Source organism: Litoreibacter albidus, from assembly GCF_900107015.1.
Lineage (GTDB): Bacteria > Pseudomonadota > Alphaproteobacteria > Rhodobacterales > Rhodobacteraceae > Litoreibacter > Litoreibacter albidus.
In genome coordinates, this window is record NZ_FNOI01000004.1 from 1 (window position 1) to 113,827 (window position 113,827).

Annotated in this window: 108 protein-coding genes, 1 tRNA gene and 1 pseudogene (1 of these 110 cut by a window edge); 47 read left to right on the top strand and 63 right to left on the bottom strand. The window is 60.6% G+C overall.

What is annotated here, in order from left to right; genetic code table 11:
* The coding region (locus tag BLW66_RS10415) for an integrase core domain-containing protein (RefSeq protein ID WP_139254562.1) at nt 1-274 on the top strand (274 nt) is incomplete at its 5' end.
* A gap of 420 nt (nt 275-694) precedes the next feature.
* Here BLW66_RS10415 and BLW66_RS10425 read toward each other — a convergent pair.
* The 6 genes from BLW66_RS10425 to BLW66_RS10455 all read right to left on the bottom strand — a co-directional run bounded on the left by BLW66_RS10425 (nt 695) and on the right by BLW66_RS10455 (nt 6,628).
* Nucleotides 695-1,369 (bottom strand): helix-turn-helix domain-containing protein, encoded by a 675-nt coding sequence (locus tag BLW66_RS10425; protein WP_089947101.1) that lies wholly within the window; start codon nt 1,367-1,369, stop codon nt 695-697.
* 288 nt (nt 1,370-1,657) lie between these two features.
* Nucleotides 1,658-2,353: a hypothetical protein gene (locus BLW66_RS10435; protein ID WP_089947103.1), complete on the bottom strand. Its 696-nt coding sequence runs from the start codon at nt 2,351-2,353 to the stop codon at nt 1,658-1,660.
* Between the two features lie 51 nt (nt 2,354-2,404).
* Nucleotides 2,405-3,487: a tyrosine-type recombinase/integrase gene (locus tag BLW66_RS10440; RefSeq protein WP_089947104.1), complete on the bottom strand. Its 1,083-nt coding sequence runs from the start codon at nt 3,485-3,487 to the stop codon at nt 2,405-2,407.
* A 337-nt stretch (nt 3,488-3,824) separates the two neighbouring features.
* Nucleotides 3,825-4,784: a phosphotransferase gene (locus BLW66_RS10445; protein ID WP_089947105.1), complete on the bottom strand. Its 960-nt coding sequence runs from the start codon at nt 4,782-4,784 to the stop codon at nt 3,825-3,827.
* Between the two features lie 47 nt (nt 4,785-4,831).
* The gene (locus BLW66_RS10450) at nt 4,832-5,566 is read right to left on the bottom strand and encodes a glycosyltransferase (protein ID WP_139254563.1); all 735 of its coding nucleotides are present in this window, start codon (nt 5,564-5,566) and stop codon (nt 4,832-4,834) included.
* Between the two features lie 456 nt (nt 5,567-6,022).
* Nucleotides 6,023-6,628 (bottom strand): glutathione S-transferase family protein, encoded by a 606-nt coding sequence (locus tag BLW66_RS10455; protein WP_089947107.1) that lies wholly within the window; start codon nt 6,626-6,628, stop codon nt 6,023-6,025.
* Between the two features lie 69 nt (nt 6,629-6,697).
* On the opposite strand from BLW66_RS10455, the gene BLW66_RS10460 reads away from it, so the two are divergent.
* From BLW66_RS10460 to BLW66_RS10475, 4 genes are all read left to right on the top strand, one after another.
* Entirely contained in the window at nt 6,698-7,408 is a 711-nt protein-coding gene (locus BLW66_RS10460; RefSeq protein ID WP_089947423.1) for a helix-turn-helix transcriptional regulator, read from the top strand.
* 118 nt (nt 7,409-7,526) lie between these two features.
* Complete coding sequence (locus BLW66_RS10465; protein WP_089947108.1) at nt 7,527-8,744, top strand: GTP-binding protein; 1,218 nt, start codon at nt 7,527-7,529, stop codon at nt 8,742-8,744.
* Nucleotides 8,741-9,376 carry a DUF1826 domain-containing protein gene (locus BLW66_RS10470; protein WP_089947109.1) on the top strand — a complete coding sequence of 212 codons (636 nt, stop codon included), beginning with the start codon at nt 8,741-8,743 and terminating at the stop codon, nt 9,374-9,376. Before BLW66_RS10465 ends, BLW66_RS10470 begins: the two co-directional genes overlap by 4 nt.
* Entirely contained in the window at nt 9,373-9,624 is a 252-nt protein-coding gene (locus BLW66_RS10475; RefSeq protein WP_089947110.1) for a DUF6525 family protein, read from the top strand. Before BLW66_RS10470 ends, BLW66_RS10475 begins: the two co-directional genes overlap by 4 nt.
* Here BLW66_RS10475 and uxaC read toward each other — a convergent pair.
* Nucleotides 9,612-11,012: a glucuronate isomerase gene (uxaC, locus tag BLW66_RS10480; protein WP_089947111.1), complete on the bottom strand. Its 1,401-nt coding sequence runs from the start codon at nt 11,010-11,012 to the stop codon at nt 9,612-9,614. The genes BLW66_RS10475 and uxaC overlap by 13 nt on opposite strands.
* A gap of 202 nt (nt 11,013-11,214) precedes the next feature.
* On the opposite strand from uxaC, the gene uxuA reads away from it, so the two are divergent.
* On the top strand, nt 11,215-12,432 hold the full coding sequence (uxuA, locus tag BLW66_RS10485; protein WP_089947112.1) for a mannonate dehydratase: 1,218 nt from the start codon (nt 11,215-11,217) through the stop codon (nt 12,430-12,432).
* Nucleotides 12,433-12,437: 5 nt separating this feature from the next.
* Nucleotides 12,438-13,898 (top strand): mannitol dehydrogenase family protein, encoded by a 1,461-nt coding sequence (locus BLW66_RS10490; RefSeq protein WP_089947424.1) that lies wholly within the window; start codon nt 12,438-12,440, stop codon nt 13,896-13,898.
* Nucleotides 13,899-13,901: 3 nt separating this feature from the next.
* Here BLW66_RS10490 and BLW66_RS10495 read toward each other — a convergent pair whose 3' ends face one another.
* From BLW66_RS10495 to BLW66_RS10555, 13 genes are all read right to left on the bottom strand, one after another.
* On the bottom strand, nt 13,902-15,146 hold the full coding sequence (locus BLW66_RS10495; protein ID WP_089947113.1) for an NAD(P)/FAD-dependent oxidoreductase: 1,245 nt from the start codon (nt 15,144-15,146) through the stop codon (nt 13,902-13,904).
* Nucleotides 15,147-15,166: 20 nt separating this feature from the next.
* On the bottom strand, nt 15,167-16,192 hold the full coding sequence (locus BLW66_RS10500; RefSeq protein WP_089947114.1) for a Gfo/Idh/MocA family protein: 1,026 nt from the start codon (nt 16,190-16,192) through the stop codon (nt 15,167-15,169).
* Complete coding sequence (locus BLW66_RS10505) at nt 16,185-17,174, bottom strand: Gfo/Idh/MocA family protein (protein ID WP_089947115.1); 990 nt, start codon at nt 17,172-17,174, stop codon at nt 16,185-16,187. The genes BLW66_RS10500 and BLW66_RS10505 overlap by 8 nt, the downstream gene beginning before the upstream one ends.
* On the bottom strand, nt 17,167-18,183 hold the full coding sequence (locus BLW66_RS10510; protein ID WP_089947116.1) for a Gfo/Idh/MocA family protein: 1,017 nt from the start codon (nt 18,181-18,183) through the stop codon (nt 17,167-17,169). The genes BLW66_RS10505 and BLW66_RS10510 overlap by 8 nt, the downstream gene beginning before the upstream one ends.
* Nucleotides 18,184-18,513: 330 nt before the next feature.
* Nucleotides 18,514-19,422 carry a DMT family transporter gene (locus tag BLW66_RS10515; RefSeq protein WP_089947117.1) on the bottom strand — a complete coding sequence of 303 codons (909 nt, stop codon included), beginning with the start codon at nt 19,420-19,422 and terminating at the stop codon, nt 18,514-18,516.
* Nucleotides 19,423-19,425: 3 nt separating this feature from the next.
* Complete coding sequence (locus BLW66_RS10520; protein WP_089947118.1) at nt 19,426-20,307, bottom strand: NAD(P)-dependent oxidoreductase; 882 nt, start codon at nt 20,305-20,307, stop codon at nt 19,426-19,428.
* On the bottom strand, nt 20,304-21,413 hold the full coding sequence (locus BLW66_RS10525) for an NAD(P)/FAD-dependent oxidoreductase (protein WP_089947119.1): 1,110 nt from the start codon (nt 21,411-21,413) through the stop codon (nt 20,304-20,306). Before BLW66_RS10525 ends, BLW66_RS10520 begins: the two co-directional genes overlap by 4 nt.
* The gene (locus BLW66_RS10530; RefSeq protein ID WP_244508624.1) at nt 21,410-22,396 is read right to left on the bottom strand and encodes a Gfo/Idh/MocA family protein; all 987 of its coding nucleotides are present in this window, start codon (nt 22,394-22,396) and stop codon (nt 21,410-21,412) included. The genes BLW66_RS10525 and BLW66_RS10530 overlap by 4 nt, the downstream gene beginning before the upstream one ends.
* The gene (locus BLW66_RS10535) at nt 22,396-23,898 is read right to left on the bottom strand and encodes a UxaA family hydrolase (protein ID WP_089947121.1); all 1,503 of its coding nucleotides are present in this window, start codon (nt 23,896-23,898) and stop codon (nt 22,396-22,398) included. The genes BLW66_RS10530 and BLW66_RS10535 overlap by 1 nt, the downstream gene beginning before the upstream one ends.
* 88 nt (nt 23,899-23,986) lie before the next feature.
* The gene (locus BLW66_RS10540; protein WP_089947122.1) at nt 23,987-25,615 is read right to left on the bottom strand and encodes a TRAP transporter large permease; all 1,629 of its coding nucleotides are present in this window, start codon (nt 25,613-25,615) and stop codon (nt 23,987-23,989) included.
* Nucleotides 25,615-26,520: a TRAP transporter small permease subunit gene (locus tag BLW66_RS10545; RefSeq protein ID WP_089947123.1), complete on the bottom strand. Its 906-nt coding sequence runs from the start codon at nt 26,518-26,520 to the stop codon at nt 25,615-25,617. The genes BLW66_RS10540 and BLW66_RS10545 overlap by 1 nt, the downstream gene beginning before the upstream one ends.
* Before the next feature lie 33 nt (nt 26,521-26,553).
* Nucleotides 26,554-27,726, bottom strand: a complete 1,173-nt coding sequence (locus BLW66_RS10550) for a mandelate racemase/muconate lactonizing enzyme family protein (RefSeq protein ID WP_089947124.1) — start codon at nt 27,724-27,726, stop codon at nt 26,554-26,556.
* Nucleotides 27,727-27,839: 113 nt separating this feature from the next.
* Entirely contained in the window at nt 27,840-28,865 is a 1,026-nt protein-coding gene (locus BLW66_RS10555) for a TRAP transporter substrate-binding protein (RefSeq protein WP_089947125.1), read from the bottom strand.
* Nucleotides 28,866-29,121: 256 nt separating this feature from the next.
* On the opposite strand from BLW66_RS10555, the gene BLW66_RS10560 reads away from it, so the two are divergent.
* Nucleotides 29,122-29,784, top strand: a complete 663-nt coding sequence (locus tag BLW66_RS10560; RefSeq protein ID WP_244508625.1) for a GntR family transcriptional regulator — start codon at nt 29,122-29,124, stop codon at nt 29,782-29,784.
* On the opposite strand, the gene denD is transcribed toward BLW66_RS10560, so the two are convergent.
* From denD to BLW66_RS18225, 3 genes and pseudogenes are all read right to left on the bottom strand, one after another.
* Entirely contained in the window at nt 29,777-30,751 is a 975-nt protein-coding gene (gene denD, locus BLW66_RS10565) for a D-erythronate dehydrogenase (RefSeq protein WP_089947126.1), read from the bottom strand. The genes BLW66_RS10560 and denD overlap by 8 nt on opposite strands.
* Nucleotides 30,748-31,170 (bottom strand): NAD(P)-dependent oxidoreductase, encoded by a 423-nt coding sequence (locus BLW66_RS18220; RefSeq protein WP_280140683.1) that lies wholly within the window; start codon nt 31,168-31,170, stop codon nt 30,748-30,750. Before BLW66_RS18220 ends, denD begins: the two co-directional genes overlap by 4 nt.
* Nucleotides 31,165-31,647 (bottom strand): annotated as a pseudogene (locus BLW66_RS18225) (NAD(P)-binding domain-containing protein); the annotation flags it as partial. The gene BLW66_RS18220 and the pseudogene BLW66_RS18225, both read right to left, overlap by 6 nt.
* A gap of 154 nt (nt 31,648-31,801) precedes the next feature.
* Between BLW66_RS18225 and BLW66_RS10575 the strand changes: the two are divergent.
* From BLW66_RS10575 to BLW66_RS10600, 6 genes are all read left to right on the top strand, one after another.
* Complete coding sequence (locus BLW66_RS10575) at nt 31,802-32,551, top strand: SDR family oxidoreductase (protein WP_089947128.1); 750 nt, start codon at nt 31,802-31,804, stop codon at nt 32,549-32,551.
* A 77-nt stretch (nt 32,552-32,628) separates the two neighbouring features.
* A complete protein-coding gene (locus BLW66_RS10580) occupies nt 32,629-34,422 on the top strand; it encodes an IlvD/Edd family dehydratase (protein ID WP_089947129.1) in 1,794 nt (597 codons plus the stop codon).
* Nucleotides 34,423-34,434: 12 nt separating this feature from the next.
* Entirely contained in the window at nt 34,435-35,283 is an 849-nt protein-coding gene (locus tag BLW66_RS10585) for a fumarylacetoacetate hydrolase family protein (RefSeq protein WP_089947130.1), read from the top strand.
* Nucleotides 35,280-36,236, top strand: coding sequence for a 2-hydroxyacid dehydrogenase (locus BLW66_RS10590; RefSeq protein WP_089947131.1), 957 nt, complete (start codon nt 35,280-35,282; stop codon nt 36,234-36,236). Before BLW66_RS10585 ends, BLW66_RS10590 begins: the two co-directional genes overlap by 4 nt.
* Nucleotides 36,233-37,321 (top strand): mandelate racemase/muconate lactonizing enzyme family protein, encoded by a 1,089-nt coding sequence (locus tag BLW66_RS10595; protein WP_089947132.1) that lies wholly within the window; start codon nt 36,233-36,235, stop codon nt 37,319-37,321. Before BLW66_RS10590 ends, BLW66_RS10595 begins: the two co-directional genes overlap by 4 nt.
* A gap of 165 nt (nt 37,322-37,486) precedes the next feature.
* Nucleotides 37,487-37,918, top strand: coding sequence for a cupredoxin domain-containing protein (locus tag BLW66_RS10600; RefSeq protein ID WP_089947133.1), 432 nt, complete (start codon nt 37,487-37,489; stop codon nt 37,916-37,918).
* A gap of 111 nt (nt 37,919-38,029) precedes the next feature.
* On the opposite strand, the gene BLW66_RS10605 is transcribed toward BLW66_RS10600, so the two are convergent.
* Nucleotides 38,030-39,604, bottom strand: coding sequence for a bifunctional metallophosphatase/5'-nucleotidase (locus BLW66_RS10605; RefSeq protein ID WP_089947134.1), 1,575 nt, complete (start codon nt 39,602-39,604; stop codon nt 38,030-38,032).
* Nucleotides 39,605-39,748: 144 nt separating this feature from the next.
* Here BLW66_RS10605 and BLW66_RS10610 point away from each other — a divergent pair, with 144 nt between their 5' ends.
* Both BLW66_RS10610 and BLW66_RS10615 read left to right on the top strand, forming a co-directional pair.
* On the top strand, nt 39,749-40,084 hold the full coding sequence (locus BLW66_RS10610) for a DUF952 domain-containing protein (protein WP_089947135.1): 336 nt from the start codon (nt 39,749-39,751) through the stop codon (nt 40,082-40,084).
* The gene (locus tag BLW66_RS10615) at nt 40,081-41,139 is read left to right on the top strand and encodes a quinone-dependent dihydroorotate dehydrogenase (RefSeq protein WP_089947136.1); all 1,059 of its coding nucleotides are present in this window, start codon (nt 40,081-40,083) and stop codon (nt 41,137-41,139) included. Before BLW66_RS10610 ends, BLW66_RS10615 begins: the two co-directional genes overlap by 4 nt.
* Here the strand turns inward: BLW66_RS10615 and BLW66_RS10620 are convergent.
* The 3 genes from BLW66_RS10620 to BLW66_RS10630 are packed head-to-tail and all read right to left on the bottom strand — an operon-like array spanning nt 41,136 to nt 43,368.
* On the bottom strand, nt 41,136-42,443 hold the full coding sequence (locus tag BLW66_RS10620) for an MATE family efflux transporter (RefSeq protein WP_089947137.1): 1,308 nt from the start codon (nt 42,441-42,443) through the stop codon (nt 41,136-41,138). The genes BLW66_RS10615 and BLW66_RS10620 overlap by 4 nt on opposite strands.
* Nucleotides 42,436-42,927, bottom strand: a complete 492-nt coding sequence (locus tag BLW66_RS10625; RefSeq protein ID WP_089947138.1) for a PaaI family thioesterase — start codon at nt 42,925-42,927, stop codon at nt 42,436-42,438. The genes BLW66_RS10620 and BLW66_RS10625 overlap by 8 nt, the downstream gene beginning before the upstream one ends.
* A gap of 3 nt (nt 42,928-42,930) precedes the next feature.
* A complete protein-coding gene (locus BLW66_RS10630; RefSeq protein ID WP_089947426.1) occupies nt 42,931-43,368 on the bottom strand; it encodes a PaaI family thioesterase in 438 nt (145 codons plus the stop codon).
* A 151-nt stretch (nt 43,369-43,519) separates the two neighbouring features.
* Here BLW66_RS10630 and BLW66_RS10635 point away from each other — a divergent pair, with 151 nt between their 5' ends.
* The 9 genes from BLW66_RS10635 to BLW66_RS10675 all read left to right on the top strand — a co-directional run bounded on the left by BLW66_RS10635 (nt 43,520) and on the right by BLW66_RS10675 (nt 52,317).
* The gene (locus BLW66_RS10635) at nt 43,520-43,891 is read left to right on the top strand and encodes a MerR family transcriptional regulator (protein ID WP_089947139.1); all 372 of its coding nucleotides are present in this window, start codon (nt 43,520-43,522) and stop codon (nt 43,889-43,891) included.
* Nucleotides 43,892-44,197: 306 nt separating this feature from the next.
* Nucleotides 44,198-44,599 (top strand): MerR family transcriptional regulator, encoded by a 402-nt coding sequence (locus BLW66_RS10640; protein ID WP_089947140.1) that lies wholly within the window; start codon nt 44,198-44,200, stop codon nt 44,597-44,599.
* Between the two features lie 31 nt (nt 44,600-44,630).
* Complete coding sequence (locus BLW66_RS10645) at nt 44,631-46,409, top strand: acyl-CoA dehydrogenase C-terminal domain-containing protein (protein ID WP_089947141.1); 1,779 nt, start codon at nt 44,631-44,633, stop codon at nt 46,407-46,409.
* A 48-nt stretch (nt 46,410-46,457) separates the two neighbouring features.
* On the top strand, nt 46,458-46,670 hold the full coding sequence (locus BLW66_RS10650) for a hypothetical protein (RefSeq protein WP_089947142.1): 213 nt from the start codon (nt 46,458-46,460) through the stop codon (nt 46,668-46,670).
* Entirely contained in the window at nt 46,667-47,293 is a 627-nt protein-coding gene (locus tag BLW66_RS10655; protein WP_089947143.1) for a glutathione S-transferase family protein, read from the top strand. The genes BLW66_RS10650 and BLW66_RS10655 overlap by 4 nt, the downstream gene beginning before the upstream one ends.
* Nucleotides 47,290-47,631: a hypothetical protein gene (locus BLW66_RS10660; RefSeq protein WP_089947144.1), complete on the top strand. Its 342-nt coding sequence runs from the start codon at nt 47,290-47,292 to the stop codon at nt 47,629-47,631. Before BLW66_RS10655 ends, BLW66_RS10660 begins: the two co-directional genes overlap by 4 nt.
* Nucleotides 47,624-48,835 (top strand): acetyl-CoA C-acetyltransferase, encoded by a 1,212-nt coding sequence (locus tag BLW66_RS10665; protein ID WP_089947145.1) that lies wholly within the window; start codon nt 47,624-47,626, stop codon nt 48,833-48,835. The genes BLW66_RS10660 and BLW66_RS10665 overlap by 8 nt, the downstream gene beginning before the upstream one ends.
* Before the next feature lie 11 nt (nt 48,836-48,846).
* Complete coding sequence (locus tag BLW66_RS10670) at nt 48,847-51,039, top strand: 3-hydroxyacyl-CoA dehydrogenase NAD-binding domain-containing protein (RefSeq protein WP_089947146.1); 2,193 nt, start codon at nt 48,847-48,849, stop codon at nt 51,037-51,039.
* Between the two features lie 150 nt (nt 51,040-51,189).
* Complete coding sequence (locus BLW66_RS10675; protein ID WP_089947147.1) at nt 51,190-52,317, top strand: Hint domain-containing protein; 1,128 nt, start codon at nt 51,190-51,192, stop codon at nt 52,315-52,317.
* A gap of 16 nt (nt 52,318-52,333) precedes the next feature.
* Here BLW66_RS10675 and BLW66_RS10680 read toward each other — a convergent pair whose 3' ends face one another.
* Nucleotides 52,334-52,948, bottom strand: coding sequence for a Hint domain-containing protein (locus tag BLW66_RS10680; protein ID WP_170833460.1), 615 nt, complete (start codon nt 52,946-52,948; stop codon nt 52,334-52,336).
* Between the two features lie 112 nt (nt 52,949-53,060).
* Nucleotides 53,061-53,705 (bottom strand): sulfotransferase family 2 domain-containing protein, encoded by a 645-nt coding sequence (locus BLW66_RS10685; RefSeq protein WP_089947149.1) that lies wholly within the window; start codon nt 53,703-53,705, stop codon nt 53,061-53,063.
* A gap of 140 nt (nt 53,706-53,845) precedes the next feature.
* Between BLW66_RS10685 and BLW66_RS10690 the strand changes: the two genes are divergently transcribed.
* Nucleotides 53,846-55,471 carry an AMP-binding protein gene (locus BLW66_RS10690; RefSeq protein ID WP_089947150.1) on the top strand — a complete coding sequence of 542 codons (1,626 nt, stop codon included), beginning with the start codon at nt 53,846-53,848 and terminating at the stop codon, nt 55,469-55,471.
* A 107-nt stretch (nt 55,472-55,578) separates the two neighbouring features.
* Nucleotides 55,579-56,595: a hypothetical protein gene (locus BLW66_RS10695; protein WP_089947151.1), complete on the top strand. Its 1,017-nt coding sequence runs from the start codon at nt 55,579-55,581 to the stop codon at nt 56,593-56,595.
* A 7-nt stretch (nt 56,596-56,602) separates the two neighbouring features.
* On the opposite strand, the gene BLW66_RS10700 is transcribed toward BLW66_RS10695, so the two are convergent.
* The 9 genes from BLW66_RS10700 to BLW66_RS10740 all read right to left on the bottom strand — a co-directional run bounded on the left by BLW66_RS10700 (nt 56,603) and on the right by BLW66_RS10740 (nt 66,243).
* The gene (locus BLW66_RS10700; RefSeq protein ID WP_089947152.1) at nt 56,603-57,556 is read right to left on the bottom strand and encodes a hypothetical protein; all 954 of its coding nucleotides are present in this window, start codon (nt 57,554-57,556) and stop codon (nt 56,603-56,605) included.
* Between the two features lie 68 nt (nt 57,557-57,624).
* Entirely contained in the window at nt 57,625-58,263 is a 639-nt protein-coding gene (upp, locus tag BLW66_RS10705) for a uracil phosphoribosyltransferase (protein WP_089947153.1), read from the bottom strand.
* Nucleotides 58,260-59,234 carry an adenosine deaminase gene (locus BLW66_RS10710; protein WP_089947154.1) on the bottom strand — a complete coding sequence of 325 codons (975 nt, stop codon included), beginning with the start codon at nt 59,232-59,234 and terminating at the stop codon, nt 58,260-58,262. Before BLW66_RS10710 ends, upp begins: the two co-directional genes overlap by 4 nt.
* Entirely contained in the window at nt 59,231-60,370 is a 1,140-nt protein-coding gene (locus BLW66_RS10715) for a phosphopentomutase (protein ID WP_089947155.1), read from the bottom strand. Before BLW66_RS10715 ends, BLW66_RS10710 begins: the two co-directional genes overlap by 4 nt.
* Nucleotides 60,367-61,680 (bottom strand): thymidine phosphorylase, encoded by a 1,314-nt coding sequence (locus BLW66_RS10720; RefSeq protein ID WP_089947156.1) that lies wholly within the window; start codon nt 61,678-61,680, stop codon nt 60,367-60,369. The genes BLW66_RS10715 and BLW66_RS10720 overlap by 4 nt, the downstream gene beginning before the upstream one ends.
* A 3-nt stretch (nt 61,681-61,683) precedes the next feature.
* Nucleotides 61,684-62,073, bottom strand: coding sequence for a cytidine deaminase (locus BLW66_RS10725; protein ID WP_089947157.1), 390 nt, complete (start codon nt 62,071-62,073; stop codon nt 61,684-61,686).
* Nucleotides 62,074-62,240: 167 nt separating this feature from the next.
* Nucleotides 62,241-64,133, bottom strand: coding sequence for a propionate-CoA ligase PrpE (gene prpE, locus BLW66_RS10730; RefSeq protein WP_089947158.1), 1,893 nt, complete (start codon nt 64,131-64,133; stop codon nt 62,241-62,243).
* 81 nt (nt 64,134-64,214) lie between these two features.
* Nucleotides 64,215-64,889 carry a DUF533 domain-containing protein gene (locus BLW66_RS10735; protein ID WP_089947159.1) on the bottom strand — a complete coding sequence of 225 codons (675 nt, stop codon included), beginning with the start codon at nt 64,887-64,889 and terminating at the stop codon, nt 64,215-64,217.
* Between the two features lie 91 nt (nt 64,890-64,980).
* A complete protein-coding gene (locus BLW66_RS10740) occupies nt 64,981-66,243 on the bottom strand; it encodes a cation:proton antiporter (RefSeq protein ID WP_089947160.1) in 1,263 nt (420 codons plus the stop codon).
* Between the two features lie 194 nt (nt 66,244-66,437).
* On the opposite strand from BLW66_RS10740, the gene BLW66_RS10745 reads away from it, so the two are divergent.
* Nucleotides 66,438-67,343 carry a DMT family transporter gene (locus BLW66_RS10745; RefSeq protein WP_089947161.1) on the top strand — a complete coding sequence of 302 codons (906 nt, stop codon included), beginning with the start codon at nt 66,438-66,440 and terminating at the stop codon, nt 67,341-67,343.
* On the opposite strand, the gene BLW66_RS10750 is transcribed toward BLW66_RS10745, so the two are convergent.
* The 3 genes from BLW66_RS10750 to BLW66_RS10760 are packed head-to-tail and all read right to left on the bottom strand — an operon-like array spanning nt 67,322 to nt 70,979.
* Nucleotides 67,322-68,737: a protein adenylyltransferase SelO gene (locus BLW66_RS10750; protein ID WP_089947162.1), complete on the bottom strand. Its 1,416-nt coding sequence runs from the start codon at nt 68,735-68,737 to the stop codon at nt 67,322-67,324. The two genes, BLW66_RS10745 and BLW66_RS10750, sit on opposite strands and share 22 nt — an antisense overlap.
* Nucleotides 68,734-69,675 (bottom strand): nucleoside hydrolase, encoded by a 942-nt coding sequence (locus BLW66_RS10755; RefSeq protein WP_089947163.1) that lies wholly within the window; start codon nt 69,673-69,675, stop codon nt 68,734-68,736. Before BLW66_RS10755 ends, BLW66_RS10750 begins: the two co-directional genes overlap by 4 nt.
* Nucleotides 69,672-70,979, bottom strand: coding sequence for an HlyC/CorC family transporter (locus tag BLW66_RS10760; RefSeq protein ID WP_089947164.1), 1,308 nt, complete (start codon nt 70,977-70,979; stop codon nt 69,672-69,674). Before BLW66_RS10760 ends, BLW66_RS10755 begins: the two co-directional genes overlap by 4 nt.
* Before the next feature lie 79 nt (nt 70,980-71,058).
* Here BLW66_RS10760 and BLW66_RS10765 point away from each other — a divergent pair, with 79 nt between their 5' ends.
* Nucleotides 71,059-71,862 carry a metallophosphoesterase family protein gene (locus BLW66_RS10765; RefSeq protein ID WP_089947165.1) on the top strand — a complete coding sequence of 268 codons (804 nt, stop codon included), beginning with the start codon at nt 71,059-71,061 and terminating at the stop codon, nt 71,860-71,862.
* A gap of 1 nt (nt 71,863) precedes the next feature.
* Here the strand turns inward: BLW66_RS10765 and BLW66_RS10770 are convergent, their stop codons facing one another.
* Both BLW66_RS10770 and BLW66_RS10775 read right to left on the bottom strand, forming a co-directional pair.
* Nucleotides 71,864-72,784: a site-specific tyrosine recombinase XerD gene (locus tag BLW66_RS10770; protein WP_089947427.1), complete on the bottom strand. Its 921-nt coding sequence runs from the start codon at nt 72,782-72,784 to the stop codon at nt 71,864-71,866.
* 14 nt (nt 72,785-72,798) lie between these two features.
* Complete coding sequence (locus BLW66_RS10775) at nt 72,799-74,376, bottom strand: hypothetical protein (protein ID WP_089947166.1); 1,578 nt, start codon at nt 74,374-74,376, stop codon at nt 72,799-72,801.
* 249 nt (nt 74,377-74,625) lie between these two features.
* Between BLW66_RS10775 and BLW66_RS10785 the strand changes: the two genes are divergently transcribed.
* Nucleotides 74,626-75,183, top strand: coding sequence for a shikimate kinase (locus BLW66_RS10785; RefSeq protein WP_089947168.1), 558 nt, complete (start codon nt 74,626-74,628; stop codon nt 75,181-75,183).
* Nucleotides 75,180-76,301, top strand: a complete 1,122-nt coding sequence (gene aroB / locus BLW66_RS10790; RefSeq protein WP_089947169.1) for a 3-dehydroquinate synthase — start codon at nt 75,180-75,182, stop codon at nt 76,299-76,301. The genes BLW66_RS10785 and aroB overlap by 4 nt, the downstream gene beginning before the upstream one ends.
* Here aroB and BLW66_RS10795 read toward each other — a convergent pair.
* Nucleotides 76,298-76,912, bottom strand: coding sequence for a lytic transglycosylase domain-containing protein (locus tag BLW66_RS10795; RefSeq protein ID WP_089947170.1), 615 nt, complete (start codon nt 76,910-76,912; stop codon nt 76,298-76,300). The two genes, aroB and BLW66_RS10795, sit on opposite strands and share 4 nt — an antisense overlap.
* A gap of 171 nt (nt 76,913-77,083) precedes the next feature.
* Here BLW66_RS10795 and ssb point away from each other — a divergent pair, with 171 nt between their 5' ends.
* Nucleotides 77,084-77,593 (top strand): single-stranded DNA-binding protein, encoded by a 510-nt coding sequence (gene ssb, locus BLW66_RS10800; protein WP_089947171.1) that lies wholly within the window; start codon nt 77,084-77,086, stop codon nt 77,591-77,593.
* A gap of 100 nt (nt 77,594-77,693) precedes the next feature.
* On the opposite strand, the gene BLW66_RS10805 is transcribed toward ssb, so the two are convergent.
* The gene (locus tag BLW66_RS10805; RefSeq protein WP_089947172.1) at nt 77,694-79,019 is read right to left on the bottom strand and encodes a DEAD/DEAH box helicase; all 1,326 of its coding nucleotides are present in this window, start codon (nt 79,017-79,019) and stop codon (nt 77,694-77,696) included.
* Between the two features lie 298 nt (nt 79,020-79,317).
* On the opposite strand from BLW66_RS10805, the gene BLW66_RS10810 reads away from it, so the two are divergent.
* Both BLW66_RS10810 and eno read left to right on the top strand, forming a co-directional pair.
* Entirely contained in the window at nt 79,318-79,725 is a 408-nt protein-coding gene (locus BLW66_RS10810; RefSeq protein WP_089947428.1) for a Fur family transcriptional regulator, read from the top strand.
* Nucleotides 79,726-79,825: 100 nt separating this feature from the next.
* Nucleotides 79,826-81,103 (top strand): phosphopyruvate hydratase, encoded by a 1,278-nt coding sequence (gene eno / locus BLW66_RS10815; RefSeq protein WP_089947173.1) that lies wholly within the window; start codon nt 79,826-79,828, stop codon nt 81,101-81,103.
* Nucleotides 81,104-81,162: 59 nt separating this feature from the next.
* Here the strand turns inward: eno and BLW66_RS10820 are convergent, their stop codons facing one another.
* Entirely contained in the window at nt 81,163-82,239 is a 1,077-nt protein-coding gene (locus BLW66_RS10820; RefSeq protein ID WP_244508626.1) for an anhydro-N-acetylmuramic acid kinase, read from the bottom strand.
* A gap of 103 nt (nt 82,240-82,342) precedes the next feature.
* On the opposite strand from BLW66_RS10820, the gene tyrS reads away from it, so the two are divergent.
* Nucleotides 82,343-83,593, top strand: coding sequence for a tyrosine--tRNA ligase (gene tyrS / locus BLW66_RS10825; RefSeq protein WP_089947175.1), 1,251 nt, complete (start codon nt 82,343-82,345; stop codon nt 83,591-83,593).
* Between the two features lie 74 nt (nt 83,594-83,667).
* Here the strand turns inward: tyrS and BLW66_RS10830 are convergent, their stop codons facing one another.
* A complete protein-coding gene (locus BLW66_RS10830) occupies nt 83,668-85,962 on the bottom strand; it encodes an NADP-dependent malic enzyme (protein ID WP_089947176.1) in 2,295 nt (764 codons plus the stop codon).
* A 136-nt stretch (nt 85,963-86,098) separates the two neighbouring features.
* Here BLW66_RS10830 and BLW66_RS10835 point away from each other — a divergent pair, with 136 nt between their 5' ends.
* Nucleotides 86,099-87,175, top strand: a complete 1,077-nt coding sequence (locus tag BLW66_RS10835) for a cupin domain-containing protein (protein WP_089947177.1) — start codon at nt 86,099-86,101, stop codon at nt 87,173-87,175.
* On the opposite strand, the gene BLW66_RS10840 is transcribed toward BLW66_RS10835, so the two are convergent.
* A complete protein-coding gene (locus tag BLW66_RS10840; protein WP_089947178.1) occupies nt 87,172-87,939 on the bottom strand; it encodes an NAD kinase in 768 nt (255 codons plus the stop codon). The two genes, BLW66_RS10835 and BLW66_RS10840, sit on opposite strands and share 4 nt — an antisense overlap.
* 182 nt (nt 87,940-88,121) lie before the next feature.
* Between BLW66_RS10840 and glyA the strand changes: the two genes are divergently transcribed.
* On the top strand, nt 88,122-89,417 hold the full coding sequence (gene glyA / locus BLW66_RS10845; protein WP_089947179.1) for a serine hydroxymethyltransferase: 1,296 nt from the start codon (nt 88,122-88,124) through the stop codon (nt 89,415-89,417).
* A gap of 44 nt (nt 89,418-89,461) precedes the next feature.
* On the opposite strand, the gene BLW66_RS10850 is transcribed toward glyA, so the two are convergent.
* Together BLW66_RS10850 and BLW66_RS10855 are read right to left on the bottom strand one after the other, a co-directional pair.
* Complete coding sequence (locus tag BLW66_RS10850; protein ID WP_089947180.1) at nt 89,462-90,361, bottom strand: exonuclease domain-containing protein; 900 nt, start codon at nt 90,359-90,361, stop codon at nt 89,462-89,464.
* Nucleotides 90,362-90,367: 6 nt separating this feature from the next.
* Nucleotides 90,368-91,006: a TetR/AcrR family transcriptional regulator gene (locus BLW66_RS10855; protein ID WP_089947181.1), complete on the bottom strand. Its 639-nt coding sequence runs from the start codon at nt 91,004-91,006 to the stop codon at nt 90,368-90,370.
* Between the two features lie 109 nt (nt 91,007-91,115).
* Here BLW66_RS10855 and BLW66_RS10860 point away from each other — a divergent pair, with 109 nt between their 5' ends.
* From BLW66_RS10860 to BLW66_RS10880, 5 genes are all read left to right on the top strand, one after another.
* Nucleotides 91,116-91,415 (top strand): hypothetical protein, encoded by a 300-nt coding sequence (locus BLW66_RS10860; RefSeq protein WP_089947182.1) that lies wholly within the window; start codon nt 91,116-91,118, stop codon nt 91,413-91,415.
* 73 nt (nt 91,416-91,488) lie between these two features.
* On the top strand, nt 91,489-92,772 hold the full coding sequence (locus BLW66_RS10865) for a homoserine dehydrogenase (protein WP_089947183.1): 1,284 nt from the start codon (nt 91,489-91,491) through the stop codon (nt 92,770-92,772).
* Between the two features lie 83 nt (nt 92,773-92,855).
* Nucleotides 92,856-93,824 (top strand): class II fructose-bisphosphatase, encoded by a 969-nt coding sequence (glpX, locus tag BLW66_RS10870; protein WP_089947184.1) that lies wholly within the window; start codon nt 92,856-92,858, stop codon nt 93,822-93,824.
* Nucleotides 93,824-95,578 carry a single-stranded-DNA-specific exonuclease RecJ gene (gene recJ, locus BLW66_RS10875; protein ID WP_089947185.1) on the top strand — a complete coding sequence of 585 codons (1,755 nt, stop codon included), beginning with the start codon at nt 93,824-93,826 and terminating at the stop codon, nt 95,576-95,578. Before glpX ends, recJ begins: the two co-directional genes overlap by 1 nt.
* A gap of 102 nt (nt 95,579-95,680) precedes the next feature.
* Nucleotides 95,681-95,755: transfer RNA gene (locus BLW66_RS10880), tRNA-Glu, on the top strand.
* A 79-nt stretch (nt 95,756-95,834) separates the two neighbouring features.
* Here the strand turns inward: BLW66_RS10880 and BLW66_RS10885 are convergent.
* The 3 genes from BLW66_RS10885 to BLW66_RS10895 all read right to left on the bottom strand — a co-directional run bounded on the left by BLW66_RS10885 (nt 95,835) and on the right by BLW66_RS10895 (nt 98,443).
* Nucleotides 95,835-96,959, bottom strand: a complete 1,125-nt coding sequence (locus BLW66_RS10885) for a diguanylate cyclase domain-containing protein (protein WP_089947186.1) — start codon at nt 96,957-96,959, stop codon at nt 95,835-95,837.
* Nucleotides 96,956-97,558, bottom strand: coding sequence for a heme NO-binding domain-containing protein (locus BLW66_RS10890; RefSeq protein ID WP_089947187.1), 603 nt, complete (start codon nt 97,556-97,558; stop codon nt 96,956-96,958). Before BLW66_RS10890 ends, BLW66_RS10885 begins: the two co-directional genes overlap by 4 nt.
* A 180-nt stretch (nt 97,559-97,738) precedes the next feature.
* Nucleotides 97,739-98,443, bottom strand: a complete 705-nt coding sequence (locus tag BLW66_RS10895; protein WP_089947188.1) for an HAD family hydrolase — start codon at nt 98,441-98,443, stop codon at nt 97,739-97,741.
* Between the two features lie 113 nt (nt 98,444-98,556).
* Between BLW66_RS10895 and BLW66_RS10900 the strand changes: the two genes are divergently transcribed.
* Nucleotides 98,557-101,739 (top strand): reductive dehalogenase, encoded by a 3,183-nt coding sequence (locus BLW66_RS10900; protein WP_089947189.1) that lies wholly within the window; start codon nt 98,557-98,559, stop codon nt 101,737-101,739.
* 120 nt (nt 101,740-101,859) lie between these two features.
* Here BLW66_RS10900 and BLW66_RS10905 read toward each other — a convergent pair whose 3' ends face one another.
* Genes BLW66_RS10905 through BLW66_RS10915 form a run of 3 tightly spaced genes read right to left on the bottom strand, consistent with a single transcriptional unit; the run spans nt 101,860 to nt 103,876 of the window.
* Nucleotides 101,860-102,648: a metal ABC transporter permease gene (locus tag BLW66_RS10905; protein WP_089947190.1), complete on the bottom strand. Its 789-nt coding sequence runs from the start codon at nt 102,646-102,648 to the stop codon at nt 101,860-101,862.
* The gene (locus BLW66_RS10910) at nt 102,648-103,400 is read right to left on the bottom strand and encodes an ATP-binding cassette domain-containing protein (protein WP_089947191.1); all 753 of its coding nucleotides are present in this window, start codon (nt 103,398-103,400) and stop codon (nt 102,648-102,650) included. Before BLW66_RS10910 ends, BLW66_RS10905 begins: the two co-directional genes overlap by 1 nt.
* Nucleotides 103,397-103,876 carry a Fur family transcriptional regulator gene (locus tag BLW66_RS10915; protein ID WP_089947192.1) on the bottom strand — a complete coding sequence of 160 codons (480 nt, stop codon included), beginning with the start codon at nt 103,874-103,876 and terminating at the stop codon, nt 103,397-103,399. The genes BLW66_RS10910 and BLW66_RS10915 overlap by 4 nt, the downstream gene beginning before the upstream one ends.
* 84 nt (nt 103,877-103,960) lie before the next feature.
* Here BLW66_RS10915 and BLW66_RS10920 point away from each other — a divergent pair, with 84 nt between their 5' ends.
* A complete protein-coding gene (locus BLW66_RS10920) occupies nt 103,961-104,992 on the top strand; it encodes a zinc ABC transporter substrate-binding protein (RefSeq protein WP_244508627.1) in 1,032 nt (343 codons plus the stop codon).
* 146 nt (nt 104,993-105,138) lie between these two features.
* Nucleotides 105,139-105,975 (top strand): 3-oxoadipate:acetyl-CoA acetyltransferase, encoded by an 837-nt coding sequence (locus tag BLW66_RS10925; protein ID WP_089947193.1) that lies wholly within the window; start codon nt 105,139-105,141, stop codon nt 105,973-105,975.
* 4 nt (nt 105,976-105,979) lie between these two features.
* Here BLW66_RS10925 and BLW66_RS10930 read toward each other — a convergent pair whose 3' ends face one another.
* From BLW66_RS10930 to dctP, 7 genes are all read right to left on the bottom strand, one after another.
* Complete coding sequence (locus BLW66_RS10930; RefSeq protein WP_089947194.1) at nt 105,980-106,747, bottom strand: SDR family NAD(P)-dependent oxidoreductase; 768 nt, start codon at nt 106,745-106,747, stop codon at nt 105,980-105,982.
* Between the two features lie 123 nt (nt 106,748-106,870).
* Nucleotides 106,871-107,467, bottom strand: a complete 597-nt coding sequence (locus BLW66_RS10935; RefSeq protein ID WP_089947195.1) for a carboxymuconolactone decarboxylase family protein — start codon at nt 107,465-107,467, stop codon at nt 106,871-106,873.
* A complete protein-coding gene (locus tag BLW66_RS10940; protein ID WP_089947196.1) occupies nt 107,464-107,985 on the bottom strand; it encodes an OsmC family protein in 522 nt (173 codons plus the stop codon). Before BLW66_RS10940 ends, BLW66_RS10935 begins: the two co-directional genes overlap by 4 nt.
* 13 nt (nt 107,986-107,998) lie before the next feature.
* Nucleotides 107,999-108,889, bottom strand: a complete 891-nt coding sequence (locus BLW66_RS10945; RefSeq protein ID WP_089947197.1) for an SMP-30/gluconolactonase/LRE family protein — start codon at nt 108,887-108,889, stop codon at nt 107,999-108,001.
* 15 nt (nt 108,890-108,904) lie between these two features.
* Complete coding sequence (locus BLW66_RS10950; protein WP_089947198.1) at nt 108,905-110,215, bottom strand: TRAP transporter large permease; 1,311 nt, start codon at nt 110,213-110,215, stop codon at nt 108,905-108,907.
* Between the two features lie 9 nt (nt 110,216-110,224).
* Complete coding sequence (locus BLW66_RS10955) at nt 110,225-110,773, bottom strand: TRAP transporter small permease (protein ID WP_089947199.1); 549 nt, start codon at nt 110,771-110,773, stop codon at nt 110,225-110,227.
* An 81-nt stretch (nt 110,774-110,854) separates the two neighbouring features.
* The gene (dctP, locus tag BLW66_RS10960; RefSeq protein ID WP_089947200.1) at nt 110,855-111,859 is read right to left on the bottom strand and encodes a TRAP transporter substrate-binding protein DctP; all 1,005 of its coding nucleotides are present in this window, start codon (nt 111,857-111,859) and stop codon (nt 110,855-110,857) included.
* Between the two features lie 210 nt (nt 111,860-112,069).
* Here dctP and BLW66_RS10965 point away from each other — a divergent pair, with 210 nt between their 5' ends.
* Together BLW66_RS10965 and BLW66_RS10970 are read left to right on the top strand one after the other, a co-directional pair.
* Complete coding sequence (locus BLW66_RS10965; RefSeq protein WP_089947201.1) at nt 112,070-113,068, top strand: LacI family DNA-binding transcriptional regulator; 999 nt, start codon at nt 112,070-112,072, stop codon at nt 113,066-113,068.
* Nucleotides 113,069-113,155: 87 nt separating this feature from the next.
* Nucleotides 113,156-113,827, top strand: partial view of a hypothetical protein gene (locus BLW66_RS10970; RefSeq protein WP_089947202.1) — the 5' end (the start) only. Its footprint extends 690 nt past the window's final position; the window shows 672 of its 1,362 coding nt (coding positions 1-672); it begins with the start codon at nt 113,156-113,158; its stop codon lies beyond the right edge, outside the window.

Consider the following 113,827-nt stretch of genomic DNA (forward strand, 5'->3'; position numbering starts at 1 on the left):
CAGCCAATATTGCTCACACGATTACCAAAAAATCCTGCGCCAGCATGGCTTCAAAGTATCCATGTCTGGCAAAGGCAATTGCTATGATAATGCCGCCGTCGAAACCTTCTTCAAAACCATCAAGGCAGAATTGATCTGGCGCGATAACTGGGGAACCCGCAGGAAGGCTGAGATGGTGATCTTCGAATACATCAACGGCTTCTACAATCCACGACGACGCCATTCAACATTAGGTTGGAAAAGCCCTGTCGCATTCGAACGAAAGGTGGCCTAAACGAGCACCAGGGGCGGCACGAAAGCGCGACAGGTCCAATCGTTGAACTACGACTCCGTTGGACGTTAGCGAACCGTCGTCTTCCAGTGTCATCCCGGCCGCATGGGCCATCGCGCACGCAAAAGTGTAAATTACGCTTGGCATCGGCGACAACAATATACCAAGAAGTCGAACGGAACTAGGGGCACCTCAGTTCTAGTAGCACAATGACACCCTTTCAAATGGGCTTTTTTCTCCAATTTCAGCCGCGCAAAAAGTGAGGTACCACCGCCGGTCTGTGCCGCACCCAAATAATTTTCGAGCCCCCCCTCCTCACTTCCAACACCTGCTGCGTCCATTTGGATGATTGGCCTTCTAGACAACTCCTGCAGTCAACCATTCTTCTTTGAGCGCGGGACTTCTCAGTCAGCACTGCCGCGCCTAACAAACACATCTTCCATTTGAAGCCAGTACTCGAGCAAAGAAGAGCTTGTAGCCAATTTGATCTTGCTCGCTGGATTTTGGATACCGACAGGGAAGACGATACGCATCCCCTATTTTCACTAGCAAGAGGACGGCATCAACGTCTTCATAGCCAGCGCTGGTCAGATACGCTTTCCACTGGGCAATGATTGATGGCTCGCTTTCTCCCACCGGATGCCAGCTCAAAGCTGCGTTCGAATTCGCCAATTCTACTTGGTTCTTACTTGGTTCTATATAGGGCGCGACAGTGCTGTCACCTTCAGACGACATGCGCGACCTATGGCTGTCGCCCTCAGTGTCACCTTCACTGTCATGCTTAGCTTGTTTCGGCGACGCAATCTGCAAGGTGCGACGGCGGCGTGGAATATTAACTTCCTGGAGCCAGCCTTGCTCAATCAGCTCCTTGATGTAGCGCTGAATGGAGCGGACTCCGACCCTCATCGCCTTTGCTAAGGTTTTGTTGGATGGCCAACACTGACCAGTTTCACGACCGACGAACTGATCGCACAGCACATTGCCACATTGTTTTGCGGACCGGCTCAATTCAAAGGATCGATTGAGATCTTTCTTCCAATCGAAGCGGCGCTTGTTCCAAGAGTTCGGATACTGACCCTTTTTGGTTAAACTATCCATTTTACTTCACCCCGCATGTGCGGCGTGCACCGACAGATCGGGCACTCATCCAGGCATCAATATCGGTGCGCCTGTAACGAACACCCCTCAAGCCGATGAGGACATAGTTCGGACCCGCGATGCTGCTAGTTCCCATCCGAAGCTTCGCAAGATAGCTCTCGCTCAGCCCCGTGTACTTTGCTGCTTCTCGTGCGGTTAGGTATTTTTCACTCATTTTACTGCTCCTCAATGCTACTTGAGGTTTCTGAATGAACGATCCTCAGATCTAGTTCATGGTTAGGGCAGAACTCATTTCTGCCTCAGCAAACCATATGACTCCTTCCAGCCTTTAAACGCAGAAACTGGGTCATCACTTTTGCCATGATGGTCAAACATATCGACAAGCAATCGGTAAAATGGGCCCGATTCATTCATGGCCTTCGGAACTGTTACTGTCTCCGAGAATTGATCACAAATCACTGAGCAAGCATGTACGATCGCCCAAGCTTCCAGCTTTTTGTTACCCTCAGTCATTGCACGCGGAACGAAGTCAGCCACTTTTTCTACTGTTTGAGAAATTTTCTTCTGTACGTCGAGAAAATCCGAGGTTTCGGGTCCATTAGACAGGATATTAGTAGTGGTCGGAGACATGCCACCATCAGGCGTTTGTTCCTTTTGCGCCATGTCAAGGATCCGTTGATTTTCTTCTGCGCGCCCGAATAGCTGAATTGTATCTTCATCAAATTGGCTCTGCAGCGAGACTGGAAGATCCCCATAAATTCGTTGGATCTCGGAGAAATGATACTTCATCTTCTCAATTTTTTTCATAGTTTTTATGTGCGGCCAAGCGTCAGAGTATGCATGCGCTCGCACTGTCAGGAACCGAACAGCCATATATCCGATAGGGTAGTCTGCAGGACCGCCAAAGTGTTTTTCAAAAATTCGCTTGAGGCCATCTAGGTGCTCAACTGGATCCACGTCGGCGGGCAATTTGTTCTTTACCAAATCAGTATCCTAATTTTTAAATCGTGCGCTTGCCGCTCGTATATCAATTATTTAACGCTTCAGGCCTGTACGTCGACTAAGTTCATCACAGGTAATCTCCATTGAAGGCCTTAACGCTTCAAGGGAAGGCTTCACATATCGCTGCCCAGTGATCGAGAGCGGCGTGTGATTGAGCAGCCTGCCAACGACTTCTTCCAAGACACCTGCCTCAACCGCCACCGTAGCAAAGGTGCGCCGATGCGTATGCAGGCTCCACGGAAAGTTCCGAGGATTGGTCACGTGTCCATTTCTAGACTTGGGCGAAGGGAACACCCAAGTTTTGCTTAAGCCACGAAGCGGAGCTATTATCTCATGATGAAGCTGCAGAATAGGCAGATCAAAACTGCGGCCATTCTTGGTCATCGGAAGATGTATGTGATCCTCGCGCACGCTGTCCCATCGCAATGTAAGCGCTTCACTCTTTCGGAATCCCGTGAACAGGAGGAACTCATACAATACCTGATGGATCGGATTGGTCAGGCTATCCAGCTCAGTCCGCCAATGACGCAGGTCTCCAATTGTCTGACCGTCAAGCCGCTCCTCAAACCACTCGATTGCGAGCGTTGGCGTTTCGGGAAGATCATGAACACGCCTTGCATGATTCCAAACGGCCCTGAAGTTTTTCAGCAGATGGTTGGCGGCAGACGGGCGGTCCGACAAGGATCGATGCTTCTCAACCACCATCTTCTTTGAAATCTCGTCGAGTGGCAGACGAAGCCATTCCTTGAGGTGAAGATCAAATTGCTGCCTAAGCCCTATCTTATGTGTCTCTGATCTCAACTTCGGTCTCGCTAGATATCCCTCAATGGACGCATCAAGTGTAGGAGCTCCGATTTGAGCCACCTTCCCTGCCCCGCGGCTCATCTCCAACGTGAGCCCTAAAGCCGTTTGTCGAGCCGCCTGAGCACTAATGACGGGGAACCTGCCGATCATGATCCGCTTGGTCTGCCCTCCAACATCTTTCTGAAAATACCAAGTCTTCGAGCGCTTCCCCACGAAGAGAACCAGCCCCCTAATCTCACTGTCCCAATGCTTGTCAGTACCCGTTTTTGTCTGTGGAACCCGTCGTGCAAAGGTCTCGGAGAGCTTTGGCATATTGTCGGCCTTTTGTAGGTATTGAACTGAAACACAGGGAACCATGAGGAACCTCTGTATCGCAATTTGTTCCACAAAGTGAATGACTTGGCAACTCCAGGAATGTCTGGGAATGCTATAACGTTTGCTTGGAAAACTGAGGTCTTAACCATTACACAACGCCCGCTCAGGGCCGTTCAGGCTTGGCGAAATCATTATTCCACGGTGAAAAAATGGTCAAGCAGGTATGAGCACAACGCTAGGTCAGAATTAGTGCTGCCCCCACCATTGATGACTTATGGGGTGCCGTTCTGCGTCCCCGTAATTCCAAATGCTTCTCGCTCAAGCATAGTTGAACTCACATGCCATGACGACCTTCGGCAAGAAAACGAGTGGCCATTTGATGGAGGCGCGACAATGCCAGCGGATCCCTTTGGTAGGTCACAATACGTTCAAGCATCTGGAGCCCGATGAAAAATGGGAGCAATGATGGTATTTCGCCTTCCGGCAATACTCCACTTGCAAGGAACGCTGTAAAATCCGGCTCAGCGACACCCGCCCTATAGACCATTTCGACAGTCGCGACAGAAGGCTCTAGTGGCGTCTGTGTTTGTGTCCAAACCAAGAACTTCGCAACATCGTCAACAATTGGACGCCAAGCCTCACCTTGGACATCAACGCCATAAAGAGTGCCCTCGTGATAATGCGCATTGATGCTAACATAATCGCCATGCACTGCCGCCTTTATCACACTGGAGCCGCGCAGCGACGGTGCACGTTCTCTGAGAGATTTTAGAACCAAATTGAACAGCTCTTGATCCGTGGCAGACAGCGTCGAAATATCTGTTTCTGAGCGCTTTCTTATCCACCAGCCTGGGCTAAAACTCGGAGATACCTCAGTTCGAAACTCTGTATATGCTCGAAGCCATCCACCACTAAGCTCAATCAATGCGCTCCTCTGCTTTAGGTCGGCTCGCCGGATGGCATCATCTAACCGAAGTCCGGGGACAAAGCTCAGAGCGATGATCCCCAGCTCAGGGAAAGCGGCCACGCATTCGTTGATCCTGTAGGGCGCGGCGCACATTCTTTTCGACAAGGCATCAAGTTCTTTTTGAGCCCTCAGAACCTGATTGCGTGCCTCCGAGTGCAAGTAGTGCTTGATCACTACTTTAGCGCCACTCAGCTGAGCAATTGCAGTTGTACGTTTAGGACCCGTCTTGATGATGGTTTCAATGTTGAAATCCTCGAACCCGGGATGTCCTCGGACCACCTCATAGATGCTGTGTTCAGCGTGAAGCTTTTCCAAAGGTGGTTTCATATACTTATCCCGAAGCTGCGAAAACCGTTCGTTGTGGGGCGCTATCTTCAAACGTTTCTCAGAGCCCAAGTCAGGCCAGAATCGTTATCAAGGCCGAGTTTATGCTCATACACGCGCCAGTTTTGCTCTGTATGTTTGTAATCTGCATCAAACTGCCGGAAGAGTTCGGACTTGAGGCAGCTTTGGGGCAACAAACCAACATCATACTTTCCAATGTTCTGATATAAAAACGTCGTAAAGGCACCCGGCCCTGATAGCCAAAAAATACCTCGGGAGTCGATATCGTGAATATTTCGCAGAACCTGATCTAACATGGCTTCTATGAACGGGTGGCATGGCGGAGCAGCAACAAACCAATTATTCACAACGCAATTTGGAACATTGGTCATAGATGACGCCCAGACCCGCTCACCTCCGCATCTCAAAAATTCAGGAATTCGGTATTCTGGTTTACTATCTGCATCGCAGTATAAACCGCCGCACTTAGCAAGCCGATACAATCGAAAGACATCTGATTTAAGAGCAGGGTGCCAAAGCTCAGAATAGGCTTTAGCCGCGGCGTCTCCAAACCCCTCCCGAATGAAATCCCGGGCGGATTGGTCGTCATACCAGACGTGCTCTTCGGCGCAACTTACCCAAAGCTGCTTCGCGTCCAAAATCTCCTTCGGCGGCATAGAATGATCCCAAAACTGAAACACATCCATTACAGAATTTTCTGTAGCAGGAAATTCAGCCCGATGACCCGAATATGCAGCCCATCCCATAGCTTCAAAGCGCGTCATGCTATGAGCATCAGCGTCAGAGACAATGCGCTTCAATCTGTCATACGAGCCGTCGCTGAGATCACCCAAGAGAGCGGTCAGGAGCCGCGGCTGCCCCCAACCGTGTGGCGCGCAATCGGAAGGAGAGGTTGGAAATCTACAGTTTCCACCTCTGCACTCAATAAGTCGTCCACAAGTCGAAATGGCACACCTGCAACATCAAACCCCTTTTCGGACAGACGTTGCAGGTATCGATCAAGTGCAGAAAACTTCTGTTTTCCTCGTAGGTGGTCAATCCGCAAGCGATGTTAATACTTCAGCTTCACACCCAATACGCGTCCTTTCCGTGGCCCACATGCTTGTCTAGCACTTAGGGAAAAATCCGAAAGGGTTTCGGCGCTGTAAGGCACCGAAACAAGGACTAAGTAGAGGTCTTCTCTCTAAGAACTGATCTTATCACATTTTCTAACTTTCGACCTACCCCAGCTGCGCCGCCTCCCGCTCCGCGATCACCTTCAGCGCGGGACGCGCGGCGCAGCGTTTTATCCAGTCTTGCACGGCCGGCTGCTTTGGCGCGGCGTCGGGCAGCCAGTGAAACGGGCTCGACAGCAACAGATCCACCGCAGAATACGCCTGCCCCAAAAGGTACGGCTGCCCGTCCAACGCATCGGCCAAGCGCGCGACGACCGCGTCCAGATCACGGAATGTCGCGTGAACGGCGGGGTGCTCCAGTTTTGCCCAGTCAAGCACCAGAACAGGCTCCATCACGCCTTGATAATAGAACAGCCAACTCAGGAAAGCGCCGCGTTGCGGGTGCCCAACGGGGCGGCCCATCCCCGCGTCGGGAAACATGTCAGTCAGATAGGTGATGATCGCACCGCGCTCATGCACATAGTCCGCGCCATTCGTCAGGTAAGGCACCTTGCCTTCGGGGTGCGGGTTTTGCGGGTCCGGCGCGCCGCTGCCGTCTTCACGGGCCACGGTGACGTTCACCACCTCAACGCGGTCAGCCGCGCCCAACTCCTCAAGAAGTGCGAGGATAGAGGTCGAGCGGGTATTGGGCGCGTGATAAAGCTTCAACATGATTTGGGGTCTCCTTGGGTTTCCTTGATGCCTTGCTTTATCACCGTCCCACTGACAGATTATGTCAGCATGGCACGGACCGATCGCCTCATGCGCCTGATGGATGCGCTGCGCCGCTTGCCGGTGCCTGTCACAGCCGCGCGGCTGGCGGCAGAAACGGGCGTGTCGCCGCGTCAACTCTACCGTGACATCGCCACCCTGCGCGCAGGCGGCGCGCTGATTGATGGCGAGGCTGGCGTCGGATACCGCTTGACAGAAGACACCGCCCTGCCCCCGCAAAGTTTCTCGCAGCTAGAGATCGAGGCCCTTGTCCTTGCCGTTGGAGAACTGCAGCAAACCGGCGACGCGGCGCTGGAGGCGGCGGGCCGCTCGGCCCTCGCCCGTATCATCGCCACCCTTCCCGGGGAGCAGTCGCGCCAAGCGCTCCACACCGTCTTGCGCAGCTTCCGCCAACCGCCGCGCCCCGTTGATTTTACGGCCGATATGGCGCTTTTGCGCCGCGCCTGCTGGGAGGAGCTGGCGCTTGATGTCCGCTACCGTGACCTCAAGGGGCAAGTGACGGAGCGGGAAGTCTGGCCCTTGGGCATCAGCTACGCCGCGTCAACGCTGATGCTGTTGGTGTGGTGCTGTTTGCGGCAAGATTGGCGGCTCTTTCACGTTGGCGGTATTGAGCAGCTGAGCCTGAACGGGCGCAGCTTCAGACCGCGCCGCGTGCCACTGCTGCGCGACTACGCGGCGCGGCAACGCGCCCTGCGCGACGGACAGCCCCCACAGGCCTGATAAAAACCCGCATATCTACCAGCATATTCCTGCCATCAACTGACCAGCCTGCTTGTATTTGTATAAACTGTTATATTATAACGTTACGCATTATTCATCTGAGGTAGAAGACGACATTATGCACGCCCCTGATCCCCGCCTTCCCGTCACTGTCCTGTCCGGCTTTCTTGGGGCCGGAAAAACCACCCTCCTGAACCGCGTCCTGAACAACCGCGACGGGCGGCGCGTCGCCGTCATCGTCAACGACATGTCAGAGGTGAACATCGACGCCGACCTTGTGCGCGCCGACACCGAGCTAAGCCGCACCGATGAAACGCTGGTCGAGATGTCGAACGGCTGCATCTGCTGCACCCTGCGCGATGACCTCTTGGACGAAGTCCGCAGGTTGGCGGCGGAGGGGCGTTTCGACTACCTGCTGATCGAATCCACCGGCATCTCGGAGCCGCTGCCCGTCGCCGCCACCTTCGATTTCCGCGATGAGCACGGCGAAAGCCTCTCCGACGTGGCGCGACTCGACACGATGGTCACCGTGGTCGACGCGGTGAACCTGCTGCGCGATTACTCCAGCCATGATTTCCTACGTGACCGCGGCGAAACCCTCGGCGCGGAGGACGAGCGCACCTTGGTCGACTTGCTGGTCGAGCAGATCGAATTCGCCGATGTCGTCGTGATAAACAAGGTGGCCGACGCCCAGCCGCAGCAGGTGATTGCGGCGCGCCAGATCATTCGCAGCCTGAACGCCGATGCGCGGGTCATTGAGACCAGCCACTCCGACGTGCCAGCGGACGCAATCTTGGATACTGGCCTCTTTGACTTTGACAAAGCGCACACGCACCCGATGTGGGCGAAGGAGCTATACGGCTTCGCCGACCACGTGCCCGAGACAGAGGAATACGGCGTTGGTTCCTTCGTGTACCGCGCCCGCAGGCCGTTTGTGCCGGAAAAAATCATGGGCGTGCTGAATGGCGACCTGCCAAACGTGATCCGCGCCAAGGGGCATTTCTGGATCGCCACCCGACCGGAGTGGGTCGCGGAATTCTCGCTGGCGGGCGCCTTATCAACCGTGAAACCGCTGGGCACTTGGTGGGCCTCCGTGCCCAAAGACCGCTGGCCCGACAATGAGACAAGCCGCGCTTACGTGGCGCAGCATTGGCAAGAGCCTTGGGGCGACCGCCGCCAAGAACTGGTGTTTATCGGGGCGGGCATTGACTGGGCCGACATCAAGGCGCGGTTGGACGGCGCCCTGATCCCAGAGGGGCTGGCCACCTCCCCCGATGCCCTGCCCGACTTCCCCGACCCGTTTCCAAATTGGCGACGGGCGGAGCAAGCGGCATGATCGGCGTTCAGGAAAAAGCCCGCGACTTGTCCACCGGCGTCCACATCGGCCAATCCGCAGAAACGCTGCACCGGATATCCGATGCCGCATGCGCGGCGGCGATCTGGGACAGGCCGCCCCTGCCCACGTTCCAAAGCTGGATTGACGCGCTACCGCCCGCGCAACTGCCCTCTGCGCGGGTGATCCTTCCCGCGCAGGCAGTGAAGGACGCCGTCACCACCATCTGCGACGCCGCCGAAACGCCCGACTGTATGGAGCGCACCCGCCTGATTGACGACATCGCCGCCCTCGCAGATATTTTCGCGGGCGTCATGGCCACCCCCTACCTGCGTTTGCGGCTGGCCTGCATCACCACGAATTCCTGCCGCAAGTTCCATCTGGATGCCGTCACCGCGCGCCTGATCTGCACCTATCGCGGGACGGGCACGCAGTACGGCGTGGCGCGTGACGGCGCGGACCCAACGCGGATCGTCAACACCCCCACGTGCGCGCCCATCGTGCTGCGCGGTTCGCGCTGGCCCACGCATCCCGCATCCGGCCTCGTGCACCGCTCTCCCCCGATTGAGGGCACTGGCGAGGCACGTCTGGTGCTGGTCCTTGATCCCATCGACGATCCGGAGGACGCGCCATGAATGGCAATCTTGGGGCCACGACACTCCGACGGCGGCGGCGGGCGGCGGACCCCATGCGGACCTACGACACACTGCCCCGCCCCTTGCGCTTATGGCTGGCGGAGGCCGCTCTGCCGTGGTCGCCCCACTCGTGCAAACGCATCTGGGACAAGGCCCGCCGCAAGGGGCTGTGCCCAGATGACGCGCTGTCGCTGCTTGCCGCCGCCGAGGCCAAAACCCTCGCGCAGGAGAGCCGTCACAACCGGTAAGCCGCCTTCGCCAGACCATGCGCCAAAAGCGGCGCGATTTCATAGGCCTCGGCCTCGTCCAAGCGGTGCGTCAACACCATCTCCGCCAGCCAGCCACTGTCCACGCGGCGGGCCACATCGTGGCGCGCGGGGATGGAGCACAACGCCCGCGTGTCGTCGTTAAAGCCCACGGTGTTGTAGATCCCCGCCGTCTCCATCGCCATTTCGCGAAACCGGCGCATGCCCTCAAAACTGTCGTGAAACCACCACGGCGGCCCAAGTCGCAGGCACGGCCAGACGCCCGCCAAAGGCGCAAGCTCGCGCGCGTATGTGGTCTCGTCCAAGGTGAACAGGATCAGCGTCAATCGCGGGTCCATCCCCACCGCATTCAGCAGCGGGCGCAGCGCCACGGGAAAGCTCACAGGCACCGGAATATCAAACCCGCGATCCGGCCCGTATGCAGCCTGAACCTCGGCGGAGTGCCCGCGCAACGACCCGCTGTGCAATTGCATAACCAGCCCGTCTTCCAGCGACATCCGCGCCATTTCCGTCAACATCTGGGCGCGGAACAGCTCCGCGTCCTGCGCCGCCATCTTGCCGCTGCGCACCCGCGCATAAAGGGCGCGGGCCTCGCCCAGTGGCAGGTCAGCCGTCAGGGGGGTCGGGTGTCCGTGGTCCGTCGCGGTCGCGCCCATCTCGATGAACGCCCGCCGACGTGCGCGGTGCGCGTCCAGATAGCCGTCATAGGTGCTGGTGTCGCAGCCAGACACCTGCGCCAGCCGCTCCAGATTACGCGTAAAATCCGGTGCATCGGGGTCGATCACCGCGTCGGGGCGGTAGGTCGGCACCACGCGTCCCGTCCAGCCGCTGTCCCGCGCCGCTTGGTGCCACGCCAGATCATCCAGCGCACTGTCGGTGGTGGCGATCACCTCGATCCCGAACCGGTCAAACAGCGCGCGCGGGCGCGTGTCGTCCTGCGGCAGTCGCTCTGCGATCCTGTCGTATATATCCATTGCCGTGTCCGGCCCCAGCCGCTCGGTCACCCCGAACAGACGCGCCAAGGCGTCATCCACCCAGATACGCGACGGGGTTCCTGCATAAAGGTAATAGTGATCCGCAAAAGTCTGCCAGATTTTGCGCGGGTCTTTTTCGCGACCGGCCCCGATCCCCAGCGCCTCAAAGCTGACGCCTTGGCTGACCATCATCCGCGTAACGTAGTGATCCGGCGTCACAAACAGCGCCGCAGGATCGGTGAAGGCGGGGTTCTCCCCCCACCAGCGCGGGTCGGTATGCCCATGCGGCGAGATGATCGGCAATGCCTCCACCGACTGGTAAAGCTCCCGCGCCAAGCGCCGCGCCGCAGGATCGGCAGGCAGCAATCGGTCGGGGTGCAAAGGGCGCTCTTCCATCACGGATCCTCTTCAGTAAAAAACGCAGGTGACGGCGTATCAACCGCATCTACCGCGGTGGCGTCCGCTGGTGGGCTATGGCGCATCATGTCCCCTTCGGGGGCAACCGTGCCGCCACGCTACCATACTAGTCAACACTCAATCGCTATGCTACCCGTCGAGCACGGCCCAGCGCAGGCACAGACACATCCGGAGACCCCCTATGAAACAGACATGGCGTTGGTTCGGCCCACAAGATCACGTGTCGGTTGACACAATGCTGCAAGCTGGTGTCGACGGCGTCGTCTCCGCGCTGCACCACGTTCCCACGGGCGCTGTCTGGTCGCCGGAAGAGATAGCACAGCGCCAACAGCAAATCGCAACCCGCCCCTGCGGCGCGCCCTCCGGCCTTGCGTGGGACGTCGTGGAAAGCCTGCCGGTGTCCGAAGACATCAAACGCCAAACAGGCGACTGGCGCGACCATATCGCGGCGTGGAAGCACTCCATGCGCAACCTGCATGCGGCGGGGATAGAGGTCATTTGCTACAACTTCATGCCCGTCCTCGACTGGACCCGCACCGATCTGGCACACGCGCTGCCGAACGGGGCCACCTGCATGCGGTTCGACCTGCCGGTTTTTGCCGCCTTCGACATTCACATCCTTGCCCGCGACGGCGCGGCGCATGATTACCCTGAAGACGTTGTCGCCAGCGCGGCGGAGGCATTCGCCAAGATGGCGCAGACAGACATAGAGGCCTTGGTGCGCACGGTTGTTTTCGGCCTGCCCGGCGCTGCGGAGAATTTCTCCCTCGCCGATTTACGCTACCATCTGGACGCCTACGCAGGGTTGAGCGCGGACAAATTACGCGGTCATCTGGTTGATTTTCTGGAAGAGGTCGCCCCGCTCGCGCAAGAGTTGGGCATACGCCTGTGCTGCCACCCCGACGACCCGCCCACGCCCCTTCTGGGCCTGCCGCGCATCATGTCGACGGAGGCGGATTACGCCGCCGTTCTAGACGCGGTCGACCTTATGTCCAACGGCGTCACGCTCTGCTCCGGCTCCTTGGGGGCGCGGCCCGACAACGACCTTACCGGCATGATGGAGCGTCTGGGCGACCGCGTGCATTTCTTGCACCTGCGCAACGTTCAACGCGAAAGCCCGCATGTGCAAACCAGCTTTCACGAGGCGGCACATCTGGAAGGCGGCACCGACATGGTCGCCCTGATCGCGGCGGCGCTGCGACAGGAAGCCAAACGTCGCGCCTCTGGCCGCGCCGATGCCTCCATCCCCTACCGCCCCGACCACGGGCAAGACATCCTCGATGACCTAGGCCGCAACGCCCAGCCGGGCTATCCGGCCATCGGGCGCTTGAAAGGCCTGGCAGAGCTGCGCGGTATCGTCACCGCGCTGTCGCATGACCATGTGGCGAGCGCGCTGTGACCCGCATGCGATTGTCTCATCTGCAAGATATCACCGGCACGGCCACGCGGCCCCGCTATGAGCCCGCCGCGCATGGTGCGGGCATCGTGCATCTGGGCCTAGGCGCATTTCACCGCGCGCATCAGGCGGTCATGACGGATGCCGCCCTGTCCCACGCTGGCGGCGATTGGCGCATCATCGGGGTGAGCCTGCGCTCGCGCGCCGTGGTGGACGCGCTGGCCCCGCAGAACGGCCTCTATACCGTGTTGGAACACGATGCGGCGGGCGTCACGGGCCATGTCGTCGGCGCCATCGCGCAAGTGATCGCCGCCGACCCTGCCGCCACGCTCAAGGCACTTAGCGCCCCTACAACGCGGATCGTCACCCTCACCGTGACCGAAAAAGGCTACGGCATCGACCGAGCCACGGGCCTGCCCGACCCGCAAAATGCAACCGTTGCCGCCGATCTGGAACAGCCCGACGCCCCCAGCGGCGTTCTTGGCCTGCTCACCGCCGCGCTGGCGATCCGGCGCGCGAAGGGCGATGCGCCCTTCACGGTACTTTGCTGCGATAACCTGCCGGACAACGGACGCTTCCTGCAACAAGGCGTGGTCGGCTTTGCCCGTCTCTATGACGCCGATCTGGCCGATTGGATCGCGGCGCATGTCGCCTTTCCGTCCAGCATGGTGGACCGCATCACCCCCGCCCCAAGCGACGCCACGCGCAAAGACGCGCTGGCACTCACGGGCTGCACCGACCTTGCCGCGATAGAAACCGAACCTTTCACCCAATGGGTGATCGAGGACAGCTTCCCCCAAGGGCGCCCCGCGTGGGAGCACGGCGGTGCGATCTTTGTGGAGGACGTCGCCAAGTTTGAACACATGAAGCTGCGAATGCTGAACGGCGCGCACTCCATGCTGGCCTATACGGGGTTTCTGGCAGGGCACCCCTACGTGCGTGACGTCATGGCGGATCCGGCCCTCACGCGGTTGGTGGGGCGGCATCTGGACGCCGCCGCCCAAACCTTGGAACCACTTCCCGCGATTGATTTCGCCACCTACGCAGCAGAGTTGAAAGACCGCTTCAAGAACCCCGCAATCGCGCATGAGACGTATCAAATCGCGATGGACGGCACGCAAAAGCTGCCCCAGCGCATTTTTGCGCCCGCCCTGCATGCCTTGGCCCACGGGCAAGATCTGCGCCCCTTCGCCTTCGCTACGGCCATGTGGATGCGCTACGCTTTGGGCCAAACGGAGGCGGGCGCGGCCTATGATCTACGCGATCCGCGCGCCGCAGAGATAGCGACCGCCCTGAACGGGCTGCCCCGTGACGGGGGCCGCATATCCGCCGCGCTGCATGAGCGGCTGACCCTGATCCCCGACGCCTTGGCGCAAAACGACAATTGGCGCGCAACGGTCGCAAAAATCCTAAGCCATATCCTGACAGATGGCGTCGCTGCAACGATCAAGGCCGAGGCCAAGCTGTAGCGCCTACGCGTCGGACCTGTATTTCGCAGGTGCAAACGGGGCGAGGTCGATGTTGGGCGTCGTCCCGCCAATCAAATCCGCGATGATCCGGCCCGTTTTCGGCCCACCCGTCAGCCCCACGTGCTGATGGCCAAACGCGCTGTAGCTGCGCCCCGCCGCATCGTTCGGCCCGATGACCGGCAAGCTGTCCGCCGGTGCGGGGCGATGCCCCATCCATTCCACCACGTCGTCGTATTCGATATCCGGCAAAAGCCGTTTCAACTGACGGCGCAGCAACGCGAAGGGGGCGCGGCTGGGGCCAGCCTCCAGCCCGCCAAATTCCACCACGCCCGCCGCCCGCAATCGGCCGTCCATCGGCGTCACCACGAATTTTCCGCTGGCCACCATCATCGGCGCCTTGGGCATGAACGACGGGTTAATCAACTCTATGTGGTAGCCCCGCTCGCTTTCCAACGGGACTTTAACGCCAAGCTTATGCGCGATGGGTTTCGACCACGGACCAAGCGCGAAGACGATGTGATCGGCCCGCATCTCCCCCTGCGAGGTGCGCAGCGCTGCAATCGCGGGGCCGTCCATCTCGACGTCGTCAATTTGGGCAATCGTCAGGGTGCCGCCTTGGGCCACGAAGTGATCCGCCAGCGCCTGCACGTATTTGCCGGGGTCGGAGATCCGCCCATGGTTCTTGCACCGCACCACGACCTCAAACGCATCGCCAAATGCGGGGTCATAGTCGCGGAAGGTCGCGCCCTCCACCACGTCAAACGCATAGCCGTTGTCTTTGCGCTTTTGCCAGCCGTAGGCGTCCGCCTCAAAGGCGGCGCGGGTGGCGTAGCCAAAGCAGAAATCCTCGGGCGAAATAAACCGCTCCGCGCCGGTTCCCGCCGCCAAGGCGCGGTGCTGCTCCACGCTGTCGTGCAACAGTTGCGACATGGCCGCGCCGTAGTGATCGACATGGGCGTCGGTGGCATAGCCAAGGTAGCGCGCCAAGAACGGCAGCAGCTTGGGCAGATAGGACCAGCGCAAAAACAGTGGCGCATCGGGGCGCAGCACCATGCCCGGTGCTTTGCGCCATAAGCCAGGCACTGTAACTGGCACAATTGCCCCCGCCGCCAGAACACCCGCGTTGCCGTGGCTGGTGCCACGCGCGGGGCCTGCGCGGTCAACTATCGTCACATCATGGCCCGCGCGTTGCAGCCAGATGGCGCAGGACACACCGACGATACCCGCCCCCGCTACGATAATCTGCATGTGCTGTGTCCTATCCGTCGCTACGGCTGCCAGCCATCATATAAAGCGTGGGTGCGCGGCAGGGGAAGGCGTTGCGGCGCACCCGCGCGCGCCGCCGCATAAAGCGCCGTGACCAACTCCACAGAGGTCCGCCCCTGCGCGAGGGTGACCGCGTCGAGGTCCAGCGCAATTGCCTGCAAGAAACCCTCAAACCCCAAGGGCGATGCGACCACATCCTTTAGCGCCGCGTTAATCTCTTCGGCAGAGCACCCGCGCGGCGTGATCGTCCATTGCGCGGCGGCAGGCGCATAAGGTGACAAGCCGCTTTCGGCGGTGAAGCCGTCAAACATCAACCGGATGCGCGAGGTGTCATCCCCCGCCCCCAGCGTCGCGGAGGAGGTCACCAACGCACCGCTTTCCATGGTAAAACCAAGCGCCGCGCAATCCTCCGTCTCGATGTCGTTCACCCGCGTCGCAAGCTGCGCGCTGACCTGTGCCACAGGCCCCAAAAGCAAGCACATCAAATCATGCGCGTGGATTGCGTGGCCCAAGATCACGCCGCCCTGCTCCCCCGCCCAAGTGCCGCGCCACGGCGCGTCGTAATAGTCCGCGTCGCGCCGCCAGTGCGTCTCGATGGAGCCCGCGAAAGCCGTCCCCGCCAAGCCCGCGCGGATCAGGTGCAAGACCTGCGCAACCCCGACGCCAAAGCGGTATTGAAACACCGGATAAACCCTGCGCCCCGTCTTGCTGGCCACGGCCTCCAGCCGGTCCATGTCCGACAGCGACGTGGCGATGGGCTTTTCGCAGATCACGTCCTTTCCGGCCTCCAGCGCGGCGATGGCGGTAGACACATGCAGATGCGGCGGCAGGCACACGTCGATGATATCAACGTCGGAGGCCAAAACAGTGGCCAAATCGGTCTCCACCGGAATACCGCCCGCAATTTCCGTGGCGCGTGCGCGGTCCAGATCGCAGATCACCGCCACCTCGAAGTGCTCCGGCAACGCACGGTAGGCGGTCAGATGCTCGCGCCCGATCCCCGCGCCGATGATGGCGACCCTACGCATCGGCCATCGCCTGTGCGCGCAAAGCCAGCTCCATCACCTTGAAGGCATGCGCTTGCGGCATGGCGGTCTGTGTCCGGTCGCGTATGTCAGCCGCAAGTCGCGCAAAATACGGCAGGCCCGCGTCGCTGGCGTCGATCCTTTCGCAGCGCGACCCGTTGGTCAGCAGCATATGGTCCGTGCCAGCCGCCCCGCCAACATCCACATATTTACGCAGCTCTATCGTGCCCTCGGTGCCAAGGATCGTCAGCCGCCCGTCGCCCCATGTGGGCAGCGCGTCGGGGGTAAACCAGTCAACACGGATGTAGCCGTGGCCCTCCGACGCGCGCAGGGCGATTTCACCGAAGTCCTGAAAATCCCCGCCGATGGAGGTCGCGGTGGCCAGTGTCACCTCCGCGTCTGTGGCGCCGGTGAAATACAAAAACTGGTCGATCTGATGCGACGCAATATCGGTCAGGATGCCGCCGTTGCGGGCGGGGTCAAAGAACCAGTCAGGGCGCGTGGCGCGGTTCAAACGGTGCGGGCCAAGCCCCACGGTCTGGATCACGCGGCCAATCGCGCCCGCCTGCACCAGCTCCGCCGCGCGGGTCACGCATGGCACCTCGAAGCGCTCGGAAAAATCCACCGACCAGATGCGCCCCGTGCGCGCGACGCAGGCCTTGATAGCGTCGAGTTGCGCCATGGTGGTGCAGCCCGGTTTGTCGGACATCACGTCGATCCCCGCCTCCATCGCGCGGATCGCCAAAGCGGCACGGTCGCAAGGGATGGCAGAGATAATGATCAGGTCGGGTGCGGCCTCCAGCACAGCGTCCACGCTGGGCAGGCGCGGCGCGTCGGGAAAGCGTTTGACGAACCCCGCCAAAGGCTCCGGCGAGCCGTCCGTCCACCAGCCGACGCAATCCGCGCCCTGCTGCAACATATTGCCAAGCATCCCGAAGGCATGGCGGTGGTCGATACCAAGGACAGCGACTTTAAGCTTAGACATTGGGGACTCTCATGCGTTTGCCCTCCAGCGAGGATTCCATCAGCGCCTCCACCAGCGCTTGGGTTTTCAGGGCGGCGCGCCCCGTGATCATGGGCGGGCGGTCGTCGGTTATAGCCTGCACGAAGTCATCCAAGATGCCTTGGTGCCACGCGTGGGTGAAGGCCATCGGGTCCGACCCGCCGCCCGTCCCCGCCGCCGCGCCAAAGCTTTCGGTGCGCCCGTCCTGCCAGTGGATGTGCAGCTCCCCCGATTGCAGCCGTGCGGAGGCATCGGTGCAATGCAAGGTGATGCTTTCGGCCCGCCCTGGAAAACTGGCGGTGCTGGCGGTCAGGGTGCCCACGGCGCCGTTGGCAAAATCCAGCCCTGCGGCGACGACGTCCTCGGCCTCCATCTTGTGCAGCTTGCTGGTGCGCGCCATCGCTTGCACCTGCGACGCGGGGCCGGTCAGTGACAGCGCCAGATCAAGGGTGTGAATGGCTTGGGTGATCAGCACGCCGCCGCCGTCTTGCGCGATGGTGCCGCGACCGGGGGCGTCGTAATAGCCTTGGTCGCGCCACCACGGGACGCTGATCTCCGCAAGGGCAAGCTGCCCCAACGCGCCTTGCGCCATAAGCTCCGACAGCTTTTGCGACGCCTCGCGCATCCGGTGCTGGAACACCACGCCAAGGGGCACGCCCGCCGCTTCGCAGCGCTCCACAATGACGGTGGCCGCGCTCAGGCTGCGCTCCACGGGTTTTTCCATCAAGATGGGTTTGCCTGCCTTGGCCATCGCGGCGACGATCTCGCTGCGCGCGTTGGGGGGCGTGGCGATAATGGCGAAATCAATGTCTGGGTCGGCCGCAGCCTCCGCCAGCGTCACCGCCTTCACCCCGTGCGCTGTGGCGTAGGCCTGCGCGCTATCCTCGCGGCGTGCACACACGGCGGTTAGCTGCGCCAGCCCAGATGCCTCCAAGGCCAGACGGTGCGTGTCGGCCACCATGCCGACACCGAATAAAACGGCGTTCTTCATACGATCCTCCCAGTCGGGACGACCGTGCGCCAAACCGTCAGAAGGGTCAACGCCACAAGCCCCCGAGCTGGTATGAAACCATCGAGGGTGGGCAAAATTGCTCTATATAAAGAGTAAGGTGGCGGCGCCGCCGAAGCGTGACTTACAGCCGGACAGGGCGTTTTTGCCCCGCATCCCTTCCCGCAAAGGCGGCTTGCCTTTGCCGGTATTATATCGCGCGATGTTAACGGGTGCCCCTTGGCCCAGCTTGGAAAGGCTGGGCTGCGGGATCCTGATAAATCACTCTTATGACGTCGAGCCGGGTTGTAGCTGTCAGCGGTTGCGCGCGCGTTAACCCTGCGCACGTTGCGGGCCTTGCTTGCGCGTCCTGATCCAGATGAGCAGCCCCGACCCGATGATGATCCCCGCCCCGATCAACGTCGCCGTATCGGGGATATACCCCCAGATCACATAGCTGGAAATAGACAGGAATAGCAGGAAGAAATAGGCGTAAGGCATCAGGGTATTGGCCGTGGCAAAGCGGTGCGCGCGGGTCAGCAGCTCGTGCCCCGCCCAGCCGAAGACGCCCAGCAGCACCATCAACACCCAGTCCAACGCCGTCGCGGGCGGCGTCCAGTAATAGATCGCCACCGGCAGCAAGACTGCCGTGCCAAACAGCCCCATGTAGAACTGCATGATCTCTGCCGACACCACGCCCGACAGCTTGCGCGTCAGGATAGAGTAAAGCGCCATCGCCACCGCGTTATGCAGCGACAAGAGCATGGCCCAGTGGAACTCCGCCCCGAACGGGCGCATCACCACCAACACGCCAACAAACCCGAGCAGGATGCCAAATATACGCCACGGCCCTGCCCGCTCACCCAGTAAGGGCCAGCCCAGAAGGCACACCAGAATGGGCGAGGTGAACATGATGGAGGCGGTGACCGTCAGCGGCAGATAGAGCAGCGCCAAGAAGTTGAGCGCGGTCGACGACGTCAACAGATAGGCGCGGATCAGCACCAGCCCCAAGCGGTCGGTCTTAAACCGCTCCACATCCATGCCGCCGCGCCCGACCAGCCACGTAGAGATCACGAAGTGCCCCACATACCGCATGAAGGCCAGTTGCATCGCGGGCAGCCCCGCCAGCACCAGCCATTTCACCGAGGTGTCGATCATCGAGAACAACAGCCACGCCACCAGCATCATGGCGATGCCCAAACTGGCCCGATCCTCCAGCGCGGGTATGGCGACGCGGCTCATCGGTTACGGCTTCATCTTGTCGGCGTAGAAGTCGACCATCTGCGACACCATATCATCCCCGCGCCCCTCGTCCCGCGCGGTGTTCAGGGCCTTCAGTGTGGATTGCGACATCAAGGACGTTACCCCCGCATCATCGGCCATGGTGGCGTAGTAGCCCACGTCTTTGGCGGCGTTCTTGATCGCGAAAGCCAGTTGCGCGGGATTGCCGTCAACGCCGTAGCTTTTGACGAAATCCATCATGCCCGAATGCAGCGGCCCCGCGCTCATCACGTCATAGAGCCCCTCGCGGTCGACGCCCTGCACGTCGGCCATCGCGAAGGCCTCTGCCATGGCGTTGGCGACGGTCATGCCGAAGAAGTTGTTGATCAGCTTGATCGTGTGGCCGGAGCCAAGCGCGCCCAGATGGAACACGTTCTCCCCCAAGTCATCCAGCACGGGCTTCACCTTATCAAAGGCGGCTTTGTCGCCGGAGCACATGATATTGAGCAACCCGTCCACCGCATGTGCGGGCGTGCGCCCCAGCGGCGCGTCGAGATACGCCCCGCCCGCTGCCGCAACCTCCGCGCCCAGCGCCTTGGTGGAGGCCGGAAGGGAGGTGCCGAAATCAATGACAACAGCGCCCGCGTTCAATCCGGCGATCACGCCCTGATCGCCGCGCATCCGCCCCTCAACCTGATCCGACGTCCCCATGCAGAGCATCACAATGTCACTGGCTTGCGCGACCTCGAAGGCGTTCGCCGCCTCTTTCGCGCCACGTGCAATCGCAGGGTCGATATAGGTGCGGTCGCGGTTGCCCAGAACGACCAACTCGTGGCCCTTGTCCAGCAAGCGGCCAACCATTGCGCCGCCCATCAGGCCCAGTCCGATAAATCCAATTTTGCTCATCTGTCGTCTCCTGTTTTGTCGTGTATCAGCGCCGCACCAAGGCGGCCTATTTCGTCGCTACATTTCGCGCCCGCGCCATTGCCGCCGGTGCACACCGCTATGCGGTCCGACAGGCGCGCCAATTCGGGGCGTCGGTCTTTCGTCCATGAGGTCACGCAAGACCCCATGCTTAGGGATTTGATGTCCAACGCAGGCATCAGCCTGCGCAGCATTGCGTCCAGCCGGTCGCGCACCTGCGGGTTGCCGCCCGCTTGAAACCACGCGCGCACATCGGCGTCGGTGGTCAGCGGCTCATCCGTGGGATCGCCGCCCAGCTTCAGGTAGAGCTTGCCGTCCGGGTAGCGGATCGGCGGCAGAAGGTATGGGTCTTCGGGCGTATCATACACCAGCGTTGGCATCGCGGAGAGCGCCGCCCCCTGCGCCTCATCCACCTCGAAGAAGGCCACCGTCCGCGCGTAAACCTCTAGGCTCGGCGCGCGGCCCAGAACCCTGTCGGTATTGTACCCCGCAGCGACCAGCACGCGGTCAAAGCTACGCCGCCCCTGATCCGTGACCACAACAACATCCTGCGCGCGCTCCTCCAGACCGTCGACCGTTGCCTCCAGCAGGGTCGCGCCGAAACCTTGCGCGGCTTTGGCTTGGGCCGCCACAAGGTTGCGCGGGCTGACGTGGCCTGCGCGGGTCGTCTCGTGATAGCCAGTGAAATCTGCGGGGAACGTGAAGAACGGGAACCGCGCGGACAGCGCGGCGTGGTCCAGCATGTCACAAGGCACGTCATGCAGGGCGCGCCCCACCTCGACGCGGGCCATAAATGCCGCGCCGCCGACCATCGCCGCGCCCGTGGGCGTGTAGAACCGCACGCCGCTTTGACGCTCTATCTCATGGTAGCGGTCAATAGCGGCGGTGGAGACGCCGACCCAATACGGGTCCAGCGCGTTCTTGCGGGTGATCCGCCCCTCGTCGTAGTGCGAGCCGAAGACCCCGTTGTGTGTGGCTTTGTCCGCGGGTTCCGTCGGGCCGATAAGCGTGACGTCGGCGCCTGCCATCGCCAGATGCCGCGCCGCTGCGGCCCCCCAAAGCCCGCGCCCTATGACTGCTAATCTCATGCGGCCTCCTTCGGGGCGACGGCGGCCTCTATGGCTAGGGTGACGTCGAGTGTTTTGCGGGCATCCTGCGCCGAGACCAGTGCCGTGGCCTGCCCCGAGCAGACCTGCGCGAAATGTTCAAGCTGTGCGACCAGCGGCACATTGGTCGCGCTCTTTTGCACCGCGCGTTGCGGCGTCTCCGACCAATCGCGCGCACCGGACCACAGGGTGAGTGACGGAAAGGAAACCGCCCCATTGGTGCCGCAGATGTGCAGGTAGTCTTGCCCCGTGGCTGCGATATTGGGGTTCTCGCCGGTGCCAGCCTCAAACCCGAACGGGCTGGCGGAGGCATCTGAGAACGCGATGCTGGCGCTCGCCCCGCTGGCGAATTGCAACACCGCCGCACCGCTTTCAACCCGCGCCGCGCCGCGCACCGCGTTGGACCCCACGCCGCGCACCGCCGTGACATCGCCAAATAGATACCGCAGCAAGTCCACCTCATGCACCAAGTTCAACATCACCGGAGACCCGTCCGGCCCCGCGCGCCAAGGCACGTCAAAATAGGCGTCCGGCTTTTTCATCGCCCAGATCATTGAGGCCAGCAGCGGCTGGCCGATTGCCCCACTCTCAAGCAGGGATTTAAGCTGTGCCACCGCTGCGTGGTGGCGGCGATGATGACCCACCAGCGTGCGCACCCCTGCGCGCGTTGCCGCTGCAATGATCCTGTCGGCAGCGTCCAACGAATGGGCGACGGGCTTCTCGATCAGCATATGCCAGCCCCGTTTCGCCGCCGCCTCCGCGTGATCAGCGTGCAGGTGCGAGGGCGTGGCGATAACAATCGCATCGGCGTCCAGATCAACCGCCTCTATGCTGGCAAAATGCGGCACGCTGTCTTGGTGCTGCGCGGGGTCAATCACGCCCACCACGTCAATCTGCGGCACCGCCAAAGCGTGCTGTAGATGGCGCGTGCCGATCAGGCCCAATCCTGCAACCAACAGTTTCATTACATGACCGCGCCGATTTGCCATGGCACGAATTCATAGTCGCCCAAGCCTTGTGCCTCTGACTTTGAGGCCGCGCCGGAGGCCACGCGCAAGATCATCTCGTAAATCTCGCGGCCCTTGTCTTCCAAGGTCACGCCCGCCGTCAGCATATCGCCCGCGTTCACGTCCATGTCGTCGATCATACGGGTATACATCTCGGTATTGGTGGAGACTTTGATTGTCGGGCTGGGCTTCGAGCCGAAGGCGGAGCCGCGCCCCGTGGTGAACACCACCACCTGACAGCCACCCGCGATCTGGCCCGTGACCGACGCCGGATCGTATCCGGGGCTGTCCATGAAGGTGAAGCCCTTGGCGGTCACGGGTTCGGCGTATTTATACACCCCCGTCAACGGCGAGGTGCCGCCCTTCGCCGCCGCGCCCAGCGATTTTTCCAAAATCGTGGTCAGCCCGCCCTTTTTGTTGCCGGGGCTTGGGTTGTTGTCCATCGAGCCACGGTTACGTTCGGTGTAATCCTTCCACCAGTCGATCAGGCCGACCAGCTTTTGGCCCACCTCGGGGGAGGCCGCGCGGCGGGTCAAAAGATGCTCCGCCCCGTAGATTTCAGGGGTCTCCGCCAGCACGCCCGTGCCGCCTTGGGCCGCCAGCAGATCACAGGCATAGCCAAGCGCAGGGTTGGCGGTGACGCCCGACCACGCGTCAGAGCCGCCGCATTGCAACGCGACCTTCAGGTCCGACACGGGGCATTCGCTGCGGGTCGCCTGATTGGCGATAGGCAGCATAGCCTCGATTTTGCGGATTCCCATGTCGATGGTTTTTTGCAGCCCTGCCACGCCTTGAATGTTCATCACTTGAAATGTGTCGTCTTGCTTTAGGCCGTAGGCCTCAAGCAGCCAGTCGATCTGGTTGATCTCGCAGCCCAAGCCCACCATCAGCACGCCCGCGTGGTTGGGGTGTCTGGCATAGCCCCACATGACGCGCTGCAAGGCCTCGAACCCGTCGCCGTCCCCTGCCATGCCGCACCCCGTTCCGTGCACAAAGGCGCAGACGCCGTCGACGTTGGGATAGTCTGCCAAACGGTCCGGCGTGAAGTAATCGGCGATACGGCGCGCGGCGGTGGCGGAACAGTTCACCGAGGTGACGATGGCGATGTAATTGCGCGTGCCGACGCTGCCGTTTACGCGGCGGTAGCCCATGAAACTGTCGCCTGTGGCAGGCTGGACGGGGCGCATGTCGGTGCCGAACTCGTAGTCCTGCGCCGTTGGCACGAAGGCGCAGTTATGGGTGTGCACATGATCGCCCGCCGCAATATCGCAGGAGGCCACGCCGATCATCTGCGCGTATTTGCGCAGCTGCGCCCCCTTGGCGATGGCCTGTGTTGCGATTTTGTGGCCCGACGGGATGAGGCCGCGTGTGGTTACGGTCTCGACGGCGGTGCCTGCCTCCAGCGCGCGGGTGGCGGTGACGACGTTATCGTCGGCATCTAGGCGGATCGTGTCTTTCATGGTGTCTTCTTTCAAGCACAAGGCCACATGGGATGGGGCGGCACGTCAAACGCCCCGCCCCGAGTTCAAGTACCGACTGCCGCCCCGCTTATTTGAGCAGGATGGACACAATCGGCGGATAGATCAGCAGCACCGACAGCGCGGCCAACTGGATGCAGATGAACGGCAAGAAGCCTTTGAAGATGTCCGTCAGCGAGATATGCGCGGGGGCTACAGACTTCAGATAGAAGGCGGCAGGCCCGAAGGGCGGCGACAGAAAGCTGACTTGCATGTTCATACAGAACACCACGCCGAACCAGATCGATACGTGGCGCGGGTTGAGTTCGCCAAACAGCCCGATCTCGTCGAGGGGAAGGCGCAGGATGATGGGCAGAAACACCGGAATGATCAGCAGCACGATGCCGACCCAATCCATGAACGCGCCCATAAATAGCAAGATCAGCATCATTGTCAGGATGATGCCCATCGTTGGCAAGTCGGAGCCGACGATGAAATCCGCCACATATGTCGGCCCGCCCGCGATGGTGTAAGCACCCGCCAAGGCCGCCGCACCGATGGTCACCCAGATGATCGTGCCCGTGGATTTCAGGGTCCGCATCAGCGAGTCCCAGACCAGATCAAACGAGGCTTCACCACGGAAAACCGCGATGACCAGCACCGCGACGGCGCCCATGCCTGCGGCCTCGGTGATGCCCGTGATGCCGCCATAGATGGAGCCAAGGACCACGCCGATTACCACGATGGGTGCGACCAACCCCTTGCCCATGTCCCAGCCGATTTTGGCGCGTTCGCGGCCAAAGGCAAAGAAGATCAACGCCAGCGCGATGGCCACCAGCGCCGCGAACCACGTCACGTGACCGGGGGAGCCCCAGAAGATTTCGTCGACACCTTCGATCGCTGCGTTCTGACCTGTGACGGTGAAGAACAGCGCGCGCAGGAACAGCACGGAGCAAAAGCCCGCCGTGAGGATCGACAGGAACGCGCCGAACAAGGCCAGCTTGGCCAGACCGGCGGGCGCGCCGGGTTCAGGTTCGGGCAGCGGCGCGTCTTCGGGGTGCAGCTGCGTGCGCACGATGATGTAGATAATAATGAAAGACGCCAGCATGAAGCCCGGCAGGAAGGACGCAGTGAACAGCGCCTTGATCGACGTCTCGGTGATCAGCCCGTAGATGATCAGCACGATGGACGGCGGGATCATGGTGCCCAGACTGCCCGACGCACAGATCGTGCCGATGGCGAGGTTCTGGTTGTAGCCCAAGCGCAGCATTTGCGGCAGCGCGATAAGGCCCAAGAGCACCACCTCCCCGCCGATGATGCCGGACATAGCCGCCATGATCACAGCCATGATCGAGGTGACGATTGCAATGCCGCCGCGCGTGCGGTTCAGCCAGACGTTCAGCGAGGAATACATGTCCTTGGCGATGCCGGAGCGCTCCAGCAGCGACGCCATAAAGATGAACAGCGGAATTGATATGAGCACGTAGTCCGTTAAGAGCCCGTATATCTTCTGCGCCAGAATATTAAGCGGCCCCGACCCCGGCCTGCCGGTCAGTATACCGTCACCGAAAGTCATGGGGTTTGCCAGCAAGCCCGGCTCGAACTTCATCACCAGCACCAGCGCCGCGAGGATGGCCGACGCCATGCCCAGCGGCATGCCAATCGCCAGCAGCACCAGAAGGCCCAGCATCAGGACCATTGAGATTGTACCGATATCCATTATTCGTGCCCTGCCTTGCTAGTGTGAACAGCGCTGCGGGTAACATCCATGTCCCCCACCCCGTCTGCACCGACGGCCTTTTTCAGCCGCTCTATTTCATCTTGGTCAATGTCGTCTGCGGCGGAGTGGATCACCGGCTCCGCGTTCCAGTCGGAAATCAGATTGATCACCGCCTGCACCGCCACCATGGCCACCACGAACAATACCATAGGCTTGATCGTTGCGGGGATGGGCGGGTCAAACGCGGTGCCGAAGGTTTCCCAGCGATTGAACTTGGCAAAGGCCTCCCCGTAGCCGCCATAGATCAGGAAGAAAGCAAACAGCGCGATCAGCGCGGTGGAGATCACGTCGCACACGCGTTGCGCCGCACGGGGCAGCATGTCGTAGATCAAAAAGATGCGGATGTGGCTGCGCTGCTGCATCGCGTAAAGGCCCGAGCACAAGAAGACGAACCCCGCGAGCCACAACGACAGCTCGTTCGCCCAAAGGGTTGGGGCCTCGAAGACGTAGCGCAAAATAACCTCGTAGATCATCACCGAGGTGAGCAACACGATCAGCATCATGGTGACGCGCCCGATAAAGACCGACAAGCGGTCGAGCGGGCCCCATGCCTCGAACTCCATCGCGGCGCGGCGCACCGTGCGCACCCCGATCACGGCAAAGAGCGGCAATCCGAGGAGCGCCAGCAGATCGACCACGTCGATATGCTCCCCCAGAACCACGGGCATATTGGGTGTGACGTCCAAGCGGTCAAACTGCGTGTCGAGCTGTTGGGTGTAGACACCCCAATCCAGAATAAAGGCTGGCATATGCCATGTGACCCACGCCGCGCAGACGATGAACGCCAGCGGCACCAGCCACTCGATCAGCGACCCCGACTTTAGATATTCGGCTTTCTGTGGCATCTGGCCCTCCCCGTTAGATTTCAAATGGTGGCGTTAGGCCGCCACTGCGTAATGTTCGATAAATGCGCGGTCCGGCTCCACGCCCAAGCCCGCGCCCTGCGGGATCGCAACGCGGCCGCCGTTGGCCTTGACCTGACCTTGGATGTCCAACGGCTCTGTCAGCAGGTTATCGCGGAACTTGTTGTCGGTTGTGTCGAATTCCAGCATCGGCTCCCAAGGGTGCAGGCCACCCGGCATGGGCGGCATCGCCGCCAGCAGTTGCAGGTTGGTGGCCACCGCGATGGCAGAGCCCCAGACGTGGTTGATGACTGGCGTGAAATGCGCGTGGCACAAGGCCAGCACCCGCAAGTATTCGGAGATACCGCCCAAGGCGCAAACCTCGGGCTGGGCTATATCAAGGCCACGATTTTCAAGGATGGCGCGCCAGCCCCAGCGACCGAATTCGGCCTCCCCGCCAGAGATGTTGGTGCGCAACCCCGCGCGCAATTCGCGGTAGCCGTCGTGGTCTTCGGGTGCCACGGGTTCCTCGAACCAATAGGCCTCCAGCTCATCCAGCGCGCGGCCCACATAGAAGGCGTCCGAGGTGGTGTAGCAGTGGTTCGCATCGACCATGAACTTGAAGTCAGCGCCCACGCCGTCGCGTACCGCTTGGCACAGGGCCACATCGGGCTTCGGGCCGAGGCCGGTTTTCATCTTGGTCGCAAGGAAGCCCATGTCGCGGATGGCGGCGGCCTCGTCTTTGAACAGCGCGGCCATGCTTGTGGCGTCCATATCGGGGCGCAGCATCATGCCGTAGCCATAGGCCGGCACCGAGGTACGATGTGCGCCGCCGATCAATTTGTGGATGGGCAGGTTCGCCACCTTGCCCGCGATATCCCACAGCGCGATGTCGACACCGGATAGGGACTGCATCGGCATGCCCTTTTGCCCGTGGTCGCGCATAAGGTTGTAAACTTTGTGCCAGATCACATCGCGGTCCATCGGGTCCATCCCGAGGATCATGGGCGCGATAACGCCCTCAACGATGCCTTTGTTGGCCAGTGCAATCGCCCCCGGCCCGAAGCATTCGCCCCAACCGGTGACGCCCTCGTCCGTGGTCACTTCGACCAGATGGGCGGTGCGCTTGTTATAGTACTGCTGAGAATACCCCAAGGTTTCGGGCATGTCGTATTGCAGCACGTGGCTTGTGATCTTGGTAATTTTCATGATTGGCCTGTCGGGTAGCCCCCGCGCCAAGACCGCGCAAAGCGGCATGGGCGGGGAAACCATGCGCGGGGCCCAAACAGATGAGAGGGCCCCGCACGTAAAGTCAGGTCAGATTACTTCTTCACCAGACCAAGCTGGGTCAGGTAAGCGATGTGGCTTGCAACCAGCTCTTCGGCTTCTGGTGTCGTTGCGAACTCTGGCCATGTGGCCTGCGCCGCGTCGCGGAAGGTTTGCAAGTCTTCTGGCGACCACTCGGAGATGGTCACGCCCTGCTCTGTCAGCATTGCCACGGCTTCAGCGTTCTTCTTCTCGAAGATCAGCGCAGATTTCAAAGCGATGTCGGACACAGCTGTTTCCATGATGGCGCGGTGATGCTCTGGCATCGCGTCCCAAACGGCCTTGTTACAGGCAAGGTGGTCGGATGGCATGGAGTGGAAGCCCGGGTAGTTGGCGAACTTCGCGATGTCGTAGAGGCCAAGGCCCACGTTGTTGGAAATGTTCGAGGCGTCTGCACCGTCGATGATACCTGTCTCAAGCGCGGTGAAGATTTCGGTGAAATCCATCACGATCGGAGACGCGCCCATCTTTTCGAAGATTTTGGTTTCCATGCCTGGAGGCGAGCGGAATTTCCAGTCTTTCAGATCTTCCACGCCTGCGATTGGCTTGGTCGAGGCAAAGCTTTCCTGACCGTAGACGATCCAGCCCACGAGCTGCATGTCGTATTTGTTATACAGCTTTTGCGCCGCCTCACGGCCGCCGCCGTAATAAAGCCAAGACAGCTGCTGCGCCGGAGTAGCGTAGCCGCCCATGATGTCACCCACGAACTGGAACGCAGGGTTTTTACCTGTCTGGTAGCCGCCGCCTGTCGCGTCGCAGTCCAGAATGCCTGTAGCTGCCGCGTCAAAAGTCTCAACGGATTTCACAACGGAGGCGGAGTAGAACATCTCAATTTCGATTTCGCCGTTGGACATCAATTTGATGTTGTCCACCAACTCGGTCAGCAAAGAGCCGGATGTGGTCTCTGGAGCGTAGTGGGTTTGAATGCGCAGTTTGGTGGTGGCGTGGCCGTCGGCGATTGCGCCAGAGGCCAGCAGGGCCAGAGCAGCGACAGATGTCGCGGCGGTTTTCAAAAACTTCATGATGTCCTCCCAGACGATTTGTATCGTTTTCGCGTTTCGGATCTCTGAGCGGTTGGTCCGCCATGATGACCCTGCGTTAGATGACCCTAGCAACCGAATCTGAACCTGCCAACAAATATTCTATTTTTTTAATAATTTTGAGATTTACTTGTAATTTCAAAATTTATGGCATTAGGTATGCGGGCACCATAGACCGTGGTGTGACTGGCCGGACCGCTGCCCCTGCAACGCCGCACGCCAATAGCTGGAGGCCAAGATGGCAGACACCGCGACCCCGCCGCAGAAGATGGAAACCCCTGCCATCTATGACGATCTTCACAGAAAACTGGTTACCGCGCAATTCGACCACGGTGAAAAACTGAAATCGGAAGACCTGCGCAAACTCTACGGCTGCTCGGCCAACACCATCCGCGAGGTGCTGTTTCGCCTGTCCACGGCGGGGCTTGTCGCCTTTGAGGAGCAGCGCGGGTTTCGCGCCCGCCGCACATCGCGCGAGCGCCAGCATGACCTGACCCAATTCCGAATCCTTCTGGAACAGGAAGGCGCCTGCCTGTCGATGAAACACGGCGACATCGAGTGGGAGGCCCGCCTGTCCGCCGCGCATCACAAGCTCAGCCATATCGAGAGCGAGGTGCGCCGCTCCGGCAGTGTGGAGCATGTGTTGCCGCTGTGGTCCAACGCCGAATGGGAGTTCCACGACACGCTGATTTCGGCCTGCCGCTCACCGCTGCTGCGCGAAACCTACAAGACGATCTACGACCAGTTTCGCCAGCAACTGGTGTCGCGGGCCAGCAACTACGGCTACTACGCCGAGAACATCGAAGAGCACCGCGCCATCCTTGAGGCGGCGCTGGCGCGCGACACGGTCCTGTGCCGACAGCACATCCACGACCACCTCGCGCGCAACATGATCAGCTAGGCGGTCGCTGCAGGTCATCGTCCAGATAAATCTGGATGATATCCTTGAAGCTGGCGTCGGCCTTGAAGCCCAAGGCCAGCGCGCGTTCGGGCGCGAAATCGCGCGGCCAGCCCTCGACAATTTTCTCGATCACCGGATCGGGCTGCGGCTTGATCAGGCGCACCACGTCGTTCCCCGCTACATCGCGCAGGGCTTCGATCTGCTCGGCCACGGTGCAGCTGATGCCCGGCAGGTTGAGCGCACGGCGACCGTGCAGCAACGCCGTGTCCAGCGTGGCGGCATGGGCCAAGAACCCTGCGGCGGAGCGGGGGCTGGCGAACCAGTGGCGGGTGCTGTCGGCGGCGGGCAAGATGGCCTCCTGCCCGTTCAGCGGCTCGCGGATGATGCCCGAAAAGAACGAGGACGCGGCGGCGTTCGGCTTGCCGGGGCGCACACAGATCGTGGGCAGGCGGATCGACACGCCGTCGATGAACCCCTTGCGGGAAAAGTCGGTGATCATGGTCTCGCAGATCAGTTTCTGCGCGCCGTAGCTGGTTTGCGGGGCGCACAGAAACTCATCGCTGATTTTGTCTGGATACGGCCCGCCAAAGACCGCAATTGACGAGGTGAACACCACGCGCGGGCGGTAGCTCGGGTCGGCCTCATGCTCTGCCCGCAGCGCCTCCAACAGCGCCCACGTGGGGTGCATGTTCACCGCCCAGCCCTTGGAGAAATCTGCCTCGGCCTCGCCGGAGACGACGGAGGCGAGGTGAAAGATCACGTCCGGCTTGGTCTTGGCCAGCGTTTCGGCCACGCCCGCGTCGGAGATGGAGCCTGTCACCTGCGGCACATTGGGCAAGGACACCGGCGGGAACGCGATGTCGTGCAGGGTGATTTCAACGGGCTGGCCGTCCAGACCGTTGGCGACCAGATGATGCGCCAGCTTTTGGCCGACCATGCCGCCGCCACCTAGGATAAGGGCCCTCATGCGCTTAACCCGTTGCGCTTCAAAAGCTCCAGATAGAGGCCGGAATGGTCCTGATCGGCGCCCCCCATGTTTTCGCAGAAATCCGCGAAGCGGTCGCGGGTCATTTCGGCCACGGGCAGTGTCAGCCCCAGTTGGGACGACTCGTTAAGCAGGTTGTCGAGATCCTTGAGTTGGAACTTCGACAGGCCCCCAGGTTCAAAATTGCCCTCGGTCATGCGCTCCCCGTGTTGCTGCAAAATGGTGCTGTCGGCAAAGCCGCCTTTCAGGGCCGCGCGCACGGCGGCGGGGTCGGCCCCACCCTTTTGGACCAGCAGCATGGCCTCCGCCACAGCGGCGATGGTCACAGCGACGATGGCCTGATTGGCCAGCTTCGACAATTGGCCCGATCCGGTCGGGCCGACGTGCACGGGGCGGCCCATGGATTGCAGCACAGGTGTGACGCGGGCGAAGGTGTCCGCCGCGCCGCCCGCCATGATCGCCAGCGTCGCGGCCTCCGCGCCGCGGGTGCCCCCCGAGACCGGCGCGTCGAGGTGAGCGATGCCAAGCTTTGCCAGATGCGCGGCCTGCGCGCGGGCCTCCTCTGGCTTGGCTGACGACATGTCGATCCATGTCGCGCCCTTGGCCAGCCCGTCGGTCAACGCCGCGTCCATCACCAGCGCGCCGACGGCCACGCCGTCCGACAACATGGAGATCACAACGTCCGCGCCAGCGACGGCTTGCGCCGCCGTGTCGCACACGCTCGCCCCCACATCCGCAAGCGGCGCGGCCTTGCTTTGAGAGCGGTTCCAAACCGCCAAAGTGAAGCCCGCTTTCGCGATATTTCGCGCCATGGGAGCCCCCATTAATCCGGTGCCGAGAAGCGCGATTTTTTGGTCTTGCATGGAGGTCCCTCTTGAGGCTGGTTTTTGATGTTTGCGGTAACACTAGGGCAAGCATCACGGTGTGAAAAGGATTGAAGCTTGAGAATTTTGGTTCTAGGCATTGGCGTGAACTGCACCATGACACGTCCTGACTGCAGGTCGGAAACCGAATTATTCATGGAGATTTATCATGGGCAATCAAAGACTTGCCGGTAAGCGGGCTATTGTCACAGCGGCAGCGCAAGGGATCGGTCGCGCCTCGGCGCTGGCCATGGCGGACGCGGGCGCACAGGTGTTCGCCACGGATGTGAACGCCGCCGCCTTGGCGGAATTGACCCATGAGAACATCGAAGTTTTCGCCTTGGATGTGCGCGATGACGCCTCGGTTCACGAGGGCATTTCGCGGGCCAAACCGGACGTCCTTTTCAACTGCGCGGGCTTCGTGCATCACGGCACCGCAATCGACGCCACGGACGACGAATGGGACTTCGCATTTGACCTGAATGTCCGCTCCATGTGGCGGATGATGAAGGCCGCCTTGCCGGGGATGCTGGAGCGCGGCGGCGGGTCGATCGTGAACATGTCGAGCGCCTGTTCCAGCGTCATCGGCGCGCCGAACCGCTTCATCTATGGCACCACCAAAGCGGCGGTGATCGGCATGACAAAATCGGTCGCGGTGGATTACATCACCAAGGGCATCCGGTGCAATTGCATCTGCCCCGGCACGGTGGAAAGCCCCTCGCTGGAGGAGCGTTTGCACGCGCTTGGCGAGCAGGTTGGCGGCTATGAAGAGGCCAAGAAGCAGTTTGTCGCGCGCCAACCCATGGGCCGCATCGCCACCGCCGACGAGATCGCGGCCTTGGTTGTTTATCTGTCGAGCGACGAGAGCGGGTTCACCACCGGTCAGCCGCACATCATTGACGGCGGGTGGTCCGGCTAGCGGCGGAATTTGAGTATTTTTAACCAAATGGAAACAGGGGCCTTCGTTCAGATGGGCCGCGTTAACCTTAATGGGATATGAAGATGGTCGAGAAATCAAAGTTGAGATCACAGCAGTGGTTCAACAACCCTGACAATCAGGAAATGACAGCGCTCTATCTGGAGCGGTATTTGAACTACGGGCTGACCCGTGAGGAGCTGCAATCCGGCAAGCCGATCATCGGGATTGCGCAGACCGGATCGGACTTGAGCCCCTGCAACCGCCATCACATCGAGCTGACCAAGCGCGTGCGCGACGGGGTGATTGCAGCGGGCGGGACGGTGATTGAAATTCCGGTCCACCCCATTCAGGAAACCGGCAAGCGGCCCACCGCGATGCTGGACCGCAACCTTGCGTATCTGTCCTTGGTCGAGACGCTGTTCGGCTACCCGATTGACGGGGTTGTGTTGAATATCGGCTGCGACAAGACCACCCCCGCCTTGTTGATGGCGGCGGCGACGGTCAACATTCCGGCGATTGCGCTGAGTGTCGGGCCGATGCTGAACGGCTGGTTCAACGGCGAGCGCACGGGCTCGGGCACCATCGTGTGGAAGGCCCGCGAGATGCAGGCGGCGGGCGAGATTGACGACGACGGCTTTATGGATTTGGTGGCATCCTCCACCCCGTCCGTGGGTTACTGCAACACCATGGGCACGGCCACGACGATGAACTCCCTTGCCGAAGCCTTGGGCATGCAATTGCCCGGTGCCGCGGCGATCCCTGCGCCCTACCGCGAGCGCGGGCAGATCAGCTATCACACGGGGCAGCGCATCGTGGAGATGGTGCATGAAGACTTGCGCCCGTCCAACATCATGACGCGCGAAGCCTTTGAAAACGCTGTGGTTATCAACTCCGCAATCGGGGGATCGACCAATGCGCCGATCCATTTGAACGGGGTGGCAAAACACTTAGGCATTGAGCTAACCAATGATGACTGGCAGTCCATAGGTCACAAGGTGCCTTTGCTGGTGAACCTGCAGCCTGCGGGCAAATATCTGGGCGAGGATTACCACCGCGCGGGCGGCGTGCCTGCGGTGATTGGCGAGCTTTTGAAAGCCGGCCTTCTGCCGCATCCCGACGCGATCACCGCCAACGGCAAAACCATGGCCGAGAACTGCGGCGGCGTGCTGACGGGCAACGACGACGTGATCTATTCAATCGACGCGCCGATGCTGAAAGACGCGGGCTTTATCAACCTGTCGGGCAACTTGTTTGACAGCGCAATTATGAAAACCAGCGTGATCTCCGAGGAGTTCCGCACAAGGTATTTGTCGAACCCCGACGACCCCGAGGCCTTTGAGGGGCGTGCGATTGTGTTCGACGGGCCGGAAGACTTTCACCACAAGATCGACGACGAGAGCCTTGGCATCGACGAGCGTTGCATTTTGATCATGCGCGGCGCGGGGCCGAAGGGCTATCCGGGCGGCGCGGAGGTCGTGAACATGCGGCCACCGTCCTATCTGCTGAAGAAGGGCATTCACGCCCTGCCCTGCGTGGGCGACGGACGGCAATCGGGAACGTCGGGATCGCCGTCCATTTTGAACGCATCCCCGGAAGCTGCGGATGGCGGCGGGTTGGCGCTGGTACAAACCGGCGACCGCCTGCGCATTGATTTGCGCAAATGCACCGCCGACATGCTGGTGGATGACGCGACGCTGAAAGAGCGCGCCGAAAAGCTGGTGAATGGCTCCATCGAGGTGCCGGACAGCCAAACACCGTGGCAGGAAATTTTCCGCGCCATGGTTCGCCCGTTCTCCGAAGGGATGACCTTGGACGGGGCCACGAAATACCAAGACATCGCGCGCAAATACATGCCGCGTGACAACCACTAAGGGGGAATTGAGATGAAACTTGTACGTTATGGCGCCGTGGGCGCAGAAAAACCCGGCCTGATCGACGCGGACGGCGCATTGCGCGACCTTAGCGGCCACGTCAAGGATATCGACGGCGCGCATTTGAGCGACGCGGTGCTGTCGACCCTGAAGGGGATCGCCCCTGCCAAGCTGCCTGTTGTCGAGGGCAACCCGCGCCTTGGGGCCTGCGTTGGCAACATCGGCAAGTTCTTGTGCATCGGGCTGAACTACTCCGACCACGCGGCGGAAACCGGAGCCGCAATTCCGGAGCACCCGATTTTGTTCTTCAAGGCGAACTCCGCCATTGTGGGGCCATATGACGACGTGGTGATGCCGCGCGGCTCTACCCACACGGATTGGGAGGTCGAGCTGGGTGTGGTGATCGGCAAGGAGTGCAAATACGTCTCCGAAGCGGAAGCGCTGGACTATGTGGCGGGCTACTGCGTTGTGAACGACGTGTCGGAGCGGCACTTCCAGACACAGCTGACCGGCCAGTGGACCAAGGGCAAATCCTGCGACACATTCGGGCCGACGGGGCCTTGGCTGGTCACAAAAGACGAGGTGGGCGATGTGCAGAACCTTGCGATGTCTTTGGACGTGAACGGCAAGCGCATGCAGACGGGCAACACCAACACGATGATCTTCACCGTGGCGCAGATTATTGAGCACCTATCGGGGCTGATGACCCTGCATCCGGGCGATGTGATCACCACGGGCACGCCTCCGGGTGTGGGCATGGGGATTAAGCCGGATCCGGTTTACCTGAAGAAGGGCGACGTGATGGAGCTGACGATTGAAGGTCTGGGCGTGCAACGCCAGACCGTTGGTGAGGACGCATGAGCACCCCGAATCTGCTGATGATTGGTGGCGCGACGGAGGAGATGATGTCGCGCCTGACGCCGGAATTCACCGTTCACAAACTGTCGGAGATTGCCGATTTTGACAGCTGGGCCGCCGAGCATGGCGCCAGCGTCGAAGCGGTGATGACCAACGGCCACGACGGGGTGTCGCCTGCCATCATGGCGGCGTTGCCGAACCTGAAGGCAGTGTCCGGCTACGGCGTGGGCTATGACGCGGTGGACACGGACGCCTGCGTGGCGCGGGGCATCAAAGTTTCGCACACGCCGGACGTGTTGAACGGCGAGGTTGCAAACACCACGCTGCTCTTGATGCTCGCGGGCTTGCGCAACTTCCGCCACGACGAAGCATGGGCGCGCTCCGGCGATTGGGAGGCCAAGGGCGGCGCGCCGCTCTCGACCTCACCGGATGGCAAGACCATCGGCATTTTGGGGCTGGGCCGCATCGGGCAGGAAATCGCGGACCGATTGGCCGTGTTCAACCCGACAATCGTGTACCACACGCGCACCAAGAAAGACGTGCCCTATACTTACTACGACGATCTGGTGGAGATGGCGAAAGCCTGCGACGTGCTGGTGTGCATCACACCGGGCGGCGCGTCGACCAATAAGATCGTGAACAAGGACGTGTTGGAGGCCTTGGGGCCGAAGGGCATGTTGATCAACGTCTCGCGCGGGTCCGTCGTGGATGAGGACGCGCTGATTGCGACCTTGGAGAGCGGCAAGCTGGGGCTTGCGGGGCTTGATGTGTTTGAGGGGGAGCCACATATCCCCGACGCGCTGAAAGCGTCGGAGCGCACGGTGCTTTTGCCGCATGTGGGCTCCGCCACGCATGAGACGCGCGCGGCGATGGGGGCGTTGACGGTCGACAACCTGTTGCAGTGGAAAGCGGACGGCACCTTGAAAACGCCCGTGCCGGAATGTGCCCACCTATGAGAATAACCTCGGTCCAGACGCAGCTTTTTAACGTGCCTCTGGACGAGGTGCTGGTGGACGCCAAACATGGCGACCACCACTTTTTCCAACTCATCACCGCCACCGTAACATTGGAAGATGGCACGACCGGCACCGGCTATACCTACACCGGCGGCAAGGGCGGCAGCGCGATTGCGGCGATGATCCGTGACGACCTGACGCCGTTTATCGTGGGACAAGACGCCAGCGACGTTGAGGCGCTTTATGATGCGATGCAGTGGCATGTGCATTATGTGGCGCGCGGCGGCATTGCCGCCTTTGCCATCTCGGCGGTGGACATCGCCCTTTGGGACTTGCGCGGCAAAACGCTGGGGCAGCCGTTGCGGCAAATGGCGGGCGGCGCGTCGGACCGTTGCAAGGCGTATGGCGGCGGGATTGATCTGGGGTTCCCCCTGCCCAAGCTGCTGGACAGCTTGCAGGCGTTTCTGGACCGTGGATTGAACGGGGTGAAGATCAAGATCGGGCAACCGAGCTTGGCCGAGGACATCGCCCGTGTGGCAGCCGTGCGCGACATGATCGGGCCGGATGTGGCCTTCGCGGTGGATGCCAACTATTCGATGAGCGTCGATCAGGCGATTGAAGCGGCCCGCGCCTTTGCGCCATACGACCTCATGTGGTTTGAAGAACCGACCATCCCCGACGATTACAAAGGCTTTGGCCGCATCGCCGACGCCACGGGCATGCCTTTGGCGATGGGGGAGAACCTGCACACCATCCACGAGTTTGAATATGCCGTGGCGGATGCCAAGCTTAGCTATCTACAACCGGATGCCTCCAACTGCGGCGGGATCACCGGCTGGCTAGAGGTTGCGGCGTTGTGCCGTGCGAACAATATCCTGCCCTGCTCTCACGGGATGCAGGAGTTGCACGTGAGCCTTGTGTCGGCGCAGGAGAACGCGGGCTGGATCGAGATGCATTCCTTCCCGACTGAGCGCTACACCACGCGCCCCGTGGTGATTGAAAATCACATGGCCGTTGCCCCGAACGCGCCCGGCACAGGGGTGGAGTTTCGCTGGGATATGTTGGCGCCTTTCGCGCAAAGCTAAACATTTTTGCCAAAGACGCCCCGCCCGCTTGTTCGCGTTTTGGCAACGGGCTGTTTCCGCGCTGGCCCCCAAATGCCCCAATCTTGCCCCAATCTAAGTGCATTAACCTTGCCTAGATATTTAGCGACGAGATCGCCGCAAAAGTAACCCGTGAGGACTTAAAAGATGCGTAAATTCATGATGAGCTGCGCCGCATGTGCCCTAGCCCTGTCGACAGGTATTGCTGGTGCGACCGGTGACAGCAGCGAAGAAGAGAACATTGGCCTAGGCGACCCGCTGACAGAGCGCCGCGTGGACATCAAAGGTGGCGTTTTCTTCCCTCCGATGGTTTTGGCATCTTCCGGCGAGGCTATCTTCTTCCGTAACGAGGAAGAAGTCGTTCACGACGTGACGGCCATTGATGGCAGCTGGACAACCGGCCCGATCCAACCCGGTGCGACAAAGCAAGTGGTCGTGCCAGCAGGCATGAGCATGTGCTTCCAGTCCTCACAGCATGTCGAATACAAAGGTGCCTTCGGCTCCGTAGAGACTGGCGAAGCACCAGAGTGCTTCGAGCTGTCCGGTGCTGGTGACGGCAACAACACATCGCAGAACTAAACGTCAGCGACTTTTCGGACGAAAAAGCCCCGCCAGAAATGGCGGGGCTTTTTGCTGTTCGGGGTATAAGCGGTGCGCGCGGATTGCCCCGCGCGCGCCGCCATTGCCTGATTACTTCTTGACGATACGACCGTCGGTGAAGGCTTTTACAGGGCCGTTGTCGGCCATGTATTCCGCCAGCACGTCCGCCACATCGGGGCCGAAGTCGTAGGCGTTTGCTGCGTCTACGAACATTTTGAACCCGTCACCACCGCCACGCACGAAGTTGTTGGACACCAGTTTGTAGGTCGCGGCTGGGTCGATCTCTACCCATGCGTCGCCGTCTTGTACCGACACCGATTGGATGCGGCCTTCATTCGGGGCGACGGATGCGTCCCAGCTGAATTTCAGCCCTGCGACCTGTGGGAAGCGGCCTTTGACCTCCTCCACTTGGCTGACGCCATTTTCCAGCGCATCAATCACTGTCTGGCCGGACACCTCGAATGTGGAGAGCGTGTTTTGGAACGGCAGTACGGTCAGCACCTCGCCCATGGTCACTTCGCCCGCGTCGATGGAGGCACGGATGCCGCCTGAGTTGGCAATCGCGATGCTCACGCCTTGGTCTTTAACCCGTGCCAACATTGCCTCTGCGATCAGGTTGCCCATGGAGCATTCCTCAACGCGGCAGGCGTCGCGGTCGCCGTTCAGCGCGTCATCAGCTTGCGCCACGACCTTGTTGCGGATTTCATCCAACGGCCCCGCGAGTTCGGACACGCGCGACAGGATCGCGGCATCTTCGGCCACTTCGCCGTTGATCAGGATAGGCTCACCCTTGGCTTCGGTGATTTTCCCGTCATCGTCAAAGGTCACGTTCAATTCGCCGAGGAACTTACCGTAGGCGTAAGCCTGAACGATTGCCGTGTCGTTGACCATAACCGGATAGACGTCGACCGCGCGTTCTTGGGTGTTCGACAGCAGCGTATTGGAGTGGCCGCCAACGATCACATCAACGCCCGTGGTATTTGCGGCAACGATCTTATCCACCACAAAGCCGGAGTGGCTGAGCACGACGATCTTGTTCACGCCTTCGGCTGTCAGCTTGTCGACCTCGCCCTGAACCGCGTCAGACGGGTCGGTGAAGGTGATGTTCTTACCAGGCGACGCCAGATCAGGCGTGTCTTGCGGGGTCAGGCCGATCAGGCCGATTTTCTCGCCGCCGCGCTCGATCACTGCGGATTTCATCAGCTTGCCCGCCAGCGCAGGCTCGCCGGACACATCCGCGTTGGACATCAGCACCGGAAAACCAACCGAGTCCATGAAGCCGGCCAGAACTTCTGGGCCGTCATCGAATTCGTGGTTGCCGACGGTCATGCCGTCATACTCGAGGCCGTTCATCATCTCGGCCGCGACCTTGCCTTTATAATAGGTGTAGAACAGCGTGCCTTGGAACTGGTCACCCCCGTCCACAAGGATGGAGTTGTTGGTGCGGGCGCGGGCATCTTTGACCGCATTGACCAAGCGGGCCCAGCCGCCAAAGCACTTGCCTTCGGTGTTGTCCTCGGCGGAGCAGCCGCTGTCGTACTTGCTGATCGGCTCGAAGCGCGCGTGGAAGTCGTTGGTGTGCAGGATGGTCAGCGAATAATCAGCCGCCGCGATTCCTGTGGTCAGCGTCAGTGCCGCTGCACTTGTAAGAAGGGTCTTTAGCATTTGGATGGTCCCCCAATTGGATTTCTAACAACAGAGTGGCGCTATTGCTGCGCGGAGTCAAAGCCCTGTGTTCATCTGGCGTAGCGTCATCCTGTGACAGGTCTATGACTTGACCAAATATCGGGCAACGGGCATGTGGAGCGCATGCATATTTACAAGATCATGACCGCCGACGCGTGGTCCGAGTTTCAGGCCAGCGGCCGCTTTACCGGCGCCCCGATCGACCTGACGGACGGCTACATCCATTTCTCCACCGCCGCGCAAGCCCGCGAAACCGCCGCGAAGCATTTCGCGGGGCAGGAAGATTTGTGGCTGGTCTGGGGGGCTGCGCCGCAGGACGCCGCGCTGAAGTGGGAAGTGTCACGCGGCGGGGCGGAGTTTCCGCACCTCTACCGCGACTGGCTGCTGGCCGAGGTAACAGGCAACGCGGCCCTGCCGTGGGACGGCGCGGCCCACGTATTTCCGGATGATATGGCATGAAGATGCTGGAACGGATCGCCCTTGCGGGCATGCACCGCGTTGATCCGGAACGGGCACACGGGCTGGCAATCTCCGCGTTGAAGATGGGGCTTGGGTTCGGTCACGGGCCTGTGCGCTCCGACCGTTTGCGCACGACTGTTGCCGGACTGGAACTGGCCAACCCCGTTGGCCTTGCCGCTGGGTTTGACAAGAACGCCGAGGTGGTCGGCCCGTTGGCGCAAGCGGGCTTTGGCTTCGTTGAGGTTGGCGCGGCCACCCCGCGCCCGCAACCGGGCAACCCGAAACCGCGGCTGTTCCGGCTGAGCGAGGATCAGGCCGCGATCAACCGCTTTGGCTTCAACAACGACGGCATGGACGCCATCGCGGAGCGGCTGGCCGCGCGTGTGGTGGGCATCCCCGTTGGCTTGAACCTAGGGGCCAACAAGGACAGCACCGACCGCGCGCAGGACTTCGCCACCGTGCTGCGCCGCTGCGGGCCGCATGTGGATTTCGCAACAGTTAACGTATCCTCGCCCAACACCGAAAAGCTGCGTGACTTGCAGGGCAAGGCCGCGCTGTCGGCTTTGCTGGCTGGGGTCATGGACGCCCGCGCGGAGTTGCGCGTGCCCATTCCGGTGTTCTTGAAAATCGCCCCCGATCTGGACGACGCGGCGCTGGCGGAAATCGCCGAGGTCGCGGTGGCCAGCGGCCTATCGGGCATTATTGCGACCAACACCACCTTGTCACGCGACGGGCTGACCTCCGTTCACAAGGGCGAGGCTGGCGGGTTGTCCGGCCAGCCGGTGTTCGAGAAAAGCACCCGCGTTCTGGCGCGGCTCTCTCAATTGCTGGACGGTACGATGCCGTTGATCGGGGTTGGCGGCGTTGGCTCTGCGGAGCAGGCCTATGCCAAAATCCGCGCCGGTGCATCTGCGGTGCAGGTTTATACGGCGCTCGTCTATGGCGGGCTGTCCTTGGCGGGGGAAATCGCCCACGGCTTGGACGCACTGCTGGAACGCAACGGCTTTGACACCGTGGCGGACGCCGTTGGCACTGGACGCGGCGACTGGCTTTAGGCGGCTTCCGCCTCCAGCGCGGGGTAGCGCAACCCTAGGGTAATGCCCCGCGCGATATACAAGACTAGCAGGCTGAGCCACAGCCCGTGGTTGCCGAAAGCCGGCAGCAAGATGACCAGCGATACGCAGTAAACGGCGAAGGACACCGCCATCATGTTGCGCATGTCGCGGGTGCGCGTGGCCCCGATGAATATACCGTCGAGCATATAGGCCCCTACCCCCAGCACCGGCCCGAAAACCATATAGATGAGATAGCTGCGCGCGGCGGACTGCACCTCCGGTGCGGTGGTCATGATGTCGATGATGGTCCCACCAAACAGGGCGAAGGACGCAGCCAGCCCCACCGTGACAATGACACCCCAAAGCGACGTGATATAGGCGCTGCGGCGCAGACGCGGGCGGTTTTTGGCCCCTAAGGCTTGCCCCACAAGGGCTTCCGCTGCGAAGGCAAAGCCGTCGAGCGTGTAGGACGTGATGTGCAGGAATTGCAGCAATATCTGGTTGGCGGCCAGCGTCACATCGCCGAAGTCCGCGCCAAAGAACAAGAAGGAGATAATCGCTGCCTCCAGAAGGACAGAGCGCAGCATGATGTCGGTGTTGACCGAGGCCATGCGCCCAAGGCGCGCGCGGTCGAACACGCGGGGCCAGTCTTTCCACGCGGGCGTGCGAAACGCGTCGCGGCAAAGCCATAAGCCAAGCCCGAGGCCGCTCCACTCCGCAATGAAGGTCGCGAAGGCCACGCCCTCGACACCCCACCCAAGTTGCAGCACGAAAAGCACATCAAGGGCGATGTTCAGACCGTTCATCCAAAGCTGCATAACCAGCACGGCTTTCGTGCGCTCTTGCGCGATTAGCCAGCCGGTGATGCCGAACAGCGCGATGGCGGCGGGGGCGGACAGCACGCGGATGCCCATGTAGTCGCGCGCCATCCCTTCGACCTCGGCGCTAGCGGGGGACAGTTGGAACGCGCCCCAGAACAGCGGGATTTGCAGCGCCATGATGACCACGCCAGCGGCCAGCCCGATCATCAGGGACCGCGACAGCATTGCCGACACTTCGCCGGTTTGGCCCGCCCCGTGGGCCTGCGCGGTCAGACCGGCGGTGCCCATGCGCAGGAAGCCGAACAGCCAGTAGATGCCTGATAGAATGATCGCCCCGATCCCTACCGCCCCAATCGGCGCGGCGAGGCCCAACTGGCCCACGACGCCCGTGTCGACGGCGCCCAGTATGGGGACCGTGGCGTTCGAGATGACAATAGGTAGCGCTATCTTAAGAACGCGCCCGTGGGTGAGGCTGTCAGCCATCGTCGCGGGATGGCATCAGGAAATGCCCTGTCGCTTGCGCAAACAGACGGTCGCGGTTGTCCTGCCATGCCTCCACATGCACGGAGGCGTAGCGCCGCCCTGACCGGTTCACCCGCGCGCGCGCATAGGCGTCGCGCGGCAGGCCAGTGCGTAGATAGTCAACGGTAAAGTCGATGGTCTTTGGCATGGCTGGCAGGGTCTCGCCCTCCAGCTTGCCGTCTTCCATATCCGCCCAAAGGGTGGACCATGTCAGACCGATGATGGATGTGATCTCCAAAAATGCCGCCGTCACGCCGCCGTGGATCGCAGGCAGGAGCGGGTTGCCGATCAGATCCTCGCGGTAGGGCAACACAGCCGTCAGCTCGTCCCCGCGGCGGTCGAACTGAACACCGAGGTATTGGATGTAGGGCACGCTTTCGACCAAGCCGCGCAGGGCGGCGTCGCGGCGGGTTTTGATGACTTGGACCGGCTCTGGCTTACGCATGGCTTAGGCCCCCTTGGCGCGCTGGAAGGTGAAGGCCCCTGTGGCCGAGGCCACGGGATTGTCGTCGTCATCATCAAGCGCGGTTGCGCGCACGAACGCCACAGAGCGCGTGACGTGATAACACACGGCCTTGGCGCGGATACGCTGTCCGGGCGTTGCGGCACGCATGTAGTCGATGCGCAGGTCGATCGTTGCAGTTCCCGTGGGCGCATCCGCGTGCGACATCACCGCCGTGCCTCCGCAAGTGTCCATCAACGCGAACACGGCGCCGCCGTGGATCACGCCAGTCGACGGGTTCCCGATGAAACGCTCGTCATACGGCATGGACAGGGCGGCCGTGCCCTCCCCGATGTCATCCAGCGTCATCCCCAACGCGCGGGAGTGCGGAATAGCTTCGATAAATTGCCGAGCAATCTTTGTGCGGTCATTTTTAGTATCCATGGCGCTATCTGTGGCAGCTTTCTTTGACATGTCCAAGCCGTGGAAAGCGGCATGCGCCAAAAATTCAATCGCATCACCTGCTGGATTGGCACGAACGGCTATGCCAAGATGAAACGAACGCAAACCGTTTCATGGTACATGGGAGTAGTTTATGCCGTCCGACACCCGCCTCACCTTTAAGGAAATGTGCGCCGAGTTTGACGTGACGCCCCGGACGCTGCGGTATTACGAGTATATCGAACTCTTACAGCCGGAACGCGACGGGCGCGCCCGCTTCTATCACCCGCGCGAAGTGGCACGGATGAAGCTGATTATGCGCGGGCGGAAGTTCGGCTTTTCGCTGGAAGAGATTCGCCAATGGCTGGACATGTACAACTCCGACCACCAGAACCGCGCCCAGATGGAAGCCGTCGTCGAATTTGCGGACAAACAGATGGGGGAGTTGATTAGCCGCCGCGAACAGATTGAGGAATCAATTGCGGAACTGAAGGCGCTTCGCGATCAGGTCGCCAAAGGTTTGTAGCCCTTTCCCTCCCCGATCAGAGCATGACGTGGCGGCACCCTTCGCGCGGATATTGATAGGGGAAACAAAACGCTTCGTTCCCCCTTATTCTTATGACGATACAGGGAATTCATCCCACCATTTGTCACATTTTCAAAGCGCTTTGAATTATTTTTAATTGCGCAGAACTCCCCCAATTCTTGCGTTACATTGCGCCACCACCGTTCTGACGCCACGTTACATTTACGTTAACGTCAACTTTCCTTGTAAGGTGAGATCACGTTCAACATGTCCAAGACATCGAAACCGCGCTGTGGAGGACATACAATGTCTGAGGATACTATGACTATTCGTGAAATGTGTGATGCATACGGGGTAACCCCACGCACCTTGCGCTTTTACGAATCAAAAGAACTGCTGTTCCCAATCCGGGAAGGCCAACGCCGCCACTTCACCAAGAGTGACCGCGCCCGCCTGAAACTGATCCTGAGAGGCAAACGCTTCGGCTTTTCGCTGGAAGAAATTCGCCAGCTTCTGGATCTGTATAACGTAGGTGACCAGCAAGAGACCCAATACGCCCTGACTTATGAAATCGGCAAGAAACGTCTGGCCGACATGATCAAGCAGCGCGACGAGTTGAACGAAGCCATTGACGACCTGACCGCCCAGCTGGCCTGGGGCGAAAAAATGATCGCCTCCTTCAGCATGAAAAAAGCGGCCAACTGCTAACCCCGCAACGAAACTTCGCAAAGAGATACATATGCCCAGTTACACAGCTCCCGTTAAAGACATGCAATTCGTCCTGCACGACGTCCTTAAAGTGACCGAACAGGATGTCCCGGGGTATAACGAATTGGAGGCGGACTTCACCTCTGCCATTCTGGAAGAAGCTGGCAAAATCTCGAGCGAAGTGCTGCAACCTTTAAACGTTGTTGGCGACAAAGAAGGCTGCGTGCTTGAAAACGGGGTGGTTCGGACCCCGACGGGCTTCAAAGCAGCGTTCGACCAAGTGAAAGAAGGCGGCTGGACCGCGCTTGATTGCGACCCTGAATACGGCGGCCAAGGCATGCCCTACGTGCTGGGCGTTGCTGTGGGTGAGCAGTTCACCTCCGCCAACATGGCATTCAACATGTACCAAGGCCTGACGCATGGCGCCTACTCCGCCATTCATGCGCATGGCACCGACGAACAGAAATCGACGTATCTGCCCAAAATGGTGTCCTGCGACTGGACCGGCACCATGAACCTGACGGAGCCCCACTGCGGCACCGATCTGGGCCTGATGCGCACCAAAGCCGCGCCGCAAGGCGACGGCACCTACAAAATTACCGGCCAGAAGATTTTCATCTCGGCGGGTGAACACGACATGTCCGACAACATCATCCATCTGGTGCTGGCCAAGATCGAAGGCGGCCCAGAAGGCATCAAAGGCGTGTCCCTGTTCATCGTGCCCAAATTTCTGGTCAACGAAGACGGCTCCTTGGGGGAGCGTAACGGCGTGGCCGTCGGCTCCATCGAAGAGAAGATGGGCATCCACGGCAACTCCACCTGCGTGATGAACTACGACGGCGCCACCGGCTACCTGCTGGGCACCGAGCACAAAGGCATGCGCGCCATGTTCACCATGATGAACGAAGCCCGCATTGGCGTTGGCCTGCAAGGCTATGCCCAAGCGGAAGTTGCCTACCAAAACGCCGTGATCTACGCCAACGACCGCCTGCAAGGGCGTGACGTGACAGGCGCGAAAAACCCTGACGGCCCTGCTGACCCGCTGATCGTGCACCCCGACATCCGCCGCAACCTGATGGATCAGAAGTCCTTTGTTGAAGGCGCGCGGGCGTTCACGCTTTGGGGGGCCAACATGATCGACCAACACGTTCGCTCTGACGACGAGGCCGCCCACGGCATCGTGTCGTTGATCACCCCTGTGATCAAAGGCTTCCTGACCGACAAGGGCTTCGAATACGCCACCGCCGCGCAGCAGGTTTACGGCGGCCACGGTTACATCGAAGAATGGGGCATGTCCCAGTTTGCCCGCGACGCGCGTATCACCCAGATTTACGAGGGTGCCAACGGCGTGCAAGCGCTTGATCTTGTGGGCCGTAAGCTGGCGCAAGACGGCGGCAAGCACGTGATGGCCTTCTTCGACTTGGTGAAGTCCTTCATCAAAGAGAACTCCGGCGATGAGGATTACGACAAGGCATTCCTAGAGCCGTTGAAAGCCGCGTCGAAAGACCTGCAAGCTGCGGGCATGTACTTCATGCAAAACGGCATGAAGAACCCGAACAACGCGCTGGCTGGGTCGTATGACTTCATGCACATGTTCGGCCACGTCTGCCTCGGCCTGATGTGGGCCAAGATGGGCAAAGCCGCGATGGTTGCACTGGAGGGCGGCGCGTCCGACACCGCATTCTACGAGACCAAGATCGCGACCGGCAAATACTACATGGCGCGCCAACTGCCGGCCACGGCGATGCATCTGTCGCGCATCGAGAGTGGTGCCGATACTGTGATGGCACTTGACGCTGCGAATTTCTAAGGTGGTGGCGGGGCCTTGCCCCGCCCTACCCCATTTTCGGAGACGCCAATGCCTAAACGCCTAAAACTGACCCGCCGCGTAAACCTTGCCATGACAGAAGACGCATGGCGCAAGCTGAAGAAATTCAGCGCCGAGGCCGGATTGGATGAAGGGGAAGCGCTATCGTTTCTGTTCGAGAACTTCAGCAGCGTGATGGATGAGGACAACCTGACCCACCGCCTGCGCATATTCAACTCAGAGCTGGAGGCCCGCAAAAAATGACCGCAAAACTTTACTGCTTCGGCGAAAGTGGCAACGCCTACAAAGCCGCGCTCACCCTTGAATTGGCGGGCGTAGATTGGGAACCGGTGTTCGTGGACTTCTTCAACGGCGAAGCCCGCGCGGAGCCGTTTAAACAGATTAACGCCATGGGCGAAGTGCCTGTTCTCGTGGACGGCGACCTGACACTCACGCAATCGGGCGTCATTCAGCAATATGTGGTCGACACCACCGGAAAATTTGGCGGCGCCCCCGAAGACAAATACGACGTGATGCGGTGGGTCTTGTGGGACAACCACAAGATGTCGTCACAAGCGGGGCCGCTGCGGTTCTTGATGAACTTCCTGCCAGAGGACAAGCGCCCGCAAGAGGTCATCAAATTCATGCAAGGCCGCCTGAACGCCGCCTACGCCGTATTGGACGGCCATCTGCGGGGCCGCGACTGGATAGTGGGTGATGGCATGACGGCGGCGGACCTGTCGTGTTGCAGTTACCTGTTCTACGACGAGCCGTTCGGCTTCGACCGCGCCGACTGGCCCAACATCGACGCATGGCTGACACGCATCTCTGAGGTGCCCGGCTGGAAACACCCCTATGACCTGATGCAACGCGGGCTGCCTGCATGATCCTTGCCGCCTTTCTCATCGGTATGACCTTGTGCGGCGTCACACTGGCGCTGATCCGCGCTGAAGACACCTATGACAAATTCGGCTCCGCCGGTGCGATGTTTTCCGCATGGTGCGCCTTTGGCATGTTGCTGATGGCGGGCGTTTACGGGTTGGGGCTGGTTTTGCCCGCAATCGCAGGCGGGCTGGTGCTGGCGCTGCGATCCACTGACACATTCGGCCAACGACTACACGCCTTGGCCTCGTATAAACTCCCGCTTGGGGTTGGGGCGCTGCTGTGCAGCGTTCTGGCCTGGATCGGGGTTCTAAATCTAATGGAGGAAATCCCCTATGGCTGAAGCCTATATTTATGACGCCGTGCGCTCGCCCCGCGGCAAGGGCCGCAAAGATGGCAGCTTGCATGAGGTTACGGCAGCGCGTCTGTCCGCGAACATCCTGAACGCCTTGAAAGACCGCAACGGCCTTGAGGGCCATGCGGTTGAAGACGTGATCTGGGGCAACGCGACGCAGGTGATGGAGCAAGGCGGCTGCCTTGCGCGCACGGCAGTTCTGGCATCCGAGCTGGACCAGCGCATCCCCGGCCTGTCGATCAACCGCTTCTGCGCCTCCGGCATGGAAGCTGTGAACATTGCGGCCAACCAGATCAAAGGCGGCGCAGGCGATGCCTATATCGCTGGCGGTGTGGAGATGATGGGTCGCGTCCCCATGGGCTCTGACGGGGCGGCGATTGCTGTGGACCCGTCGATTGCGATGGAGACCTATTTCGTGCCGCAGGGTATTTCAGCGGATATCATCGCGACCGAATACGGCTTCACCCGTGAGCAGGCCGATGAATTGGGCGTCGAAAGCCAACGCCGCGCCAAAGCCGCATGGGACGAGAACCGGTTTGCCAAGTCGATCATCACGATCCGCGACCAAAACGGCTTGGAAATCCTCGGCCATGACGAGTACATGCGCCCGCAAACCGACATGCAAAGCCTTGGCGCGTTGAACCCCGCGTTCCAAGCCATGGGCGAAGTGATGCCCGGCTTCGACAAGGTTGCGCTGATGAAGTACCCGCATCTGGAGAAGATCAACCACATCCACCACGCCGGCAACTCGTCGGGGATCGTGGACGGCTCTGCCGGTGTGCTGATCGGTTCCAAGGAGTTCGGCGAGGCCCACGGGCTGAAACCACGCGCGCGCATTCGTGCGACCGCCAAGATCGGCACCGACCCGACCATCATGCTGACCGGCCCCGTCCCCGTGACGGAGCACATCATGAAGCAATCGGGCATGAGCATCTCTGACATTGACCTCTTCGAGGTCAACGAGGCCTTCGCATCCGTCGTGCTGCGCTTCATGCAGGCGTTTGACGTGGACAGCTCCAAGGTGAACGTCAACGGCGGCTCCATCGCGATGGGTCACCCGCTGGGCGCCACCGGCGCGATCATCATCGGCACACTGCTGGACGAGTTGGAGCGCAGCGACAAAGAAGTGGGCCTTGCCACGCTTTGCGTCGCCTCCGGCATGGGTGCCGCCACCATCATCGAGCGCGTTTGAGGATTAGGGATATGACTGATTTCACAATGAAGACAGACGCCGACGGCGTCGCAACGATCACTTGGGACACCGTTGGCAAGTCCATGAACGTGATGAACCAGCAAGGGTTCTTGGACCTCGACGCGCTGATTGACCAAGCCTTGGCCGACGACGCGATCAAGGGCGTTATCCTGACCTCCGGCAAGCCTGACAGCTTTGCGGGCGGGATGGATCTGAACATCATCGCCAAGATGAAGGAAAGCGCGGGCGACGACCCCGCGAAGGGTCTGATGGACGGGCTGATGGCCACGCACACCATGCTGCGCAAGATCGAGCGCGCGGGCATGGACCCGAAAACCAACAAGGGCGGCAAGCCGATTGCCTGCGCCATGCAAGGCACCGGTCTTGGCATCGGGTTTGAAATCCCGCTGGCCTGCCACCGCATCTTTGTGGCTGACAATCCGAAGGCTAAAATCGGCCTGCCGGAAATCATGGTCGGCATTTTCCCCGGCATGGGCGGCACCACCCGCGTGACCCGTCTGCTGGGTGCCATGGGCGCATCCCCGTTCTTGCTGGAAGGCAAACTGTCTAACCCGCAGAAAGCCAAATCCGCTGGTCTGGTGCATGAGGTTGTGCCCGCCGACGAACTGCTGGCGGCTGCGAAAGCTTGGGTTCTGTCCGAGCCGAAGATCGTCAAGCCATGGGACGAAAAGGGCTACAAAATGCCCGGCGGTGCGCCGTATCACCCTGCTGGCTTCATGACCTTCGTTGGTGCGTCTGCGATGGTTAACGGCAACACCAAAGGCGTCTACCCTGCCGCCAAGGCGCTGTTGTCTGCGGTTTATGAAGGCGCGATGGTGCCGTTTGATACGGCCCTGAAGATCGAAGCGCGCTGGTTCACCAATGTGCTGATGAACCCTAGCTCCGCCAACATGATCCGGTCGCTGTTCATCAACAAAGAGGCGTTGGAAAAAGGCGCGGTGCGTCCTGATGTGCCAGATGAGAAGGTCAAGAAGGTTGGCATCATCGGGGCTGGCATGATGGGGGCTGGCATCGCGCTGGTGTCCGCTATGGCTGGCATCGAAGTGGTGCTGATCGACGCGAGCCAAGAGTCTGCGGATAAGGGCAAAGCCTACGCCGAAAGCTACATGGACAAAGGCATCGCTCGCAAAAAGGCCACGCCCGAGAAGAAAGAGGCCGCCTTAGCGCTGATCAACGCCACCACCGATTACGACGCCCTGAAGGGGTGCGATCTGATCGTTGAAGCGGTGTTTGAAGATGTCGGCGTGAAAGCCGAGGTCACCAAGAAGGTGCAAGCCGTTGTTGGCCCTGATTGCATCTTTGCGACGAACACCTCCACCCTGCCGATCACAGAGCTGGCGAAAGCGTCTGAGAGTGCGGAGAACTTTATCGGCATCCACTTCTTCTCTCCGGTGGAGAAAATGATGCTGGTCGAGATCATCAAGGGCAAAGGCACAGGCGACCGCGCGGTGGCCAAGGCGTTGGACTTCGCCCGCCAGATCCGCAAAACCCCGATCGTCGTCAACGACGCACGGTTCTTCTACGCCAACCGCTGCATCATCCCCTACATTAACGAGGGCATTCGCATGGTCAAAGAGGGCGTGAACCCTGCCTTGATCGAAAACGCGGCCAAGCTCGTGGGGATGCCATTGGGGCCGCTGCAATTGGTGGACGAGACCTCCATTGATCTGGGCGTCAAAATTGCCAAGGCAACCAAAGCCGCCATGGGCGACGCCTATGACGATGCGGTGGACGAGGTGCTGTTCTGGATGGCGGACGAAGGTCGCTTGGGCCGAAAGTCCAACGCGGGCTTCTACGCCTATGACGCCAAGGGCAAACGCCAACTGCTGTGGGACGGCCTAGAGGCCAAATACCCTGTAGCGGACGACCAGCCCGACCTGACCGAGGTGCAAAACCGACTGTTGTTTGCACAGGTTCTGGAAGCCGTGCGTGCCATCGAGGAAGACGTTCTGATGGACATCCGCGAGGGTGACGTGGGCGCGATCTTGGGCTGGGGCTTCGCGCCCTGGTCCGGCGGTCCGCTGTCGTGGCTGGACATGGTCGGAACACCTTGGGCGGCTGAAACCACCAACGCGCTGGCTGACAAATACGGCGAGCGGTTCAAAGCGCCTGATCTTCTGGAAGATATGGCCGCCAAGAACCAAAGCTTCTACGGCCGGTTCGATCCCGCCAAAGCCGCTTAAATCCCATCAAAGCCCAGCCGAAAGGTTGGGCTTTTTTACGCGCGGGTGCCCTGTGTGACCGGGTGTCGTTCCAATTGAAACTAACCCGCGATTTTTCTTTAGCTTGTCTAAACCAGTTGTCCCTACCTCTCCGCGCCGAGAGGACCTTGCATGACTGTGACCATCTACGCCGCCGACACTTCCTTCGCCGCCTCATCTGGCAGCAACATTGATGTGACGCCCAGCTACAGCTATTTTGATCACCCTCCGAATTCGACGACCGACCTGACGATCACCTCCAACGTGGGCGATACGGACCCAAGCTTGTTTGAAGTCGGCGAGACCTATGATTTGACGTGGAGCGGTCATGGCGGCGGGATCATGGAAGACGCAACCATCATCCGCAGCGACTATTTAGGCCCCGGTCAGGGCGCGATCGTCTTTGAGGGCATAAACTCGGTAAATGGGGAGGCCTTCCAGCTGATCTGGACACCGGGTTTCGACGTGGAGCAGTGGTATTGGGACAACGGCGGTGGCCCCTCCAGCCCGAACGCATTCTACACCAGTGACCAGAACGCAACTGAGACGTATCAGGCGGTTTGCTTTGCGTCCGGCACCTATATCGACACCGCAGACGGCCCAGCACCTGTGGAGAACTTGCAGGCGGGCGACATGGTTTCGACGCTGGATCACGGCTTTGCGCCGATACGCTGGATTCGCCATGATGAGCAGCCACTTGAGGAGGCCGCGCCCGATGCAAAACCTGTTTTGGTAACCAAGGGCGCGCTCGGCTCTGGGCGTCCGCATCAAGACTTGATTGTGTCGCCGCAGCACCGCCTTCTGGTGGGGGAGCAAGGGCAACTCAGCACGGTGTTCCGCGCAGGTGCACTGGTGCCCGCGAAGTCGTTAACTGCGTTGCAGGGCATCCGGCATATGAAAGGCAAGAAACGCGTCACATGGGTCCACTTCGCCTGTGACCGTCATGAGATTGTGGTGGCGAACGGCTGTTTGTGCGAGTCCCTGCTGCTGGGGCCAATGGTCGTGAAGCTGCTGACGGCCAAGCAAAAGCGCGCAGTCACGGCGATATTCGGGCAGGCCCGCACCGATCACGCGGCGCTGAACGGCCCGCCTGCGCGCGAGTGCTTGAAGGTGGGCAAAGTGCACCGCCTGCTCCACACCATGCCGGACGGCACGTCGAAGGCGATCCAGGACTGGGACGATGACTTATATGGGGACAGTGTGCCCTCGGAGCGGCCTATGCGGCCCGTTGCTACAAGCGCCTGTAACGCGATTTTTTGAGGGTTCTCTAAGTCGCCTAAATCCAGCCAGCAGCAACAGGCCGCGCGCGTTCTTTGCGGTCCGTTTCGCCCATGTTGCGCACCAAAAGGCGCGACTGGCGGTCGTTCAGCGGGGTGAAGCGGTGCAATCCGTTGGGGGCTGGCACGTCAAGGAAGACGCCGCCTTCCACCACCAGCGTCTGTGCATCCTCAAACCGGATCGTGACGTGAGTTAACTCCCCGTTAACGCGGGCGCGGGCAATACCGCGGTAGCCGATCAGGTTCTCGGCGCGAACGGTCACGCAGGCCTCACCGAACAAGATGCCAGCGGCGTCGTCCTCAATTACCAAACGGGCGTCAGGGGACACCAGCATAGCGTGGTCATTGCCGATAGCGCCCTCAGGGATAAGCAGCGGCCATTGGCCTGCGGCGGCTTTGGCGGAGGCAAGGCTAAGGGTGCGGACTTCCAGATCGACGATTTCCTGCTCGCCCTGCTCAGCGGTCAGAACCTTGTCACCCACGCTGAGATCTTCAACGCAAGCCCAACGGTGGCGGGTTGCGATCTTGGTACCGGCAAAAATACCAGCGCTTGGCGCAATTGTCAGAACTAAAGGTTCAACCTTGGAGGCCTTGCGGCTAGATTTGAAAAACATGTCCCACACCTGTCTGCTTACTATTATTTGAGTAAGCATGCCGGATCACGGAGTCAGGGATTCGACGGCAAAAAGGTCATTTTGAGGCAAATTGTGTCCGAAATGATAACAATCAAAATTGGTAGTGAAAGCGCGCGATATCCGGTGCTGCGATCTCTGTCACCAAGGCCCGATCCGCAGAACTGTAGAAGTCACGGTAGTCCCCGCGCGAGGATTTGTTGTCATGCGGGAACGGCCCTAGCTTGCAGCCGATAAGTGCCTCCAGCTTTGGCAAATCCTCGTCCAGATGCTCCAACCGCACGAATAAAGCGCAGTGCTCATCCCCTGCCGCCGTGATGACGTAAGAGCCGTAGGGCGCGGCGCGCAGGGATGCAGAAATGTGCGGGTGGCGCAGAAAATCGCTGAACTCCAACTCCTGCGCGCGGTGCACGGCGGGGTGATCAAACGACTGCGCACGCAGCCAGTGGTAATAGCTGACCATACGGTCCCACGGGTTGCGCACCATGGTAAACACGTTGGCCGCATCAATGCGGCTCTGCGGGACCAAGCCGACGATATCGCGCAGCGTGGAATGCTTCCAAAGGCGACCAGCCGCCGCCACATCTGCGACCCGCCTGCGCCGTTTACGCGCCTTTGGGGTATCGCCCAGCATGATGTCATCAGCCTTGGCCTTCGCCTCCAGCGCCAAAGCCATGGAGGTGCCGCCTGTCTTGGGGATGTGGACGAAGATGTAGTTGCGCCCCTCGGATATGATCATGAGGGTCCCCCGCATGCCGCGAGGCGGGGCGCGGTATTAATTGTCATACAATTCATCCCCCACAGCAGAATTACCCTTCCCAAGTGCAGTTTGCTTCGGCAAGCTCCTGTCTAACGTGCCTAGAACGGGAGGGAATGACAATGGGCTGGATGGCAGATGAGGCGGGGCTGGAAAAACACGCGGCGAACTTCGTCCCCCTGACGCCGCTATCCCACCTGAACCGCGCGCGGGAGGTTTTCCCCGACCGCACGGCTGTGGTTTACGGCGGCATGCGACGCTCCTACGCGCAGTACCATGCGCGGGTGTCGCGCCTTGCCAGCGCCCTGACCAAGCGCGGCGTGAAACCCGGTGATGTGGTCGCCACTGCGCTGCCCAACCTTCCGCCTCAAGCGGAGGCGCATTTTGGCATACCCGCCTGCGGCGCGGTGCTGAACACCATAAACACCCGCCTTGATAGCGGCACGGTCAGCTACATTTTTGACCACGGCGAGGCCGCGATTATCCTGTGCGACACGCAGTTTTTGCCGATGGTAGAAGCCGCCAAGGCGGGTTGCGACAGCGGCGGCCCCCTGATTATCGAGGTGCCCGACGAGGCCGCAGGCTATACCGCTACGGGCCGCCACCCGACCTATGAGGACTTGCTGGCCGAGGGGGATCCAGATGCCCCTTGGCAGATGCCCGACGATGAATGGGAGAGCCTCGCGCTGAACTACACCTCCGGCACCACGGGACGGCCCAAGGGCGTCGTTTACAGCCACCGTGGCGCGTATCTGATGACCATGGGCACGGTGATTTCGTGGCGCATGCAACTGTTCCCGACCTATCTGGCGATCGTGCCCATGTTCCACTGCAACGGCTGGAACCACGCATGGATGCTGCCCGCCTTGGGCGGCACGCTACACTGCTGCCGCGATGTCACCGCGGAGGCGATTTACACCGCGATTGCGGAGGAAGGCGTCACCCATTTTGGCGGGGCGCCTATCGTGCTGAATATGCTGGTCAACGCGCCGGACACTGCGCGCAAGCCCTTTGCCCACCAAGTCGAGGTCTTCACCGCCGGTGCGCCCCCTGCCCCCGCAACCTTGCAAAAGATTGAAGCCTTGGGCTTCAACGTGACCCAAGTTTACGGGCTGACGGAAACCTACGGCCATGTCACCGAATGCCTGTGGAACCCCGACTGGGACGCGCACCCAGACACACACAAGCCCGCGTTGAAGGCCCGCCAAGGCGTGGCCTTCCCGATGATGGAATATGTAACCGTCGTGGACGAGCACAACGCGCAGCTGCCCATGGACGAAGCCAGCCAAGGCGAGATTGTGATGCGCGGGAACTCGGTGATGAAGGGGTATTACAAGAACCCAAGCGCCACGGCGGAGGCCTTTGACGGCGGGCATTTTCATTCCGGCGATATCGCCGTCCAGCACCCTGACGGGCACATCCAAATATCCGACCGCGCCAAGGATATCATCATCTCCGGCGGCGAAAATGTCTCCTCGGTCGAGGTCGAGGGCGTGTTGATGTCCCATCCTGCCGTGTCGCTTTGCGCGGTTGTGGCCATGCCGGATGACACATGGGGCGAGGTGCCTTGCGCCTTCGTGGAGTGGAAGGAGGACGCACAGACCACAGAGGCCGAGCTGATCGCCCACACCCGCGCCGAATTGGCGGGGTTCAAAACCCCGAAGCGCGTGGTTTTCCAAGAGTTGCCGAAAACCTCGACCGGCAAAATACAGAAGTTTGAATTACGCGAATTGGCCAAAACGCTGTGAATAGGGCGACTGATTTAATCCGGCGCTGTCCTCAAACGCATTGAGCCACCACGGCTTTCAAGCTATCGTGCCTGTGGACAACAAGAATGAGCAGGCAGCCGCGACAAATGACGGCGTTGAAAGAATATGATCGCTTGGAATCGACGGGTATTTGGCGCGAAAGCCCCGATGCCCAACGTCGCGACGTTCTGCTGTCTTTTGGTGATGCCACACTGATCATCCGCGACAAGACCGATACCGCCTTGGCCCATTGGTCGCTTCCGGCGATTGAACGGCTGAACCCCGGCGCGCGCCCTGCCCTGTTCCGCCCCGGCCCTGATGCCGGTGAAGAGCTGGAGCTGGACGACGCCACGCTGATCGACGCCATTGAGAAAATTCGCAAAACCGTGGCCCGCCGTCGTCCGCATCGTGGGCGGCTTCGGCTCTACATCTTTACGGGTCTGATCGCGGCCATAGGGGCGCTTGGTTACTTCTGGCTGCCCGGCGCGCTGGTGCGCCATACGCTGACCGTGGTGCCCGACAGCAAGCGTTTGGCCATCGGCAGCGACCTGCTCACCCATATGACACGCCTGACGGGCGATACATGCCAAAGCAGCCTCGGCTCCGCAGCGCTGGCGCGTCTGAAGGCGCGGGTCTTGGGGGACGCGGTTCGCAAGGCCTACATCGTGCCGTCGGGGCCAAATGGGGCGCTGTATCTACCCGGTGGCTTGCTGCTGCTTAACAGCTCGGTGGTTGAAGATCACGACGATGCGGACGTCGTCGCGGGCTACATGCTGGCCGCGGCGGAGCAAGCCAGCCTCAATGATCCGATGGAGCAGTTTTTGCGCGATGTGGGCGCAAGCGCCACGCTGCACCTGCTCACCAGTGGGCAGGTCGAGGACGACGTGCTGAAAGACTACGCGGAGACCTTAATGGCCGCCCCAACGCCACGCCCGAATGCGTCCTTGCTGTTGGACCGCTTCGCAACCGCCAAGGTCGCCTCCAGCCCCTACGCCTATGCCGTTGATGTAACCGGAGAAAGCACGCTGGAGCTGATTGAGGCCGATCCCTACCGCGGCATTGAAGCCCCACGCCTGATATCTGACGGCGACTGGATCAGCCTGCAAGATATCTGCGCCGAGTAATCCGCGCTTAGAACAGGCCGAAAATCCGCTTTTGGCGCGCAGTTGCGCGTTTACCTGTTGCGGGGTCAATCAGATAGCGCGGCACTGTGTTCGACCAAACAAGCTCCATCTGGGCCTTGCCCGACGTGGTGCCAACACCGCGCAACGGGTTCAGGCGATCATCGTCCCACGCTTTCTTATAGCCCTTGGGCAGCTTCATGCGCGATTCAGCGATCTTGCGGTTGGCACCTTTCGGGCCAACCAACTGGCCTTGGGTCGTGTTGCGGCTTTGCGGTGAAATTTCTTCGCGCACGACGCTGCGCGGGGTGCTGCCTTGCGGGCCGCACCGCGCACCTTGGTTGATGTATTGCGCACTAAGCTCGCTTGCGCCGCAGCGGTACACAATCTTGGGTTGTGCAGTGGCACGGCGCTTGTCCACCCGCTTGCGGACCACTTGGGGCTGCGCTGTCGGGGTTTGAACTGCGGGGGCCGGTACGGCCTTGCGCACGATGCGCGTTTGCGGCTTCGGCGCGGCGACGGATTTGCGCACCACACGCGGCTGCACTTGTGGCACCTCGACCGTTTTGCGCACGACGCGTTTCGTGGTTGGCTTGGGCGCGGCTGGGATCACCTTGGTGGTCCGCTTCACGATCTTTGCACCGGCAGGGATGGACGGGGCGGTCGCTTGGCGCACGGGCTTGCGCGGGGCAGTTTGGACGGCTTGCGTGCTGCCGCGCAGGCTTGGCTGCTGACCGCAAACCAGCTTGCGAGAACGCGTCACCCGAGGAACCCAAGTGACGTTGCCGCTGTAGCCTGCACGGATGTAGACGCACCCGCGACTATCGACGTATTGGTTGCCTTTGAAGGAGGCTGGCGGGCGCTCCGCAGGCCCCTTGTCGCTACGCAAATTCTGGGCGTCAGCGCCAATGAGCCCCATGCTCAGCGCCAAGATAGACACAGATAGCAGTCGCAAAAATCGCATATTAGTCCCCACCAAATATAGTGGGGACAATGCAACACCTACACAATCAAGTAAAGTCTGAAACTACCTTATTTTGTGCCGAACATGCGGTCACCCGCATCCCCTAGCCCCGGCACAATATATCCATTCGCGTCCAGTTTGCTGTCCAAAGACGCGGTCACAATCGGCACATCTGGGTGGGCTTCCTTCATCCGCGCCACGCCTTCCGGTGCCGCCAGCAGGCACAGGAAGCTTATGTTTTTAGCGCCGGATTTCTTCAGAAGATCAATCGCCGCAACTGAGGAATTGCCCGTCGCAAGCATAGGATCGACCGCGATAACCATGCGGTCTTCCATGTGCTCTGGCACCTTGAAATAGTACTGAACCGGCTGCAGCGTTTCCTCGTCGCGGTACAGCCCCACGAAGCCTACGCGAGCCGAGGGGATCAGCTCCAGCATGCCGTCAAGCAGCCCGTTGCCCGCGCGCAGGATCGAAATTAGTGCCAGTTTGCGACCGGCGAGCGTGGGTGCGTCCATTTCCTGAACGGGCGTCTCGATCCGTTTTGTTTCCATCTCCAGATTGCGCGTAACCTCATAGGCAAGGAATTGGCTGATCTCCCTCAGAAGCTGCCGGAAGACCGCCGTGGAGGTCTCCTTCTCGCGCATGAGGGTCAGTTTGTGCTGCACCAGCGGGTGGTTTACAATCGTCAGATGAGGGGTATCGCTCATGTGGTGGGCTCCAGTGTCTTAAGTAGCTTTTCGCGGGTAACTGTGTCGCAGAACGCGGCTTTGGCGGCGGTGACATTGACCTCCCGCACGACCTCGTCGTCCCAGCCGAAGGTGTCGGCAAGGCGGTCGTATTCCGCGCTTAGGGTGGTGTGAAAGAACGGCGGATCATCGGTCGAAACCGTGACCGGCACGCCGCGCTCGCGCAGCTTTTCGATCGGGTGGCTGCGCCAGTCGGGGTAGACACCAAGCGCCACGTTAGAGCCAGGGCAGACCTCCAAGACGATCCCGTGTTCTGCCAGATGATCGACCAGTGCGAGGTCGTCGATGGCTTGGACGCCGTGGCCCACGCGGTCCACCTTGAGATCGCGCACGGCTTGCCACACAGAGTCTGCCCCACCCCATTCGCCAGCGTGGGTCGTCAGGCGCAGTCCGGCCTCACGGGCCATGTCAAAACTATATGCATAGTCGCCTTGGGTGCCGACCATTTCATCGCCTCCCATGCCAAATCCGGTGATGAACCCGCCCGCTGTCTCAGCCGCGCATTTCGCCGCGACTTTGGCTTGGTCCGGCCCGAAGTGACGGATGCAGGTGACGATGCCGCGCATCTCGATTTCGGGAAGTTTTGCTGCGGCCTCTTGCATCGCGTTCATATATTCGCGCCATGCGCCGACGTCGCCCCCGCCGCAGAAGTCGGGTGACAGGAAGGCCTCCGTGTAAATCACGCCCTGCGCGATGGATTGCTCCAACACGGCGGTGGTCAGCCGCGCGAATTCCTCTGGCCCTGTCAGCACTGTGCAAGCCGCCTCGTAGACGCTTAGAAACTGGTTGAAGCTTTCAAACTTGTAAGAGCCATCATCGTTGAAGACACCATCCAGATTGACGCCCTTTTCTTGCGCGAGACCGCGAATGAAGGCCGGGGGCGCGGCGCCCTCAATATGGAGGTGCAATTCTACCTTGGGTATCGTGCTCACAAGAAGTTCCTTCCGGGGCCGTGCTCTGACAGGCCCAAATAATCTGCGACCGAGGCCGCGACGTCGACAAACATGACCTGCCCTATATCTTTGACACCCGCGCCGACAGCCAAAACCGGCACCTGCTCACGCGTGTGGTCCGTGCCGCCCCATGTGGGATCGTTGCCGTGGTCAGCGGTGAATAGCATGAGGTCGTCGTCGCGCAGCTTGGCCATGATGCGGCCGATCTCCGCGTCGAACCATTCGAGGTGCGCGGCGTAGCCTTCTGGGTCACGGGTATGGCCATATAGACTGTCGAATTCCACGAAGTTCGCGAACACCAACGCGCCGTCTGGGGCCTCATCGACCAAATCTGACAAGTGCACCATTAGGGCGTCGTCAAACCCTTTGCGGGTTTCGTCCAATCCGCGCCCGGAAAAAATATCGCCAATTTTGCCGACGCCGTAAGTCGCACGCCCGTCTGCCTTCGCCCAGTCCAGCAGCGTGGGGGACGGCACCTGCATGGCATAATCATGCCGGTTCTTGGTGCGCTTGAAGCTTGCCGCATCTTCGCCAACAAACGGCCGCGAGATGACGCGCCCCACATTCATTGCGTGCAGCATCGGGGCCATGTGTTGGCACAGCGCCTGCAAGCGTTCCTGCCCGAAGCTTTCCTCATGGGCGGCGATCTGGAACACGCTATCAGCGGAGGTGTAGCAGATGGGCTTGCCGCTGCGCATATGCTCCTCGCCCAGCTGCTCGATAATCACCGTGCCGGAAGCATGGCAGTTGCCCAGAATGCCGTCCGTGCCGCAGAAGCTCGCGACCTCCTCCACGATTTCGGGCGGGAAGCTGGGCGCCGTGTCGGGGAAATAGAGCCAGTCCCAAGGAACCGGAACGCCGGACAGCTCCCAATGGCCGGAAGGGGTGTCCTTGCCTTGCGAGACCTCCGTTGCAACGCCGTGAAGCCCTTGGGCTGCGGGTGCGTCGATGCCCATGGCCTGTCCCAAACCCAGCCGCATCAGGTTGGGCATTTTCAGGCCGACTTTTTCGTGGATATGCAACAGAGTGTTCGACCCAGCGTCGCCAAAGCTGGCCGCGTCGGGCGCGTTGCCGCAGCCCACGGAGTCCAGCACCACAAGGAAGGCGCGGCTCATACCGATATCCGATCAATGAACAGCGGTGGCACAGCCACCTTGGCCGCCCCGATTTGGAACGCCTTACGCACCGCGCGCTCGGCCTTGGCCGCGGCTTCTTCGGTGGCGGCGTGGACCATCGCAAGCGGCGTACTTTTGTCGACCGCCTCACCGATGCGCTTGAACCCTGACAGGCCGACCGAGGGGTCTATTTTATCCGTCTCGCGACGTCGCCCACCGCCCATCTCAACCACAGCCAACCCTAAGGCGCGTGTGTCGATGCTGCGCACGTAACCGGTGGCCAGCGGCAACACCTCCCGCACGATATTGGCTTCTGGCAGGCAAAAGCGCCAGCTTTGGTCAAAATCGGTAGGGCCGCCCAGATAAGCCACCATGCGGCAGAACCGTTCCATGGCCGCGCCAGAGTTGATAGCCTCGTTGAGCATCCCCCACGCGCTTTCCGCGTCGATCTGCGCTTGCTTGCTATTGGCCAAAAGCTCCGCCCCCAAGGCTAGTGCCACTTCGCGCAGGCGCTTTTGCCCCGTTCCGCTCAGCGCTTCCATCACCGCCCGCATCTCCACTGCGTTGCCTGCCGCTGTGGCCAAAGGCTGCGACATATCGGTGATCAGTGCGGTTGTGGGGCATCCCGCGCCGCTTGCGACCTCGACCAGTGAATACGCCAAACGTTTAGCTTGCGCGGGGTCTTGCATGATCGCGCCGTTGCCAGCCTTCACATCCAACACCAAGCCTTGAATGCCAGCCGCCAGCTTTTTGGCCAAGATCGAGGCCGTAATCAGGTCGATACTGTCGACCGTCGAGGTCACATCGCGAATGGCGTAGAGCCGTCGGTCAGCAGGCGCTACCTGCCCCGACGCGCCAACAATAGCGCAGCCGACCTCGCGCACCACATGTTGCAGCTTGGACGTGCTGACGGTGCTTACAAATCCAGGGATGGCTTCGAGCTTATCCAGCGTGCCGCCCGTGTGTCCAAGCCCGCGCCCCGACACCATCGGCACAAAAGCACCGCACGCAGCCAAAGCGGGCGCCAGCACCATAGAGACAGGATCGCCCACGCCGCCGGTGGAGTGTTTATCGAGCACCGGCCCTGGCAGCTTCCAACGCAGCATATCGCCACTGTCGCGCATCCCTTCGGTAAGGCCGACGCGACCATCCGCGCCCAAACCTTCCATCGCAACGGCCATTGCGAATGCGCCTGCTTGCGCGTCGCTCACGCCAGCCTGCTCGGCCAGCGCCTTGCCGAACCAACGGCACTCTGCGGCGGTGACGGGTTGGCGGGTGCGGATTTTACCTATGATCTGTGCGGCATCCATCGGTTACGCCATGTGGCCCGCGTCAAACGCGCCGGGGAGTAGCGCCGCGACGGTCGTGGTCTCCAAGACGCCAGACGTCGTGGCCAGCGTTACCGGCACATCCCCCGCAGAGAATTCGGCCAGCTTTTGGCGGCAGCCGCCACAAGGCGGCACGGGCGTGGGGGAGCCTGCAACGACGCAGACCTCCGCGATGTCCCGTTCACCAGCGGCGACCATTGCCGCAATCGCGCCAGCCTCCGCGCAGGTGCCTTCCGGATAGGCCACGTTCTCCACGTTGCAGCCCACAAAGACGGCACCGGACTTGGTGCGCAGCGCAGCGCCCACGTGAAATTTGGAATAAGGCGCATGCGCGTTCTCGCGAACCGAAAGCGCGTGTGGCAGCAGATCAGACATCGGTGTCCCCCAAAGACGTTTGCGCCAATAGTGAAGCGCGCGGCGCGGAGTTTCAATGCCTCGCTTGCGGGGAAAAGGACGGCAGAAGTGATTTTCTAGCCTGAGGCGCAGAAGACGCCGTGGGGACGCGGCCCAACTTCACAGCGGGCAGCGCCTGATTTTCGGGATCATCCCTGCGGGTATCCTAGCCCCTTCAGCGCCACCGCGATCTCGTCAAGGATTGCAGGGTCGTCAATGGTTGCTGGCATCTTGAAGTCCTTGCCATCCGCGATAGAGACCATCGTGCCCCGCAGGATTTTGCCAGAGCGCGTTTTTGGCAACCTGTCTACGACACACGCCAGCTTGAAGGCGGCGACAGGCCCGATCTGGTCACGAACCCGTTGCACGATCTCTTTGATGATATCACCGTGCGGGCGGTCGACGCCTGCGTTCAAGCACACGAAGCCCATGGGCATCTGCCCCTTCAGCGCGTCGGACACCCCGATAACCGCGCATTCCGCAACGTCTGGGTGGCCCGCCAGCACCTCCTCCATCGCGCCCGTCGACAGGCGGTGGCCCGCGACGTTGATCACGTCATCGGTCCGCGCCATGATGTAGAGATAGCCGTCCGCGTCGATCATGCCTGCGTCGCCGGTCTCGTAGTAGCCCGGGAAGGTCGTCAGGTAGCTTTTGACAAACCGCGCCTCGGCATTCCACAGGTTCGGCAGGGTGCCAGGTGGCAACGGCAGCTTGATCGCAATGGCGCCAAGCTCCCCCGTTTTCATGGGGTGCCCCCCCTCGTCCAGCACCTGCACATCGTAGCCCGGCATGGCGACCGTCGGGGAACCGATTTTCACCGGTAGCGGTTCTATCCCCATCGGGTTGGCAGCAATCGCGAAGCCCGTTTCAGTTTGCCACCAATGGTCAATGATCGGCTTGCCCAGATGGGTTTGCATCCATTCGATAGTGTCGGGGTCCGCACGCTCCCCCGCGAGGTAGACGGTCTTCAGGCTGGAGAGGTCGTAGTTCTTGATGAGCTCCCCCTGCGGGTCTTCGCGTTTGACCGCGCGAAAGGCTGTCGGGGCGGAGAAGAAGCTTTTGACTTTATGCTCCTCCACCACGCGCCAGAACGTGCCCGCATCCGGCGTGCCGATGGGTTTCCCCTCGAACACGACAGTCGTGTTCCCGTGGATCAGCGGCCCGTAGCAAATGTAGCTGTGCCCCACGACCCAACCGACATCGGAGGCGGCCCAGAACACGTCCCCGCTGTCGACATCATAGAGATTCTTCATCGTCCAGTTGAGCGCCACCAGATGCCCTGCCGTGGGGCGCATGACGCCTTTGGGTTGGCCCGTCGTGCCGGATGTGTAGAGGATGTACGCCGGATGGTCCCCAGAGACGGGCACGCACTCCGCAGGCTCGACACCGTATTGGAAGCCGTGCCAATCGTAATCACGCCCCTCACTCAGGTTCGCGACTTCCTGCTCGCGTTGGAAGATAACGCAGAACTCCGGCTTGTGGGTGGCCAGATCAATCGCCCCGTCGAGCAATGGCTTGTAATGCACCACACGGCCCGGCTCTATCCCGCAGGAACTTGCGATGATGGCTTTGGGCGTGGCGTCGTCAATCCGCACCGCCAGCTCGTTCGCGGCGAACCCGCCGAAGACCACCGAATGCACCGCGCCGATGCGGGTGCAGGCGAGCATGGCTTCCAGCGCTTCGGGCACCATTGGCATGTAGATGATGACGCGGTCGCCCTTCTCAACGCCCTTGGCGCGTAGGGCACCCGCGAGCGAGGCTACGCGGGTTTGCAACTCCGCATATGTGATTTCTTGTTTGGTATGTGTGACGGGGCTGTCATAGATGATCGCCACGCGGTCACCGTTGCCTGCCAGAACGTGACGGTCCACCGCGTTATAGCATGTGTTGACCTGTGCATCCTTGAACCATTCGTAAAGCGGCGCGTTGTCGGAGAAGAGCGCTTTGGACGGCTTTTGGTCCCAATCAATTGCCTCCGCCTGTTCCATCCAGAAACCTTCTGGGTCATCAAGCGAGCGTTTATAGATATCGGCATAATTCATTGGGGTCCCTCCTCATTCGTGCGGCGACTAAAGCCGCTGAACGAGGAGGGCGCAAGGCACACTATGCCACAGTTTGCGCTATCAGTTGTAAAGGCGCTGGACGCCGAAGCTGTCGTGGATCTCGTTTGCGGTCGCCTGACCGATGCCCAAGGCCGCAGCCAATTCGTGCAGATACTTCGCCTCGGCGCGGTTGTCCGGCTCAATCGCCATGACGGACATGGAGTAAACCTGTGTCTCCAGCCCCTCTGGCGTGCTCGCGGCCAATGCGGCTGCATCAACAGGCTCCGCCATTGCGTCGCGCACGAAAGCCATGTCGGCGTCGGTTGCTTCCTCGCCAATGGTCGCCATCAGCGTTTCGCGCTCTGTGTCGTCGATTTCACCGTCGCAGCGTGCAGCCATGACCATCGCGCGGATCATCAAGCCAGCGGTTTCCTCTTGGGCTGGCTCTTCAACGGGATTGTCCTGACGAAGCAAGTCTTCAAGCGACCCGCCCGATCCACCGCGCGCAGATGCCAAGCCGCCAAGCAGACCACCGATGCCGCCAATGCCACCTGCAGCACCGCTGCCGCCTGTCAGATTGCCAAGCATCCCGCCAAGACCACCGCCGGACCCCGCCTGAGACGCCCCTGCCCCGCCAGCGGCCCCCTTCAAGCTGTCCATCATTTTACCGATGCCGCCGGACTGCTGAACCTTTTGCATTCCCTTCGCGACAGCAAAACCGATGGCGACTTTGGTGACCATATTCATCAATGACATTGTGCGTTCTCCGTACCAGATGCAGGCCACCGCAGCGGGACCCTTCACATTTTAGAATGGGGACGCTGTGGCCAATCGTCTAGGGGGAAAGTCAGACCAATTCCGGCTCCCGACCCAGACGCTTGGCCAAAGGCGCGACCGTCAGCCCCTGCACAATGATCGAGAAGATCACCACCACATAGGTGGCCGTCAGGATGACCGGCTTCCACTCGCCCTCCGGCAAGGACAAGGCCAGCGCCACAGAGATACCGCCCTTGAGGCCACCCCACGTCATGATCGGGATTACCCCCTTGGAGAACCCGCGGAAGGGGCGCAACAGCAACACCGGTACCGACACCGCAACAAACCGCGCGACCAAGGCCAGTGCAATCGCGAAGACCCCCGCAACGATCCCGTGGACCGAGAACGCAACGGCAAAGACCTCCACCCCGATCAGCAGGAACAACACCGCGTTCAGGATTTCATCAATCAACTGCCAGAACCCGTCCACATAGCGACGGGTGGTTTCCGACATGCCGTATTTCGACCCGACATCACCAATCAGCAGACCTGCGCAAACCGCCATAACAGGCCCGGACAGATGCAGATAAACCGCCAACGAATACCCCCCGAAGGCCAGCGCGAGGGTGATCAAAACCTCAAGCGCGTAGTCATCAATCCGTCGCATGACCCGAAACGTCAAAAAGCCAAGCACCACGCCAAGCAGCGCGCCGCCCACGGCCTCTTGCAAGAACAACTGCGCGGCGGCGCTCAGCCCGCCCCCGCCATGTGCCTCGCCGTGGGCATCCAGTGCGGGGAAGGCAACGCCGACCAGCACAAGGAAGACCACATAGCCCACTCCGTCATTGAACAGGCTTTCTCCCGCGATCTGTGTTTCCATGCTTTTCTTCAGGTTCGCTTGCCGCAGCACCCCGAGCACCGCGACAGGGTCCGTCGGCGAAATAAGCGCCCCGAACACAAGCGCAATCATGATCGGCATGCCCGTCATCCACGCGAAGCCGAAGCCCGCAATTACCGTCGACAGGCCGACGCCCAGCGTCGCCATTAGGGCCACCACGCGCCACTCGCCCTTCAAGTCAGCAAGCTTTACGTGCAACGCCCCCGCAAACAGCAAGAGCCCCAACATGCCCTCCAGCAGTGCCTCTGAGAAGTCGATGGACTTCACGACGGCACGCACCTCCGTCGCCACGCCCAGTTGCGGCGCAACAAGGTCAAGCGCCATGATCGCCAAGGATGCCAGCAACGCCACGATCAAAATCCCGATCGCAGAGGGCAGCTTCAGGAACAGGTAGTTGACCGTTCCAAAGGCCGCGGCCAATACCAGCAGTAGCGATGCGATTTGCAAAATGTCCATGAAGGCTCCGTCATACTGTCCGAGGATGGCGCCCTCTTTGATGGGGCTGTTTGGGACAACTTATCGCATTTGCCCCTCCAAGCCAGCCGCAATCTTGCTCGCACCCGCCACGGCTTGCACGCCGCGCCGTCCGCATGCGATTGACAGCCCCCGCCAAAACCACCTAGGGCGGGGGCCTATCAGCCGGAGTTCCCATGCCGCCCAAGACCCAAATTGACACCTTTGGTGCCGTCTCGTTGATCGGGCTGGCGTTGCTGCTGGCGTTCAACCAAGTGGTGATCAAAGTCACCAATGACGCCTTCCAGCCTGTGTTCTTCGCGGGCGTGCGCTCCGCCGGTGCTGTGGTGTGCATCCTGTTTTGGATGAAGTGGCGCGGGTTGAAACTGGCACTGCCACGTGCTGTGATGCCGTCGGCTCTGCTGATTGGGGTCGTTTTCTCCGTAGAGTTTCTAATGCTCTTCACCGCGCTTGATCTGACGACGGTGTCCCGCGCATCGGTGATTTTCTACTCCATGCCCCTTTGGATGGCGCTTGCGGCGCATTTCTTCATCCCCGGCGACAGGCTAACCCCGCGCAAATCTTTGGGCTTAGTTGTGGCGTTCGCGGGTGTGGCATGGGCCATTCTGGACCGCAGCGACGGCGGAGAAGCCTCCTTGGCCGGTGACTTATGCGCCTTGGGGGCCGCAATAGGTTGGGCGGCCACGGGGCTGTTGGTCAAGGCGACAGCGCTGAAAACCGTGCGGCCAGAGACGCAACTCTTCTACCAAGTGGCGATCTCTGCGGTGGTGCTGCTGGCGGTTGCGCCGCTCTTCGGACCGTTGATCCGCGACCCTCAGCCGATACATTACGCAGCTGTGCTGTTTCAGATCGTGGTGGTCGTCACCTTCGGGTTTATCTTCTGGCTGTGGCTCATGTCGGTCTATCCGGCATCTGGTGTTGCCAGCTTCTCTTTCCTGTCGCCCGTTCTGTCGGTGCTGATGGGGTGGCTGCTACTTGGAGAGCAGGTTGGCACGTCCATCCTTGGCGCACTGGCGCTGGTGGCGGTAGGCATCGTGCTGATCAACCGCGCACCGAAGGCTCAGGTGCCGCAGAACGTTTGACGCACCATCTGTTGCGCGCTCGGCGCGGCTTCCAGATCGGCGAACTGCGGATCATCTTCGAACGGCTGCGCCAATGCTTGATTTAGACGGTGGAAAGGCGCGTAGTCGCCTTGCATGCCTGCGGCGATGGCCTCTTCCACACGGTGGTTGCGCGGGATGATCGCGGGGTTCGCCGCGTGCATGATCTGCGCGTCGCCACCGCCCCACTTGACCTCCCACTCGTCAAAGCTGGTCGGATCAACAAACTCTTCGCGCGCGCCCTGCCCGCGCGCCATGGCGCGGAACACCCGCGTGAAATCGGCCTGATTGTCCGCCATACGCGTCAGCAAATCTTGAACCAAAACAACGTGGGCATCGGTGCCGACAGCAAAACCGATCTTGGCGAAAAACACGCGCTTCCACGACGCCGTATAGACATCCCCGAAGCGCGCCAGCGCAGCTTGCGCGGCCTTCACCGCCATATCGCGGTCGGCGTCGATTAACGGCAGCAGGCTGGTCGCCAACTGGGCGAGGTTCCACACCAGAACCTCCGGCTGGCCTTGGTAGGCGTAGCGTCCGGCGTGGTCTATTGAGGAGAACACGGTGGCTGGATGATAGGCATCCATGAACGCACAGGGGCCATAATCAATCGTGAGACCGCCCACATGGGTGTTGTCTGTGTTCATCACGCCGTGGATAAATCCAAGGCCCATCCATCTGGCAACGAGATCCGCCTGCGCGTCAATCACCGCATTCAAAAACCCGAGCGCGTCGCCCCCGGCAACCTCGGGGTAGTGGCGGGCGATGGCGTGGTTGAGCAGGATTTGCACCGCCTCATCATCTTGGCGTGCGGCAAAATACTGGAACGTTCCGACGCGAATATGTGAACGTGCTGCGCGGGTCAGGATCGCCCCGGGCACGCCGGTTTCGCGCTGCACCCGTTCCCCGCTGCTGACTGCTGCCAGCGCGCGGGTCGTCGGAACACCGAAGGCGTGCATTGCTTCGCTGATGATATATTCGCGCATGACAGGGCCAAGCCCTGCCCGCCCGTCGCCATTGCGCGAATAGGGCGTCGGGCCGGAGCCCTTGAGTTGGATGTCCCAGCGTGCGCCGTCCGCCCCCACAACTTCCCCCAGCACATTGGCGCGACCATCGCCAAGCTGCGGCGACCAGCCGCCGAACTGGTGGCCCGCATAGACCTGCGCCAATGGCTCCGCGCCGTCGGGCATCTTGTTCCCCGCCAACATCGCCACCCCGGCGTCGGACTGAAGCCATGCCGCATCCAGCCCCATGTCCCCGGCCAAATCGGTGTTCAGTGCGATCAGCGCAGGTGCTGCCACGGGTTTTGGCGCGAGCTTGGTGTAGAACCTGTCGGGAAGGCGCGCGTAAGAGTTGTCAAATATCGGGGCGCTCACAACCGTGCGATCCGCTCGTTCAACAGCGCGAAAAAGCCTTCCGCGTCGATATCGGACATGAACATAGCGTTCGGCTTGCGGTCCGTGACACGCCACCAGTCCGCGACGGTCATGCCCAAGGTTAGCTCCGACGCGGTCTCGATTTCCACGTTGACGTGGCGGCCGGAAAATAGCTCCGGCTTAATCAGGTAAGCGATCACACAAGGATCATGGAGCGGCGCACCGGCGGAGCCGTATTTCTCCTTGTCGAAACGCTCGAAGAAGTCCGTCCACTCCGCCACCATGCGGCCCGCTTCGTTGCCGAGGGCGCGAAATGCCTCGACACGGTTGCGATTGGTCAACGCTTTGTGGGTGACGTCCAGCGGCATCACAACAATCGGCACGCCAGAGCCGAACACGATTTTCGCCGCTTCGGGGTCAACGTAGATGTTGAATTCTGCGGCGGGGGTGATGTTGCCGACCTCAAAGTATGCGCCGCCCATCAGGACGATTTCCTGCACCCGCTCTATGACGTCGGGCGCACGCTCAAATGCCTGCGCAATGTTGGTAAGCGGGCCAAGCGGGCACAGGGTGACGCTGCCCGCAGGCTCTGCGCGCAGAGTGTCGATGATGAAGTCCACCGCGTGCTGATCTTGGAGCGGCATCGTCGGGTCCGGCATGACCGGACCGTCAAGGCCGGTCTTTCCGTGGACATGTTCCGCCGTCACCAGTTTGCGCGACATGGGGGCGTCGCAACCGGCGAACACTTTGGTGTCAGTCCGGCCTGCCAGTTCACACACAATACGCGCGTTTTTCTCGGTCAGCGGCAGCGGCACGTTGCCCGCAACGGCCGTCACCCCCAGCACGTCAACCTCCTCAGGGGAGCCGAACGCCAGCAGCATCGCCACCGCATCATCCTGCCCCGGGTCCGTGTCGATAATGATTTTACGCGCGGTCATAGGGGTCTCACTTTTAGTTTGGTTAGGCGGTTTTGCAGGCGCTGAACCACTTCGAACCGGAACCCGTGGAACGAGAAAACCTGCCCCACGGTCGGGATGGATTGCGCTTCGTGAATGACCAAGCCTGCGACGGTGTTGGCTTCGTCATCTGGCAGCGACCAGTCGGCCATGCGGTTCAGGTCGCGGATAGTCATCGCGCCCTCCACAAGGAAGCTGCCGTCGGTTTCAGGCTTCAGGGACTCTGCCTCGGCCACGTCGAATTCGTCGGTGATCTCGCCGACAATCTCTTCCAAGATATCCTCCAGCGTGATCAGCCCCTGCAACGCGCCGTATTCGTCAACGACCAACGCGAAGTGGGTGTGCAGGCGCAAAAACTGGCGCATCTGATCGTCAAGCGCGGTCGTCTCCGGCACGAAATACGGCTCTCGCACCACATCCATGATGTCAAAACCGCTCAGATCACGGGCCGCCCTATCTTGGCCACGCAGGGTTTTATCAACCGCACGCAGCAAGTCTTTGGCGTGGACAACGCCCACGATGTTTTCCTGCTCGTTGCGGTAAACCGGAATGCGGGTGTGCGGGCTGCGCAGGCATTGGCTGATGATTTCCTCGGGCGCGTCTTCGGCATTGATCATCTCGATTTCGGATCGGTGAAGCATGATCTCCTCTACATCGCGCTCCGACAGGTCTAGCGCGCCCAAAAGGCGGTCGCGCTGCTCTTTGTGAACAACGCCCTCCTCGTGACCCAACGCTAAGGCCCCCGCGATTTCCTCGTGAACCGACAGGATCTGACTGTCGGGGTCTGTCTCCACGCCGAACAGTTTCAGCATGCCGCGCACCAAGGCGCGCACCGCCGTCACCATCGGGGCAAAGACCAGCACCACCATGGAGATAGGGCCAGACACCCGTGCGGCGGCGGTCTCCGAATTGGTGATGGCATAGGTTTTGGGAAGCACTTCCGCGAACACCAACACCAGCAACGTCATGACCAAAGTGGCCCAAGCCACGCCGCTTTCACCGAACAGCTTGGTGAACAAAGCCGTCGCCAGCGACGCCGCCAGAATGTTCACAAGGTTATTGCCCAGCAATACCGATCCGATCAGGCGTTCCGTGTCTTCGGTGATTCTCAGCGCACGTTCCGCCCCCGGGGAGCCCTTGTCCGCCTGACTGCGCAGTTTACCACGTGAGGCCGCTGTCAGCGCCGTCTCGGAGCCGGAAAAGAAGGCCGATAGCAAGAGCAGCACCACAATGCCGCCCGACGTCATCCAAAAAGCAGTGTCAAAGAGTGTTGATCCGTCGTCCATCCGGGTTTTCGGTCCTTTAAAAGAAAGTTAAGTGAGAGTTATGGGGTGCGATGCCCTACGCTTCAAGGGAAACCGCCACATGACTAATATCAGAGACCTTGGAACACTACACGGCGACGTGTTGCTGTTTGGCGGTGCCTATTCCAACGCGCAGGCGCTGGACGCGCTGATCGCTGCAGCTGACGATCACGGCATCGCCCCGTCGCAGTGTATCTTTACCGGCGACGTTGTGGCCTACGGCGCTGATGCCTTGGGTTGCGCAACGCAGTTGGCTGCCTTCGGTTGCCCTGCCATTCGGGGCAATTGCGAACAGCAATTGCTTGACGGTGCGGACGATTGCGGATGCGGTTTTGGCGAAGGCACGGCCTGCGACGTTGCGTCCAAAACATGGTATACCCATGCTGCGGCGCAGATCGGCCCACAGGCCGCCGCGCTATGGGCGGAGACGCCGGACTGGCTCACGTTTACGCACGCTGGCAAACGTTACGCCGTGATCCATGGCGGTGCGGACGCAGTGGCAAAATTCATCTGGCCGTCTGACGACGACACGGTTTTCATGGCCGAAATTGAGCGGGTAGAGGCGCGAACCGGAAAGGTAGACGGCGTGATCGCGGGGCATAGCGGGATTGCGTTTGAGCGGGCTTTGCCTGCGCGTGTCTGGATCAACGCGGGTGTCATCGGAATGCCGCCCCATGATGGCCGCTCTGCAACGCGCTATGCGATTTTGTCGGACGATGGCGTCCGCTTTCATACGCTGCACTACGCGTATGAGGCCGCGGCCCAAGCAATGGAGGCCGCAGGCTTAACGCAAGGCTACGAGGTGGGTCTCAGAACCGGCATCTGGCCAAGCGAGGATGTGTTACCCGCGCAACTAAGGCGCTAGCCTAACCTTTCGCCAGCGGGTGGTGATCAAGCACCAGCTCTTTCAACCGCTCATCCAGCACATGGGTGTAGATTTCGGTGGTGGAGATATCCGCGTGCCCGAGCAGCGTCTGAATCGCCCGCAGGTCGGCCCCGTTCGCCAAGAGATGGGTCGCGAAGGCATGGCGCAACGTGTGCGGCGTGACCTTTGAAGGGTCAACTCCGCCCGCTACGGCAAGTTCTTTGATCAGCATATAGAAACGGTGGCGCGTCAGATGGCCGCTTTTACCGCGCGAAGGGAACAAAAATTTCGACGTCGGCTTGCCCGCCGCCTGCGCCGCCGCATCTTGTGCGTCGCGGGTGCTGATCCAGACAGCGACCGCATCACGGGCCGACGCGGCCAATGGCACCATGCGTTCCTTATCGCCCTTGCCCCGCACCAAAAGCATACGAGGATCGCCCCGTGCGGCGGCGACAGGCAAAGTCACCAGCTCCGTCACACGCATGCCGGTGGCGTAGAGCAGCTCCATCAAGCAGGTGTTGCGCAGGCGGTCTTCGACGCTACGCGCGGAGGTTTGCGCGGCGCCAAGCAGGCGATCGACCTCTTCGACACTCAAGGTTTTGGGCAGCGCTTTTTTGCGCCCTGGACCTTTAATCTGGATGGCGGGGTTATCCTCACGCCAGCCTTCCTCATACGCAAATCGGTAGATTTGCTTTACCGCAGACAAACGGCGGGCGCGGGTTGAAGGGGCCAGCCCCTGATTGTCGCAATGGATCAAATAATCCTCAACATCGGCACGCGACGCGGAACCGAACGTGGGGCCACGGGCCGCCAGCCACCCGCCAAAATCCATAAGATCGCGCCCGTAGGCCAGCAACGTGTTCTCGGACGCGTCGAGTTCCGCAGCCTGCGCATCCAGAAACGTCTGGATCCAGCGTGACATGTCAGGCGTCAAGGTCACCCGCGCGGCCGTGTGATCAACGTATGCAGGGCCATGCGGCGCGAAATGTCCTCAAAGCCCAGATGGCGCAACGTACGCAGGCCGTTTTCCAGCGCCAGCGGGTCAGCCCCTGCCCCGTCCTCCATCATCTTGACCGCTTTGAGCGTCGCAAGGCCCAAATTGCCATCACTGATCAAGGCCGCCAAACTCTCCGCAGGACCGTCTGTGGAGGCTGCCGTGGCAATTGCACTTTCTAACGCGTCTAGGTTGCCCGACTGCACAAGCTGTTTGATCGTAGCCGCATCGCCTTTCGCGATTGCGCCCCACAGCGCGGGCGTGTCAGAGGCAAGCGCATCCGAATTTGCAGCGGCTTCATAGGCCGGTGATAGCAGGACCAAGCGTGTTGCGTCGCTGCGCGCAGCATCAGGCAGCGATAGCTTCAAAGTGGCCTCGCCAAACATATGCGCCAAGGCAGGCTCCAGCCCCGCACGGCGCATCGCACGTACGGCATCAGGAAGGCGCGCCGCCACGTCGTCGGCATCGCCGCTCAAGAGCGCGTTTTCATAGCGCTGCACAGCGTCGACGCGGTCCCAAACTCCGCCAGACGCCGCCGGTTGGCGCTCCGTATAGATGGCAAGAAGCCGCGAGGCCGGAATGGCGCCCGTGCGGGCCAACCGCTCCGCCGCGCTAATGCGTGGCTTCCAACCGCCGTTCTCAGACAACCCCGCATAGGCAAACGCGTTGGGCAAGGACGACAGTGGCAAGGCCTCGCCTATCGCCTCGTGCATACGGAACGACAGCGGCGTCACCCGCGCGGGCGTCGGCAGCGGCGCGTCGCCCTCAAACAGTTCTGGGTCCAAGAAACGCGCCAACAACGCATCCTCAGCGGGTGTCATCGCGTCCAGCGCTTTCGCCGTGCTAAGCGTCAGGTTTGCCGCGTCCCAGTCACCGGCGCGGGCCATACAGAAAATTCGGGCGGGATAGGTTGGCGACAAATCAGGCTGGCGCAGCATCCGCGCACAAGCCGCGTCCTCCTCCCCGATAAGCAAGCTCACGTCGAACCAACGCTGAAACAGCGGCGCGGTGCCAGGGTCGGCACGGTCGAGCAACGCCTTCGCCTGATCAAGCGCCCCCATGGCCAGTAATTCATCGACGCGGGCCTGAAACAATGTCTCGCTTGCGCCGCTATCAACGGGCGGGGTCAGTTCTGCCAAAAGCAACCGCCGCATCAGTTCAGCTAACGGCGCGGGCAAGTCGGGGCGCAAATCCGCCATTGTGGCCGCCAACGTATTCGAGCTGGTCGTGCCCCAAAAGCGCGGCGGAATACCGGTCACGCTACTGGGCACCAAGCCCACCGCGTCGCGGTTGGGCTTGCCCAAGGTCGTTGTCACAACCGCAGCAGGCGTTGCGGAGCGCGCGATGTCGTCCGCAGGTTTTGCTTTCGGGGCTTTAGCACGCGCCACAGGCGCAGGGGCCACGACCGCATTAGACAGCCAGTCGATCGCTGACAGGGGTTCCTCGGCGCGCGCGCCGGAGATGGGCAGCGCGAAACTGCCTAAAGTCGCAAGTGCCGCGGCAAGTTTTCTAGTTTGCATCCAGTATGACCGGTTGATTCACCTCAACCCGACTTGGTGTCAGGTCGCCTAAATACGCATATCCGATTATACCGATGATGCCTATCACGATCAGAAAAATCAGAGCTTTTAGGAGCCTTATCACGCTGCATCTGCCTTTTGGTTGAGCACCTTGAGGTGCCGTCTTTTGTGCCTGTATGTTGATTCTTATATGGCTTTTCCACCAAGTTCACGCCATTCAGAGAAGAAATCAGTAAATTGAGCGAGAGAATGCCACCCAACACCCTGACCCTGACCCGTCCTTTGGTGCTTGTCGGCATGATGGGCGCTGGCAAAACCGCCATTGGCGGAGCTTTGGCGCGCAAGCTTGGCGTGCAGTTCCTAGATAGCGACGAAGAGTTGGTGCGCGCGGCGGACCGCTCTATCGCAGAAATTTTCGAGCGGGACGGCGAGGGCTTTTTTCGCGCGCGAGAGACCGAGGTGATCTCACGCCTGCTGGACGGGGTGCCTGCCGTACTGTCCACTGGCGGTGGCGCATTTCTTAGCGAGGTCAACCGGAAGTTGATCAACACCAAAGGCATATCGGTCTGGTTGCAAGCCGACCTGCCGCTGCTCTGGTCGCGCGTCCGGCACAAAACGACGCGCCCGTTGCTGCGCACGGATGATCCGCTCGCCACCCTCACAGAGATATTTAACGCCCGCACGCCGATCTACGCCCACGCACAACTTAGCGTGGAAGCACGGCCCGAATACTCCATCGACGACATGGCCGACAAAGTTATCCAAACGCTGAAAGACGCGAATTACCTGAAAGAGACCGACACGTGACCCACACGCATGAAACCGTCCACGTTGCCTTGGGCGACAGAAGCTACCGCATTGAAATCGGCCACGGGCTGCTGGCGGATGCGGGTAAATGGGTCGCGCCGATGTTGTCACGGCCACGGGTCGCGGTTGTAACGGATGACACCGTCGGGCCGCTGCATCTCGACACGTTGCGTGCGGGGCTAGAAGCGTCGGGCGTTGAGATGACGCATCTGACACTGCCCGCAGGCGAGGCCACCAAATGCTGGCGTTTTCTAAGCGAAACCGTCGAATGGCTGCTGGAGCAAAAGGTCGAGCGCGGCGACATGGTCGTGGCGTTCGGTGGCGGGGTGATTGGTGATCTGGTCGGTTTCGCCGCCGCGATTTTGCGCCGTGGGGTGCGGTTCGTGCAAATCCCGACGTCGCTTTTGGCGCAGGTCGACAGCTCCGTCGGGGGCAAGACTGCCATTAACTCCCCTCACGGGAAAAACCTCATCGGCGCCTTCCACCAACCCGCGCTGGTTCTGGCCGACGTCGCCGTCCTTGGCACGATGACGGAACGCGACTTTCTGGCGGGCTACGGCGAGGTGGTCAAATACGGGCTGTTGGGCGATGCCGCGTTCTTCGACTGGTTGGAACGCAACGCCCCAGCTTTGGCGGCAGGCGACATCGACAAACGGATCGAGGCCGTACGGTGGTCGTGCCAGATGAAGGCCGACATCGTCGCGCGTGACGAAACGGAGCAAGGCGACCGTGCGTTGCTAAACCTCGGGCATACGTTCGGTCACGCGCTAGAGGCTGCGACCGGTTATTCCGACCGACTGCTCCACGGCGAAGGCGTGGCCATTGGCTGCGCGCTGGCGTTTGAAGTGTCTTCGCGTCTTGGCCTGTGCGCACAAGAAGATCCAAGCCGCGTGCGCGCGCATCTGAAAGCGATGGGCATGAAAACGGACCTTAACGACATCGCGGGCGCCCTACCCGACGCGGACACGCTGATGACGTTGATGGGGCAGGATAAGAAGGTCACGCAAGGCACGTTGAACTACATCATGGCACGCGGCATTGGCGCAGCTTTTGTAACGTCCGATGTGGACCCCAAGGTGGTCAAATCAGTCCTAGAGGACGCGCTGGCCCTTGCCTAGCTTCCCAAGATGACACGCACGTAATTACGCGTCTCGCGGTATGGCGGGACGCCGCCATGCTTCTTCACCGCACCCGGCCCCGCGTTATAAGCCGCAAGTGCCAGACGCCAACTGCCAAAGATGCGGTACATCTGCTTGAGATACCGCGCGCCGCCCTCAAGGTTTTGCTTGGGATCACGCGGGTTCACCCGCAGCTTCTTCGCCGTGCCCGGCATCAACTGCGCAAGGCCAATCGCCCCCGCATGGGACACCGCGTGAGGCTTCCAGCCACTTTCCTGCTGCACAAGGCGCAAGAACAGATCGGTGGGAATACCATGCTTGCGTGCGGCGCTTTTGGCGTCTTCGAGATACACACCTTTATACGAGCCGCGATAGCGCGGGATCGCCGTAGCGCCCACACCGTAAGATATCTTCTTGGTGCCCGGCTGTAGCTTGGTGGAGCCTTTGTATTGCGACGACAGGCGGCCATCCAGAAGGCGCGCTTGCGAGCTAAACAACTTTGATCGATTGCTTGTCGACCCCGAGGAAACCAGCCCTTCGGCAATTGATTCACGCGGGAACGACGGCGCGGCCAAGGCGAAGGCCATCAATGCAACCAAGAGCTTACGCATATTTACAAGATCCACTCACCGACAAGAACTGCGCGCAACATAGCGGATTTGACGGGTTTCGCTACCCCCAGAGCGATATTGCGCGCCAGCCAGAGTGAGGTTGTAAGTCTCCCATTAACCAAATACCGACGATATAAGATCACCAAAGCAAGATTCGGGAGACGCACGCATATGGCCGGTTCAGTTAACAAAGTCATTCTCATCGGCAACTTGGGGCGCGACCCTGAAGTCCGCAATTTCCAGAACGGTGGCAAGGTTTGTAACCTGCGCATCGCCACGTCCGAGACGTGGAAAGACAAGAACACAGGCGAACGCCGCGAGAAAACAGAATGGCACTCCGTTGCTATTTTCCAAGAAGGTCTGGTTCGCATTGCCGAGCAGTACCTGCGCAAAGGCTCCAAGGTTTACATCGAAGGCGCGTTGCAAACACGTAAATGGCAAGACCAAAGCGGCGCTGACCGTTACAGCACCGAAGTTGTCCTGCAAGGCTTCGGCGGCACGCTCACCATGCTCGACGGCCCGAACGGCGGCGGCTCCGGTGGTGGTGGTGGCGGCGGCAACTACGGCGGTGGCGGTGGCTACGGCGGCGACCCAATGGGCGGCGGTTACGACAGCGGCCCATCCGGCGGCGGCGGTCAATCCAGCCCGTCGAGCGACATCGACGACGAAATTCCGTTCTAAGACACATAGAACACGCAAAATAAAAGGGGCCTTTCAGGGCCCCTTTTTCGTTACTGGTCATGTTCGCGGAAGGCTTACGCCGCCTTCCGCTTTAGGTCAGTCATGCAGCCGCATTTGCCGGACCTTGGCCCCGACGACGACGGTTGCGCTTGCGCTTCGGCGCACCGCCCGACGGGGCTTCGCCGCCTGCGGCTTTGGGTTTGCCTTGACCGCGGCGAGCACCGCCGCCAGCCGGGCGGCCGCCACCGCGATTGCCACCGCCACCGCGTGCGGGCTTCTTCTCTTCCTCAGACGGGGACCAACGACGGCCACCGACCACGGGAATTGTGATCTTCAGCAGTTTCTCGATGTCTTTCAACTCGCCCATCTCATCAGGCGCGCAGAAGGCAATCGCCTCCCCTTCGCGGCCCGCACGGGCGGTCCGCCCGATGCGGTGGACATAGCTTTCCGGCACATTCGGCAGGTCGTAGTTGTAAACGAAGCCCACGCCTGGAATGTCAATACCGCGGGCCGCAACGTCCGTTGCCACAAGGATTTTCAAGTCGCCCGCCTTGAACGCTGCTAAAGAGCGGTCGCGGTGGTTTTGGGACTTGTTGCCGTGGATGGACCCAGCGGCGAAGCCCTTTTTATCAAGCAGCTTCATAAGCTTTTCTGCACCGTGCTTGGTGCGGCAGAACACCAGCGCAAGGTCGTCGCGGTGCTTATCCATCAGCTCCACCAGCAGGTCGTTCTTTGCAGCCTTGGCGATATAGTGAACGCTTTGCGTGATCTTGTCCGCAGTCTTGCCCGGAGCTGCAACCTGTACGCGGCGCGGGTGGTCAAGATATGTCGCGGCGAGTTCTTCCATAAGTTTCGGCATCGTGGCCGAGAACAGCAGCGTCTGGCGGTCTTTGGGCAGCAACGGCGCAATTTGGCGCAGCGCGTGGATAAAGCCCATGTCGAGCATCTGGTCGGCTTCATCGAGCACCAGATACTTCGCCTCGCCCAGCACCACTGCCTTTTGTTGCAGCAAGTCAATCAGACGGCCGGGCGTGGCGACCAGAATGTCTGTCCCCCGCTCCAGCGCTTTCTTCTGCGGATTGATCGACACGCCACCAACGACCATGTTGATCTTCAGATGGCCGCCACCTTGGAACATTTTCAGGTTGTCACAAATCTGCTTTGCCAGCTCGCGCGTCGGCGCAAGGATCAGGCCGCGCACGGTGCGCGGTGCAGGCTTGGTGCCAAGTTTTACAAGGTTGTGGATGATCGGCAGGCCGAATGCGGCCGTTTTGCCGGTACCTGTCTGGGCCAACCCCATAACGTCGCGGCCGGTCAGAATGATCGGAATTGCTTCCTCTTGGATCGGGGTCGGGTTGGTAATGCCGTTTTCGACGAGTTTCTCTGCGATTTTCGGGGAAATCCCCAAAGCTTCAAACTTGTTCAAGTCATGTCCTCTCGTGACATGTGGGCCCCACGCCTAAAGCGGCGGTGAGGTCGCGTTAAATTGGTCGTGGAGGCGTATCCTCCACCGGACCCATTCGCGTGAATATCGGGAACGTCTCTGCTGCGGCGGTGCAGGCCTTGCCTATTATGCAAAGCTCACGCGGCACCATAAGTGCGCAGGCTTGTCACGCAAATGCGCCCTACGCAGACATAAGTCAAGCCCAAGGCCGGATTTGGGGTGGAGGATACGCACCGCCGCGCTTAAAATGTATCTCAACGACGTGGGGGGCCTCAATCCGATGGGAAAATCAATTATCAGCCGGTCGGCCGAACGCGGCCTACGGATGACCGGCCAGCGCCGCGTTATCGCCAAGGTGCTGGAAGAGGCCGAAGACCACCCCGACGTTGAGGAGTTGCACGCCCGCGCCTCGGCGCTGGATGCGGGGATTTCCATTGCCACGGTGTACCGCACGGTCAAGCTGTTCGAAGAGGCCGGCCTGCTTGAGCGGCTGGAGTTCGGCGACGGGCGCGCGCGCTACGAGGACGCTGAGCGCGAACACCACGACCATCTGATCGACATGCAAACCGGCGAAGTCATTGAATTCGTCGACCCCGAGATCGAAGAACTGCAAGAACGGATCGCCAAACGCCTGGGCTACAGCCTGAAGGGCCACCGCTTGGAGTTATATGGGGTGAAGGACAGCTAGGCACCGGCGCCGTTAGCGCTAACTGCACGCGACTTGCCCTTGTCACATTGGCCCTCTATACCCTGCCGCAACGGTAACCTGACCTAAGGAACTCCCTAATATGAGCACCATTATAGACATTCACGCACGTGAAATCCTGGACAGTCGGGGCAATCCGACGGTCGAGGTCGACGTTATGCTGGAAGACGGCACAATGGGCCGCGCCGCAGTGCCCTCGGGCGCATCGACCGGTGCATATGAGGCTGTCGAGAAACGTGACGGCGACAAGGCGCGCTACATGGGCAAAGGCGTGCTGGACGCTGTTGCCGCCGTGAATGGTGAACTGGCCGAGAACCTTCTGGGCGAAGATGCTTTGGATCAGGTTGGCATCGACGAGTTGATGATCGAACTTGACGGCACGGAAAACAAAAGCCGTCTCGGCGCTAACGCAATTCTGGGCGTCTCCCTTGCCACGGCGAAGGCCGCCGCCGACTTCACGTCACAGCCGCTGTTCCGCTATATTGGCGGCACATCTGCGCGCGTTCTGCCAGTGCCAATGATGAACATCATCAACGGCGGGGAACACGCGGACAACCCCATCGACATCCAAGAATTCATGATCATGCCCGTCGCCGCAGATAACATCCGCGACGCAGTCCGCATGGGTGCCGAGGTGTTCCACACCTTGAAAAAAGAGCTGTCGGACGGCGGCTATTCCACTGGTATCGGCGACGAAGGCGGCTTCGCGCCCGCTATTTCTTCTTCACGCGAGGCGTTGGACTTCATCCTGAAGGCCGTCGAAAAGGCAGGCTACAAACCGGGCGAAGACATCTATCTCGCCCTCGATTGCGCCGCGACGGAATACTACAGCGACGGCAAATACGACATGAAGGGCGAGGGCAAAGTACTGTCCTCTGCGGAAAACGTGGCCTACCTGTCCGCGCTGGTCGCCGACTATCCGATCATCTCGATCGAAGACGGCATGGGCGAGGACGATTGGGACGGCTGGTCCGCCCTCACCGCAGAGCTGGGCGACAAGGTGCAGCTGGTAGGTGACGATCTGTTCGTGACCAACCCTGCCCGTTTGGCCGAAGGCATCAAACGCGGCTCCGCCAACTCCATGCTAGTCAAAGTGAACCAGATCGGCACCCTGACAGAGACGTTGAAAGCCGTTGAAATGGCGCACCGCGCTGGCTTCACCAACGTTATGTCGCACCGCTCTGGCGAGACAGAGGATGCAACGATTGCGGACTTGGCCGTGGCAACGAACTGTGGCCAGATCAAAACCGGCTCTCTGTCGCGGTCCGACCGCTTGGCAAAATACAACCAGTTGATCCGTATCGACGAAATGCTAGGCGAGACCGCCCAATACGCTGGCCGCTCCATCCTGAAAGGATAAGCGCCCCTCACGCGGCGGCGGGCTTGGTTTTCCTTGGCCCGCCGCCTGTCGTTCCCGCGCTATGGATGGCTGATCGTGCCCCCGCCGACATTGGCCGCAACGCCCGTGGTACTCGGGCAACTGGTGGGCAATCCGCGTGCGACACGCACCGCGAGATAGGCAAACGCCTGCGCTTCCAGCATATCCCCATCAAGCCCGTGGTCATCAATATCGTCCACCCGCAGCCCAGTTAGGGCACGAAGACGCGCCATGATATGTGCATTCCGCCGCCCCCCGCCGCACACCAGTATTTGCGCGGGCGTCTTTGGCATATGCTCCATCGCGCGGGCAACGGCAGCCGCGCAGCACTCCGCAAGCGTCGCTGCAGCGTCCGCATCCTCAAGATCCGCCACGCGATCCGAGAGCCCGTTGAAGTCGTCACGGTCCAGCGATTTAGGCGGCATCTTGTGAAAATACCCGTGGTTCAAAAATGCGGTCACAATCTCCGTATTGGCCGTGCCCTGCGTCGCAAGCGCGCCGTTTTGGTCGTATGCTTGGCCCAAGCGCGCCTGCATGAGATCGTTGAGAGGCGCATTCGCCGGCCCAGTGTCAAACGCCAAAAGCGCCCCCGATTGCTGAGGGGCGTCATAGCTCGGGTCAACATAAGTGACGTTGCCCACCCCGCCGAGGTTCAGAAAAACGGTCGGCGCGGGCAGCTTCAGATATTTGGCACACGCAAAGTGGAAAAACGGCGCCAGCGGCGCCCCCTGCCCGCCCAACTGAACATCAGCGGTGCGAAAGTCCCAAACGACAGTGCGTTGCAATATCTCTGCCAGCAAAGCGCCATCACCGGTTTGGTGCGTGCGCTGGTTCGCTGGGTCATGCGCTAGGGTTTGCCCGTGAAACCCGATAATTTCCGGCGCTTGTTCCAGATCAACAGTCATCATGCGCGACAAAAGCGCCGCGTGAACAGTCTCCACCATTTCTGCGGCTTGGGCGACATCAGCGCCATCACTCCACTGCCCCAAGGCCGCCGCGATCTTCGCGCGTTCCTCAGGGCTATACGGGCGGTAGTCACTTTCCCCGAACGCGGTGATGGTCTCCCCGTCGGTGCGAAGCAGCGCGGCATCGACCCCGTCAAGCGATGTGCCCGACATTGCGCCGAGCGCCCAGATTGGACCTGCTATTTTCAATGGCTTTCCCTTCGCCCTGCGCGCGCCTATAAGGCGCGGAACACTGTTTTGTTGGGACGATACTCTAATGACCTACCATGCCAAATCCGAATTTCTGACCGTGATGATAGAACGTGGCTTTCTGGCCGATTGCACTGACTATCAAGGTTTGGATGAGGCGTTGATCAAAGGTGTGGTGCCCGCCTATATCGGCTATGACGCGACGGCGAAATCGCTGCACGTCGGCCACCTCATGAACATCATGGTATTGCGCTGGTTCCAAAAGACCGGCGGCAAGCCAATTACCCTTATGGGCGGCGGCACAACCAAGGTGGGTGACCCAAGCTTCCGCTCCGACGAGCGCCCGTTGCTCGATGATGCGGCTATCGCGTCCAACATTGAGGGCATGCAGCAGGTTTTCGCTAAATACCTCGCCTATGGCGAGGGTGGCACCGACGCCATCATGCTGAACAACGCTGAGTGGCTGGACGGGCTCAACTACCTCGATTTCCTGCGCGACATCGGGCGGCATTTTTCGGTGAACCGGATGCTCAGCTTCGAGAGCGTCAAATCGCGGCTGGATCGCGAGCAGTCGCTGTCATTCCTCGAGTTCAACTACATGATCCTGCAAGCGTATGATTTCCTAGAGATCAATCGCCGCTATGGCTGCCTGTTGCAGATGGGCGGCTCCGACCAATGGGGCAACATCGTGAACGGTATCGACCTGACGCGGCGCGTCTTGGATCACGAGATCTACGGCCTCACAACGCCGCTGCTGACCACCTCTGACGGTCGCAAGATGGGCAAGTCGCAAGGCGGCGCGATCTGGCTGAACGGCGACATGCTGTCGCCCTATGAGTTCTGGCAATTCTGGCGCAATACAACCGACGCGGATACCGGCAAGTTCTTAAAAATATTCACCGAACTGCCAGTGACTGAATGCGACCGCTTGGGCGCCCTTGAGGGTTCCGAAATCAACGCGGCCAAAATCATTCTCGCCAACGAAGTGACGGCGATGCTGCACGGTCGTGCCGCCGCAGAGGCGGCGGAAGCAACAGCGCTCGAAGTCTTCGAGAAGGGCGGCACAGGCGATGATTTGCCAACACTGGCGCTGACGGCTGAGGACTTGGGCGAAGGCATCTCTATCGTCCAACTGATCGTGCGGTCCGGCCTTGCTGGGTCCGGCAAAGAAGCCAAGCGCCTGATCTCCGACAACGGCGCGAAGCTGAACGACGAGATCATCACAGATGCAGGCCTGTTCATCACCGCAAATGAATTGGCAGAACCGCTGAAGCTCTCCGCAGGCAAAAAGCGCCATGCGCTGGTGACATTGAGCTAACGGCCGAAAATTTCCAGTCGGGGGCCGCGCCCCCGACCCAAATAAAATCGGGCCGAAGGCACATTGGGATCAAGCTACCCGTAATGCGCGACTGGCGTACCGGCAATCGCCGACACGTTCAGCAAGCCACGCGCTGTGATAGACGGCGTCACGATATGTGCCTTATTGCCCATCCCCATCAGGATCGGCCCAACCTCCAAGCCGCCGGCCTTCATTTTCAAGATGTTACGCACACCGGACGCGGCGTCCGTGTTTGCAAACACCAGCACATTCGCCGCGCCGTCGAACCGGCTGTCGGGCATGATACGGGCGCGCAGATCCTGATCCAGCGCCGCATCCGCGTGCATCTCGCCTTCGTACATGAAATCCCTTGGCGACGCGTCCAATATATCCAACGCCCCCCGCATGCGGCGGCCGGTATCGCAATCAAGATTGCCGAATTGGGAATGCGAACAAAGCGCTATTTTCGGGTCCAGCCCGAACCGGCGCACGTGTCGCGCGGCCGCGATCACTGTCTCGGCAATTTGCTCGGATGTCGGCTCCGGATGGACATGGGTGTCCGCGATGAACAGCGGCCCATCTTCCAAAATCATTAACGAAAGCGCCCCGACGGGGTGTAACTCTTGCGTGCCCAAAACCTGCGTGACGTAGTTCAGGTGCCACAGGTACTGACCGAAGGTGCCGCAAATAAGGCTATCCGCATCGCCGCGATGCACCATGACCGCGCCAATGGCGGTCGTGTTGGTGCGCATGATGGCGCGGGCCAAATCCGGCGTCACGCCGCGACGCGCCATAATGCCGTGATAGGTCTGCCAGTAGTCGCGGTACCGCGGGTCGTCGCTTGGGTCGACCAGTTCAAAATCGCGCCCGGGCTTAATGGATAGCCCTGCACGCTCCGCGCGGCGCTCGATCACTTCTGGGCGGCCAATCAGGATAGGCTTGTCAGTGGTGTCTTCCAGCATTGCGTTCGCTGCACGCAGCACGCGCTCACTTTCGCCTTCGGTAAACACAATCTTGCGCGACACGGTGCTGGCGGCCTCAAAAACAGGCCGCATGATAAGCGCCGATTTAAAGACGGACCCGTCCAGTTCCGCCTTGTAGCTTTCCAGGTCTTCCAACGGGCGCGTCGCCACGCCGCTGTCCATCGCGGCCTTCGCCACAGCGGAGGCCACGACGCCGATCAGGCGCGGATCGAACGGTTTGGGGATCAGGTAGTCAGCACCGAAGGTCAACTGCTCGCCCTGATAGGCAGCGGCTGCCTCGGCAGAGGTGGTCGCGCGCGCCAAGGCCGCGATGCCCTCAACACAGCCGATTTTCATCTCGTCATTGATCGTTGTCGCGCCGACGTCCAGCGCCCCACGGAAAATGAACGGAAAGCACAGCACGTTGTTTACTTGGTTCGGGTAATCGCTGCGCCCCGTGGCAATGATCGCATCGGGTGCAATCTTGCGCGCCTCGTCCGGCATGATCTCCGGTGTGGGGTTGGCCAATGCAAAAATGATCGGCTGGGACGCCATTTTAGCAACCATTTCCGGCTTTAGAACGCCGGGGCCAGACAGGCCAAGGAACAAATCCGCGCCATCCATAACGTCATCCAGCGTGCGCAGGTCCGAGGCTTGGGCGAATGCGGCTTTCTGCGGGGTCATCTCTTCGGTGCGGCCCTCATAAACCAGACCCGCAATATCGCAGAGCCACACGTTCTCGCGCTTCACACCAAGCTTGAGCAGCATGTTGAGACAGGCAATACCAGCGGCCCCGCCGCCCGTGGAGACGATTTTTACGTCCTCGAACTTCTTACCCGCCACCAGCAGCGCGTTTGTTGCCGCCGCACCGACCACGATGGCCGTGCCGTGTTGGTCGTCGTGAAAAACCGGAATATCCATTCGCTCGCGGCAAATATCTTCCACAATGAAACAGTCGGGGGCCTTGATGTCCTCAAGGTTAATCGCTCCGAATGTCGGCCCCAAGGCGCAAACGATTTCGGCCAGTTTTTCTGGGTCCTTCTCGTCCACCTCAATGTCGAAGCAGTCGATATTGGCGAATTTCTTGAATAAAACCGCCTTGCCTTCCATCACCGGCTTGGACGCCAGTGCGCCGATATTCCCAAGCCCCAGAACGGCCGTCCCGTTGCTGACGACGCCCACTAGGTTGCCGCGAGAGGTATAGTCCCGTGCGGTGTCTGGGTCCGCTTTGATCTCGAGGCAGGCTTCTGCGACGCCGGGTGAATAAGCCCGCGCCAAGTCGCGCCCGTTGGCAAGCGGCTTGGTCGCGCGGACCTCCAGCTTGCCCGGTTTAGGGAAGCGGTGGTAATCCAAAGCAGCCTGACGAAGGGCATTTTGGCGGTCTTCTTCGGTGCGTTCATCTGACATGATGGCCCTCCTTACTCGCAATTAGTTTAACGTTAAACTAATCTGATTTTTTCCTGCTACTTCGCGCAAAACGGTACTCAAGGCAAGCCTTGCATCTTACGTAGCGTCGGCCCACTCTGCGCAAAACGGAGGGGTCATGCCAGACATCATTGCAGAAATTCGCCTACCCACAGAGGAATTGCGCAACGACATTCCATTCTTCACAAAAACGCTCGGCATGCGGATGGATAGCATCTACCCCGCTGATGATCCAACAGTCGCCGTGTTTTCGGGATACGGCATACGACTACGCATAGAAAAAGGCGCGCCGGAACCTACGGGCACCCTTCGCATCCTCACCGACGCGCCCGACAGTTTTGCGGATGGTGCGCGCGAGTTGATAGCGCCAAACGGCACCCGAATTGAAATTGATGTGCGCCACCCGCCCCTTGTCATGCCGGAGACCCAGCACGCCTTCGTCGTGCGCCGTCTTGCCGACCAAGCCCCGTGGGTCATCGGGCGCGCGGGCATGCACTACCGCGACCTGATCCCAGACCGCCTTGGCGGGTCAATCATAGCGTCGCACATCCGCATTCCCGACGGCGGCCCCGTGCCCGACATGGTGCATTATCACACCGTCGGGTTTCAGCTGATTTTCTGCTACCGAGGGTGGGTTGATCTGGTCTACGAAGATCAAGGCGAGCCATTTCGCCTCCATGCTGGCAACTGCGTGATCCAGCCGCCGGAAATTCGCCACCGCGTGCTCTATGCCTCCGACAATATCGAGGTCATTGAAATCGGCGTCCCTGCGGAACATGTCACCACCATTGAGCACGACATGGCACTGCCAAACGGTCCCGCGAACCCGGACCGTGAATTCCAAGGGCAAAAGTTCGTCCACCACAGGGCGGAGGAAGCCACATGGCAACCCTTCCGCGTTCCAGGGTTCACCGCTCGCGACACAACGATAGCCCAGAACACGCGCAACGTCGCAGGCGTTCAGGTGGTTAAGCCAGACGGGAACGCCGGTTGGTCAAGCCACAACGCGGACATCTTGTTTACCTTTGTGATGGACGGCACGATGGTGCTGCATGGTGAGGGCAAAGAACCCTACAAACTGGAACCCGGCGATGCTTTCGTCATCCCCCCTGGCATGAAAACCAAATACGCGGAGGCGTCGGAAGATCTGGAGCTTTTGGAGGTGTCCCTCCCCGGCGTGTTCGAAACCACTTAGGCGAACTGCTCTTGGATTAGACGCTCTTCTAACCCGTGGCCCGGATCAAACAGGATGCGGTGCGTGACATCCGGCTCGGACGTGATCTCAACAGACACGACATTGCCAGCAGATCGCCCGTCGGCATCAGCCATCACGGGCCGCTTCTTGGGCTGCAACACATCGAACCGCACCTTTGCCGCCTTTGGCAGCAACGCGCCTCGCCATCGGCGGGGGCGGAATGCGGACATTGCGGTTAATGCCAAAACGCCGGAGCCGATGGGCAAGATAGGACCGTGGGCGGAATAGTTATAGGCGGTGGACCCTGCAGGCGTGGACACCAGCGCGCCGTCGCACACCAACTCCCCTAACCGCTCACGCCCATCCACAAAAATACGCAACTTCGCGGCTTGCGATCCTGCGCGAAGCAACGACACCTCGTTGATCGCAAGCGCCTCATGTACCGTCCCGTCCTCTCGGATGGCCTTCATACGCAACGGGTTGATGTCTTCTTCTTCGGCTTGGGACAGCCGGTCGCGCAAATTCGGCTCGTGGTATTCGTTCATCAAAAACCCGACGGTGCCGCAGTTCATACCGTAGACCGGCGTGTCCAGATGCTGCGTGCTGTGCAGCGTTTGCAGCATGAAACCGTCCCCCCCCAAGGCCACAATCACCGCGGCCTCCTCCAGCGGTGTGTCGCCATAGGCGTCGATCAGGGCCGCGCGGGCTTCCGTCGCCACATCCGTGTCAGAAGCCAAGAACGAGATTTTGTTTACGTCGAGCATAGGGGCCAAGTTTCCATGTATTTCCAAGACCTTCGCGTGCGCTAGCCGGAAACACAAGCACATCATAGGCAACTTTGGGGCGTGACAGAGTGTCGGGAGGCCATTTTGGTGGCTTCCGGTTCCGTCCTTTTGCCCTTAAAAGACCCCCAATTCTTGCGCTGCCCTTAGGGAAGGAAATTCCAATGAACGCAACTCACCGTGATGACGGCTTCTTTACAGAAAGCCTCGAGACCCGCGACACCGAACTTTTCGGCGCGATCACCCAAGAGCTGGGTCGCCAACGCGACGAAATCGAGCTGATTGCCTCCGAGAACATCGTGAGCCGCGCCGTCATGGAAGCCCAAGGCTCCGTGCTGACCAACAAATACGCCGAAGGCTACCCCGGCCGTCGCTACTACGGTGGCTGTCAGTACGTTGATATTGCTGAAAACCTTGCCATCGATCGCGCCAAGCAGCTGTTTGGCTGTGAGTATGTAAACGTCCAGCCCAACTCCGGCTCGCAGGCCAACCAAGGTGCGTTCCAAGCGCTGATCAAACCGGGCGACACCATCTTGGGCATGTCCCTTGATGCAGGCGGCCACCTGACCCACGGTGCCAAGCCAAACCAGTCGGGCAAATGGTTCAACGCCATCCAATACGGCGTGCGCGCCGACACGCTGGAGCTGGACTACGATCAAGTCGAGGCCCTCGCGCTGGAACACAAACCGCAGTTGATCATCGCAGGGGGCTCCGCCATTCCGCGCCAAATCAACTTCGCGAAAATGCGCGAAATCGCGGACAAAGTGGGCGCGTTCCTACTGGTCGACATGGCCCACTTTGCTGGGCTGGTCGCCGGTGGTCAGCACCCGTCCCCGTTCCCCCATGCGCATGTGGCGACGACCACCACGCACAAAACCTTGCGCGGCCCACGCGGCGGCATGATCCTGACCAACGACGAAGCGCTGGCCAAGAAAATCAACTCCGCCATTTTCCCAGGAATCCAAGGCGGGCCGCTGATGCATGTCATCGCGGGCAAGGCCGTGGCTTTCGGCGAAGCGTTGCGCCCTGAGTTCAAAGAGTACCAAAAACAGGTTGTCGCCAACGCGCAAGCCATGGCGGACCAGTTGATCAAGGGCGGCTTGGACATCGTCACCGGCGGCACCGACACGCATGTGATGCTTGTCGACTTGCGCCCGAAAAACGTGAAAGGCAACGCCACCGAGAAAGCATTGGGCCGCGCCTATATCACCTGCAACAAGAACGGCATCCCCTTCGATGACGAGAAGCCGACGATCACGTCCGGCATCCGCCTCGGCTCCCCAGCGGGCACGACGCGCGGCTTCATGGAAGCCGAGTTCCGCCAGATTGCGGACTTCATCGTGGAGGTTGTAGACGGCCTCGCAGCCAACGGCGAAGAGGGCAACGCGGCCGTCGAAGACGCGGTTAAAGCCAAAGTTCTGGATTTATGCGCCAAATTTCCGATCTATCCCGGCCTCTGATCCGAGCCTAAACCTTTCGATAAAGCCCCCTGTTTCAGGGGGCTTTATAGTTTCAGGCCCGCTATCTCCATGAGTTGCCGGAAGTCCGCTTCGCTTAGGATTTGGACATGGCCGCCAAATTCCGACGGATCAGGCACGCGCCCTGCGAACAACGGCATGGCGCCATCGCCGACAATCACATGCGTGGTTTTGCGCGTCACTTTCGGGCGCACGGACATACCCGCGCGCGCGGCGAGGTTCGCGGCCCGCTCCCGCGGCATATCCAGCTGTCCCGAAAACACAGCTACAGCACCGAAATAAGGCCCGTCAGGGTTGGCCTCTCGCTTGGGGTTGGTCGTGCTGCGCGGTTTTGATTGCGGGGTCAGCAAATCCTCAAAGGGAACATTCAGGCGCTGCTCCGCATGCAGAACAACCTGCGCGGCGGCACGTGCGTCCTCCCCCGCGTCATGGTGCAGGAACTCTAGGCGGAGCACCTTTTTCAAGTTCGCCAATCCATGCCCGCCATTACCACGTAGCTCCGGCCACGCGCGCCGCGCAATTTTAACACTATCGTCCCAACGTAAATCTGGCGTCGGCAGCTTGTTGACCCGACAAGCCGCGCCAATGGCCTTTTGGTCAAAACTGCTATGCTGGATGAGAGTATGCGCGCGAAGGAGGGGCAAGATCTGTTCAAGCGCCGCGACAAATCCGGGTGCCCCCCGAACGGTCTGCGGCCCTATCCCGTGTAGCTGGATATTGAACGGTTCAAACCGCGTCCGTGGATCGACCAGCATGGAAAACGACTGGATTTCATTATCTTGCTGCACACAAGCCAAACCGATCTGGCAAATGCTGGAGGCATTGGCGTTGGCTGTTTCCACATCCAATGCCACGAAGCGGAAGCTTCCGGTCGGAACCTCGGTTAGGTGGTTTAGGGTGGCGCGCGCCTCCGGCGAAAATGGCATCCTGCCCTACTCCGCGGCCTGCTTCGCCTCAAGTTTGCGCTGGCGTTCCTTCCAGCGCGGCATACGCACAGCCTTGCCGGCCATGTCGGAATATATGGACTCCACACGCGCCAGCGACAGCCGACCATCCGGCTTGTACCAGCTTGTCACACCGTTCAGCATGGAAATCAGCGCCAATGTGGTCAGCTTGGTATCATCGACATCGAACAGGCCTTCGTCTTGGCCGCGCTTCAATATCCCCTCAAGCGCATTCTCGTACTGGCGACGCATCTGGCCCAACGCCTCAAAGTTGTCGGGCTCCAGATTGCGCAGTTCCATGTAAGAGATGAACACTTTCTCTGGCCGCTCTAAGTGGAACCGAATGTGGAACCGTGAAAATGTCTCCAGCTGGGCCACGGGCCCCTCCGGCTTCTCCTCAGCCTCCCATGCGTCCAGAACTTCTTGCATGTGGTCGCGCAACAGATCGAACAACAGTGACTGCTTGTCGGGCGTGTACAGATACAACGCGCCCGCCTGAACGCCGACCTCCGCCGCGATTTGGCGCATGGAGACAGCAGCGAAGCCATGCGCCGCAAAAAGCTTGAGTGCCGCCGCGCGAACGCGCGGACCAGTGATGTCGGAGTGTGATCCGGTTTTACGTGCCATGAGCGCATGCTATCTGAACACACGTTCATATCAAGCCCATATGTCGTGCTGGACGCCCGCGCCCCGTTCAGCCTATTGTGCGGCCTTGTATTATACCGGACGAACATCAATGCGCTGCATCCTTTCTTTCCTCGTTTTCGCGCAGCTTTGCGCCTGCACCGCCAATCTTCCGGCTATCGACGACACCATCGGCGCGGCGGCGCGCAATGCCGATTACCCCAACCTTCAGCCGCTACCGGATTTGATCGCGCGGTCCTCCGCAGGCAGTACCATTGAGGTCGAGACGGAAGCCTTGGCCGCCCGCGTGGCCCGCTTGAAGGCCCGCGCCAACGCTTTGAAAGGGCGCACGATCATCGACGGCGCAACACGGCTGAGATTGCTGAATGCCGTCAAGGACCGCCCAGCATAAGCGCCTGCGCATTGCACCCTCACACAAATCGCGTTAACGAGCGCGCAACACCTTATTTTGATGGAGCATCCCTATGTCTGAACCCCTTCGCCTTGGCATTGCAGGTCTGGGCACCGTGGGCGTTGGCGTCATACGGATCATCCGCCAGAAAGCCGCACAACTGGAAGCCCGCACAGGCCGCAAGGTCGTGATCACGGCGGTATCCGCGCGCTCCCAAAAAGATCGCGGCGTCCCTCTGGACGGTTACGCTTGGGAAGCGGACCCCGTGAAGCTGGCGACCCGCGACGATGTCGACGTGTTTGTGGAACTCATGGGCGGCGCCGACGGCCCCGCGAAGGAGTCGACAGAGGCCGCGTTGAAAGCGGGCAAGGACGTCGTGACAGCCAACAAAGCGATGCTTGCGGAGCACGGCCAAGAGTTGGCCCTATTGGCTGAAGGCGAAGGCCGCGTTTTGCGGTTTGAAGCTGCGGTCGCAGGTGGCATCCCCGTTATCAAAGCATTAACCGAAGGGCTGGCTGGCAACGACATCACGCGCGTAATCGGCGTCATGAACGGCTCTTGCAACTACATCCTGACCCGCATGGAAAACGCCAACCTCACCTATGAGGAAGCCTTCGCGGAGGCGGACGGGTTGGGCTATCTGGAAGCCGATCCGGAGCTGGACGTGGGCGGCATCGACGCAGCGCACAAGCTGGCCTTGCTGGCCGCGATCTCGTTCGGAACACAGGTCAAGTTTGACGGCGTGCAGCTAGAGGGCATTGGCCGCGTCACCATCGAGGACATCCGCCAAGCCGCCGATATGGGCTACAAGATCAAACTCTTGGGCACCGCACAGATGACGGGGCGCGGGTTGGTGCAATCCATGTCGCCATGTCTGGTTCCCGCCACCTCGCCGCTGGGCCAGCTTGAAGGCGGCACCAACATGGTGGTGCTGGAGGGCGACCACGTCGGGCAAATCGTCCTTCGCGGCGCAGGTGCAGGCGAAGGCCCGACCGCCTCGGCGGTCATGTCGGACGTTATTGATATCGCGCGCGGGCTGCGCCTGCCGACCTTCGGTCAGCCTGCCAACACACTGAAAACCACCCCCTCGGCCAACTCCGGCACACCTGCGCCCTATTACTTGCGAATGACGCTGCACGATAAGCCAGGGGCATTGGCCAAGGTCGCAACCTGCTTGGGGGACGCTGGGGTGTCCATCCACCGCATGCGCCAATACGACCACGTCGACGACAAGGCCCCCGTCCTGATCGTCACGCACACTACGTCGCGTGACGCGCTGGACGCTGCCTTGACCAAGCTGCCAGCGACGGGCGTTCTCGCCTCGGAGCCAGTGGCGCTTCGCATCGAAGAGGTCTGATCCGGCGGCGCTCAGCTCGCGTCCTTGAACCTGCGCCGTCCGCTCGTTAAACGAGATGCAACTGCAAATTGAGGATTTTGTTCATGAGCGTTTCCACCGATCAATTCCAAGACCGTATGTTGTCACTCGGCCTTGCCCGTGTGTCCGAAGCCGCAGCGCTGGCCTCCGCCAAGCTGATCGGGCGCGGCGACGAGAAAGCCGCTGATCAGGCCGCAGTCAACGCCATGCGTGAGCAGCTCAACCTGCTCGACATCGCAGGTGTCGTGGTCATCGGCGAAGGGGAGCGCGACGAGGCACCGATGCTCTTTATCGGTGAAGAGGTTGGCACAGGAAACGGCCCCGGCGTTGATATCGCGCTTGACCCCCTCGAAGGTACCACCCTTACGGCGAAGGACATGCCGAACGCCCTGACCGTCATTGCAATGGGCCCGCGCGGCTCCATGCTGCACGCGCCGGACGTCTATATGGACAAGCTGGCCATCGGGCCCGGCTACGCCACGGACACCGTGACCATGGATATGTCGGTCAAAGAACGCGTCGGGGCTTTGGCAAAGGCAAAAGGATGCGCGGCTGAGGACATCACCGTCTGTGTGCTGGAACGCCCGCGTCATGAGCAAATGATCGAAGACATCCGCGCAACCGGCGCTGCGATCCGCCTGATCACCGACGGCGACGTCGCGGGCGTCATGCATTGCGCCGAGGCCGCCACAACAGGCATCGACATGTATATGGGCGAAGGCGGCGCGCCGGAGGGCGTGTTGGCCGCTGCGGCGTTGAAATGCATGGGCGGGCAGATGTACGGCCGTCTGTTGTTCCGCAACGATGACGAGCGCGGCCGTGCCGCGAAGGCGGGCATCACTGATCTGGCTAAAATCTATACCCGCGACGACATGGTGACCAAGGACGTCATTTTCGCGGCCACCGGTGTCACCGACGGCTCCATCCTGCATGGCATCCGCCGCGAGGTCGGGTATCTGACCGCCGAGACCATCCTTATGCGCTCCAAAACCGGCTCGGTCCGGCGCATGACCTACCGAAATCCGGTCAGCTAATGAGCACGGCCTTCCTTGGCGTAGAGCAATCTTTGACGGGCCGCCGTTGGGTCGGCCTGTCAATTGAGCAGACCCGCCAAGCGGAAGCGATGGCCCAGCAAACAGAGTTGCCACGCCCGTTGTGCGCAACGCTCGCACGTCTCGGTGTTCCGGTTGACGCCGCTGAAAGCTACCTGACCCCTGCCCTGCGTGACCTGTTGCCCGATCCATCTGTTCTGAAGGATATGGACGCAGCCGCCGACCGTTTGGCCGATGCCGTGCGCAAGCGTCAGAAGATCGCGATTTTCGCCGATTACGACGTCGACGGTGGCTCTTCTGCTGCCCTGCTGATTTGCTGGCTGCGCGACATGGGACTTGCCGCAACCCTCTACATTCCCGACCGTATCGACGAAGGGTACGGCCCCAACGCACCTGCCATGTCCGGCCTCGCCGCGGATCACGATCTGATCATTTGCGTCGATTGCGGCACGCTATCCCACGATGCGTTGGCCGCGGCGGTGGGCGCAGATGTCGTCGTGCTGGACCACCACTTGGGCGGCGAGACGCTGCCCCCCGCCGTTGCCGTCGTGAACCCGAACCGCCAGGACGAAGACGGCTCTCTGGCCCATCTTTGTGCGGCAGGCGTCGTCTTCCTTTTGCTTGTCGCGACCAACCGCGTGATGCGTGCGGAGCGCCCCGTGCCGGACCTGATGTCGATGCTCGACTTGGTTGCGCTCGCGACTGTCGCCGATGTCGCGCCACTGGTGGGCGTGAACCGCGCGTTAGTGCGGCAAGGCCTCAAGGTTATGGCCACACGCCAGCGCGTTGGCTTGCGTGTCCTGTCGGACGTCGCCCGCATGGACACGGCCCCCACGTCCTACCACCTTGGCTTTTTGCTCGGGCCACGCATCAACGCGGGCGGGCGGATTGGCGCGCCGGATTTGGGGGCGCGCCTGCTCTCAACAGATCAAGAGCACGAGGCCCAAGCCATGGCCGAACGCTTGGATGCGCTCAACAGTGAACGGCGCGAGATTGAGAACGCCGTTCGGATCGCGGCACTCGCACAGGCCGAGGAGCGCGGGCTGGATGCACCCTTGGTCTGGGCGGCAGGCGAAGGCTGGCACCCCGGCGTGGTCGGCATCGTGGCCGCCCGCCTGAAAGAGGCAAGCAACCGCCCCGCTGTGGTGATTGGCTTGGAAGGCGACGAAGGCAAAGGTTCCGCGCGCTCCGTCACGGGCATAGACCTTGGCGCGCAGATACAACGCCTCGCGGCTGAGGGCTTTCTGATCAAGGGCGGCGGGCACAAAATGGCCGCTGGGCTGAGCGTGAAGCGCGAGATGCTGGAGCCCGCGATGGCGCGCCTGACGGAGATGATGGAAAAGCAAGGCGCGGGCCTCTTAGGCCCCTCAGACTTGCGGCTGGACGGGATCATGATGCCCGAGGCAGCCTCCGTCGATTTAATTGAGCTGATTGAACAAGCAGGCCCGTTTGGCGCGGGGGCCGCTGGTCCGCGATTCGTCTTTCCCGATCAGCGAATCCTTTTCACCAAACCTGTCGGTGACGGACACCTCAAAATCAGCTTCGGCGACGGAAAACCGTCTAAAATGGATGCGATCGCCTTCGGGGCGTTCAACTCTGACATGGGCCCTGCGCTCGAAGCACACGCGGGGCGGCGCTTTCACCTCGCAGGACGCGTTGAGATCAACACTTGGCAAGGTCGGCGCTCGGCACAACTACGTCTGGAAGACGCATCGTTGGTGCAATCACCCGCCTAAATACCAAGGTTTTGGTGCTCTCGAAATTTTTGTGCACTTTGGTGTCATTTTCCTCTTGCCAGCGCCCCGCACCTTGCCTAAACAGCGCCTCACGATCCCGGTGCTCCCTTCGTCTATCGGTTAGGACGTCAGGTTTTCAACCTGAAAAGAGGGGTTCGATTCCCCTAGGGAGTACCAGATCGTTTTCTCCGAATTACATGCGAACCAAGACGCGGCACCGACTCAGGCGGCGTTTCATGACGTTAAGTCTTGGCGTTTACTCCTCGACAATCTGCGCGTCCGCTGGGTCAAATACGGTGTGACAGGCACGCCCCTTGCCCTTGGATGAGTATAACGCGCGGTCTGCATCTTGCAGCATGCGGTCCGCCATCGGTTTCGCGTAAAAGCTGGAGAGCGTCGTCCCGATACTGGCAGATATACGGCACACATCGTCACCGTAAGGCACCGGCTGCTCTAGCCGCGAGATAATCCGCCATGCGATTCCCTCAAGCACCGCCAGATCAACGCAGCCCCTGAAAACCAGCACAAATTCGTCCCCTCCGACCCGTGCCACCAGATCACCGGCGCGTGTCTCGTCCTGCAAAACGCCGGAGACATGTTTCAGCACGTAGTCCCCCGCCCCATGCCCGAAGGTATCGTTGACCTGCTTGAAGTAATCCAGATCCAGATGCATTAGCCCGAACGGTTGATCGGACTTTTCAAGCTCGTGCAGAAGTGCGTCCATGCTTCGGCGGTTTTGCAGGCCCGTCAACGTGTCGGTAAAGGCCTGCACCTCCGCCGCAACCCGCGCGCCCTCTAACCGCGCGTTAAGGCGTTTGGATTCCTCCAGCGCAACGGATTTGGCCTCTATCAGATACAGCATGTCGACCGTTGGGTCGGCTGGCGCAAAATCCGCGCCACTCAGGCGATAGCGCTGCACTGCGTCCACGACATTGACGCCAAGCGACAAGTTGATCAACGCCCCGCGTGATGGCTGCAAGCTGCGCGCGGCTGATCGCTCCGATGTGGGGCGCAGAACAAGGTCGCTGTCCGACGCCCCACGCCGATCGGGTTGCAGCGGCGGCTGCGCACTAAGGGGCACAAACAAGCCCTTCATGCCCAGCCGATCCCCCTTCCTAAATCGCGTCCTGATCAGACAGCTTTCATGTTCCAGCAGATCGCTAAAATGGTTGACGTGTAGGGGGCGCTTGATCTCAAACACCTCTAGAAGCCGTTGGCCAACCAAATCATCGTTGGGCCGCAACTTCGCCAAAGTCGGCCCCACGGATGCAATATGGCCAGTGGGAGAGATATGCAGATGCATGGGCATCAACGCGCCAAGCACATCCTGATCAAAGGGCACATAGCTTGCGGGCGCATCAATCGCTCCCGCGCTGTTCATGACGCACCGGTTTCGGCGATAAGCCCAAAGTCGCGGCCAGAGCTAAAATCCGCCTCGAACAGCTCCACAGTGACCCACTCCGCCGCCTTTCCATCGCGTGTGGCGCGCGCAAGGTTGAGAACCACCAGCGCACCGTAGTCATCCCCCATCGCCCTGAGAATGCCCAGCAGCACTGCGCCAAACCCCGGTTGTCGCGTGTAAAGCACGACGCTGAACGACGTGTGCGAATGAACATCAACTTCCAACTGCGGCAAATCCAGATCGGGTAAGGCAAGTTTCACGCGGTCATGCAGGTCGTCCAGCGACAACACGAACTCTTCAAAGGTCGTCCCGCCGAAGCGCAAAAGCCTGCGCACCGGCTCCATCCGGTCGTGGGTCACAAGATAGGCCCCGACGTCTTCAGACACCTGCGCTACCGTGCGCCCAAGATGCGTGGACAGTGCGGCCAGCACGCTCTCCAGCTGGTCGTCCGGATACATAAGCATAGCCTCGTATTCGCGCAGCTGAAGCCCCGCGTCGTCGACCACCTTTAACCACAGCTCCTCACCGTAGATGTCCTGTGCAAAGCATTGAAGCGCGCGATGAACCAAGCCGTACATGTGATGCCTCTCGTCAATTCTGAGGCCACATCTGGCGCAAAACTATTAAGGAAAAGCCAAAAACCTCCGGAAAAACCCTAAAAACCTTCACGCTTGCCGGTGCGGCACCAGTCGGCATTCAGCGGACAACCTTCCGTCAAGCGCCCGAGACCTGTGCCTAAGGCTGCCTTCACCGCAAGCTTAACCGGTATGCCCATCAAGCCAGTCAGGCAGGTCCGCCACGCTGTTCAGCACAACATCGGCATGTGGGGTTAATTCCTCGCGGGTTGCAGGCCCTGTCAGAACACCGACGCAGACCATCCCAGCGGCGCGCCCCGCGTGCAAGTCATGCGTGCTGTCGCCGATCATGGCGACCTGTGCAGGCTCCAGCCCGCAGTGACGAGAGAACGCCCAGAGCATTTCTGGCGCGGGCTTGCCCCCATAGCCGGAATCGAACCCCAGAACGCGGGCGAACCGTCCTTCCAGCCCCAGCGCCCGCACGTGAGCGATGGCGGAGCTTTCCGCGTCATTGGTGGCAACGCCAACGGCCAGCCCCCGCGTGTCGAACTCATCGAATAGCGCAGACAGCGGGCACGGGGCGACGAGGGGCGCCCGCGCGGCGGCGGCGTTGCCGTGCTCGAGCAGCGCCGCACGCTCCCAATGCGGCAAGAACGGGAGCAACAAGTCAATCGCCACGTCCGAGGTGCCTGCAATCACGGGACTGCTTGGGTGAAACATTCCCGCCGCCACGTCGTAGCCGATAGCGTCGCCCATACGCGTCACCAGCGCAGCGTCACCCGCCGCCAACTCCCCCAGAAATCCGGCGGCCCACTGCCCCCATGTCGCGTTAAAATCCAGAAGTGTCCCGTCCTTATCGAACAGCAAGCCTTTGATCTGCCCCGTCATATCGCGCCCGTTCCTCTCTTGACCCGCTTCCTTCGCTCCGTGACAGTGCCGATGAACAGCGGCGAGAACAAGCGTTACACGCCGCGTGCCAACGGAACGATGAAACTGCACCCATGACAAAACTCTTCTCCTACAAAGATCGCCCGGTACATCTGGGCCCCTACCCGCTGGAAAAGCTGGATCGGGCCAACAGTGTTCAGCTGGATGGGGTACCCGGCATGGAGCAGGTGAGTTTCCGACGCCCAGATGACACGCTAAGCATCGTTAACGCGATGCAAGACTACCAAGCCATGCTTGACGCCACCCGCGACGGGTTGGTCAAAAAGGAAATCGCTGAAATCCCATCGGACCTGACCGAACGCGCCAATCATCTAAAGGCCTTTGGGTACTTCTGTGATGCGTCCATGGTCGGCACATGCGCCATCCCGCCTGAGGCATGGTTGGATACCCCGCTGGCAAATCCGGACGTCGACCGGCTGGCCGAAAAGCTGCGCACGTTGCAGCCGAAAACCTTGGCCGCTGGTATCGACGTGATCATGGCGGGGCTGCGCGAAAGCATGCGTGCCTCCCCGCAAGCCTGCGATCATCACACCAATGCGCTTGTGTTTCTTTATGACATGCCCCGCGACCCCGAAACGGGGGAGGATGGCACGGACTGGTTCAAAGACGCCCAAGACCAACGCGCTTGTCTACGCGGAATGGAAAGCGCGGTAACGCTCGCCTCCTACATCCGAACGCTGGGCTACGATGCGCGGGCGCATTCCATGGCGGCGACTGACGTGCATCTTGGAAAGCTCGCCGTCGCCGCAGGGCTGAACCGCGCGGATGGGTCCAACCCGTTCCTAGGCACACGGTACGGGCTGGCGGTAGTGACCACGACCCTCGCCATGGCCCCCGACGCGCCATTGGCCAGCGCCGCCAAACCCGGGCGCGAATGGCGCTTGGGGCTGGGAAGCCAAGCCAAAACCGCCCGCACGCATGACCCGTTTGCAAAACGCCGCTTTGCCGATGGCCCGCACCCCTTCGAGACGCTGAAGCGCGTGGACAGCCCGACCACCTATATTGACGCGCCGAATGTCGCGCGTGTCCCAAAACGGGCAAACCTGTTCGTGCGCGGCCTGTTCGGCGATATGGGGAAAACTGTGCAGGACGCCACGAAAAACGGTAACTTCGTACGCAAATCCGCCTCCGCCTTCGCCTTTCGCACCTCGCTTGGTGCGCTGGTCTTACTACAAGACGGCGATGCCGCCCCCGTGCACGACAGCACGCGGGACGCCGACCGCAATGCCGCGAACATCAAGGCCCTGCTCTATTGGCTCGGGGTGGATGCCGCAGGCCTTAGCGTCTGCCCCGATTGGACCTATTACAGCCACGACGCGGCTGGGCAGCCGATCACGCCCTATCATACCAATGCCATTTCCATGGTTATCGACCAAGGCCACGAAACCATGGAGGGCGCGTCCGGCGACGACTGGATTGCCTGCGCCCAATCCATGCGCGCCTACCTGCGCTTCTCGTTACTGGGCGGCGTTTTGGCGCAGCACTTGCGCAACCTTGGCTACACCGCCCGCGTGCACTCTTCCATGGACGACGAGGTGCTGCACCCGCCACTGTTGCTACTGTCCGGCTTGGGAGAGGTATCTCGCATCGGCGAAGTCATCCTGAACCCGTTCCTTGGCCCCCGCCTGAAATCCGGCGTTGTCACCACGAACATGCCGATGACGCATGACAAGCCCATCGACTTCGGCCTGCAAAAGTTCTGCGATGCCTGCAACAAATGCGCCCGCGAGTGCCCGTCGGGCGCGATCACCGCAGGGCCGAAGCTGATGTTCAACGGCTATGAAATCTGGAAGTCAGATAGCCAGAAATGTACGACCTACCGTGTCAGCCAGAAGAACGGCGCAATGTGCGGGCGCTGCATGAAAACCTGCCCGTGGAATCTGGAAGGTCTGTTCTCCGAGGCCCCATTTCGCAAACTGGCCATGACAGTCCCGCAGGCCGCCAAAGCCTTGGCCAAGCTCGACGACATGGCCGGTCAGGGTCAAATTAACGCCGTGAAAAAGTGGTGGTGGGATCTGGAGATGGTTGACGATGGCGCCTACCGCCCGTCGCCCCATCCGGTGAACGCGCGCGGTCTGCAAACCGATTTGGAACTGCGCTACGAGGATCAGACACTCGCCGTCTATCCCGCGCCGCTAGCACCGCCGCCCTATGCCTACCCCTACCCCATGGACCGCGAAGCCGGCATCGCCGCGTATGAGGCCATGATCCCAGCGGCAGAGCACAAAGCGCGCCGTGCGGCAGGACAACCAACAGAGCACATCTACACCGCCGACCAAACAGAGAGCCCTGTTCTGGGCGTGATCATCTCGAAAGTAGAAAAGCTGAGCGGTGGCGTGACGAAGTACGAGTTTTCCATGCCCGACGGCTCCGACATGCCACCAGTGGAGGCTGGCGCCCACATTGACGTTGTCGTCGCCCCCGAATTCTTGCGGCAATACTCGCTGTCCGGCGACCCTGCGGACCGAAGCAAATATCAGATCGCGGTTCTGCGCGAAGATGGCGGGCGTGGCGGCTCCAAACTGATGCACCGCGTCTTTGAAGAAGGCCGCCGTGTCCACATCTCCAAACCGATCAACCACTTCCCCCTGATCGAAGACGCCTCTTTTAGTTACTTGATGGGCGGCGGAATCGGCGTCACACCAATGATCGCCATGGCGCATCGCTTGCATGCCTTGGGCCGCGACTTCGCGGTCCATTACTCGTGCTCTACACGCGAAGGCGCAGGTTTCATCGGCGATCTGTCCGCGATGCCGTGGTCCGACAAAGTCCATTATCACTTCTCTGACGAAGGCTCGCGCTGCGACCTAACGGCAACGCTGAAACCCCGCACCAACGCACATGTCTACACCTGCGGCCCAGAGGCCTATATGAACGCCGTTATGGACACCGCAGAGGTTAACGGCTTCCCAGAAGACACGCGCCACTTGGAGTTCTTCTCGGTCCCAGAGCAGCCGGACTATGTGAACCACGACTTCACCCTCCGGCTGGCGCAATCGGGCAAAGATATTGCCGTCAGCAAGGACGAGGCCCCGACCGACGCCCTGCTGCGCGCGGGTATCCATGTGGATGTGAAATGCGCCGACGGGCTGTGCGGCGTGTGTAAGTGCGGTCTGATATCCGGCGACGTGGAGCACCGCGACTTCGTGCTCTCGAACGCCGACCGCGCCAAATCCATCATCCTGTGCCAATCCCGCGCAGCCGCTAAAGACGGAGTCGTGGAGATCGACCTTTAGTTTGACGCGGTTGATGGCAGCGCATAATTCGGCCTGCGCCGAAGTGTGATTGGCGCAGGTGTCTAGATTGAAAGCCCTCCGAAACCCGCAAGTCACCCGCGGTCCGCAACCCTCTTGAGGTTAGCCACGCACCAGACTGACGACACTGCTTAGCGCGAACATCACGGCGGCCACGCAGACCATCGTGGGGCCAGCGGGCGTGTCGAACGTATACGCAAGGTGCAAGCCCCCCAAAGCCGACAGCGCACCGATCACCGCCGCGATTGCGGCCATGCGTTCTGGGGTTTGCGATAGTGGCCGCGCCGCTGCGGCTGGGATGACCAGCAAGGCCGCAATAAGCAGGACACCGACGACTTTGATGGCAACGGCCACAACCACCGCAAGGGCGATGGTCAACACCAGCTGTTCGCGCTTCGGGTCGATCCCGTTGGCATAGGCCAAGTCTGGGCTCACCGTCGCCGTCAGCAGCTTTTGCCACCGCCAACCAACAAGGGCTATAACCAGCAGCGCACCGCCCCAAATGACCGCCAAATCCGTCCGCCCCACCGCAAGGATGTCACCAAACAGATAGGCCATCAGGTCGATGCGCACACCTTCCAAGAACGACACGGCGACCAAGCCGAAGGCAATGGCCGAATGCGCCATGACCCCCAGCAGAGTGTCCATTGCATAGCCGCGCCCCGACAGGGTCGACACGGTCGTCGCCATGATGAGCGCCACGACCAAGACGCCTGTGAACACCGACATGTTGAAGCTCAACGCCAATGCGACGCCCAAGATTGACGCATGCGCTGTCGCATCACCGAAATACGCCATCCGGCGCCACACCACAAAGCACCCGAGCGGCGCAGCGGCCAAGGCGACGCCAAGCCCTGCAAGGGCCGCGCGGGCAAGAAAACTGTCTAGCATTATTCTGCTGCCTCATGGCTGTGATCGTGATTGCATCCGTCGCCATGTGCATGGTCGTGATCGTGACGGTAAAGCGCCAGTGCGCCCCTCGTGCCGGAGCCGAACAAGGCGCGGTATTCGGGCGCGGAGGCCACAACGTCTGGCTTACCCTCGCAGCACACATGCCCGTTCAGGCAGATCACACGGTCAGACGCGCTCATCACCACGTGGAGTTCATGGCTGATCATCAGCACCGCGCAATCCAGCTCGTCGCGCACCTTCTCGATGTGGCGGTAGAACGCGGCGGAGCCTGGCTGGTCCAGCCCTTGCGTTGCCTCATCCAACAGCAGCAGCTGCGGTTTGTGCAGCAACGCCCGTGCAAGCAAGACGCGCTGAAACTGCCCACCCGACAGGGTCGACATCTGCCGCGACGCCAAGTCCGGCACACCGGCCTGTATCAGAGCCTCGGTCGCCACCTTATCCGTGATCTTGCGCGGCATACTCAGAAACCTGCGCACGGTCATCGGCAAGGTGGGGTCAATGTGCAGTTTTTGCGGCACGTAGCCGATACGCAACCCCTCCGCGCGCTCGATACGACCGGACGCAGGGGTCAGTGCGCCGATCAGCGCACGCAACAGGGACGATTTGCCAGACCCGTTGGGACCGACAATCGTGACGATCTCCCCCGCGACGATGTTTATATTCACATCGTCCAGAACGTGCTGCGCGCCGTGGCGCAGGTTCACGTTTTTGAAGTCGACCAGTACCGTCATTCAGGCTTTCCTTGGCAGTTCGGGCAGACGCCCTCCGCCTCTAAAACCGTGCGTTCGATAGTGAATCCGGTTTCCTCTGCCGCCTGCCCGAGCCGCCCCCCTGCCGCGACCGTTGCGGTTTCTGCAACCGCGTCGCAACTGCGGCAAATCAGAAATGCCGGTGAGTGGTTGTCGCCGGGATGGGCGCAGGCGATGAACGCGTTCAGACGCTCAATCTTATGGGCGAAGCCGTGCTTCACCAAGAAATCCAACGCGCGGTAGGCGACGGGCGGTTGGGAGCCCAATCCTTCCTCACGCAGGGTATCCAGAATCTCATACGCACCAACCGCGCGGTGACGCTCCAGCAGGAGTTCCAGCACACGCTTGCGAACCGGTGTGAATTGAAGCCCCGCCTCTTTGCAGCTCTGGATGACAGCAGCCACCCCGCCAGAAATGCAGGTCGAATGATCGTGATGCTTAAATCCGAGCGAATCCATGGCGGCTCCTAAATCTTGGGGTTGATGTGTTATAGGGTAACGTGTAGCAAAGCGCGACACGTTATACAATAACACAGGTGCCCCATGATCCGTCCAACACTCGCCACGCTTTTCGCGACTATTCCTACGCTGTCGATGGCAGACGTCCCACGCGTCGTCACCGACATTGCCCCCGTGCATTCCTTAGTGGCGCAGGTCATGGGCGACTTGGGCAAACCTGAGTTGCTGCTGCCGGCAAATGTATCCCCACACAGCTTCGCCTTGCGCCCGTCTCAAGCCGCAGCGCTAGAGCAAGCGGACGCGGTTTTCTGGATGGGCGAAGCATTGACGCCCCCTCTGGAACCGATGCTGAAGAAGCTCGCGTCGACGGCTGCGAACGTGGCGTTTCTGGACTTGGCACAGACCCAGACACATGAGTTCCGCGACCATGATGCAGCGATTGAAGACGCGCACGATGAGCACGAAGAAGAGCATAAACACGACGCCGAGCACGACCACGGCGAGCATGAGCACGAGGAAGAGCACAAACATGACGCCGAGCACGACCACGGTGAGCATGAGGCGGAGCATGACCACGGTGGGCATGAAGGCCATGCGCATGATCACGAAGGAACCGACCCGCACGCTTGGTTGAACCCCGACAACGCGCTCGCGTGGCTGCCGGTTATCGTGGCCGAGCTATCCGCGTTGGATCCAGAAAATGCCGCGACCTACACGGCCAACGCAGAGGCCGCACAGGCAGAACTTGAAGCCACGATCAACGACATCACCGAAATCCTGACGCCCGTAAAAGGTAAGGCTTTCGTCGTCTTCCACGACGCCTACCGCTACTTTGAGGACAGGTTCGACGTGGGGTCCAAAGCGTCGATCTCCATTAGCGACGCCTCCGCTCCTGGCCCGGCGCGTGTGGAACGCATCCAAACTTTGGTCCGCGACCTGAAGGTGTCCTGCGCCTTCTCTGAGCCGCAGTTCTCCGCTGGGCTGGTGGACACCGTATTGGAAGGCACCGACGCCAACGCGGCTATCCTCGACCCGATGGGGGTGAACCAGACTGCAGGCCCAGACCTCTACAACAACGTTCTACGGGACATGGCACAGGCCATAGCTCACTGCTAACGGCAGGACACCATCAGTGGCGGCTCGACCCTGTCCGCCGCCACTGCAAGCCCCGTTCGGGCTGTTTTGCAAGACCGCATGGCATCTGAATACGGCATGGCTTAACATCTCGTTGTGCACGCCAACGCGATATGAGGAACAGGCCGATGTCGACCCCATGCATAATATGCGCCGCCATCACGGGATCCGTTCCCACACAGGCAGATAACCCTGCTGTACCCGTGACCGTTTCCGAGCAAATTGAAAGCACCCACGCCAGTTTTGAAGCAGGCGCGTCGATCGCGCACTGCCACGTTCGCGATGAGGCTGGCAAGCCCACCTCCGACCCGGAGCGATTTGCCCGCCTGAAAGAGGGCATTGAGAAACATTGCCCCGGAATGATCGTACAGCTCTCCACCGGCGGGCGCTCCGGTGCGGGGGTGGAGCGTGGCGGCATGCTGCCCCTTGCGCCGGACATGGCCTCGCTGTCAGTGGGGTCAAACAACTTCCCCAAGCGGGTCTATGAAAACAGCCCCGATCTGGTGGACTGGCTTGCCGCAGAGATGATCAAATACGACATCAAGCCAGAGATAGAGGCCTTCGACCTGAGCCACATCGTACAAGCCACCCGCATGGCGCAAGACGGGCGACTGAAAGGTCCGCTCTATGTGCAGTTTGTCATGGGGGTGAAGAACGCGATGCCCGCGGACAAGCGCATCTTTGACTTTTATATAGAGACGTTGAACCGGCTCGCCCCTGACGCGCAATGGTGTGCTGCGGGCGTTGGGCCTGCACAGATACAGGTCAACGAATGGTCAATCTTGCAGGGTGGGCACACGCGCACGGGGTTGGAGGATAACATCCGTCTGGACCGGAACACGTTGGCCCCGTCAAACGCGGCGTTGGTGCAACGTGCGGTTGACCTGTGCGAAAAATACGAGCGCCCCGTCGCCACATGGCAACAGGCGCGCGCGATTTTGGGCCTTAGATCAACCGCCGCGTAGGCCGCTAGCGTGCGGCCATACGAATTGCCCCATCAAGGCGGATCACTTCGCCGTTCATCATGGTATTTTCGCAAATCGTGCAAACCATCGACGCGAACTCCGCAGGATCACCTAGGCGTTGGGGGAACGGCGTTTTGTCGGCGAGCGAGTCCTGCACCTCTTGTGGCAACCCCTTCATCATGGGGGTGCCAAACAGGCCGGGCGCAATTGCCATGACCCGCACGCCGGAGCGGCTAAGATCCCGCGCCATTGGCAAGGTCATCCCCACAATGCCAGCTTTCGAGGCCGCATAGGCGATCTGGCCCATTTGCCCGTCAAACGCCGCGATGGAGGCGGTGTTGATGATAACCCCGCGCTCGCCGTCATCGTTCAACGCTTCGGCCTCCGACATGCCAGCCGCAGAGAGAGATGACGCCAAAAAGACGCCGTAGAGGTTGATATCCAGCGTTGTGCGGAACAATTGCGCGTCGTGCGGCTCCCCCTTGGAGACTGTCTTGGCCCCTGGCGCGATCCCCGCGCAGCTAACCAAAACGCGTTCTTGCCCGTGGGCTGCGCGCGCGGCACCAAAGGCCGCCGCCATGCTGTCAGCATCTGTCACATCGGCGTTGCAAAACAAACCGCCGATATCAGCGGCAACGGCTTCGCCAGCCTCGGCATTGCGGTCAAAAATGGCGACCTTCAACCCCTTGTCCGCCAGCGCACGCGCGGTGGCTTCACCAAGCCCAGAACCGCCGCCAGTCACAACCGCGGCCATACCTTTGTCTAAAATCATAGTGCTCTCCTCTTATGGAGGCAGCATACCTGCTTCGGGTGCGGGAAAGCTAGCCGAAGCAGGTGCGCCTCGTGGCCATTTTTCTGCGGTCCTGCGGGAGGGCTCAGGACCGCACGGCCAGAGCTAGCCGTGTTGGCCCACGTCCCACCCCTTGGTGCCGATGGTTTTCTCTGCCGCCGCGCGGGGGCCTTCCTCCAACGTCGTTGCAAGGGTGTCATTCCAACGGTTCATGAAGCCCATCACCGACACGCAGGCCAGCAGCTCCACAATCTCGTCATCGGTAAAATGCTCGCGCATCTCAGCCATCATGTCGTCGGTTACAAGATTGGGCACGGCAGCAGCCGACATGGCAAACCTTAGCGCCGCACGTTCGGCCTCGGAAAACAGATCGTTGGTTTCGAACTCCCATATCTGGGTCATCTTTTGCTCGTCTTCACTAAGCTCCGCCACGATCTTCGCAGTATGGGCCTGACAGTAGAGGCACCCAGCCGCGAAGCTTGCCATGTGCTGCACCATCCGCCGCAGAATGACAGGCGTTGTCATTTCGGGGCCGAAGATGACGGCGTCAGACAGCTTAACGTAAGCCTCCCCTACACTGGGGCGCCGCGCCATGACTTTGATGGAGTTCGGCACGAAACCAAGTACCTCCTCGCGCGCTTGCAAGAAGGCCTTCGTCGCGTCCGAATACGCGTTCGGGTCAGCTGGGGGAATGCGGGTCATTTTATGTCCTTTTGTGCTGAGGCGGCGGTTGGACGCGTGCGCCACGTAACGTTCATCTCTACATCGGCGCTTTCGAACAGATTCATAACAGGGCAACGCTGCTCCACGTTTCGGCGCAGTAGCTCAAGACGCTTGCTGTCCTCGTCGGTGGTCAACTCAATCACCAATGTGACGGAGGAAAAATAGGGCCGCACGCCTTTAACCCCGCGCGCGCCGCGCATGTCTGCCGTGCCCTCGCAGTCGATTGTAAGCTCGTCGTAGGCAAAACCAATGGCTTGCGCGACAAGCTTCAAGACAACACTTTTGCACCCCACAAGGGAGCCGAGTAAAGATTCCAGCGGTGTCGGGCCAAGGTCGGTGCCGCCTTTAATTTCCGGCTCGTCGATGATCCAGCGGTGCGACCTGCTGCTGACCGATACCAACGTGCCGTCTTTGCTGCGCGACGATACTTTAGGCCGCACGAAGGTCGCGGTTTTGGTGTTCTCTATGCTTGGGGCGATCTCGTATTCAGTGTCCATGAGGGGTGTCCTTCTAGATCATCGCAAGGCCCGTAAGCCCTGTCTCGATGCGGTAAACGGATGTGGAGGCGGTGATGTACAACGTGCTGAGAGCGTCCCCGCCGAAGCAAAAGTTGGTCGACTTCTGCGGCGTCAGGATCACACCGAGGCAGTCCGCCTCGGCGTTAAACAGATGCACACCACTCGGGCCGTTGCACAGGATGTGACCGTCGGTGGTTGTCTTCATACCGTCTGGCACACCGTCGCCGTCGCCAGTTACGTCCGCCCACACGCGGTCGTTCGTTGTGCTGCCGTCGTCGGCCACGTCCATCACACGGATGTGCCCACCCCAACTGTCGTTCACAAACAACTGCGTCTCATCCGCTGACAGGCAAAGCCCGTTGGGCTGCTGGAAATCATCACAGACCAGATGAAGGGTGCCATCGGGATCAAGGCGGAACACACCTTGAAACGCCATATCCTGATCGCGCAGGACACCCAGATCGGCGCGGATGCGACCGAAGCTGGGGTCAGTAAACCACAGGCGACCCTTGCTATCACAAATGACATCGTTCGGGCTGTTCAACGCCCTACCCTGATACTCCGTCGCGATGGGCATCACGCGTTTTCCACCGTGATCATGGCGGACCAAATGGGACGTTGCGTGTTCGCAGCTGATCACCTGCCCGTCGCGGTCAAAGCAGTTGCCGTTCGCCTGATTGGAAGGTGTGCGAAACACGCTCAGCCCCTGTTGCTCACTCCACTTGTACTGGTGGCTTTCCTGTATGTCGGAAAAGATCAGCCAGTGTTCCGTCGGGTGCCAGATCGGCCCCTCAGTGAAACCCAGACCGCTGGCGATTTCTTCGAGCTTGGAAGTTTCGGGGACAGCGGCGGTGAAGCCACCAGATCGGATGTCGAAAGGCATAGGTGCCTCCTTTTGTTAGCCTGCACCAAGTACGAGGTTGGGCAGGAACAACGTGATGGATGGGAAAATGATCAGCAAAGCGACCGTGAGGACGTCGATCATGACGAAGGGCCAGATGGCGCGGAAAATTCCGTTGATCGGTATGTCCGGCCTGATCCCTGCAACGACGTAGACGTTCAGCCCAACCGGCGGCGTGATAAAACCGATTTCGACCATTTTGATCACAAGGATGCCAAACAGGATCGGGTCAATGCCCAGCTCGACGATGGCGGGGAAGATGACCGGCAGGGTCAGCAACATCATACCCGATGCGCTGAGGAACATGCCTAGGAACGCGTAGCCTGCCAAGACGGCGCACAAAATCGCGGTTGTCGGGTACGGCAGGGCAACCAGCCACTCCGCGATTTCTGTGGGTAACCGCGTGAAGGCCAAGAAGCGGGAGAATATGAAGACACCCCAGAAGGTGGAGAAGATCATGACCGTCAGCTTGGCCGTCTCAATCAGCGACGTTTGCAGCCCCTCCAGTGACATTTTCCGGCGCAAGATCGCGTAGGTGAACACAATGGCAGCACCTGTGGCACCTGCTTCTGTCGGGGTTGTCCAGCCCGTGGACATACCGCCCAAGATCATCAGCATCACAAGGATGATAGGAAGCACACCACCGATGGACTTGCCCCGCTCCGCCCAACCGATGCCCTTGATCGGGCGGCCAAGTTCAGGGTTCGCGGAGAAACGCAACATGATGAAGCCCGCGTATAAAACCGCGGAGAATATGCCGGGGATAAAGCCCGCCAGCAGCAAGCGGCCGATACTTTCATCCACAATGGCGCCGTAGATCACCAATGCGGCGGACGGCGGGATCAAGGATGCGAGTGTACCCGACGCGGCAACCGCCGCCGCAGAGATCGACGGGTTATATTTCAGCTTCAACAGCTCCGGTATGGCAACGCGCGCAAACACCGCCGCCGTCGCCTGACTGGCGCCGGAGACCGCGCCGAAGCCACCAGCAGCCAAGACGGTCGCGACAGCCAACCCACCCGGCATCCAGCCGATCCAAGCCCGCGCCGCGCGGTACGCCCCACCCACCATACCTGATGAATGGGCAAAGAAGCCGATCAGGATAAACATCGGCAGCACGCTAAACAGGTAGTTCGATCCGGCGCTGTGCGGAATGATCCCCGCGATGTTGACCGCGACGACCCAACCTTTGAGGGCGACAATGCCCAGAAATCCGGTAATCGCCGTTGCGAATACGATGTGAACGCCACTCATCACCATGACGACAAGGCCGATGAAACCGAGGGCTCCGATTGTAGTAGGGTCCATGATTTGTCCTTACACGTCCATGTCTTCGAGGGGATTGGGGACCTTGGGCACCCCGATAGGGTCGCGCGTGGGGTCAAGGACCAAGCGCCCGAACACCCACAACTCCAGCGTGAGGCGAACAGCGAGGATGCCAAGCCCGACGGGCGCCGCGAGCTTCGAGGGCCATGTGGGGAGCCCTATGCCGATTGTGCTGTCCCCCAGTGTCCACGCCCGCATGAAGTGCGTCCATGTCCCTGGCAGGATGGCAAGGATCAGGAACAGCCCAATGCAGGTTGCCAACAGATGCGTGGCCCATGCCAACCGTCCGCTGAACGCGTTTTGCAACATGTCCATCCGGATATGCCCCGCTTGGCGGTAACAGTACGAGATGCACAACAGGCTGAACGTCACCATCGCAAGGGAGATGAAGTCGACCTGACCTTGAATTGGCGCATTGAACAATCGGCGCATCAAAACTTCGGCGGTGACAAGCACCATGACAACAAAGATCGTCAGACCTGCTATCCATGCGCTGAGATATTCGACCCGCATGAGAGCCCTATCTAGCTTCTCCAGCATTATGCCTCCTGCCGGCGTATGCCGGGCATGTTTTTGGGTGGGATCAAGGGAATGAACGGGGGCAGCCCCCCGTTCACCGCATCAAGGCTTAGCGTTCAGCACCAGATCGAGCAGCTCTTGGCCCGGCAGGCCTTTCGCGGCCATGTCGGCGACATAGGCATCCCATACAGGTTTGGCCGCCTCGTCACGCAGCTTGGCAATCGTCTCGTCGCTGATTTTCACCTCTGTCAGGCCGTGCTTTTCCAGATCGGGCAGATAATCCTCAGCCGCATTGTTCTGCGCCTTGATGGTCTCAGCCGTCGCGTAAGCTTTGGCATCTTGGAACAGGGCTTTCATATCGTCTGGAAGGGCTGCGTAAGCGGCCTCATTCCCGACCAATGTGACATGGGCGGTGCCAGCCGCCATTCCGGTTGTGTACCAGTCCGACAGCTCAAACAGCTTGTATCCGCCGTGCGCCGATGGCGTTGCAGCCACCGCGTCGATGACGCCTGTTTGCAGCGCGTTGTACTGCTCCGGCCCGCTGACATTCACGAGGCTTGCCCCATAGGACGCCAGCGCGTTGCCGATGCCACTTGTTGCCTTTAGCCGCATGCCCGAAAACCCCTCCAGATCTTCCGGCGGCGTCCCCTTGCCCATGACTTCATAGTTGGGTTGCACGACGGTCATCACCGGCACGATCCCCCAGCTTGCGAATTCCTTTTTCACTGCGGCGTTCTCATAAACCATGTCCGCGACCGCAACGCGGTCTTCCATCGTGTCGAGTGGCAGGAACGGCAGGTCCATCACCGATAGCAACGGGTTCTTGCCGGGGTGGTAGCTTGAAATGACATAGCCAAGCTCAAACGCGCCGATGGAGACATTATCGAGAACCTCGCGCGTCGGCGACAAGGTGCCATTATGGACGGTGATCTTCATGTTGCCGCCGCTGTTCTCATTCACATATTCCGCGAACTTCTCCCCAGAGACGCGAAATGCGGGGCTGCCATATAACGCCAGATCCCAGTTGATGTCTTGCGCTGACGCTGTTCCAACCATCATCAACATGGTGGCGCCGGCGGTGATCCCTTTGGCCAATTGAGCCTTCATTTGTCTTCCTCCCTTGAAATCTACAGATGCGAGCTTGCTCTCCGTCAATTTATGCACACGCGTGCAACAATCAGTGCGTACAGACCCACATACAGTCAAGTATAACTTTGTTTGACTGAATTATTTCAGTGAACGCGCAACCACTAATCATGTAGACAAAGGCCGCCCTAATGCTGCAATATATTGTGACACCTACCTAAAAGGCCTCCAATGTCAGATGTAAGAGTGACCGCCGACGATGTAGCGCTGCGCGCGGGGGTCTCCCGCTCCACCGTGTCGCGCGCCTTCTCGCCCGACCGACCTGTGCAAAAAGAAACCCGTCAACGGATACTGAAGGCCGCGGAGGAGTTGGGCTATCAACCAAATGCGCTGGCCCAAGCCCTGACATCGCGGCGATCACAGATCGTGGGAATCCTGATGGGGGAGTTGAGCAACCCTATTCATGCGGTTTTGCATCAGTCCTTGAGCCACGCGCTGCAAATGTGCGGCCTTATCCCCATCTCTGTGCAGATGGGGCCGGAAGACGACATCAAGCAAATGATCGCGACCTTTAAGCAGTATCAGGTCGGCGTTGTTATCCTCACCTCCATGAACATCCCCACAGATTTGGTCCGAACCTTTCAGGACGCCGGATTGCAGGTGCTTTTGGTGAACAGGGTAGATGAGGACGGCGTTACGGCCTCCGTCTGCGCGGATGTCACCCAAGGCGGTGCGCTCGCCGCGCGGCTTTTGGTTGAACGCGGATGCAAGCGCATCTGGGTGGCGAAGGGCGCCACGGGCAGCTGGACCAGCGAAGCCCGACTGGCGGGACACCTTGCCGGATTGCAGCGGCTCGACAGCGTGCCCGCTAAAGTCGTCGCGGGCGGCTACACCTATGCAGACGGCGCCGAGATGGCAGACGACATACTCGCCTCCAAAGAACCGCGTCCTGACGGATTGCTGTGCCCCAACGATCTGTTTGCCATCGGCTTCATGGACCGGCTGCGCAAAGCCAGCGGCGCATCATTTCCGGACGATATCAAGGTCGTGGGGTTCGACGACATACCTATGGCGAATTGGGAAGGGAACCAACTGACGACGATCCGCCTTCCCGTATCCGCAATGGCATCGCGCGCGGCGGACCTGATCACCCGAATTTCCACCAACGCCGAGGTGGTGGAAGAAAAGATATGGATACCCTGCCGTTTGGTGCAACGGGCGTCGGCGTAAGCCCTCCCCTGCGTAACTGGAAAGCCTAAGAACATCGACATCACGCCCCCCTCCCGCGCAACCAGACGCGACCGCCTTGGCGGCCAGATGATCGTCGGAACGCTGCTGACCACAGCCGCCTATGAGTTTACGGGCGCGCCCATTTTGTCCTATCTGGCGGCGCTGTTCACACTATTGGGCCTCGTGTGCTTTACACCGCAGGTGCCGCGCACCGTGCAGTTGTTTGTCGCCATCGGCGTCGGCTTGGTATTCTTCGCAGTCGGGACACTGGATGACTGGCAAGGCGCGGTCCTCACCGCCCTATCCCGCGCCAGCTTCATCGCGGCGTTCTTCACCGCCCTGACGGCCATCAGAAGCGCCGCGATTACTGATCCCAACATTCTAGAGTGCGGCCGTTTTCTGGTGAGCCAACCACCCGGGCGGCGCTACATCGCGCTCACCATAGGCAGCCACCTGTTCGGGTTATTACTCACCTACGGGTCGATTTCCCTGTTGGGCGCGCTGGCCACAGATACTGCATCCCTCGAGACCAACCCAGAGGTCCGCAGGCACAGAACCCGACGTGTCTTGATCGCAGTTCAACGCGGCTTCATCGCGACCTTGCCTTGGTCGCCACTTGCCTTTGCTTCCGCTATCACGCTTTCCGTCATACCGGGGGCGTCATGGGCGGACGCCCTGCCACTGACAATCGTGAGCGGCGTGTTACTGGCTGGCATTGGCTGGGGGCTTGATACAGCATTCAAGCCACGCCTTACCACG

Coding starts and splice junctions, on each gene's coding strand:
- BLW66_RS10425 (WP_089947101.1), bottom strand. CDS start 1,369: ATGGATAGTTTAACCAAAAAGGGTCAGTATCCGAACTCTTGGAACAAG.
- BLW66_RS10440 (WP_089947104.1), bottom strand. CDS start 3,487: ATGCCAAAGCTCTCCGAGACCTTTGCACGACGGGTTCCACAGACAAAA.
- BLW66_RS10445 (WP_089947105.1), bottom strand. CDS start 4,784: ATGAAACCACCTTTGGAAAAGCTTCACGCTGAACACAGCATCTATGAG.
- BLW66_RS10450 (WP_139254563.1), bottom strand. CDS start 5,566: ATGACGCGCTTTGAAGCTATGGGATGGGCTGCATATTCGGGTCATCGG.
- BLW66_RS10455 (WP_089947107.1), bottom strand. CDS start 6,628: ATGTTGAAGCTTTATCACGCGCCCAATACCCGCTCGACCTCTATCCTC.
- BLW66_RS10460 (WP_089947423.1), top strand. CDS start 6,698: ATGGCACGGACCGATCGCCTCATGCGCCTGATGGATGCGCTGCGCCGC.
- BLW66_RS10465 (WP_089947108.1), top strand. CDS start 7,527: ATGCACGCCCCTGATCCCCGCCTTCCCGTCACTGTCCTGTCCGGCTTT.
- BLW66_RS10470 (WP_089947109.1), top strand. CDS start 8,741: ATGATCGGCGTTCAGGAAAAAGCCCGCGACTTGTCCACCGGCGTCCAC.
- BLW66_RS10475 (WP_089947110.1), top strand. CDS start 9,373: ATGAATGGCAATCTTGGGGCCACGACACTCCGACGGCGGCGGCGGGCG.
- uxaC (WP_089947111.1), bottom strand. CDS start 11,012: ATGGAAGAGCGCCCTTTGCACCCCGACCGATTGCTGCCTGCCGATCCT.
- uxuA (WP_089947112.1), top strand. CDS start 11,215: ATGAAACAGACATGGCGTTGGTTCGGCCCACAAGATCACGTGTCGGTT.
- BLW66_RS10490 (WP_089947424.1), top strand. CDS start 12,438: ATGCGATTGTCTCATCTGCAAGATATCACCGGCACGGCCACGCGGCCC.
- BLW66_RS10495 (WP_089947113.1), bottom strand. CDS start 15,146: ATGCAGATTATCGTAGCGGGGGCGGGTATCGTCGGTGTGTCCTGCGCC.
- BLW66_RS10500 (WP_089947114.1), bottom strand. CDS start 16,192: ATGCGTAGGGTCGCCATCATCGGCGCGGGGATCGGGCGCGAGCATCTG.
- BLW66_RS10505 (WP_089947115.1), bottom strand. CDS start 17,174: ATGTCTAAGCTTAAAGTCGCTGTCCTTGGTATCGACCACCGCCATGCC.
- BLW66_RS10510 (WP_089947116.1), bottom strand. CDS start 18,183: ATGAAGAACGCCGTTTTATTCGGTGTCGGCATGGTGGCCGACACGCAC.
- BLW66_RS10515 (WP_089947117.1), bottom strand. CDS start 19,422: ATGAGCCGCGTCGCCATACCCGCGCTGGAGGATCGGGCCAGTTTGGGC.
- BLW66_RS10520 (WP_089947118.1), bottom strand. CDS start 20,307: ATGAGCAAAATTGGATTTATCGGACTGGGCCTGATGGGCGGCGCAATG.
- BLW66_RS10525 (WP_089947119.1), bottom strand. CDS start 21,413: ATGAGATTAGCAGTCATAGGGCGCGGGCTTTGGGGGGCCGCAGCGGCG.
- BLW66_RS10530 (WP_244508624.1), bottom strand. CDS start 22,396: ATGAAACTGTTGGTTGCAGGATTGGGCCTGATCGGCACGCGCCATCTA.
- BLW66_RS10535 (WP_089947121.1), bottom strand. CDS start 23,898: ATGAAAGACACGATCCGCCTAGATGCCGACGATAACGTCGTCACCGCC.
- BLW66_RS10540 (WP_089947122.1), bottom strand. CDS start 25,615: ATGGATATCGGTACAATCTCAATGGTCCTGATGCTGGGCCTTCTGGTG.
- BLW66_RS10545 (WP_089947123.1), bottom strand. CDS start 26,520: ATGCCACAGAAAGCCGAATATCTAAAGTCGGGGTCGCTGATCGAGTGG.
- BLW66_RS10550 (WP_089947124.1), bottom strand. CDS start 27,726: ATGAAAATTACCAAGATCACAAGCCACGTGCTGCAATACGACATGCCC.
- BLW66_RS10555 (WP_089947125.1), bottom strand. CDS start 28,865: ATGAAGTTTTTGAAAACCGCCGCGACATCTGTCGCTGCTCTGGCCCTG.
- BLW66_RS10560 (WP_244508625.1), top strand. CDS start 29,122: ATGGCAGACACCGCGACCCCGCCGCAGAAGATGGAAACCCCTGCCATC.
- denD (WP_089947126.1), bottom strand. CDS start 30,751: ATGAGGGCCCTTATCCTAGGTGGCGGCGGCATGGTCGGCCAAAAGCTG.
- BLW66_RS18220 (WP_280140683.1), bottom strand. CDS start 31,170: ATGGGCCGCCCCGTGCACGTCGGCCCGACCGGATCGGGCCAATTGTCG.
- BLW66_RS10575 (WP_089947128.1), top strand. CDS start 31,802: ATGGGCAATCAAAGACTTGCCGGTAAGCGGGCTATTGTCACAGCGGCA.
- BLW66_RS10580 (WP_089947129.1), top strand. CDS start 32,629: ATGAAGATGGTCGAGAAATCAAAGTTGAGATCACAGCAGTGGTTCAAC.
- BLW66_RS10585 (WP_089947130.1), top strand. CDS start 34,435: ATGAAACTTGTACGTTATGGCGCCGTGGGCGCAGAAAAACCCGGCCTG.
- BLW66_RS10590 (WP_089947131.1), top strand. CDS start 35,280: ATGAGCACCCCGAATCTGCTGATGATTGGTGGCGCGACGGAGGAGATG.
- BLW66_RS10595 (WP_089947132.1), top strand. CDS start 36,233: ATGAGAATAACCTCGGTCCAGACGCAGCTTTTTAACGTGCCTCTGGAC.
- BLW66_RS10600 (WP_089947133.1), top strand. CDS start 37,487: ATGCGTAAATTCATGATGAGCTGCGCCGCATGTGCCCTAGCCCTGTCG.
- BLW66_RS10605 (WP_089947134.1), bottom strand. CDS start 39,604: ATGCTAAAGACCCTTCTTACAAGTGCAGCGGCACTGACGCTGACCACA.
- BLW66_RS10610 (WP_089947135.1), top strand. CDS start 39,749: ATGCATATTTACAAGATCATGACCGCCGACGCGTGGTCCGAGTTTCAG.
- BLW66_RS10615 (WP_089947136.1), top strand. CDS start 40,081: ATGAAGATGCTGGAACGGATCGCCCTTGCGGGCATGCACCGCGTTGAT.
- BLW66_RS10620 (WP_089947137.1), bottom strand. CDS start 42,443: ATGGCTGACAGCCTCACCCACGGGCGCGTTCTTAAGATAGCGCTACCT.
- BLW66_RS10625 (WP_089947138.1), bottom strand. CDS start 42,927: ATGCGTAAGCCAGAGCCGGTCCAAGTCATCAAAACCCGCCGCGACGCC.
- BLW66_RS10630 (WP_089947426.1), bottom strand. CDS start 43,368: ATGGATACTAAAAATGACCGCACAAAGATTGCTCGGCAATTTATCGAA.
- BLW66_RS10635 (WP_089947139.1), top strand. CDS start 43,520: ATGCCGTCCGACACCCGCCTCACCTTTAAGGAAATGTGCGCCGAGTTT.
- BLW66_RS10640 (WP_089947140.1), top strand. CDS start 44,198: ATGTCTGAGGATACTATGACTATTCGTGAAATGTGTGATGCATACGGG.
- BLW66_RS10645 (WP_089947141.1), top strand. CDS start 44,631: ATGCCCAGTTACACAGCTCCCGTTAAAGACATGCAATTCGTCCTGCAC.
- BLW66_RS10650 (WP_089947142.1), top strand. CDS start 46,458: ATGCCTAAACGCCTAAAACTGACCCGCCGCGTAAACCTTGCCATGACA.
- BLW66_RS10655 (WP_089947143.1), top strand. CDS start 46,667: ATGACCGCAAAACTTTACTGCTTCGGCGAAAGTGGCAACGCCTACAAA.
- BLW66_RS10660 (WP_089947144.1), top strand. CDS start 47,290: ATGATCCTTGCCGCCTTTCTCATCGGTATGACCTTGTGCGGCGTCACA.
- BLW66_RS10665 (WP_089947145.1), top strand. CDS start 47,624: ATGGCTGAAGCCTATATTTATGACGCCGTGCGCTCGCCCCGCGGCAAG.
- BLW66_RS10670 (WP_089947146.1), top strand. CDS start 48,847: ATGACTGATTTCACAATGAAGACAGACGCCGACGGCGTCGCAACGATC.
- BLW66_RS10675 (WP_089947147.1), top strand. CDS start 51,190: ATGACTGTGACCATCTACGCCGCCGACACTTCCTTCGCCGCCTCATCT.
- BLW66_RS10680 (WP_170833460.1), bottom strand. CDS start 52,948: ATGTTTTTCAAATCTAGCCGCAAGGCCTCCAAGGTTGAACCTTTAGTT.
- BLW66_RS10685 (WP_089947149.1), bottom strand. CDS start 53,705: ATGATCATATCCGAGGGGCGCAACTACATCTTCGTCCACATCCCCAAG.
- BLW66_RS10690 (WP_089947150.1), top strand. CDS start 53,846: ATGGGCTGGATGGCAGATGAGGCGGGGCTGGAAAAACACGCGGCGAAC.
- BLW66_RS10695 (WP_089947151.1), top strand. CDS start 55,579: ATGACGGCGTTGAAAGAATATGATCGCTTGGAATCGACGGGTATTTGG.
- BLW66_RS10700 (WP_089947152.1), bottom strand. CDS start 57,556: ATGCGATTTTTGCGACTGCTATCTGTGTCTATCTTGGCGCTGAGCATG.
- upp (WP_089947153.1), bottom strand. CDS start 58,263: ATGAGCGATACCCCTCATCTGACGATTGTAAACCACCCGCTGGTGCAG.
- BLW66_RS10715 (WP_089947155.1), bottom strand. CDS start 60,370: ATGAGCCGCGCCTTCCTTGTGGTGCTGGACTCCGTGGGCTGCGGCAAC.
- BLW66_RS10720 (WP_089947156.1), bottom strand. CDS start 61,680: ATGGATGCCGCACAGATCATAGGTAAAATCCGCACCCGCCAACCCGTC.
- BLW66_RS10725 (WP_089947157.1), bottom strand. CDS start 62,073: ATGTCTGATCTGCTGCCACACGCGCTTTCGGTTCGCGAGAACGCGCAT.
- prpE (WP_089947158.1), bottom strand. CDS start 64,133: ATGAATTATGCCGATATCTATAAACGCTCGCTTGATGACCCAGAAGGT.
- BLW66_RS10735 (WP_089947159.1), bottom strand. CDS start 64,889: ATGTCATTGATGAATATGGTCACCAAAGTCGCCATCGGTTTTGCTGTC.
- BLW66_RS10740 (WP_089947160.1), bottom strand. CDS start 66,243: ATGGACATTTTGCAAATCGCATCGCTACTGCTGGTATTGGCCGCGGCC.
- BLW66_RS10745 (WP_089947161.1), top strand. CDS start 66,438: ATGCCGCCCAAGACCCAAATTGACACCTTTGGTGCCGTCTCGTTGATC.
- BLW66_RS10755 (WP_089947163.1), bottom strand. CDS start 69,675: ATGACCGCGCGTAAAATCATTATCGACACGGACCCGGGGCAGGATGAT.
- BLW66_RS10760 (WP_089947164.1), bottom strand. CDS start 70,979: ATGGACGACGGATCAACACTCTTTGACACTGCTTTTTGGATGACGTCG.
- BLW66_RS10765 (WP_089947165.1), top strand. CDS start 71,059: ATGACTAATATCAGAGACCTTGGAACACTACACGGCGACGTGTTGCTG.
- BLW66_RS10770 (WP_089947427.1), bottom strand. CDS start 72,784: ATGTCACGCTGGATCCAGACGTTTCTGGATGCGCAGGCTGCGGAACTC.
- BLW66_RS10775 (WP_089947166.1), bottom strand. CDS start 74,376: ATGCAAACTAGAAAACTTGCCGCGGCACTTGCGACTTTAGGCAGTTTC.
- BLW66_RS10785 (WP_089947168.1), top strand. CDS start 74,626: ATGCCACCCAACACCCTGACCCTGACCCGTCCTTTGGTGCTTGTCGGC.
- BLW66_RS10795 (WP_089947170.1), bottom strand. CDS start 76,912: ATGCGTAAGCTCTTGGTTGCATTGATGGCCTTCGCCTTGGCCGCGCCG.
- ssb (WP_089947171.1), top strand. CDS start 77,084: ATGGCCGGTTCAGTTAACAAAGTCATTCTCATCGGCAACTTGGGGCGC.
- BLW66_RS10810 (WP_089947428.1), top strand. CDS start 79,318: ATGGGAAAATCAATTATCAGCCGGTCGGCCGAACGCGGCCTACGGATG.
- eno (WP_089947173.1), top strand. CDS start 79,826: ATGAGCACCATTATAGACATTCACGCACGTGAAATCCTGGACAGTCGG.
- BLW66_RS10820 (WP_244508626.1), bottom strand. CDS start 82,239: ATGTCGGGCACATCGCTTGACGGGGTCGATGCCGCGCTGCTTCGCACC.
- tyrS (WP_089947175.1), top strand. CDS start 82,343: ATGACCTACCATGCCAAATCCGAATTTCTGACCGTGATGATAGAACGT.
- BLW66_RS10830 (WP_089947176.1), bottom strand. CDS start 85,962: ATGTCAGATGAACGCACCGAAGAAGACCGCCAAAATGCCCTTCGTCAG.
- BLW66_RS10835 (WP_089947177.1), top strand. CDS start 86,099: ATGCCAGACATCATTGCAGAAATTCGCCTACCCACAGAGGAATTGCGC.
- BLW66_RS10840 (WP_089947178.1), bottom strand. CDS start 87,939: ATGCTCGACGTAAACAAAATCTCGTTCTTGGCTTCTGACACGGATGTG.
- glyA (WP_089947179.1), top strand. CDS start 88,122: ATGAACGCAACTCACCGTGATGACGGCTTCTTTACAGAAAGCCTCGAG.
- BLW66_RS10850 (WP_089947180.1), bottom strand. CDS start 90,361: ATGCCATTTTCGCCGGAGGCGCGCGCCACCCTAAACCACCTAACCGAG.
- BLW66_RS10855 (WP_089947181.1), bottom strand. CDS start 91,006: ATGGCACGTAAAACCGGATCACACTCCGACATCACTGGTCCGCGCGTT.
- BLW66_RS10860 (WP_089947182.1), top strand. CDS start 91,116: ATGCGCTGCATCCTTTCTTTCCTCGTTTTCGCGCAGCTTTGCGCCTGC.
- BLW66_RS10865 (WP_089947183.1), top strand. CDS start 91,489: ATGTCTGAACCCCTTCGCCTTGGCATTGCAGGTCTGGGCACCGTGGGC.
- glpX (WP_089947184.1), top strand. CDS start 92,856: ATGAGCGTTTCCACCGATCAATTCCAAGACCGTATGTTGTCACTCGGC.
- recJ (WP_089947185.1), top strand. CDS start 93,824: ATGAGCACGGCCTTCCTTGGCGTAGAGCAATCTTTGACGGGCCGCCGT.
- BLW66_RS10885 (WP_089947186.1), bottom strand. CDS start 96,959: ATGAACAGCGCGGGAGCGATTGATGCGCCCGCAAGCTATGTGCCCTTT.
- BLW66_RS10890 (WP_089947187.1), bottom strand. CDS start 97,558: ATGTACGGCTTGGTTCATCGCGCGCTTCAATGCTTTGCACAGGACATC.
- BLW66_RS10895 (WP_089947188.1), bottom strand. CDS start 98,443: ATGACGGGGCAGATCAAAGGCTTGCTGTTCGATAAGGACGGGACACTT.
- BLW66_RS10900 (WP_089947189.1), top strand. CDS start 98,557: ATGACAAAACTCTTCTCCTACAAAGATCGCCCGGTACATCTGGGCCCC.
- BLW66_RS10905 (WP_089947190.1), bottom strand. CDS start 102,648: ATGCTAGACAGTTTTCTTGCCCGCGCGGCCCTTGCAGGGCTTGGCGTC.
- BLW66_RS10910 (WP_089947191.1), bottom strand. CDS start 103,400: ATGACGGTACTGGTCGACTTCAAAAACGTGAACCTGCGCCACGGCGCG.
- BLW66_RS10915 (WP_089947192.1), bottom strand. CDS start 103,876: ATGGATTCGCTCGGATTTAAGCATCACGATCATTCGACCTGCATTTCT.
- BLW66_RS10920 (WP_244508627.1), top strand. CDS start 103,961: ATGATCCGTCCAACACTCGCCACGCTTTTCGCGACTATTCCTACGCTG.
- BLW66_RS10925 (WP_089947193.1), top strand. CDS start 105,139: ATGTCGACCCCATGCATAATATGCGCCGCCATCACGGGATCCGTTCCC.
- BLW66_RS10930 (WP_089947194.1), bottom strand. CDS start 106,747: ATGATTTTAGACAAAGGTATGGCCGCGGTTGTGACTGGCGGCGGTTCT.
- BLW66_RS10935 (WP_089947195.1), bottom strand. CDS start 107,467: ATGACCCGCATTCCCCCAGCTGACCCGAACGCGTATTCGGACGCGACG.
- BLW66_RS10940 (WP_089947196.1), bottom strand. CDS start 107,985: ATGGACACTGAATACGAGATCGCCCCAAGCATAGAGAACACCAAAACC.
- BLW66_RS10945 (WP_089947197.1), bottom strand. CDS start 108,889: ATGCCTTTCGACATCCGATCTGGTGGCTTCACCGCCGCTGTCCCCGAA.
- BLW66_RS10950 (WP_089947198.1), bottom strand. CDS start 110,215: ATGGACCCTACTACAATCGGAGCCCTCGGTTTCATCGGCCTTGTCGTC.
- BLW66_RS10955 (WP_089947199.1), bottom strand. CDS start 110,773: ATGCTGGAGAAGCTAGATAGGGCTCTCATGCGGGTCGAATATCTCAGC.
- dctP (WP_089947200.1), bottom strand. CDS start 111,859: ATGAAGGCTCAATTGGCCAAAGGGATCACCGCCGGCGCCACCATGTTG.
- BLW66_RS10965 (WP_089947201.1), top strand. CDS start 112,070: ATGTCAGATGTAAGAGTGACCGCCGACGATGTAGCGCTGCGCGCGGGG.